General features: G+C 57.5%; 78 protein-coding genes and 9 pseudogenes (1 of these 87 running past the window's edge). 52 read left to right on the plus strand and 35 right to left on the minus strand.

Features of this window, described 5'->3' with window-relative positions:
* Positions 1-375 precede the first annotated feature (375 nt).
* Positions 376-642: an SET domain-containing protein gene (locus tag ABIA40_RS01015; RefSeq protein ID WP_404538269.1), complete on the minus strand. Its 267-nt coding sequence runs from the start codon at positions 640-642 to the stop codon at positions 376-378.
* Between the two features lie 714 nt (positions 643-1,356).
* Between ABIA40_RS01015 and ABIA40_RS01020 the strand changes: the two genes are divergently transcribed.
* Both ABIA40_RS01020 and ABIA40_RS01025 read left to right on the plus strand, forming a co-directional pair.
* Entirely contained in the window at positions 1,357-3,480 is a 2,124-nt protein-coding gene (locus tag ABIA40_RS01020) for a prolyl oligopeptidase family protein (protein WP_404538271.1), read from the plus strand.
* 2,037 nt (positions 3,481-5,517) lie between these two features.
* Positions 5,518-8,370 carry a Ulp1 family isopeptidase gene (locus ABIA40_RS01025; protein ID WP_404538274.1) on the plus strand — a complete coding sequence of 951 codons (2,853 nt, stop codon included), beginning with the start codon at positions 5,518-5,520 and terminating at the stop codon, positions 8,368-8,370.
* 172 nt (positions 8,371-8,542) lie between these two features.
* On the opposite strand, the pseudogene ABIA40_RS01030 reads toward ABIA40_RS01025, so the two are convergent.
* The 3 genes and pseudogenes from ABIA40_RS01030 to ABIA40_RS01040 all read right to left on the minus strand — a co-directional run.
* A pseudogene (locus ABIA40_RS01030) lies at positions 8,543-8,962 on the minus strand (transposase); the annotation flags it as partial.
* 484 nt (positions 8,963-9,446) lie between these two features.
* Complete coding sequence (locus ABIA40_RS01035) at positions 9,447-9,866, minus strand: SET domain-containing protein (RefSeq protein WP_271596584.1); 420 nt, start codon at positions 9,864-9,866, stop codon at positions 9,447-9,449.
* Between the two features lie 1,174 nt (positions 9,867-11,040).
* A complete protein-coding gene (locus ABIA40_RS01040) occupies positions 11,041-11,811 on the minus strand; it encodes a hypothetical protein (protein ID WP_404538277.1) in 771 nt (256 codons plus the stop codon).
* Between the two features lie 2,048 nt (positions 11,812-13,859).
* Here ABIA40_RS01040 and ABIA40_RS01045 point away from each other — a divergent pair.
* The 8 genes from ABIA40_RS01045 to ABIA40_RS01080 all read left to right on the plus strand — a co-directional run bounded on the left by ABIA40_RS01045 (position 13,860) and on the right by ABIA40_RS01080 (position 25,043).
* On the plus strand, positions 13,860-14,483 hold the full coding sequence (locus ABIA40_RS01045; RefSeq protein WP_404538280.1) for a J domain-containing protein: 624 nt from the start codon (positions 13,860-13,862) through the stop codon (positions 14,481-14,483).
* Between the two features lie 1,150 nt (positions 14,484-15,633).
* Positions 15,634-16,419, plus strand: a complete 786-nt coding sequence (locus ABIA40_RS01050) for a LuxR family transcriptional regulator (protein WP_404538283.1) — start codon at positions 15,634-15,636, stop codon at positions 16,417-16,419.
* Between the two features lie 259 nt (positions 16,420-16,678).
* Positions 16,679-16,816: a hypothetical protein gene (locus ABIA40_RS01055; RefSeq protein ID WP_404538286.1), complete on the plus strand. Its 138-nt coding sequence runs from the start codon at positions 16,679-16,681 to the stop codon at positions 16,814-16,816.
* Between the two features lie 1,640 nt (positions 16,817-18,456).
* Complete coding sequence (rpoN, locus tag ABIA40_RS01060) at positions 18,457-19,962, plus strand: RNA polymerase factor sigma-54 (protein ID WP_404538289.1); 1,506 nt, start codon at positions 18,457-18,459, stop codon at positions 19,960-19,962.
* Between the two features lie 2,633 nt (positions 19,963-22,595).
* Complete coding sequence (locus ABIA40_RS01065) at positions 22,596-22,856, plus strand: multiubiquitin domain-containing protein (protein WP_404538290.1); 261 nt, start codon at positions 22,596-22,598, stop codon at positions 22,854-22,856.
* On the plus strand, positions 22,853-23,269 hold the full coding sequence (locus ABIA40_RS01070) for an E2/UBC family protein (protein WP_404538293.1): 417 nt from the start codon (positions 22,853-22,855) through the stop codon (positions 23,267-23,269). The genes ABIA40_RS01065 and ABIA40_RS01070 overlap by 4 nt, the downstream gene beginning before the upstream one ends.
* Positions 23,266-24,675 (plus strand): HesA/MoeB/ThiF family protein, encoded by a 1,410-nt coding sequence (locus ABIA40_RS01075; protein WP_404538296.1) that lies wholly within the window; start codon positions 23,266-23,268, stop codon positions 24,673-24,675. Before ABIA40_RS01070 ends, ABIA40_RS01075 begins: the two co-directional genes overlap by 4 nt.
* Positions 24,672-25,043: a DUF6527 family protein gene (locus ABIA40_RS01080; protein WP_404538299.1), complete on the plus strand. Its 372-nt coding sequence runs from the start codon at positions 24,672-24,674 to the stop codon at positions 25,041-25,043. The genes ABIA40_RS01075 and ABIA40_RS01080 overlap by 4 nt, the downstream gene beginning before the upstream one ends.
* A 219-nt stretch (positions 25,044-25,262) precedes the next feature.
* Here the strand turns inward: ABIA40_RS01080 and ABIA40_RS01085 are convergent.
* Both ABIA40_RS01085 and ABIA40_RS01090 read right to left on the minus strand, forming a co-directional pair.
* Positions 25,263-25,746: pseudogene (locus tag ABIA40_RS01085) on the minus strand (efflux RND transporter permease subunit); the annotation flags it as partial.
* A gap of 67 nt (positions 25,747-25,813) precedes the next feature.
* Positions 25,814-26,080, minus strand: coding sequence for an ABC transporter permease (locus tag ABIA40_RS01090; protein WP_404538302.1), 267 nt, complete (start codon positions 26,078-26,080; stop codon positions 25,814-25,816).
* 313 nt (positions 26,081-26,393) lie between these two features.
* On the opposite strand from ABIA40_RS01090, the gene ABIA40_RS01095 reads away from it, so the two are divergent.
* Both ABIA40_RS01095 and ABIA40_RS01100 read left to right on the plus strand, forming a co-directional pair.
* The gene (locus tag ABIA40_RS01095) at positions 26,394-27,470 is read left to right on the plus strand and encodes a M28 family metallopeptidase (RefSeq protein ID WP_404538305.1); all 1,077 of its coding nucleotides are present in this window, start codon (positions 26,394-26,396) and stop codon (positions 27,468-27,470) included.
* Between the two features lie 13 nt (positions 27,471-27,483).
* Complete coding sequence (locus ABIA40_RS01100) at positions 27,484-29,337, plus strand: hypothetical protein (RefSeq protein ID WP_404538308.1); 1,854 nt, start codon at positions 27,484-27,486, stop codon at positions 29,335-29,337.
* Positions 29,338-29,379: 42 nt separating this feature from the next.
* Here the strand turns inward: ABIA40_RS01100 and ABIA40_RS01105 are convergent.
* A pseudogene (locus tag ABIA40_RS01105) lies at positions 29,380-29,500 on the minus strand (thiamine phosphate synthase); the annotation flags it as partial.
* 622 nt (positions 29,501-30,122) lie between these two features.
* Between ABIA40_RS01105 and ABIA40_RS01110 the strand changes: the two are divergent.
* Entirely contained in the window at positions 30,123-30,341 is a 219-nt protein-coding gene (locus ABIA40_RS01110) for a hypothetical protein (protein ID WP_370157604.1), read from the plus strand.
* Between the two features lie 331 nt (positions 30,342-30,672).
* On the opposite strand, the gene ABIA40_RS01115 is transcribed toward ABIA40_RS01110, so the two are convergent.
* The 4 genes from ABIA40_RS01115 to ABIA40_RS01130 all read right to left on the minus strand — a co-directional run bounded on the left by ABIA40_RS01115 (position 30,673) and on the right by ABIA40_RS01130 (position 35,344).
* Entirely contained in the window at positions 30,673-30,843 is a 171-nt protein-coding gene (locus ABIA40_RS01115; protein ID WP_404538311.1) for a hypothetical protein, read from the minus strand.
* 378 nt (positions 30,844-31,221) lie between these two features.
* Entirely contained in the window at positions 31,222-32,394 is a 1,173-nt protein-coding gene (locus tag ABIA40_RS01120; RefSeq protein ID WP_404538314.1) for a trypsin-like serine peptidase, read from the minus strand.
* Positions 32,391-34,490, minus strand: coding sequence for a S8 family serine peptidase (locus tag ABIA40_RS01125; RefSeq protein WP_404538316.1), 2,100 nt, complete (start codon positions 34,488-34,490; stop codon positions 32,391-32,393). The genes ABIA40_RS01120 and ABIA40_RS01125 overlap by 4 nt, the downstream gene beginning before the upstream one ends.
* On the minus strand, positions 34,472-35,344 hold the full coding sequence (locus tag ABIA40_RS01130) for a hypothetical protein (protein WP_404538319.1): 873 nt from the start codon (positions 35,342-35,344) through the stop codon (positions 34,472-34,474). The genes ABIA40_RS01125 and ABIA40_RS01130 overlap by 19 nt, the downstream gene beginning before the upstream one ends.
* 236 nt (positions 35,345-35,580) lie before the next feature.
* On the opposite strand from ABIA40_RS01130, the gene ABIA40_RS01135 reads away from it, so the two are divergent.
* The gene (locus tag ABIA40_RS01135) at positions 35,581-36,489 is read left to right on the plus strand and encodes a hypothetical protein (RefSeq protein ID WP_370157610.1); all 909 of its coding nucleotides are present in this window, start codon (positions 35,581-35,583) and stop codon (positions 36,487-36,489) included.
* Positions 36,490-36,639: 150 nt separating this feature from the next.
* Positions 36,640-36,749: pseudogene (locus tag ABIA40_RS01140) on the plus strand (3'-5' exonuclease); the annotation flags it as partial.
* Positions 36,750-36,762: 13 nt separating this feature from the next.
* Here the strand turns inward: ABIA40_RS01140 and ABIA40_RS01145 are convergent.
* From ABIA40_RS01145 to ABIA40_RS01155, 3 genes and pseudogenes are all read right to left on the minus strand, one after another.
* A pseudogene (locus ABIA40_RS01145) lies at positions 36,763-37,482 on the minus strand (hypothetical protein); the annotation flags it as partial.
* A gap of 151 nt (positions 37,483-37,633) precedes the next feature.
* On the minus strand, positions 37,634-38,155 hold the full coding sequence (locus ABIA40_RS01150) for an ImmA/IrrE family metallo-endopeptidase (protein WP_370157611.1): 522 nt from the start codon (positions 38,153-38,155) through the stop codon (positions 37,634-37,636).
* Positions 38,152-38,451, minus strand: coding sequence for a helix-turn-helix domain-containing protein (locus ABIA40_RS01155; RefSeq protein ID WP_370157612.1), 300 nt, complete (start codon positions 38,449-38,451; stop codon positions 38,152-38,154). Before ABIA40_RS01155 ends, ABIA40_RS01150 begins: the two co-directional genes overlap by 4 nt.
* A gap of 149 nt (positions 38,452-38,600) precedes the next feature.
* Between ABIA40_RS01155 and ABIA40_RS01160 the strand changes: the two genes are divergently transcribed.
* The 4 genes from ABIA40_RS01160 to ABIA40_RS01175 are packed head-to-tail and all read left to right on the plus strand — an operon-like array spanning position 38,601 to position 41,353.
* Positions 38,601-39,101 carry a hypothetical protein gene (locus ABIA40_RS01160; RefSeq protein WP_370157613.1) on the plus strand — a complete coding sequence of 167 codons (501 nt, stop codon included), beginning with the start codon at positions 38,601-38,603 and terminating at the stop codon, positions 39,099-39,101.
* The gene (locus ABIA40_RS01165) at positions 39,098-39,589 is read left to right on the plus strand and encodes a hypothetical protein (protein WP_404538324.1); all 492 of its coding nucleotides are present in this window, start codon (positions 39,098-39,100) and stop codon (positions 39,587-39,589) included. Before ABIA40_RS01160 ends, ABIA40_RS01165 begins: the two co-directional genes overlap by 4 nt.
* The gene (locus ABIA40_RS01170; protein ID WP_370157615.1) at positions 39,507-40,028 is read left to right on the plus strand and encodes a Mov34/MPN/PAD-1 family protein; all 522 of its coding nucleotides are present in this window, start codon (positions 39,507-39,509) and stop codon (positions 40,026-40,028) included. Before ABIA40_RS01165 ends, ABIA40_RS01170 begins: the two co-directional genes overlap by 83 nt.
* Complete coding sequence (locus tag ABIA40_RS01175; protein ID WP_404538327.1) at positions 40,025-41,353, plus strand: hypothetical protein; 1,329 nt, start codon at positions 40,025-40,027, stop codon at positions 41,351-41,353. Before ABIA40_RS01170 ends, ABIA40_RS01175 begins: the two co-directional genes overlap by 4 nt.
* 6 nt (positions 41,354-41,359) lie before the next feature.
* Here ABIA40_RS01175 and ABIA40_RS01180 read toward each other — a convergent pair whose 3' ends face one another.
* The gene (locus ABIA40_RS01180) at positions 41,360-42,985 is read right to left on the minus strand and encodes a hypothetical protein (RefSeq protein WP_404538330.1); all 1,626 of its coding nucleotides are present in this window, start codon (positions 42,983-42,985) and stop codon (positions 41,360-41,362) included.
* Positions 42,986-43,035: 50 nt separating this feature from the next.
* A complete protein-coding gene (locus tag ABIA40_RS01185; RefSeq protein WP_370157618.1) occupies positions 43,036-43,248 on the minus strand; it encodes a hypothetical protein in 213 nt (70 codons plus the stop codon).
* 176 nt (positions 43,249-43,424) lie between these two features.
* On the opposite strand from ABIA40_RS01185, the gene ABIA40_RS01190 reads away from it, so the two are divergent.
* The 7 genes and pseudogenes from ABIA40_RS01190 to ABIA40_RS01220 all read left to right on the plus strand — a co-directional run bounded on the left by ABIA40_RS01190 (position 43,425) and on the right by ABIA40_RS01220 (position 54,022).
* Positions 43,425-43,610: a hypothetical protein gene (locus ABIA40_RS01190; protein ID WP_404538333.1), complete on the plus strand. Its 186-nt coding sequence runs from the start codon at positions 43,425-43,427 to the stop codon at positions 43,608-43,610.
* Between the two features lies 1 nt (position 43,611).
* A complete protein-coding gene (locus tag ABIA40_RS01195; RefSeq protein ID WP_404538336.1) occupies positions 43,612-44,172 on the plus strand; it encodes a hypothetical protein in 561 nt (186 codons plus the stop codon).
* Positions 44,173-45,290: 1,118 nt separating this feature from the next.
* A pseudogene (locus ABIA40_RS01200) lies at positions 45,291-45,816 on the plus strand (EAL domain-containing protein); the annotation flags it as partial.
* Between the two features lie 1,933 nt (positions 45,817-47,749).
* Entirely contained in the window at positions 47,750-48,631 is an 882-nt protein-coding gene (locus ABIA40_RS01205) for a TauD/TfdA dioxygenase family protein (protein ID WP_404538339.1), read from the plus strand.
* Positions 48,632-49,981: 1,350 nt separating this feature from the next.
* Positions 49,982-51,076 carry a KamA family radical SAM protein gene (locus ABIA40_RS01210; RefSeq protein ID WP_404538342.1) on the plus strand — a complete coding sequence of 365 codons (1,095 nt, stop codon included), beginning with the start codon at positions 49,982-49,984 and terminating at the stop codon, positions 51,074-51,076.
* Positions 51,077-51,198: 122 nt separating this feature from the next.
* A complete protein-coding gene (locus tag ABIA40_RS01215) occupies positions 51,199-52,059 on the plus strand; it encodes a MaoC/PaaZ C-terminal domain-containing protein (RefSeq protein WP_404538345.1) in 861 nt (286 codons plus the stop codon).
* A gap of 1,102 nt (positions 52,060-53,161) precedes the next feature.
* Positions 53,162-54,022: an acyl-CoA thioesterase gene (locus tag ABIA40_RS01220; RefSeq protein WP_404538348.1), complete on the plus strand. Its 861-nt coding sequence runs from the start codon at positions 53,162-53,164 to the stop codon at positions 54,020-54,022.
* Between the two features lie 619 nt (positions 54,023-54,641).
* On the opposite strand, the gene ABIA40_RS01225 is transcribed toward ABIA40_RS01220, so the two are convergent.
* Positions 54,642-54,923: a helix-turn-helix domain-containing protein gene (locus tag ABIA40_RS01225; RefSeq protein ID WP_404538351.1), complete on the minus strand. Its 282-nt coding sequence runs from the start codon at positions 54,921-54,923 to the stop codon at positions 54,642-54,644.
* A gap of 641 nt (positions 54,924-55,564) precedes the next feature.
* Between ABIA40_RS01225 and ABIA40_RS01230 the strand changes: the two genes are divergently transcribed.
* The 7 genes and pseudogenes from ABIA40_RS01230 (at position 55,565) to ABIA40_RS01260 (ending at position 62,687) form a co-directional block, all read left to right on the plus strand.
* Complete coding sequence (locus ABIA40_RS01230; RefSeq protein ID WP_404546126.1) at positions 55,565-55,810, plus strand: DNA -binding domain-containing protein; 246 nt, start codon at positions 55,565-55,567, stop codon at positions 55,808-55,810.
* A gap of 164 nt (positions 55,811-55,974) precedes the next feature.
* Positions 55,975-56,169: a transcriptional regulator domain-containing protein gene (locus ABIA40_RS01235; RefSeq protein ID WP_404538353.1), complete on the plus strand. Its 195-nt coding sequence runs from the start codon at positions 55,975-55,977 to the stop codon at positions 56,167-56,169.
* A gap of 238 nt (positions 56,170-56,407) precedes the next feature.
* Entirely contained in the window at positions 56,408-56,569 is a 162-nt protein-coding gene (locus ABIA40_RS01240; RefSeq protein ID WP_404538356.1) for a hypothetical protein, read from the plus strand.
* A 1,023-nt stretch (positions 56,570-57,592) separates the two neighbouring features.
* Positions 57,593-59,017 carry an MATE family efflux transporter gene (locus tag ABIA40_RS01245; RefSeq protein WP_404538359.1) on the plus strand — a complete coding sequence of 475 codons (1,425 nt, stop codon included), beginning with the start codon at positions 57,593-57,595 and terminating at the stop codon, positions 59,015-59,017.
* A gap of 1,427 nt (positions 59,018-60,444) precedes the next feature.
* Complete coding sequence (locus tag ABIA40_RS01250; protein WP_404538362.1) at positions 60,445-61,071, plus strand: hypothetical protein; 627 nt, start codon at positions 60,445-60,447, stop codon at positions 61,069-61,071.
* Positions 61,072-61,457: 386 nt separating this feature from the next.
* Positions 61,458-62,083, plus strand: a pseudogene (locus tag ABIA40_RS01255) (conjugal transfer protein TrbE); the annotation flags it as partial.
* Between the two features lie 436 nt (positions 62,084-62,519).
* Positions 62,520-62,687 (plus strand): tyrosine-type recombinase/integrase, encoded by a 168-nt coding sequence (locus ABIA40_RS01260; protein ID WP_404546128.1) that lies wholly within the window; start codon positions 62,520-62,522, stop codon positions 62,685-62,687.
* A gap of 520 nt (positions 62,688-63,207) precedes the next feature.
* Here ABIA40_RS01260 and ABIA40_RS01265 read toward each other — a convergent pair.
* Positions 63,208-64,230, minus strand: a complete 1,023-nt coding sequence (locus ABIA40_RS01265) for a radical SAM protein (protein ID WP_404538364.1) — start codon at positions 64,228-64,230, stop codon at positions 63,208-63,210.
* Between the two features lie 1,509 nt (positions 64,231-65,739).
* Here ABIA40_RS01265 and ABIA40_RS01270 point away from each other — a divergent pair.
* Both ABIA40_RS01270 and ABIA40_RS01275 read left to right on the plus strand, forming a co-directional pair.
* On the plus strand, positions 65,740-65,922 hold the full coding sequence (locus tag ABIA40_RS01270) for a hypothetical protein (RefSeq protein WP_404538367.1): 183 nt from the start codon (positions 65,740-65,742) through the stop codon (positions 65,920-65,922).
* An 871-nt stretch (positions 65,923-66,793) separates the two neighbouring features.
* A pseudogene (locus ABIA40_RS01275) lies at positions 66,794-67,440 on the plus strand (HpcH/HpaI aldolase/citrate lyase family protein); the annotation flags it as partial.
* Between the two features lie 174 nt (positions 67,441-67,614).
* Here ABIA40_RS01275 and ABIA40_RS01280 read toward each other — a convergent pair.
* The 5 genes from ABIA40_RS01280 to ABIA40_RS01300 form a co-directional block, all read right to left on the minus strand.
* Positions 67,615-69,300, minus strand: a complete 1,686-nt coding sequence (locus ABIA40_RS01280) for an MFS transporter (protein ID WP_404538370.1) — start codon at positions 69,298-69,300, stop codon at positions 67,615-67,617.
* 246 nt (positions 69,301-69,546) lie between these two features.
* On the minus strand, positions 69,547-70,995 hold the full coding sequence (locus ABIA40_RS01285; protein WP_404538373.1) for an aspartate ammonia-lyase: 1,449 nt from the start codon (positions 70,993-70,995) through the stop codon (positions 69,547-69,549).
* 346 nt (positions 70,996-71,341) lie between these two features.
* The gene (locus ABIA40_RS01290; protein WP_404538376.1) at positions 71,342-71,818 is read right to left on the minus strand and encodes an Lrp/AsnC family transcriptional regulator; all 477 of its coding nucleotides are present in this window, start codon (positions 71,816-71,818) and stop codon (positions 71,342-71,344) included.
* A 385-nt stretch (positions 71,819-72,203) separates the two neighbouring features.
* Positions 72,204-73,393, minus strand: a protein-coding gene (locus ABIA40_RS01295) for an IS3 family transposase (RefSeq protein ID WP_225174769.1) whose coding sequence is annotated in 2 segments (ribosomal slippage) — positions 72,204-73,144 and positions 73,144-73,393 — 1,191 coding nt in all. Because the reading frame shifts where the segments join, the coding sequence is not laid out codon by codon here.
* Between the two features lie 666 nt (positions 73,394-74,059).
* Positions 74,060-74,296 carry a hypothetical protein gene (locus ABIA40_RS01300; protein ID WP_404538379.1) on the minus strand — a complete coding sequence of 79 codons (237 nt, stop codon included), beginning with the start codon at positions 74,294-74,296 and terminating at the stop codon, positions 74,060-74,062.
* Positions 74,297-74,333: 37 nt separating this feature from the next.
* Between ABIA40_RS01300 and ABIA40_RS01305 the strand changes: the two genes are divergently transcribed.
* The 9 genes and pseudogenes from ABIA40_RS01305 to ABIA40_RS01345 all read left to right on the plus strand — a co-directional run.
* Positions 74,334-75,848, plus strand: a complete 1,515-nt coding sequence (locus ABIA40_RS01305; protein WP_404538382.1) for an NAD-dependent succinate-semialdehyde dehydrogenase — start codon at positions 74,334-74,336, stop codon at positions 75,846-75,848.
* 11 nt (positions 75,849-75,859) lie between these two features.
* Positions 75,860-77,260: an aminotransferase gene (locus ABIA40_RS01310; protein ID WP_404538385.1), complete on the plus strand. Its 1,401-nt coding sequence runs from the start codon at positions 75,860-75,862 to the stop codon at positions 77,258-77,260.
* A 136-nt stretch (positions 77,261-77,396) separates the two neighbouring features.
* Complete coding sequence (locus ABIA40_RS01315) at positions 77,397-77,951, plus strand: peroxiredoxin (protein ID WP_404538388.1); 555 nt, start codon at positions 77,397-77,399, stop codon at positions 77,949-77,951.
* Positions 77,952-77,956: 5 nt separating this feature from the next.
* On the plus strand, positions 77,957-78,526 hold the full coding sequence (locus tag ABIA40_RS01320) for a carboxymuconolactone decarboxylase family protein (protein WP_404546129.1): 570 nt from the start codon (positions 77,957-77,959) through the stop codon (positions 78,524-78,526).
* A gap of 761 nt (positions 78,527-79,287) precedes the next feature.
* A complete protein-coding gene (locus tag ABIA40_RS01325) occupies positions 79,288-80,352 on the plus strand; it encodes a TauD/TfdA family dioxygenase (protein ID WP_404538391.1) in 1,065 nt (354 codons plus the stop codon).
* A 300-nt stretch (positions 80,353-80,652) separates the two neighbouring features.
* Positions 80,653-81,792 (plus strand): ABC transporter substrate-binding protein, encoded by a 1,140-nt coding sequence (locus ABIA40_RS01330; RefSeq protein WP_404538394.1) that lies wholly within the window; start codon positions 80,653-80,655, stop codon positions 81,790-81,792.
* Positions 81,777-83,543 (plus strand): ABC transporter permease subunit, encoded by a 1,767-nt coding sequence (locus ABIA40_RS01335; RefSeq protein WP_404538397.1) that lies wholly within the window; start codon positions 81,777-81,779, stop codon positions 83,541-83,543. Before ABIA40_RS01330 ends, ABIA40_RS01335 begins: the two co-directional genes overlap by 16 nt.
* 78 nt (positions 83,544-83,621) lie before the next feature.
* Positions 83,622-84,695: an ABC transporter ATP-binding protein gene (locus ABIA40_RS01340; protein ID WP_404538400.1), complete on the plus strand. Its 1,074-nt coding sequence runs from the start codon at positions 83,622-83,624 to the stop codon at positions 84,693-84,695.
* Between the two features lie 390 nt (positions 84,696-85,085).
* Positions 85,086-86,408, plus strand: a pseudogene (locus ABIA40_RS01345) (aldehyde dehydrogenase family protein); the annotation flags it as partial.
* Positions 86,409-87,238: 830 nt separating this feature from the next.
* Here ABIA40_RS01345 and ABIA40_RS01350 read toward each other — a convergent pair.
* Entirely contained in the window at positions 87,239-88,027 is a 789-nt protein-coding gene (locus tag ABIA40_RS01350) for a hypothetical protein (protein WP_404538403.1), read from the minus strand.
* Between the two features lie 1,771 nt (positions 88,028-89,798).
* Here ABIA40_RS01350 and ABIA40_RS01355 point away from each other — a divergent pair.
* From ABIA40_RS01355 to araD, 3 genes are all read left to right on the plus strand, one after another.
* On the plus strand, positions 89,799-90,509 hold the full coding sequence (locus ABIA40_RS01355) for an SDR family oxidoreductase (protein ID WP_404538405.1): 711 nt from the start codon (positions 89,799-89,801) through the stop codon (positions 90,507-90,509).
* 112 nt (positions 90,510-90,621) lie between these two features.
* Entirely contained in the window at positions 90,622-91,794 is a 1,173-nt protein-coding gene (locus ABIA40_RS01360) for a mandelate racemase/muconate lactonizing enzyme family protein (RefSeq protein WP_404538408.1), read from the plus strand.
* 409 nt (positions 91,795-92,203) lie between these two features.
* Positions 92,204-93,937: an L-arabinonate dehydratase gene (araD, locus tag ABIA40_RS01365; RefSeq protein WP_404538411.1), complete on the plus strand. Its 1,734-nt coding sequence runs from the start codon at positions 92,204-92,206 to the stop codon at positions 93,935-93,937.
* Positions 93,938-94,267: 330 nt separating this feature from the next.
* Here the strand turns inward: araD and ABIA40_RS01370 are convergent, their stop codons facing one another.
* The 9 genes from ABIA40_RS01370 to ABIA40_RS01410 form a co-directional block, all read right to left on the minus strand.
* Positions 94,268-95,407: an ABC transporter substrate-binding protein gene (locus ABIA40_RS01370; protein WP_404538413.1), complete on the minus strand. Its 1,140-nt coding sequence runs from the start codon at positions 95,405-95,407 to the stop codon at positions 94,268-94,270.
* Positions 95,408-96,098: 691 nt separating this feature from the next.
* On the minus strand, positions 96,099-97,148 hold the full coding sequence (locus ABIA40_RS01375) for an NADP-dependent oxidoreductase (RefSeq protein ID WP_404538416.1): 1,050 nt from the start codon (positions 97,146-97,148) through the stop codon (positions 96,099-96,101).
* Positions 97,149-97,245: 97 nt separating this feature from the next.
* Positions 97,246-97,932: an SDR family oxidoreductase gene (locus tag ABIA40_RS01380; RefSeq protein WP_404538419.1), complete on the minus strand. Its 687-nt coding sequence runs from the start codon at positions 97,930-97,932 to the stop codon at positions 97,246-97,248.
* Between the two features lie 86 nt (positions 97,933-98,018).
* On the minus strand, positions 98,019-98,867 hold the full coding sequence (locus ABIA40_RS01385; protein ID WP_404538422.1) for a CmcJ/NvfI family oxidoreductase: 849 nt from the start codon (positions 98,865-98,867) through the stop codon (positions 98,019-98,021).
* A 341-nt stretch (positions 98,868-99,208) separates the two neighbouring features.
* On the minus strand, positions 99,209-100,312 hold the full coding sequence (locus tag ABIA40_RS01390; protein ID WP_404538424.1) for a DUF2817 domain-containing protein: 1,104 nt from the start codon (positions 100,310-100,312) through the stop codon (positions 99,209-99,211).
* A gap of 442 nt (positions 100,313-100,754) precedes the next feature.
* Positions 100,755-101,918, minus strand: coding sequence for a M24 family metallopeptidase (locus tag ABIA40_RS01395; RefSeq protein ID WP_404538427.1), 1,164 nt, complete (start codon positions 101,916-101,918; stop codon positions 100,755-100,757).
* Between the two features lie 799 nt (positions 101,919-102,717).
* A complete protein-coding gene (locus ABIA40_RS01400) occupies positions 102,718-103,890 on the minus strand; it encodes a M24 family metallopeptidase (protein WP_404538430.1) in 1,173 nt (390 codons plus the stop codon).
* A gap of 21 nt (positions 103,891-103,911) precedes the next feature.
* Positions 103,912-104,196, minus strand: coding sequence for a hypothetical protein (locus tag ABIA40_RS01405; RefSeq protein WP_404538432.1), 285 nt, complete (start codon positions 104,194-104,196; stop codon positions 103,912-103,914).
* Positions 104,197-104,420: 224 nt separating this feature from the next.
* Positions 104,421-105,614 (minus strand): M20 family metallopeptidase, encoded by a 1,194-nt coding sequence (locus tag ABIA40_RS01410; RefSeq protein ID WP_404538435.1) that lies wholly within the window; start codon positions 105,612-105,614, stop codon positions 104,421-104,423.
* A gap of 728 nt (positions 105,615-106,342) precedes the next feature.
* Between ABIA40_RS01410 and ABIA40_RS01415 the strand changes: the two genes are divergently transcribed.
* Positions 106,343-107,827, plus strand: coding sequence for an NAD-dependent succinate-semialdehyde dehydrogenase (locus ABIA40_RS01415; protein ID WP_404538438.1), 1,485 nt, complete (start codon positions 106,343-106,345; stop codon positions 107,825-107,827).
* A 310-nt stretch (positions 107,828-108,137) separates the two neighbouring features.
* Here ABIA40_RS01415 and ABIA40_RS01420 read toward each other — a convergent pair whose 3' ends face one another.
* A complete protein-coding gene (locus ABIA40_RS01420; protein ID WP_404538441.1) occupies positions 108,138-108,551 on the minus strand; it encodes a hypothetical protein in 414 nt (137 codons plus the stop codon).
* A gap of 816 nt (positions 108,552-109,367) precedes the next feature.
* Between ABIA40_RS01420 and ABIA40_RS01425 the strand changes: the two genes are divergently transcribed.
* Positions 109,368-110,384 (plus strand): alpha/beta hydrolase family protein, encoded by a 1,017-nt coding sequence (locus tag ABIA40_RS01425; RefSeq protein WP_404538444.1) that lies wholly within the window; start codon positions 109,368-109,370, stop codon positions 110,382-110,384.
* Positions 110,385-110,627: 243 nt separating this feature from the next.
* On the opposite strand, the gene ABIA40_RS01430 is transcribed toward ABIA40_RS01425, so the two are convergent.
* Positions 110,628-111,110 (minus strand): MarR family winged helix-turn-helix transcriptional regulator, encoded by a 483-nt coding sequence (locus ABIA40_RS01430; RefSeq protein ID WP_404538447.1) that lies wholly within the window; start codon positions 111,108-111,110, stop codon positions 110,628-110,630.
* Between the two features lie 465 nt (positions 111,111-111,575).
* Between ABIA40_RS01430 and ABIA40_RS01435 the strand changes: the two genes are divergently transcribed.
* The 3 genes from ABIA40_RS01435 to ABIA40_RS01445 form a co-directional block, all read left to right on the plus strand.
* The gene (locus ABIA40_RS01435) at positions 111,576-113,111 is read left to right on the plus strand and encodes a porin (protein WP_404538450.1); all 1,536 of its coding nucleotides are present in this window, start codon (positions 111,576-111,578) and stop codon (positions 113,109-113,111) included.
* Between the two features lie 817 nt (positions 113,112-113,928).
* Positions 113,929-114,645: an SDR family oxidoreductase gene (locus ABIA40_RS01440; RefSeq protein ID WP_404538453.1), complete on the plus strand. Its 717-nt coding sequence runs from the start codon at positions 113,929-113,931 to the stop codon at positions 114,643-114,645.
* 642 nt (positions 114,646-115,287) lie between these two features.
* Positions 115,288-115,343, plus strand: partial view of an ABC transporter substrate-binding protein gene (locus ABIA40_RS01445; RefSeq protein WP_404538456.1) — the 5' portion only. The gene runs 1,051 nt beyond the window's last position; only the first 56 of its 1,107 coding nucleotides appear in the window; its start codon is at positions 115,288-115,290; its stop codon lies beyond the right edge, outside the window.

The raw sequence follows: 115,343 nt of genomic DNA on the forward strand, positions 1-115,343 counted from the left end.
TGACGACAAGCGGCAAAATCAACTTATGCAAGATACTAGCAGGCTCATTTGTGCAGCCATGTCAGCTGCGGTTGGGAATTGATCGAGCATCATCAGATTGTGAAGTAAATGCGATATCGGGCATACTCCCGCGGAGATCTTGCCTACGTTAGGCTCTACAGATGTTGTGGAATCCACGTCGCGCCTATACGTCATGGAAAGCACATTTCGGGCCTTGGGCCACCGCACTCTGCACGCCAGGGATGTCGAACAACGCTGCGCTCGCAATAATCTTCAGGCTCAAGGAGGCAGCCGCAAAAGAAAAGCTGGGTCGGTCCATGGCCGCAATTAGTTGCCGAAACTCTTCCCGTAAATTTGGCAGGCGATATCAAGTCGTCAGACGGCGAACTCAATCCACTCCCGCCTAGCTCGTTGGGCACAACATTCACAGATGGTTCTTTTATTCCGCGATAGGTCACACGTCAGATCGAAAAGCAAGTAATCGTAAGTGAGTTCTTCACCAGGTTGTACGTGACGCGCCGTTAGACATCGGCAATGATCGCGTTGATATGTGTTTGGCTTGATGTTGTTGTTCACGAAGCGGGCGTTGTCAGTATTGTACTCTATAATACTGTCATTAGCCTTGTTGTCTTGGATAGACATCGCTTACCAACCAGAGCTCGAACTGTTGGAGCTAGAACTTTGTACTGCTCAGGCGTCACCGCGATGTCAAAACGACTGCGTTGTGTATCCAAATCAGCGAAGCTTTAGGCAGACGCCGGTGTCGGCGGATTAGGCTTCGTAGATCGCCCGACTGCGCCAGCAGAACGAACGGCTGCGCATGGAGCGCTACCTTTTAAAAAATCGAACGCGATCTTTGCCGGACCCGAACTGTCATTTCGGATGACTGCAGAGGCCTTCGAGAGCGTCGCCGATGCCCGCGCGATGCGCGCCCAAAGCGCTGCATGGTTTGCCCTTACCGCAACGTTTTCAGCCATAGCCCTTCGCGCAAGGTTTGCGAGGTCAACCGCATGCTCCAGGCAATTCATGCGGAGCCGAGTTGTGAGTGGCCGAACGGAGGGCGCAAACGATCGTCGAAGATTACGTAGTGCGACGATGAGCAAGGTGGCCGCTGCGCAACATGTCGCCTTTACCAGAAACCGACTGTCAGGTTTGAGACGGACGTCCAAAAGTCGACACTTAAATGAGTTGGGAACGCCGGAGAACCTCGCCTTTCAAACGGCACGCTGCTTGCTCCATCGAAAGCCAGCGGACGCAATTCCGGCATGCCTGCGGTTTGAAGCCGAGTATGCATCTTCCGAATGCTTCCACTCACTAGCAGGATGCTCAAGGCCGGCTAACTTCAGGACAATTCCCATGAAAAATTCTCTCTTTCTCGCAGCGTCGCTATCCATGAGCTGTTTGATGGCCGCGGGACTTTCCCCGACGCCAGCGCCTGCGAGCGTGGCTGAAGATCCTTTTCTTTGGCTTGAAGAAATCGAAGGGCCGCGCGCATTGGCTTGGGCTCGCACCGAGAACGACAAGACACTCAGTGCGCTCCAATCTGATCCACGTTACCAGCGCTTCTACGGGGAAGCGCTCCACAATCTTCAGGCCAAGGATCTGATTCCGTACGTCTCGATGGGACGACGCGGTCTCGACAATTTCTGGCAGGACGAGAACCACGTGCGCGGCGTCTTGCGGCGGACGACGCTTGAAAGCTATCGCAGCCAAACCCCCCGATGGGAGACCATCCTCGACGTGGATGCTCTCGCTGACGCGGACAAGAAGAACTGGGTTCTTGAAGGCGTGAGCTGCCTTCCGCCCGAAGAGCGCCTATGCTTGCTCAACCTGTCCGACGGTGGAAAGGACGCTGTGTTCGTCCGGGAGTTCGACGCAGTTGCCAAAACCTTCGTCACAAAGGGCTTCGCACTTCCCGAGGGAAAACAGCAGGTCACTTGGGTCAATAGCGACACGGTCCTGGTTACACGAGATTGGGGCGAAGGGACCATGACACAAGCCGGTTACCCTTTCGTTGTGAAGGAGCTCAAGCGCGCTCAGTCGCTGGCGGAAGCGCACGAGGTCTTCCGTGGCGAGCCGACCGATGTCGAGGCTACACCATTCGTGCTGCGCGACAGTGAAGGTACGATCCATGCGACCGGCGCCGACCGCCGCATCAGTTCGTTCGAGCATGAGTATGTTCTCTTTGGGTCCAAGCCGATTAAGCTCAATCTGCCAAAGAAGTCGACCATCGGAGGCATCGCGAGTGGTCGCCTGCTGGTGACGCTAAACGAAGACTGGATGCCGCCGTCCGGAGACACGCCCTTCTCAGCGGGCTCAATCATCTCGTATGACCTGACCGAATGGAAGCAGGATCCGCTGCGCGCCATGCCAACCCTCGTGTTTAAGCCTGGGCCTCGACAAGCGATCAGCGGATTCACCGCCACAAGAAACTTGTTAATCCTAACGATTCTCGACAATGTTCAGAGTAGGGCGTTCGTCTACAAGTACCATCAAGGCGCCTGGCAGGCCACGCCGATCCCGCTTCCAGACAATGCTAGTGTCGGTGTAGCTGCGGCATCGGGTCAAACCGACGAGGCGATGTTCACCGTCTCCAGCTTTTTTAGCCCGACGATGCTCTGGTACTTCGACGCCGTAACCGGTCGCCTTGAGACCCTGAAGACGACACCTCCTCGGTTCGACCCCTCGAGACATGTCGTCGAACAGTTCGAGGCAATCTCGCGCGATGGCACCCGCATTCCTTACTTTTTGCTACGACCTAAGAGCGCCCGGTTTGACGGATCAACTCCAACGCTTCTCTACGGCTATGGTGGGTTTCAGATTCCGCTCATCCCCGCTTACGCCGGCCTCACCGGACGACTCTGGCTCGAGCAGGGCAACGCGTATGTTGTCGCAAACCTGCGCGGCGGTGGTGAGTTCGGGCCCCTATGGCACCAGACTGCCCAAGGAGCAACGAAGCAGCGGACATGGGATGATTTTATCGCCGTCGCGGAGGACTTGATTCGGCGCAAAATCACTTCTCCCCGCCGGCTAGGGGTGGTCGGCGGTAGCCAAGGTGGCCTCCTGGTAGGGACCGCAATCACCCAACGAACCGACCTCTTCAATGCGGCCATCTTACGGGTTCCGCTGTTCGATATGGTTCGGTTCACGAAGCTGGGCGCCGGGGCCTCCTGGATCAGCGAGTATGGCGATCCCAGCATTCCCGATCAGCGCAAGTGGCTCGAGGCTTACTCGCCCTATCAGAGGTTGGTGCCAGGCAAGACCTACCCGGCCCCCTTCATTCTCACGTCCACCAAGGACGACCGCGTCCATCCAGCGCATGGCCGCAAGGCAGCGGCAAGGCTCGCTGCATTGGACCAACCGTACTTCTACTATGAGAATACCGACGGGGGGCATAGCGCCGCCGCCAATCTAATTGAACAGGCACGCCGGATCGCTTTGGAATATACGTACCTATCCCAGCGGCTTGTCGATGAGTGATGGCGAGGACGAAGATCTACTTCAATGATGACGCTTGACGGACGACGTTATCGGCAGCGGCGTCAGCAAGCCGGTCTTTGCTCATTCTCGGCGGGAGATGGTATCTCGCTGGCGATGAATGCGACCGATCAGCTACGTCCGCCGTCTCTCCTATCAGTCCCTGTAGGTCACTCAAGGCCGAGTTCTCGTTAATACCCACGAGGCATTTCGTGTGAACAGCCCTCAGGGCAAAGCCGGCGCTAGCCTCTCAATCCCGTGGCCAACTTCATTGGCAGTGCGGATGCAGATAGGGATAGCGCCTTTCTCATGAAGTCGTGACAGAACAGCACTGAGCGGTTGCAGGAACTACCGTGGCAGATTGAGCCGGTATTGATAGGCCACGCTTCCATTGACCGATTGCGCAAAGGCCTGTCAGCTTGCGGTAAGCTATCACAGATACAGAGCCCTTGGGGTTAACGGGATGTGGCAGGGACAGCGCTTTTGCTCCAGACGCGATCCGCGCCGAGTCACCTTCCGCTAGTCTCAACGGCAGTGCGGATGTGGTAGGGACTAGTTGGCCTGGTTTCACGCCCGGGTCGGTTAGTACCGAGCCGCACCCGCACTGTTTTACATCTCGCTGTCGACGGAAGATAGCCGACGCCTTGCATCCCACGAGCAATTTGGGATCCGAGGCTCGCCTCGGCATGGGCGCAGCCACGCATCGAACGGCGCGGCGGCAGCAGGGGGGTAGGCTGGGTGCTTGCGGAGTCGGACATTAACAACAGAACGCGACGGCGGCGCAAGTCCGGTTCTAAGCAATCTCGTTTTGGGTTTGTTGCAATCGAGCGCTCGTGACTCGCACATAACACGCTTGCGCGAGCACTCCCGAGGGAAGCGGGACGGCGTACATAAGCTATTGCAGCGCAGCCGGTTTTGCGAGCCGGACTATAGTGTGCCAAGTGGGGGCTTCTCGTTCTGGGTACGGCTTATCGCGGGTACGGATCCGGAGAGGTTTATTGACGCTGCAAGCCGCGAGCACGACGTGCACCTTACAAATGGTCGGAACTATGGCCCACGAAGTGGCGGTCACATGCGCCTGTGTTTCAGCGATCTTCCAATATCTCTCATTGAGCAGGGGCTGGAGCGCTTAGGGTAATTTGCATGCTAAACTCTAGATGCATGTGGTATGTTTCAGCAGAGTTTCCCAATCTGACGCGGGGTCGCAACTCCAGCGTCAAGCGCCGACACTTTCTGAAAGAGCGGGCTTACGCGGACACACGAGTCGCTGTCCTGCTTTGTTGCCCGCCGGCAAGGTCGCCTTGGTGCGCTCTAATCGACCCTCCCATCACTCGTCCGAAGTTCGAAGAAATGTTCGAACTATAAGGGGGCGTCGTTCCCATGCACTGGAAGCAAAAGTATACGATCCCGATTTGGAGCAAGAACGGCTCGCGACGAGCCGCTTACTGAAGAGCCGGTCAGGGGCGTCCCATACCACAATCAGTGCAGCGCGAATGGAAGCTCCATACGTCCGGCTTGGCCGCCGCGGTACGGCCGATCCCGATGCCCGTCCACTGACAGTGGTCGGATCGCGTGCTCACGATCTCATCTTGACGGTGCAAAGCTCGTCCAGGATTCATCTCTTATCGCGCCGACCGATGACGCTCGGCCAGGGCTGATGTGATCTCGCACCTTGCGCGCATGCTGATCGTCCCGGCCGTAACGGCCACACCCGTGCGTGCACCTGCGGCGCCGCCGGTATGCCGTTTGCGATCCAAAAAATGACGAGTCGTCGGCTCCCATGCCGCCGCAAGACTTCATCGGCCGGGAGGAGGGCGGGTCCTGAAGCCCAAGAAGCCCAGTGACGATCGAGAGCCGCGGGGCCATTTCGTTCTGCAGATGTCGCGATGCATTGCCTCACGAAGCGACGGCCTCGTCAGCTTCTGGAAAGCCTATCCATAATAGGATCAGCTCAATTGATGTCTTGGACGTGAGGCTAGCGTGGACCCGTACAATTCCGATCCATTCAATCCAACAGCTTGGTCCCAGGTGCAACACGCCATGTTGGAAGAGGACCAGGGGGGCCATGCCAGCCAAGAGGGTTTTGAGCGGCACTTGGCCGAGGCGCGCCCGCCAGATCCGGGTCCTGTCTCCGGTGGCGGCCGCAGCGGCCGCAACTACCATCCCCATCTCTCTGCAGAACATCGGGACATTATCGACAAAGCGATTGCCCAATATGTGGCTCAGAAAAACCCACAACGGAAGACGGTTAACCGCTATACGCAGGCGCTTCGCCGACTTGGAAATGATCTTGGCGCTAATCGAATTACGATTGATTTGGGGGACCACCAGTCCCTGGTCCGTTACGTCAAGACTTACTTCCCGAAGGACGAAGACATGAAGAAAGGGTTGGGTGTCCTTCGTGCGTATCATGATCCGAACTATGTAACTTCTGGCGGGCGGCCGCGCACGATCCCTTCAGCGGAAGACGCGCCCCTCTCAGAGCGGCTTAGTGCCAGTGGCATGAAGCCGGGCAGTGCTGCTCGTCATGATCGTAGTCTTCGCAGATTTTCTAACGCGCTTAATCTTGCGGGCTACTCGATATCCGGGCTAGACCACGCTACGCGCATTGAATTCGCTCAGAAGTTGTTCCCAAAGGATGAGCATCTATTGTTCGCGTTGGGCAAGGTGCGCGACGACGAGGACGTTTCCGGCGCGGGTGCGTCTCGGGAGCCCAGCGGTTATGCTGTCCCGTCGCCTACATCGCATCTTTATCCCGATGACGCCCGCATCATTGATGGCCTGGAAAAGGCAGAGCTGAGCATGCTCAAACCCGAGGATACTAGCCGGAAAAAAGTTGCTCAAAATCTGGCCCGCAACCAACGAAGATTCGGTGCTTGGCTCCAAAGGGAGGGGCGGGGGAGCATAGTGAGCCGACTCACCGGCACCAGTGAGCAGCAAAAGTCGTTGAACGACGATTACAAGGACTTTAAAAAATCCAGTCGAAGCGCGGACATGGGCTTCGATCGGGTTCGGAACTATTTATTAATCGTCAAGGCGAACGCTGCGCTGGGCGTCTCCCCTGAACAGGCAGGCGGGGAGCCGCGGCGCGGCGGGTCGAACTCAACGTGGTCGCCGCACCTGCCGCATGATTTTGAGGGGCCGGCGGCGGAAGCGGTGCCAGATGAGTCGTCGGCGATCTACCGAGGTCTCGACTCCTTCGTTGATCTGCCATACACGCCGCAGGCGGTGAGAGACGATGCTCAGTCCGCGCCGGTGAGTGGGGCAGCCGCCAGACCGCCTCTCTTCAACGGACCATCGGACGCGCCTGCTCAATCGTCGGACATTTTCCGCGGTCTTCAGTCTTTCGTTGATCTGCCGTACACACCGCAGCAGATGCGAGACGATGCTCAGTCGCGGGCGGTGAGTGGGGCTGCCGCCAAACCGCCGCTCTCCACCGGACCATCGGACGCGCCAGCTCAGTCGTCAGACATGTACCGCGGTCTCAACTCTTTCGTTGATCTACCGTACACACCGCAGCAGATGCGAGATGATGCTCAGTCGGCGCCGGTGGGTTCGGCTGCCGCCAGACCGCCGCTCTTCACCGAACCATCAGACGCGCCAGCTCAGTCGTCAGACATATACCGCGGTCTCGACTCTTTCGTTGATCTGCCGTACACACCGCAGCAGATGCGAGATGATGCCCGGTCAGCGCCGGTGGGTTCGGCTGCCGCCAGACCGCCGCCCTTCACCGCACCATCAGACGTGCCAGCTCAGTCGTCAGACATCTACCGCGGTCTCAACTCTTTCGTTGATCTTCCGTACACACCGCAGCAGATGCGAGATGATGCTCAGTCAGCGCCGATGGGTGGGGCTGGTGCCAGACCGCCGCTCTTCACCGAACCATCAGACGCGCCAGCTCAGTCGTCCGACATCTACCGCGGTCTCGACTCTTTCGTTGATCTGCCGTACACACCGCAGCAGATGCGAGACGATGCTCAGTCAGCGCAGGTGCTCAGCCCCGCCGGTGAACCCACGTTCTTCGTCGGGCGGTCGGGCGTACTTCAAGAGCTTGAGCACATCGGATACCGAATCGACGAGGATCGGCAGGATGGCTCCCAGCCGGTGTCGGATTTATTACTCGATGTCCTGAACAACATGGGGGTCCTGCCGGCCAAGTTCAGCGGCCCAACCCAAGTCCCCATCAGCGGTGAGACCTACTCGATCACATTGGGACCGCGAGGACGCTCCGGTGCGCAATTCATCGATCATCCTCGCCCGTCTCCTGTCCCGGCTGCTCAGATCGCCCCCTTGGCTACCGTTGCCTCTTCCGGCCACCGCAGCGGACCCGTGTTGGGGCCCACGCAGTGGCTGGGTGACAAGCATATCCAGTGGGACTATCAGCTCCTGGCGCAGGAGTTGCAGCAGAACAATCCAGATCTCGCCGCCCGGACGCGGTTCGTGGATCCCCTGATAGCCCAAATGTTGCGATCTCCCTCCAAGGAAGTCGCCGAACGAGCATTAGGGTGGGTTCGCCATGATACAGCCGACTTCCTATTCTTGCCGGTAAGCGATGCCAGCGCTACGGATAGACATCAGCGCGGCAGTCACTGGTCGCTGCTGCTGGTTGATCGTCGCGATCGTGGTCGGCCGGTCGCCTATCACTATGACTCCACCCAGGGATACAATGACAGGCCCGCAGCGGAGATCGCAGGACGGCTCGACGCGTACGTGCAACAGGCCCCGATAAGACAGCAGCAGAACGGTTACGACTGCGGCGTCTTTGTCGTGGACGGCACCCGGGAACTGGTTAGGCGATTGGCAGCAAGACGACCGGACCTGAACCTCAACAATCTTGTCATCAGTCGGCAGGATCTGCGGGATCGACTAGGCGCTGATGTCGGCTTCAACTGAACAGGTTGCGCGACCGAGTGAAATGCTGTTCTGGCTGATCGAAGATCCGGCAATCCGTGTGTTTGCAGAGCATCATAGTGTCTCACGTAAGGAGCTGAGTATGCACGACGAAGACCGCCTGATTGACGCATGCGCGCGGGCACAGCGAGCTCTATGATTGGCCGGGGGAAGGTCAGTGGCCTGCTGACCCGGCGGGCTTATCGGTCTGGCGCAGGAGCTTCCATTCCAAGGCCAGCAGTTCGTGCAGGCGCGACGCGGGAAGATCGGCGAGCGGGGACAGGACTTTGGGGAGCCAGCCCTTGGGATCAACGTCGTTGGGGCGACGGGTCGTGATCATTGTCAGCATGATGGCGGCACGGTCGGCGCCACGCTCGCTACCAGCGAAGGTCTAGTTGTGCCTTCCCTGCCTCTCAATGCGCGCTCAGCGCATTGGTCAAGCAGATCTTGGCCATCGTCGAGGAAGCGGGCGAGGTCGTCCCAGCGCCTGGGCATGTAGTTCATAGGCTTCAGAACGTCGGAGGGAGCGCGGGAGGGTTTCGCGCTCGCGCAACAACCAGGCGTGCATGTCCTCGAGAAGCGGCTTGCTTTTTTTATCTGCGCTGCGCGCGGACGTAAATCGAGGGGCAAAGATCGAGCCGCAAGCGATCTCATCAAGTGCGTTTGTGAACAGCACATCTGCGACTCTGACTTTGCGCAATCAGCGCATGCTAATGATACTTATCAGGCTCAGCTCCTGCGCCATCTCAGCGAGGGATTTGGAACTGATCGAGCGTCGTCAGATTCTGAAGTAAGTGCGAGATCAGGGGCATCTGCGGAGATCTTGCCTAGGGTAAGCTCTACAGATGTTGGGAACTCCACGTCGCGGCTACGTCATGGAAGGCACGTTCCGGCCGCGGGCCACCGCACTCTGTGCGCCAGTGATGTCGAACAAGGCTGCGCTCGCAATAACCTTCAGGCTCGAGGAGGTAGCCGCAAAAAGCTGGGTCGGTCGATGGCTGCAATTAGTTCGGCGAAACTCTTCCGTAAATTTCGCCGCCGAATCAAGTCGTCAGATCGCGAATTCAATCCACTGCCGCCTAGCCCGTTGGGGCATCAACATTCACCGATGGTTCTTTAGCCCACGATAAGTCACACGTCGGATCAAAAAACAAGTAATTGCAAGTCAGTTCTTCACCAGGTTGTACGTCACGCGCGGTTAAAATTCGGCAATGATCGTCCTGATATGTGTTTGGCTGACTGCTGTGGTTCATGAAGCGGGCATTGTCAGCATTGTACTCTATAACACCATCATTAGACTTGTAGTCTCTTGGATAGGCATGCTTATCAAGTAGAGCTCGAAATGTTGGAGCTAGAGCTTCGTACTGCTCAGGCGTCACCGCGATGTCAACGATTGGGTTGTGAATCCAAATCAGCGAACCTTTGGGCAAAAGGGCAGCGGAGAAAAGTCCAATACCGCCAAACTGGTCCGGCTTTAAAACAGTTTCGATAATCAACATTGAAGAAGTCTCCCTAACACCCAGCAAGCTAACTGACCTGAGCCCCGAAATCTCCTGCACAAATCGGTAGGGTCGTCTAATCGCGCCTCCGTCCCAAATTGGATTTTTTTTGCATTCGTTGCGGCAGCCGCTGGTGGATCGCCTTTCGCGGTACCGCCATCTTGGCGGTGCTGGAAGGGGGCTGCAAGTCAGTGGGATTGCGAGCAAAGATCCGCGTCGATCAAGGCGGCGAGCTCATGTCGCGCGATCGTGACCGGTAAGCCTATCAGCGCGGCGATACGCTTACTTTCTATCAGCCGGACAGAGGTCGCTGCGGCTTGATGAGCTTCATCCGGCGCTCAAACTCCTTGAGGCGAGAGGTCATCTCAGGTCGTCGTCTTCGACGGGCAGAGTAGTGCCCAAGGCAGCTCACGCTGAACCGAACCGTTGTCCCGAAGGACGCGGCTCTCATCAAAGCGTCCAAAACTGGAGTAGCGACAGATACTGCACGGTCTATGCGGCTCTTACAGGTTTCAGCGACCATCTACTCCGAGAAATGGGAAGGGCATTGCTGACCGGCTTTCCGCGGGGACGTTGAGTGCACATGTCAATAGTATAACCAGGACAAGGGCGTTGGCAGCAGCGTTAAGATAGCACTGTGTGACGGAACACGTCGGCTGGGCTAAGCGATGAAGATCGCGCACGGTATCTCGGACAATTGCGGACCCCTGAGATATGTACTGAAAGGCCGAGGCGGATCGACGAGGTGCTGGGCAGCGCCTCGTTGGCCAGAGGAGCTTTCTGCGGAACGCCACGGCCAGGATGTGCATCTGGGACTGATGGACGACCACGCCCATCTGCAGCCAGCTAAGCTCAGCCGACGCGTGTTCGATGGGGGCAGGAAGCAGCCTCTTTACTCCGAGGATTCCCTGTCTCGGGGCCGAGGCCCAATCAATGGCAATGCTGTAAAACGCAACGGCGATAACACCGTAGGTGTTCTTCAGCTTTGGCGTTCGGAAGATCAAAGAAGATCGCTGTGCGGCTCAACGAGGAGCCGCACAGCGATGATGCGCGCAAGTTAATCGGACGGGTAGCGCTCACCCGGACCCCTCCGGAACCGCGCCAAGCTCGCTGGAGCAAGCTATGCTACATTAATAAGTCCGAGACCGGAGCTATGTGGTCGGGTTCCTAATTCTTAGCGTGGGGATTGTCTCTCGGCATCTCCATTGCTTGGGTGATGGATGAGCCGAACGTCATTGGGGCCTCCCGGCCCCAAGAGGGCGGTGTAACGCTCGCCGAGAATATCGTAGTTTATTGCCGGCTGCGCCTCGTTCGGCAACTGGCCCCAGCGGCGAAGCATCGAGAGCATCGTGTCCGGGGCTGGTTGGTCGCCGTGCGAAAAATTCTTGGGAACGGCGAATGATGCAGCATAAATCTCGCGGGGCGCGGGGGACGTCCCCTCAGCCCTGGAGGAGGACGCCGGAGCGGCTTGCTCCATCGACCGTCCAAGCCGCGATGATGAGGCTCGGTTCGCTGGTTGCGCGCTGGGCTGCGGAGCGTTTTCCAGTCGAAATCCCAGAGGAATGGCAGCGCCTTGCGGAAGAGGGGTGCTTCGCCTCATCGTTGCCGCGGGCACGAACAGCGCCGTGTAGCGGTCATTGTGAACGATAAAACTGTTGGGTCGGCTGTCCTGGCTCGGCGCGACGTTGCTACGGTCAAGCGCAGCGGACGCGTGCTGGTCGCCCTGCCGGAAATTGAAGGGAATAACGGCCGGTTCTGAATCCAGCCCTTGGTGATGACCCTCGGTTGGCTCGACGGACGGCGATGCGCCAGCGTTTCCCACCATCGCCCACAGCAGGTCCTGATCGTAGCCTTCCGCGGGAAGGACGAGCCGATCGCTGGCCTGAAACGGTGCGCCGGCGTCTTCCATCGGCTCGCGAACGACTGAACTGCCGGGCTCGCTCACCTGGCGTTCGATAGCATCCCCTTCCGTATGGCTTAGTGTTCTTTGCCTCTTCGCAGGCCTCAACTCCCCGGTGTAATCCTCACCCGTGAGGACCTCGTGACTTGAAGAGGGAGCGCTCCCGGTCAGCTCGTTCCGAGCCGGTTGGTAGCCGTCGCTCCAATTGAACTGGCGAACGGCTTTTCCGCGATCCGGTCCCTGGTGATCGCGCACGGTTGGGAGAGCCGATGTCAGGGCGGGTTCGCCCATCGTCCCCCGCAGCGGGTTCTGATCGTGCCCTTCCGCAGGTAGCTCTTTCGGCCAAGTCCAAGCTTCCCGCGGCGCGCTGTGCCAGGCAGCGGTGTCCCCGAGGTGTCTGGTGAGGGCGTCTTCGGGATGAGGACCGTGGGCCCCCTGGTGCCCAAGTTCCAAGGCCTCAATGAGGCTACGCTCTTCCTCAGACAGAGGAAAATAGTAGGGATCTGAAGAAGCAGGAATCTGTGCAACGGCGGGGGCATCAGGCTGCGGCACTCCATCCAAGTACGGCTCAAACTCCGCTTGCTGCTCTTGCGGTTGTGACACTGCGGCGTGGTCACGGTCGAATGGGTTGATGGTGTTAAATGGGTCCATGTCAACTTCAGGTGTTTGAGTCGATTCGCAATGCCGAGCCGATAGTGACGCTCTCTCTCGTTCTATTGAGATCAGCTGTCGAAAAGCTGACGCGTTTAGAGACTTACGGATTGCGATCTCAGATCAATCTTGACCACGACTCGTGACGGAACCGAGCAGGCGGCATGGCTTTGCGTCTTCGGGACGAGCACAATCGCATCGGCACTCTGACGCCGCGAGGATCTCGGCAACTGATTGTGGTTCTTCAGTCAACGCAGCGTTTCGACGCCCCCCATCAGCTTGCACCATCAATCTTACGGCTTGTGGCGACAACGCTTCCTTGGCTGGCAGGCTCGTGTGCTGCACCGCGGCGGATGCTCTCGATTGGATTGCAGTTCTCAGCTGGCTCTGGTGCTCGGCGGGAAAGTTATAGAAAGCCAATGGGCTCGAGATTGGCGATCCTTGTCCGGTAATTAAGGTCACGCACATGTTTGGCGCGGCTTTCGACGAAGGTATCAAGTGCATGCTCCGCGACCGCCCCAGCTTGGCGCCATTGAAATCCTGCATAGCCTTCTTGCCACTCCAAACCAGTTCGCGATGTCCTTGAGCATGTTGACGGTCTTGTGCTGCCGGCGCTCGTATTCAACCTGCGATTGGTCATTCAGGCCCGAAATCATCGAAGGTTCGGTGCATCCCCTCCAGCAGGACCGAGAGCGCCTCCTGGATCGCCTGTCGACATAGCGCGCAGCTAAGGGGCGGGCAGCAGAGGATCGAGGCTCCTAGTTCGCCGCGCTCGGACTGGCAAAATCATCGAGCTGAAGCCGATCCAACGCGAGCCGCTCGCGCGCCGGTCCTCACCTTAGGCTTGGCAACCTCGATCGCGCCGATATCCCTTTGCGCTGTTGCGCGCTGGGCGATAGCTGTGCCGCACGGCCCGGCGCGACATCCGTGGCGGCTTCAGCTCGCCGGCGTCTCTGGAATGCGTGCAATTCCGTCTGGCCCGGACGAACAGATCACGCGCTATGTGCGGAGAATTTGTAGCATTGCATGATCAACCGGACACGGCTGACCTAAGGGCAGGATGTTGATCGTCTCGCTGGGGCCGCATCGGCTCCTTGAAGAAGTTCTCGCAGGTTTGCCATCCGCCTGGATACGCTGCCTCTCTGAGCGCGTTATCACCGAGATTCCTGCGCAGCTTCCGCTTTCTTCGTATTCACCCGGTCCCGTTCAAGACCTCTATGTGCAGAACCCGACAGCAAATTGCAGTTGAGTCGATCTGAATCGCAAAGAGATGCTTGCCTGAACCAAGCTCGCAGTCCTGGCACGTCGATTGCTAAGAACCGCCTGCTACATCATGCCACTAACTGGACGCAAAGCCCGAGACAGATCCAACTCGCCGTCCAAACCAATTCTCTAGCAAACAAGCGGCGCTGTTAACTACCGCTCCGCTAACGGAGCCAGTCATGCTGATCGACGCCTCCAGAATCTTCGATTCCATTCGCATCAACAAGAAGGAAGCGCGGGAGCGCCAGACCGCGGCGCTATGTGAATGGCCTGGTTGCCAGAACAAGGCTACTCATCCCGCGCCCAAGGGCCGCGACAACGCGCGCGAATACTGGCACTTCTGCATTGACCATGTTCGCGAATACAATGAGTCCTACAATTTCTTCTCGGGGATGGACGCGGAAGCGGTCGCGCGCTACCAGAACGACGCGCTGACCGGCCATCGTCCGACCTGGAAGATGGGCGAGAACATCAGCGCCCGCAAAATGGCCGGCAGCGCGGCCGATTTCGAGGACGACTGGCATGGCTTCTGCACGCAACTCGAGCTGAACGGACGCGCCGGTGCCCGCCCTCGCGCGGAGGCCAAGCCTGAGGCGCGCAAGATTTTAAATGCCGAGCGGAAAGCGTTGCAGGTGATGGGCCTGAATGCCAATGCGACGCTCGGCGATATCAAGGCGAAGTACAAGGCGATGGTCAAGCAGCACCATCCCGATGCCAATGGCGGCGACCGATCTACGCAGGATCGCCTGGTCGAGATCATCAAGGCCTACCATTACCTGAAGAACGTGGTGCGCGAGAGCTAGGGCGGACACGACTTGAACGGCTTCACCCCACCGGCCGCTACTAGCCCTCCATCGTGTGAAGGGTGCATCCGAGCTGGCGTGTAATCCGCTTCAGACCCCCACGCCCAGGCCGAGAGGCGCAGCATCTCCACCACCACGTTAGCCGGAGTCTTTATCAACAGCGCGCCCGGGATCAATCCATGACGAGCCTTCCGTGATTCTTTCCTCTTTCATTTGCTCGCTCCTCGGCGTTGCAAGGAGGGGGCAAGTCCTCGCGACGCCGAAGGGGGCGGTTCGCAAAGGCGCGCCACGGCGAAACTGCTGAAAGTGGGTCCTCGGCTGCTCAAAGACCCCGCAAGACTAAACTGCTGCCCCGCTGTTCGATTTAAAGGATGGAAAGGCCCGTACTGTATTTGGCTTGCGTGTTAGGACCGCACGGGCAGCGCCCATCCCGTCCGCGTCAATGCAGGTGAGGCAACCGCTATCATGCTCTTGATCTATATCAATTCGATGTCGCGCCTGACGACGTCGTCGCATGTTTGACGTATGTCGCATCCGCTCGAAACAACTCAGATGAGACCGTCTTTCTCTGAGTGCCTCTCTCTTAAGAGGCCATTTTGCCAAATCGGAAAGTGGTACGAGAATTGCTGTGCCCACTATGCTGGTTCTTGGAAGTCCTGAGGATCGCATGCACGGTGTCGTCCTTATCAAGCAGCTGGTTGTCAATGTCCGCAAGTGGCGGCCCAACATGCGCAAGCGCCTGAGAGGGGCTGCACCGGTCCGTGACCTGAGGCGTGTCGAGCTGCGCGAAGAGTTCCGCGCCGAGCGCACTTCTTTACGTCGCCGCCTGAGACGTTGGTATGTTCTTACGAGAAGTGCTGACCTTGTCCGCCGCAACCGTTGCATCATTTGCCAGCCATTCTTTCGAGAGTCTGGATACGCACGTGACGATTCGGCAGCTCGGATAGCAACCCGACCGGTCGGCAACGAACCAAGTCAGCTCCGCGTTCGCTCAACCTGCGGGTGGGGGCGCGCCGGTTTGCTCCACCTATCTGATCGGTACGCGCTGGGACCCGGGCAAACATTTCGGGCTCGGTGCTTTCCTTCCCGCGCGGGCGTCCAGCTGCAACAAGCAGATCCAACATCTGTATAAGTAAAATGGGAAATAGAAATGGATGACCAATCGCACGGCCAAATGCCACTCTCTTCAAGAGGACGGGAAAGCCGCGGGCCAGACCTATTCAGCTTCGTCGAATGCGCTACACAGACAAGATCAATCAAAGCGCTGTTCGAGCTTCTTGTGAGTTTCGCGAGCAATGAAGGCTTTAATAAAGTCGCGTACGGAGCACTCACCTGCTCGAATGAGCGTCGTCTGCTGGACTATCTGCCGCCCCCGCCAACGATAAACTTCCCGTCTGATTGGTGCCAACGCTATGCTGAGCAAGAGTATCGAGCGATCGACCCGGTAGTCCGGCGGACAGCAATGCTGCCAAGGCCCTTTCTTTGGGATGACCTAACCAATAAATATAAACTTCAGCCCCGTGAGCTGCGCGTCTTGCACGAGGCCAGAGAAGCAGGTCTTAAGCATGGCATAAGCGTGCCATTGTTTGGATCGCAAGGCCGATTGGCTTTCGTATCGTTTGCATCTCCCTTCGATGATGCCGATCCACAGCATCGCATGGCTCATCTCGCGACATTGGCGTCGGCGTTTCACAACGCTGTCGCGCAGATTACACCGCCTGTTGATGAAGGTTTCGAGCCAGACATTCCGCTAACCGAGCGAGAAACAGAGTGCCTATACTGGGTCGCAGAAGGAAAGTCAGCCTGGGTAATCGGGCGACTTGTGGATGTCAGCGAGAATACCGTCAACTTTCACATGAAGAACGTCGTCAGAAAGCTAGGGGCGGCGAACCGGACAAATGCTGTACACAAAGCAACCCGACGCCGCCTCATTTAAGTCCGCGCCCGTTTAAAGTCACATCAAAGGCTCCGTCTTCGGGCTCTTCTGTTATTGCCGCGGGTCGGGACAACCGATCTCAAGTGGCTTCGACGATGTACTTCAACGGAAGCGGCTCAAACCAGATAGCTGGGCAGGCAAGCGCATCAGGCGCGCCTATGCGGTGTCCCTCAACAGCGCCCGGTGTGGACTTGGGGCCTCGTCGTTGCATGCAAGTCTCGTTGCGCCAGACACAATCCGCCTCTCAAGCGATCTAGTGTTGCTAAACACGCTGCTCAACGAGACGGCGGAAGACGCCGACATCATCTTCATTCTCTCCAGCGACCGTCCCGAGGCGATCGAGGCCGCGCCAGCCTCCCGGCCTTATCGATCAGGCAATCGAGGTGCCGCTGCCTGATCCGATCCGCCGAGGCAATGGTTCGCCCTATGGCAGCGGCTTGCCGGTGGACCAAGCCATGGTCGTTGAAGTCGTGCGTTTCACCGCGGGGGCAGCGCCGCCTTACAATTGTGGCGCGATTTCCATCAACGTGAATCCACCTGCTCGTGCAGCGAGGTCAATCTAGGCATTGTGGTAAGGGTTCTCCAGTCATCGACCTTGCCGCATGTTTGATCTGGCAGGAGGTGAGCAGGCCAGGACAATATCGCCGTGGCGGCCGCTGATAGCAAACGGTCTTGATCTTGATCCGTCGCTTGAACTCTTCGTGCGGCCGCTCAATGGTGTTAGTGACCGGTATGAGATCTGCCGGTGCCAACGTTCCGCTGCGGTGTTCTATAGCGTGGTGTATGGTACATCGGCACAGGGGCAGCAGGAGCACGAATCGTGGGTCCGGCGATACAGGCAATGAGCCGGGAGTTCGAGTTGGGAGCTGGCCACCTCTGCGACTCACTGCGTTGTAGCAAGAGCGCACTGCGGTGTAGCAAGAGCGCTAACTCGCACTTTTCGTCTCGCCGCAGCTCAGATGCCGATGAGACGAGTGATTGGACTCGGCATCGAGCGAAGCTTTGGAGGGATGTTCGGGGTGGCGGCAGGCTCCGCCGGCAGCACTGATATGACGCGGAGTGCGTCAAGGGCTGGCAAGACTCTGCTGGCCAGCGATGAGGTGGTGCTCGAGGTCATAGGCACAGCATGGCGGTCTAGGCGCGTGCGCACGCCTTTCGCCCCGTGTGATTGTCGGCAGTCCGCTGCAAGCGAAGCAACTCGCGCAGGCTCTCGACAAACCGACAAGATCGTCCCGGTCACGCCGGCCAATTTGGAGGAGGAAGGAACTTTCCCAGAGTCGGATGCGTGAGAGGCCAAGAAGCGACATCGCGAATAGTTGGGACCTTCGCCAGGATAAGCCGAAGCGCAGGCACAATAGTGCCCGCTGTTCGATCTTCCGCCGAGGCCTCAGCAACTTGGGGAAGGGACTTGTTTTCGACGCACATGGGGCAGGCGCTGCGCTAACAAACGCCGGGCTTTAGGCAGCCGAACGCGACGGTAACCTCGCAATCTGTTTTGGCGCAGGGCCGATCTCGCGGCCAGTTCAACCCGCCACCTCAACTGTTTTGACTGCCAGCCTTAGTGCCAATCCGTTTGGGCAACGTTCTTCCACGTTGGCTTCAAAGTTCGCGCCAATTCCGAGCGTGCAGCAAGGCTCTTTGTTAATGGGCTATCAGAGTGGCGGGCAGGCACCGATCCTAAGCCCAGCGCACCTTTTGCTGGTAGTCCTACGGGATGGGTAGGATCGCGGCTACTCTCAGAAGTCACCGAAACTGCCGCGGGCTGCCCGCTCCTTCATCGGAGTGTCGCCACAGTGAAACTGTCCTGTTGGTTCATGTCCTCGGGTCAAAGTGCCACCTCCTAATCTCTAGTTCTCTAGTCTCACGAACAACGGAACTTAACGAAGGAGTTCCGCAAGTGTTTCGGTGTCCAGCTGTTGGCTGCCTTCATTAAATATCTCACCTCGCATCTACTTTTGCGCGACATCAAATACGCGTGGATCAGCTCCTGACTAGATGAGCAAAACGCGGGCCAACTTCAGGAAAGGTTCTTGCTTCATGGCGCTCACGCAGAGATTAGAGTTCCGGCAGTCGCAGTCGCTGATCATGACGCCGCAGCTGATGCAGGCGATCAAGCTGCTGCAATTGTCCAATCTCGACCTCATGACCTTCGTGGAGGAGGAGCTCGAGCGAAACCCGCTGCTCGAGCGAGCCAATGACGGTGTAGCTGGTGCCGAAGCCCCGACTGAAGTCGATCAGGTCAGCGGCGAACAGCTGGCCGAGGCAGCGGCGCGCAACGCCCAGGATGCCGCGCCGACCACCTATACCGAATGGGGCGGCGGCGCCTCCGGTGACGAAGACTACAATCTCGAAGCTTTTGTCGCGGCCGAGACAACCTTGTCGGACCATCTCGCCGAGCAGCTCTCGGTGGCCTTCACCGCGCCCGCGCAGCGCATGATCGGCCAGTACCTGATCGACCTCGTCGACGAGGCCGGCTATCTGCCGCCCGATCTCGGCCAAGCCGCCGAGCGTCTCGGCGCGTCGCAGGCCGAGGTCGAAAGCGTCCTCGCCGTGCTGCAAAAATTCGATCCGCCCGGGGTCTGCGCGCGTTCCTTAAGCGAATGCCTGGCGATCCAACTGCGCGAGCTCGACCGCTACGACCCTGCGATGCAGGCGCTGGTCGAGCATCTCGATCTGCTCGCCAAGCGCGACATCGCGGCTCTTCGCAAGATCTGCGGCGTCGACGACGAGGACATCGCCGACATGATCGGCGAGATCCGCCGCCTCAATCCCAAGCCCGGCATGAAGTTCGGCTCGGCGCGCCTGCAGACCATGGTGCCCGACGTCTATGTCCGTCCGGGTCCCGACGGCGGCTGGCATGTCGAGCTCAATAGCGACACCTTGCCGCGCGTGCTGGTCAACCAGACCTATTATTCCGAGCTGTCGAAGAAGATCGGCAAGGACGGCGACAAGTCCTATTTCACCGATGCCTTGCAGAACGCGACCTGGCTCGTGCGCGCGCTCGATCAGCGCGCCCGCACCATCCTGAAAGTGGCGACCGAGATCGTGCGCCAGCAGGACGGGTTCTTCACCCACGGCGTCGCCCATTTGCGCCCGCTCAATCTGAAGGCCGTCGCCGACGCCATCCAGATGCACGAATCCACGGTGTCGCGTGTCACCGCCAACAAATACATGGCGACCAACCGCGGCACGTTCGAGCTGAAATATTTCTTTACGGCCTCGATCGCCTCGGCCGACGGGGGCGAAGCGCATTCGGCGGAAGCGGTGCGTCACCACATCAAGCAGCTGATCGATTCGGAGGAGCCCTCCGCCATCCTGTCGGACGACACCATCGTGGAACGCTTGCGCGCCTCGGGCATTGATATTGCCCGCCGCACGGTCGCGAAGTACCGCGAAGCCATGCGCATACCCTCCTCGGTGCAACGCCGCCGCGACAAGCAGTGGTCAACGATGAACAGTCGAACACCGGCAGGAACTGGCCTCCATGAAGAAACTCCCAGCCCTCAATTTGGAATCAACAAGCTACGCTTTAGACTTCCCTGAAAGGGCGTCTTTGGCACGACATTTGTTGATTGGTGAGTGAACGAAGCCGCTCGCGCCGACTCCCGTCTGAGAGGATCCGAGCGTTCTCATGACGTTCTGCTCCGAAAGTCGGGTTTTCTGATGGCTCAGGTGAGCCGCCGCATGATCGAGGACATACGGTGGGCAATTTGTCGCCGGCAACGCAGCCGATCATATCTCAACGCGGTATCGATGCCTAAGCCGATTTTTTAGCCGATCGCCCGCGCGGAGGATGTTCATACGTTCCAGGTTCACCTGGTGGTGACAGGTCTCTTGGTCGCATCTCAACCAGATGGTCTGTGCGTTGCACCTTTCCGACGGCGTGACGCTCGGCCACAGTGAGATTCCCGAGCGCATCGTCTACGCGCGATAGCCTCGCAAGCTGCCGATCGTGCTGATTGCCGAGAAGGTGGTGAGCTTGCTGAAGCCAATCCTGAGCCTAAGGAGCCGCATAGAGCTGACGACGTCTATGCCGCAGGATTATGCGTGTCGGAAGTGGCTTTCCTCGCGATCCCGGATATCGACAGACAGCGGATGGCAATCCGGGTCGAGCGGGCAAACCCGGCAGGGACGTCATGCTGTCGCCAGGACTTCTTAACACTCTAAGGGCCCCTTGGTGGCTAACCCGACCGACACGCGGGCTATTTGCCGGCCGGGAACGTTAGCGGCCGCTTAATGCGACCGTTCTATATGCTGCATGCCGCTCGGCCCGCATCGCAGCGGATGTGAACAAACGCGTGACGGTGCACACAGTGCGACACAGTTTTGGCGCCCCATCTTCTAGAGTGGCGCCGACATTCGTGTGATCCATTGTTGATGCGGTCTGCGCCGCAATCGGCCAGGCACTTGACGCCTTCTATGCTTTGACCGTGGGCCAGCCGACCAGGCACCGGATCTCGCAGGTCTTTGGGAAGCCGAATTCCACGTCGACGTACTGAGCAGCAATCGGGCTCTGGGATAGGCGAGGGGCGGCGTGATCCGAAGCCTAGAAAGGCTCGGAGCTCGATGCAAGCGAAGTCGGCGTCGACGTCCTCGCTCTCGCGGCGATGGTGCACGCCGCTGACAGAGGGATGAATCGGCTCGGCGGAACATCCAACGTAGCCGCGCCGACGTGCAGGTCGGCGGGCAACGCCTTGCTCATAGAGTCTTGAGATACTCGACAAGCGCTCGCCGTTCGGCGTCGGTCAATTCTGGTCCGATCACGCCCGGCGGCAGGTTCCTTGCAGACGAGCGTGATCAGCATGGCAATTGCGAGGATGAACAGCATGTTCGCTCAAACGCGAGCGCCTGGTCCTGAATGCGCAAGATGCTGCCGACTCCCTCGACCTCACCCGTCTTTCGCGCGGGCCGTGATGCAAATTGACCTGCTGTGGCGGCGATGATCGGGAGTGCTCCAAGCAGGACGGGAGCAAGTTATATAAGGCAAGGCGCCTCGAAGGATTAGGGATTTGCGGCAGGGATGCAGTTGCGAGCCGAAACGCTTGCCAAATTGTTATGGCAATTAGGCCCAGGGCAGCAAACTCCCTGAACGTCACCCAACCAAGGCCGTTCGCGGCTATCCAGTAGAGCTCCTGAATCTGATCTGGCAAGTAGAGCAATACTGAGATGGCTGCCGACAGAACAATGATCCATCGAAGCTTGCGGAACAAAGTAAATAGTTGCTCGCGCACAGTGATCGCGTCATCTCCCTCACAAGAGATCGCTGGCAAACCACTGAAACAGGCTCGGGTACTAGGCATTCGCGCCAGCTCACGTTGAAATTGTTCAGCCCGTAGCGTACGGGCGACTTGAAACAGATTGACTTTTGGGACACGCCCTTAGGTAGCGCGTCAATATTGCGCACTTCCCTGCAGCAGCGTGCCGGCTTTGTCGATATGTTCTGCGTGGCTCTCGGAGAGTTTTCCTGCGAATGGCCGCCACTTCTTTGCATGGTAGCGCAAATCACTTGCCGACGTATGACTCCCCTTGAGGCGGCTGGCAAACCTGATCGCAAACGCTCAGTACGACCGCACGGTTGCGTGTGGGGAGAATACGCGCTTGCCAGGCACGGGGGTGCGAGATGGTCCGCGACGAAGCTGCGATCGAGTGGCCTTCGATAGCGACGTCTTGCGGCTTGAACACGGGAGCCCCGCGCTCTCGTTCATCGCGAGTCCCGGCCGAAACGCACAAAATGGGCGCCGCCGTTGCTCTAGTATTGGAAATACGAAGTTTGGAAGCAAGGTGTGATGGCGCCACTGCCGAAGGCAGAGAGTTTGGATCAGAAGATCCAAGCAAAGCAGACAGCCGGGTGCTCACGGTCATGCTTGTCGATGACTACTGAACAAAGCAAGAAGTGGCCGCCTTTCATATAGACGCGACGGGTCAATGCCTCTGGAGGAGGAGTACGTTGTGGGGGCCATTGGATGGCCCGTCGGATCGTCACGCGATTAGGCGCCCGATCAGCGCGGATTTGACTTGGACGGCCCCCGTCCACGACCCCCGCAAGTGTATGCGAGGGTTCTTTTTCAAAAAGGCCATTGGCTTTTGGAAAGAGTACGCATCTTGTCTCACAACTAGCGCGGGCGTATGCTGCAACTGATTCCACCTGAGTTGTATCGCCGCTGAGGAAGAAACTTATGGCAGAGGACAAAAAGAGCAACGAGAAGCTCATCGTAAACAAGAAAGAACATGATTGGCCGAAGCAGTTCATAGAGGGCGCAGAGATCAAGACGCTCGCTGGTTCACCGCTAGACTGGGTCGTGAATATGAGCGTGCCCGGCACCGGGGAAGATCCCGAAATCGGCGACACGCAAGAAGTCGATCTTAGTGAGCATGCAGAGCCAAAAGGAATCAAGCGGTTCACGACGCGCAAACCTACTACTTCGCCGGGCCAATGACATTTCTCCCTGAAGATGATGTGGAGTTTCTTCGGCGAAAGGCGATTCCATATGAACTGAAGAGTGAGACACCGCCGGGCGGTACAGTTCGCAATGGCATTATTCTCCCGGACTTTCAATTTGCCGGTAATCTTTTTACTCGCGAGGGCGAACAGCTTGTGAGCTGTACGACGTGCGACCTCATGATACTGATCCCGCCGCAGTACGCGACGACTAAGCTCGACAGCTTCTATACTCGCCCTTACCTGAAAAGACAGGACGGCAGCGACCCACAGAACACGGCGATTGATCAAGAGCTTTTTGGTGCGAAATGGCAGTTTTGGTCACGTCATCTAGCAAAGGACCAATGGCGGCCAGATATCGATGGCTTGGAAACCTACCTACAGCACGTTCGGGACGCCCTTAAGGTATGATCCGCGTAACATTCACAATCCTTGAAGAGCAGCGTGCGCTCTTGCAGCGAAGTATATTCCGGGACGAGAGCGAGTATGCTGCACTTCTCCTGTGTGGGCGCTCCCGTTCTCACGACCCGTGGACGGGTGGGGAAGAGGAGCGGATTGTTGCACGCGAGATTATTGAGGTGCCCGAAAGTGCATTCATCGAACGCTCTCCGGTTGGCTTTACCTGGTTAACGGCACCGTTTTACCAGGCGCTGAAGCGTGCTGAGCCCCAGAACTTTGCGGTAGCGGTCATCCATTCACATCCCGCCGGGTACCTTCGCTTCTCGAGTGCGGACGATCTCGCGGAAAAGGAAACCTTTGAGATCGCGTTTAACCGGCTGGAGAGTGATCGACCGCATCTCTCGCTTATCATGACGGCTGATGGGCGGTTGGCCGGACGTGCCTACGGTCCGAACCTCAAGCCTCGTCCCCTCGATATGATTCGCGTGCTGGGATCTCGCTGGCGGTTCACATACCCAGAAGTCAACACTGAAACTGCGCGCCCGGCATTCGATCGCCAGGTCAGGGCGTTCGGCCAGCAGTCTACCTTGGACTTGTCGCGACTGCGCATCGGTGTCGTCGGGTGCGGAGGGACGGGCTCTGCCGTTGCGGCTCTTCTCGCAAGGATCGGCGTGCGGCACTTGGCACTTTTTGATACCGATTTCATCGACGAAACGAACCTGAACCGGCTACATTACTCGACGCGGACCGACGCGAACCTTCGCAGATTGAAAGTTGATGTGCTCGGCGAAGCAATCGCTGGAATCGGTCTTCCGATTTCGGTTGCGCGTATTCCGCACCACGTCGAGGACATCGAGGCGCGGGACGCCCTCAAGTCATGTGACGTGGTTTTTGGTTGTACCGATGATCACTTGGGCCGGAATGTGCTCAACCGATTGGCGCATTTCTATTTCATTCCGATCATCGACCTCGGGCTGCTCATCGACCCGCGTAGCGACGGGGGCTACGATGCGTTTGACGGACGAGTCACTGTCGTCCAGCCAGGCAGCCCCTGCCAGGTGTGCAGGGGATTGATCAAATCTGACATCATGCTTCACGAGGGTCTTCGGCGAAAAGATCCTGCAGTTTACGAGCAAAGAAGGCGGGCGGGTTATGTCGCAGATGCGGCTGATCCAAGTCCCGTTGTCGTAACGTTTACCACTGAAGTCGCAACGATGGCGGTCAATGAGTTGTTCCAGCGGTTAAACGTCTTTAGGGGAGACAACGGTGCGGCCTCTGAGCGCGTACGAAGGTTCGATGAAGTAAAAGAACCCGACCTCTTGCCTTCTGGCAAATCACGGCCAGGCTGCAAGTTGTGCAATCGGCGCCGCTACGATGGTAGAGGTGATATGGATCCGTTTCTGGATACTACCTCATGATGCGACTGCCACTCTCCTGGGTTCAATTTTTGATTGATCTCGGGCTTCTTCGTCGTCCCGATTTCCTGGTGAAAGATGTGCCGGAGCTACCGGATGAGTTCGGCGACGGCTTTGTTTTTCGGGAAGTGCGCGGAGGTTACCAGAAATGGCTTCACCTGAAGTGCCCTCGATGCGGCGAGCATATTCAGATCCAGTTGGCAGGAGCTCGGCGCTGGTGCATATCGATAGATTGGCTGAACAGGCCGACGGTCGACCCTTCGATCTGGCAGACGGGAAGCTGCCAAGCCCACTTTTTCATTCGCAAAGGTGCTATCGATTGGTGCGGAGATGTAGAAGCACCTCGTCAGGGAGTCTCGCGGTATGTCTGACATCCATTTGCGATGTTTGCACGATCGGCCAAGGCGTCGGTGATCTTGAGCACCGCTGCCTTATTCAAAGTTGTGAGGTCAACCCGAGTGCCACTATCGTGAGCCCCGTGACGACCAGAGCAATGACTTGGGCGCCGAACAAATGATGATAGGTGCGGTCGGCAGGCGCAGACAGCATGACGGCCTACTCTGCGGCCCGATTGTGGACCAAGGACCGGGTGAGCGGCTGCGTCTCATGGTCGAGGCCGGAGCCGCGAACCGGGCGTAGAGCGCCGGTAATACGACGAGCGCCAGCAGGTCGCGGTGAGGAGGCCGCCAATCACGACCGTCGCGAGCGGCTTCTGGACCTCGGCACCTGTCCCGTCGCAAGCGCCGTCGGCACGAATGCGAGAGAAGCGAGACAATGTCAGCACACCGTCGCATGGCGTCGTAGGGGCGGTACTGTCCGCGATCAGCCTGCGGACCTGCGTTAGCATCACCAGCCCGTCCAATACGGCGGACAGCGGCCGACCGCCGCCGAGATCGAGAATGGTCTACTGAGGAGCCAAAGCGCAGCGATTCCCCCGGTCAGCGCCAACGGCACGCTGCTGAAGACGAGGGCCGCGTCCGCGCCGAGCGCCCCGAGCAGAAGCAGAAAGATTAGGCCAAAGACAGCGGGCACCGCGGAGACCAGCCGCTGCCGCGCGACGGCGAAGTTTTCGAACTAGCCGCCCCAGGGCGCGCGACCCAGCCTTACTTGGCCGGCACATTGCCGCAGTTGAGGTGCGCGCCTAGTACGCGGGCGCCGCCAGCGGTGATCGCGGCCGCGAAGTGTTCAGCGGGAAAATTCGATCGGGACGTAGCCGGTGGCGATGATCGGTCAGCAGGTGTGCGCCGCCCAGGACCACGGCCAGCGCTCCTAGCCCGGTCCCACCGGCAATCAGGAACATGATCAGGAATTGATATTTTACCGCATCGACCGGCTCGACGCCCGCGAGAATCTGGCCAGTCGTCGTCCCCAGCAAGGAAACAAGGCCGATTGTCCACTCGGCCTGCAATATTGCCCCCCTAAGCTCCGATGGTCGCTGGCAACCCCGCCGCCACTCCGCATGGCAGCCTAACCTCCGCAGAGGCTCCACCTATCGATGCGGAGAAATCTGTTCAGACAACCGCGCCCAGCTCATCAGTTTCCGCGATGATTTCGTCATTGTTTTCCGTGTTCGGGTATGCCCGTGCGCATGTTGCGTCTGTGCTAGGGGCGGCGTCCGAACGCCAACGCGACCCCGTTTCCCTGCTTCTCCGAATACAATTTTACAAGGAGCGTGATATAGATTACACTATCTGATTGATAAAGCGCGTTACGATCGCGTTGTGATTTTGCGGCTGATGCTAACGCGGATGCCAGACATGCATATTCTTAATCGTCATTTCGTGACGCGACGTCAGGCGTGCATTGCACTGGGCGGTCTTGTGCTCACCGCTATGACGGGCCGGTCCCGCGCCCATCAATCCCAGCTCTATCCTCTGGAAGAGAAGAAGCGCGACAAGGCGCGTGGGCGCACCGACAGTCAGTCGTCTAAGAGCAAGAAAAAGGACGCGGGCATTGAGACGGTCATCGGCAAGATCGACGGCGCCCGCATGAACGAAACGCTAAAGGCGCTGACGGCATTCCCGACCCGCTGGTCAAAGTCGCCGACGCTCGCCCAGGCCCGCGATTTCATCAAGCAGCAATTCCTCGGCTTTGGTTATGACGCCAGACGCGTCCAGCTTATCGAGTACAAGCTGGACGACGGAACGGTCGGCCGCAGCGTGATATGCGCGCCGGAGCGGCTAGATCAGGGCTTTGTCCTGATCGGCGCCCATTACGACTCGATTTCGGAAACGCCGGGCGTGTCAGCTCCCGGCGCTGACGACGACGGCAGCGGAATTGCCGTCGTGCTGGAGATGGCGCGCATCTTTGCCGGCGTCGGGCTGAAACGCGGCGTGATGTTCGCGGCTTTCGGGGGCGAGGAGCAGGGGCTGTTCGGCAGCCAGGCGGTCGCCGATCAAGCCGCCAGGGACAGATGGGCTATCGACGTCATGGTCAACCTCGACATGGTCGGCTTTGTCGATCCGCAACGTCCGACCAACATCGTGGTCGAATACGACATGGGCAACAAGGACCCGAGAAACGACGCCGCGGCGAAGGCTTTCGGGCTGCAGATGGCGCAACATGCGGCCGACTATACCGGCATGACCGTCGAGCACACCGACATCTGGAGCAGCGACTACATGCCGTTCGAGGCCAAGGGCTTCCCCTGCATCGGCCTCTATGACGGCGGGGCGGACGCATCTTTCTATCATACGACGCAGGACAAGATCGCACAGGTCGATATGGTGCGGCTGACCGATGTGGCCCGTCTTGTCTGTGCCTTCTTGGCCACCACTGCGGAACTCAAATCATCCTGACCGGAGCACGCCAATGTTGATAACGAAAGGAAGTGCCACTTTCCGCGAGAAGATAATCATCTCATGTCTAGCTGCGTTTGCCGCAGGCGCGGCCTGGCCTGCCGCCGCCCAGACCCGCGACACCATCAACCGTCTGCCGAACACGATCTACCTGCCGGACGCCGCCCCTGCCGGGCCCTCGGACAAGAACGTCGTCAAGAGTCTGTCGGCGTTGCCGTCAGCAACGCTCGATCTCAAGGGCACGGCGACAAATCCGGCGGCGATCTCCGCCGAGGTGCAAAGCTTCGTCGCAAAGAACGCAAAGGAGCTCGGTCTTGAGGGCAACGCCGCCAAGCTGGTTGTTAAGAGTATCCGCGAGACTTTGACCGGCCGCTATGTCAGCATGGAACAGAGGCTGGATGACATCCCGATCATCGACAGTCAGGTCCAGTTGACGGTGAGCGATCAGGGCGCCGTGCAATCCGTAGCGCGCAATGTGGTCGACGTCCCAACGACGAGCGTCGCCTCCGTCAAGAAGACCGCGGAGGTCTCGCAAAAGGCCGCGGAAGACATCGTGTGGAAGGACCTGAATGCGAGTGGCGAATATCTGGAGCCGCCGACGGCCGAGAAGGCCTATTTGAATGAGAATAATATCCTGACGCTGGTCTATGTCGTCAAGATGGCGGTCTCGAAGCCCTTCGGCTACTGGGAATACCGTGTGGATGCCAATACCGGTCGCATCGTCTCTAAGAAAGACAGGGCCATCAAGGAAGGCAAGCACAAGCGCGACTTGCCCGGCAGCCCCGATCTGTCCGCCACCGGCGTACCCGCGGATCGGGAGGCCGCGCTGGCGAAATTCAATCAGCGCATGAAAAGCATGATGCCAGTCGACAATAAGACAGCGAAGGTCGCCACCGGCAAGGGACTGGTGTTCGAGCCTAATCCGGTATCCAGCCTGAACGATACCGGTTTGCAGGACAATGACCCGCCTTCCAAGTTCGACAAGGCCTATGTTGAAGTCACCCTCGTCGGGCTGAGCGAGGTCGGAGGCAAGCTCAATCTGCAGGGTCCTTTGGTTCGCATAGATGATTTCGAACCCGGTGACGGAGGCGCCAGCCGTCCGCCCTCGACATCGACGGGCACATGGACCGCACGCCGCGGCGACAACGCGTTCAACGACGTCATGACCTATTTCTACATTAATAGCAGCATCACCTATCTTCAGAAGATAGGATATACCGGAACGCGAGATCTGTTTCCGAACGGCATCGCTGTCGACACTGACGGTCTCAACGGAGCCGACAATTCACACTTCGTGCCCGGCTCTGACCGGCTGGCCTTCGGCCATGGCTGCGTGGACGACAATGAGGACACTGACGTGATCTTCCACGAACTCGGCCACGCGATTCATAACCATATCAACGTTGACTGGGGCGGTGGAGACTCCGGCGCCATCGGCGAGGGTTTTGGGGATTACTGGGCGATCAGTCAGCGCAAACAGATCAAGAATGGTTTTCAGGTCGATCCGGTTAAAGTGTTCGAGTGGGACGGGATCGATGCGTGCTGGGGCGGCCGACGGGCCGACCGGCTAAATGCGAGGTATGATCCCAATCGCACCTACGGCGCGCACCAGTCGATGGGCAGCTTCGAATCCGACGAGCTGTGGTCGACGCCATTAGTGAGCTCGTTGCTCGAACTCACCGGCGCCGGCGAAACCATCGAGTCGGTCGACCAGGTCGTGCTTGAAGGCATGTCAGGCATCGGCAGCAATTTCACGATGCGGACGCTGGCACTGGCGACGGTCGCCAAGGCGAAGGCGCTGGTTCCCGGCAAACCGCACGCGGCCGTGTTCGAGAAACACTTCAAGCATCACAAGATCATTCCATGATCTCGTGAAGGAGGGTCATGCAGCGGTGGCTTCTTCTGCGAGTCATTGCCGCACCCGCGCGTCGGGGCCGACGTTCTGCGTGACGTCGCTGACGCGCGATCGAATCAGCACCCGCGGCGAAGATCTCGGCTGACTGCTCGAACTTCATGCGGCCGATCGCGACCGACTGCGAACGCATACGGGTTCTTTGGGAAAATATTTGTCATCCGAGCAGATACTCTTTTATCAAATTCGGCAGCGGGGGCCGGAAGGCTGGGCTCACATATGAGATGCGAGTGATCGTTACGCGCAACGACTTGCCTGAATACTGTTTCGCCTGGAGAGAATGAGGGCACGGACGTGTAGCACTCATCGAGATGTTCAGGGGGCCGGCATCGATAAGCACCTTGCAGCCCGATCCCGTCAGCACACCAATGTTGCCTCCGGAGCCTTCCAACACGCTGACATTATTTCGGAGCTCGTGCGTGTTGATGGGCGATGCCACTAGGTCTCGCGCCTCGGCGAGCGCCTCGCGAGGCGTAAGCCATCCACCCGTTGCGGTGTAATGAGCCCCGGCGACGCAGCAAAGACAAAAGCTTCGTCGTGATGCTGATCTTTCCGGTGAAAGTAGTGACATGCCGTGCTCGCTGTCCTGCGGTTGGCCTGGCCACTAACACGCTCCTCGGTCTTTCGGGTTCACCATCCCTTTTCCCTTTTTGCACTTCCGCTAATGACATGGTCCGGCCGTACTCCTGCCTTGCCAGCGATTGAAGCTCGCAAGGGGCTCCAAAGACGAGGAGCGCATCATGTCTCAGCAGATCAATGCCCGGGTTGCCGCTGTCGGCATCGATATTGGTAAGACCTCGTTCCTCATTATTGGTCAGGACCTCAGCTTAAGCCCGCGATCCAGGTCTACCGCTCACACTTGGGAACAGGCGTTGCCGATCGAGTCGAGCCCCTCCGTTGCTGCAACACCAGCGGCTCGCGAGCAGACTCCAGCCGGCGGGTTCCGGCGTGCGACGTAAAAGGCGCGCTCACGGGCGTGCGGATCGAAGCGGTAGCGAAGATGACGGCGCATTTTTTGACTGTGACTGGAGTCCGAACTTCGCGCAGCCTTCGAAACCGGCGTTCTGCCGACAGCAAGCACGCCGTGTCGTCCGGCATCGGGACCAGGTTATTGAAGAGGAGCGGTCGATGTCTCGATAGAAACCGACTTGACCTTCACGAATTGTTTAGTGGCTTCGCAAGGTTTTTCCTTGTGTGGCGCCTGAAAGACAACGCGCAGCCCGCCGGCGAGATCGTCAGGGCCAGGCACCCCCAGCTACGAGAGTACATCCTTGAGCGAAGTAGTAAGCGTTACCGGCGCGAAATATCCGCCGTGCCCGCCATCGCTTCCCCCTCGCTGGGCCACGTGAATGTGCCGAGTTGCCCTACCTTGATCTGCCGGGCGCCCTGCTGGCCGTCCGGCAAGCTCGCAAAGATATTGAAGCTGAAGCCGCCGTCCGCGCCGTTGGCGCCGAGCTCCACGTCTTTGAACGAGCCACGCTGCAGTGATCGCGCCAGGTCCGGATGGAGCGCCCCTGGTGATAAGGCTGTGAATCTGCGTCTGAGCCGATTGAGGTATCTTCAGATCAATCGCCACAGGTTTCGACCTATCTTTCATCTCGGCCACGGCGGCGCGTAGGGCAGTGACCTTCTTTGGACACTGTGAAAAGCCATTTATGTTCTGCCGGATCCTCAAAGCGCCGGTTTGTTTTACCGCGGCGCTTCTTGCGCGGTTTCGAGACGAGATCCTATTATTTTTCGAGATAACACCTCGAGATGTCGGCATCGATTGCTGCTCGAAGTCTCGAACGGACCTAACGTTCACCTCACCTTTCAAACTTGGAGGCTGCTGCTCGCGTATTATTTTATTTGAACCCCTACCAACTCCGGTTTCGACGCGAGAAATTCGATGAGCCTTCCGACGTTAACGGCCTTATTAATCATGTCGCATTTGCCCTGCGTGTCCTTTTCGAAGCCGAGATGATGGATGCCGACAACGAACCCATCGTCATCCAAAATCGGTGCTCCGGAGCTACCGCCTTCGGTATCACATAGGTGCGCAAAATCGGTTTCGAGGTTGACAGTGTCTATTCCTGCCGCGGCATCGGTGATGCCCTTGCAGTTCAACGAAATCTGCTTCGGAAGAGAGGCCGGGTGGTGGATGATAGATACACGTTCGTCCTTGAGCGGCTTTTTGCGGAGCGCGAGCGCCTTCGGTGGGGCGTCGGTTTGGGTGGTGGAGAGCTCGAGCACAGCGAGATCGTTCGCCGGGTCCCGCATTGCGCTCCGGCATCCGAACTCCCTTTTGACGAGGTCGCCATCCCAAGAAAAATCAACAACGGCCGTCTCGCATACTCCGCCGGACCAGCGATCGTCGATCGTCCATGGACCGCCGCAATGGTCGTTCGTCACGAAAAGCAATTTCGGCGAATTGGCGATCAAAAAGCCGCTACAACTCCAGACCTTAAACCCATTCAGATTCGAGCCGGAGTGCGCTACGAACATTCCGACCGCGTCGCCTTTCCTTCGGTGAAGCGTATCGACGTTCTCCAGTGGGGACTCGAAAAGATCAATCCAGGCTTCCTTGGGGCCTTGTATGGAATAATACGGGCGTTTCGCCGTCGCCGACATTGCGATATATTCAGTCAATCGCACCTTGGCCGCCGGATCGCTGCTGTCAAGGAAGAAATAGAGCTCGTTGACCGGCAGGCGCTCGGTCCAAACCGGATGACCCTGAACTACGGCAGAAGACGAGATGGATTGCAGCGGACGGCCTTTGACGTCCCTGATCGTCAACACCCAATCAGCGCCAGGATATTCCGGTTTTACAGCTACCCGAATCCATCGAATGTCCTTCGGTAGCGTCAGAGCGGTCGGTGCCGCCGATGGTTGGACGTTCTTGCCCCATATCGTGTTGACGCCGAACTCCGTCGCCATTTTCGGCACATCCTCGCAAGGTGATGATGCATGCGATGGATGAATCGCCACCGATAAGGCGACAAGCACGGGGCTGAGGCGACCGGACAGCTTCATCGGCAACCTTGGAAAGCCGGTGGGACACTGCCGCCGGCCAGGCCGGGGATGAGAGTTTCGATCTCGTCGATCATAATCGGCCTCGAAGGCAGATCGCCCGAGCCATCGACATAAAACAATGGTTTCTCGGGAGTCCAAGGGCCGTCCGGGACGAGTCGAACTAACGGGGAAGTCAGGTTCGGCTCGCCTTGTTTCAATTGATATCTGACCCGCCAGCCGGTCTGTCCTTCGATAATCTGCTTGTAAACGGCACGGACACGTTTGACGGAGATAGGACCAATTTCCAAGGCCTCATCGTCTGCGACACTCTTCAACCGAATGCTCTCTGTGCAGAACCAGAGATTTTTCGCGGTCTTCGCGGAGTCCCCCGCCAGCTTCACGATCTGCACGTCCGGATCGCGGAACGCGAACGTCGCGTCCACAACGCCGGCGGAAACCTTCGAGGACATGTCCTCGGTAGGCGCAGGTTTAGCTATAGCCTCGAGCCGTTGCTTGAGAAGTGCACCATTTACGTAACGTTGCGGAAAGCAGCTCGCCATTTCGGCGAGTAGGCCGGCAACCAGAGCCGTCGATTGAGACGTGCCGTACGCGAGACCGAGCCTGCTCGCGTCGATCGTCGACGGGATTTGACGCATGCCAGAGCCCCCGGGCGCCGCGACCGTAACCAATCCCTCTGTAGAGTAATTCGCCCAGTTGGATATCGACGCGTCGGTTCCGTGACAGTTCTCGCACGAGGTGACGACGACTATGTTTTGTTGGTCCCCTAGATTCATTGGAGAATCGGTCGTTTTTCGACCAATGTCGACCACCGTGTCCTGTTGACCGGCCGCCACTACCCAAATCCCCCGGCTTGACAAGATGTCTTCGACTTGCGGAGGCTTGTGTCTTCGGGTTTCGGTCGTCGCTATCGAATAGTCGTTCTTGAATTTTCCTGCGTACACGTAAATCTTCAAGCCGGACAAGTTCGCCTTCGCATCCAGCATTTTCTTTATCGCCGTGTCGGCTATCGCTTGGCTGTCCAGCGATACATTAGGGGCGAGGCCCTTAAAGCCGGTTACGGCGCCGGCGCTAACCATAATCCCGGCAAGATGCGTCCCGTGGTGTTTCGCCGCGTCGTATTTCTTGAAAGGGCACCATTTTTCCGCGGGCACGGCGTTCGGCTTGCGCAACGAGCCGATGAGATCTTGGTGAAGGTCGACCGGCTGATCCACGAGAACGATCTCTGGGCAGTTCGGAGTTCCCGGTTTCGAGCAGGCTGCCGAGCAGGTTGGGTTGTCAGTCGCGTTGAGAAGAGAGATGTAAGGAGGAGCCGCCGTAGCCGGGATCGGCGGTGCATTGCAGCTTTCAGCCCAATCTATCGGCGTGTTGCTGTACTTCGGACCGATGGTCGGATTACTTTCTTTCGCCACTGCCCGCGTCTCGAACCGATCGATATCCTTGTTGAATTTTTCGACGCCTTCGACCCATTTGTAGTTTTCTGGGCTCGTAGGCACCTTCAATTCCACGGCGACGCCTTCGAATCCGAGCGTGCGTTGATTACCGGCGGCTTTCTCGCCGGTCTTCCGATACTTCCATAGCTCCCTGACTTTGACTAACCGGTCCAGATCTTCCGGATTCGCACTGTCGAACGCGGCACGCCACGGTACCGACTTCGTTATCGGCAAGTCGGGATAGAGGACCGTCTGGCCGATCGGCGAGGGTGAGGGGAGGGTAGGATTGAGTTGCCGAATGATTTCCTTCATTCCGTCCGAACATCCAAGGTGATATTTGTCGAACTGAAGCCGTCGCAACACCGCGTTGCACGGATCTTGGCCCTTTTCGAGCGTGAGTCTACTCGTCGGAACCTCGCCGGTCTTCATTAGCGTGAGTACCGTTTTGGCCCAGTCCGCCGAAGGATCTTTGCCCAGAAACTCGATCTGGAAGGACGACCCTTCGTTTTTTTCGACGCTGGTCTGAGAAGTCCCTGACGTCTTACCTCCATCCGTCTGACAGAAGGAGTGCTTGACGTTCACGACAAAAAGCAACATTGCCACTAGGATCGCAGCACGCATCGCGCCCTCACTTGCCGGCTTTTCTGCTAATTGCTGACCGGACATGCTTTGCCCGTTTGATACAGGCAACGGTGACCGCGTCTATCGGTATCTCGCAATGCGAGGTCGAGGCTTCCTTTTCCGCCGCAGAAATAGTGCATGACCGAGTTTGCCGTGTAAGGCGTGATCGGCTTCCAATTCGATCCTTCCATGGCACACCCAGGAATATTGGCGATGTGTTCGTGCCTGTAACCCAAGATATGACCGATTTCGTGCCTCAACACACCGACAGGATCGAACTGCAAGTCGGGCGCGAGGAATGACTTATAGACGTACAAGACCCTGTCGCTGGGCGGAGAGCTCGGAAAGAACGCCATTGCGATCGTCCCGTCCGAGGCCGGTTCGTATCTGATTCTGAAGAACGGATTCTCGGACACCTCGGTGAACGTAATCCCGCAGTCTGAGCAAGCGGCCACCCAATCATCCGCTGCAGCCCTGAACTTTGCTCGCGTGAACTGGAGGTTCTCGGCAGAGGGAAACGAGTTTCCGTCGAAACTGTATGTTAGTTTTCGCTGCTCAGGAGTCTTCCAGTAGTCGAACTTGCCGCCGATGAGGTTGACGATGAGTTCGTCCGACCTCGAATTGGCAATATCCGGGCTTTTAAGCGACTTCAGGTAATCGACGATCTCCTCGCGTGCGATCGGAATATCGCCTTCGACGACATAGCGTCCGGATCCCGGCGGCGACTCGATCAAGACTTTCAGAAGGCTTTCTACTTTCGCCGGATTTGACGGTTCGGCGACGGCTTCCTGCAGGACACGACGGGTAATATCCGTGGAGCTTTCGACATCGGCGAAAGCTACTGAGCAACCAAAAAAGGCTGACAACGCGGAGAAACTTCCGGCGAATATTTTGAGCATAGGAATACCTTCTACGGCTGCTAACTATCAGCCGTTCAAAAACGTTGATCAAAAAATGGCGAATACAGCCGCAGGCTAGATCGCATGCTGGAACACGTCAAGGTGGTGGCATGAGGTTTCTGATCTTGCGGCGCCGCGAAATGAAGGCGACCGCCATCCCGGATATCCGGCGGGTTATTCCTCTTGTGATCTCGCACTGGTTGTGACAGGCTAAGTGCTTCTGGGGGGCTACTTCGATGTTCAAGCGACTTTTGCTGGCGCCGTTCTGCGCCTTGTTTTCCTCGTGCGCGACGATGCCGACAGAGGCGATTGATCACGTTTCTCTTGCCGCAGTAGAAGAACGCGTGAAGTGCGAGATTGGCGCGGCGTTTCTGAAGTTGAAGGATGACAAGCGATTTCCAGACTTGAGCACTTGGGCGGCCGGTCTCACGTTGACGCTTGCGGTGGACTCAACAGGAGGAGTGACACCTGCCACTTCTTTGACCGGACCTTTCGGAAGCGTCAGCCCCCTTGATGTGAGTCTCGGCGCGTCCCTCAACGCCAAACGCACGGCGCTTCTCAACGTCTACGTGGCTTTCCTCGAAGCGGCCACCCATGCATGCCCGCCGCCCAGTCCCATTCTGTTGGAAGGGCAGCTCGGATTGGGCGATTGGATCGTGCGAGTCTTCGAGGCCCAATATATCGTCGACCAGAATTCGACGCTCCACTCTGGATTCAACAGCGAAAAATCCATTGGTTACACGATGGAATTTCTGATCACTCTCAATGCAGGGGTGACACCGAATTTCGTTTTGACGAACGCCACGAATACGAAAGTCGGGTTAGGTGTGGAATCCAAGTCGACGAACTCTGTGGACATTGCGATGGTGCAGATGGACCCCGCCGACTTTAGGAAGCGCTTCACGACGGTTGTCATCAAGGGGAAGACGGAAAAGCGGCCCAACCCGGAGTTTGGAAAATTCACGGCGGATGAGGCGCGTGCGAAGAACATAAAGGAATTCGTCGAGGTACAGGTGACGCCTGATCGTGTGGAGCGCCGCCCAGCCGGAGTGGAAGCGCGTATCGGCATCGCGACGAGATTTAAGCTCGACCAGGTTTTGCAACAGCTCAACAACAAGATCCTGATCCAGAGCCTCCGTCGTTGATGTGAGAGTCGAATTGCGTGTAGCCTAATGGGTTCTTGAACAACGCTGCGCAGATTTTGCGATCGATATCCTCTGCGTTGATTCTGAATCCGCGGCAATCGATCCCGCCCCCTGTTGTCGCCGGCGAAAGGCGTATCGCCATAGGTCCGCCAGGCGCACCGGGTGGCCGACGATTGCCACGCCTTGCTTGAGGTGCTCGCGTTTGAATTGCCGACGCGACCGGCTCGCCGGCGCTGCTGCTAGAGACCGTCGGCGGCAAAGCAACCCTGCGGGCGCCAATGCTTGCCGGAATCCCGATCGCGGGGCGGCGACGCGGTCCAGCAGCGCATCGGCCTGAACGCGCTTGTAAGCTTCCGGCTCGAGCGTCTTCAGCCGCTCGAATGCGTCCCGCAACTTTTCCAGCGCGTCCTGACGATCCTCCAAACCTGGGCGACAGGACGCGCTGGCGGGCGCCCTCGAGCAGTCGATCGGTCTCGCCATCGCCGGTCGGGAACAGCGCCCAGCCGTTTGCCTCGGCGAGCGGGGGTGGGGAGGACGCGCTGTGCCTCGCCCGACTGCGTGAGCTCGAAATGCGAGCTTGTTGCGGCGGAACAGCATCTTCACGTCGTCGGCGAAGCGCGCAAAACCCGGTTCGCGGTCCCAGCTGAGATGGTGGTGCCGGAAGAAGGAGTGATAGGGCCCTTGAACCGGTTCGCCGACCGATCTGCTGCAGAATTCAAGGACAGATCGAGAATGACGGTCGTGTCTGGTACCGCGGTCGCCGAGAGCGGCCACTCGATCCATCGCACCTCGGCCAACGGGACCCTGCGGAAGGACTGCTCGTCGCAACCGCGGGGGCCGTTGCCGTCGGGACACTGCTCGGGCAAGCGGAATCCGAACGAGCCATCCCCGATCGGGGTCTCGACCAGGCTGAACAGGCCAGCCCAGCTCGTTGATCGTGTCGATGGCAGGAGCGCGCGCTCCGTATTCGCGGTCTGTATAATAGGTCGGCATCCTGGCCGGCCATTCCCAAAGGCTTTACGGCCGTTCGGTCGTTCGGCGGAACGGCGTCACTGAATTGGACCGAGGTGGAAGCTGGGCGGGCGCGGATTCCCCAACCCGGGACGTTATTCTCTCAGTCTCCTAGGCGTCGCCCCCTCCCAGCCTACTTCGGCGAAAATAGCGACGTTAGCCTTACTATCATTGCCTGTTTGCTGACTTGGTAGCGTTCGGCCAAAGCGTCGATGCGCGCCTCATTTTCCAGATCGAGAGTGTAGCCGGCAACGTCAAGCCTAATCCATTGCGCTGGGATCAATAGATTGGCTGCGAAGGCATTGGCTTCGATCTCCTCGACGTCTTCAGCGGTCGCCGAGCGCGCGTCTCTCAGGTTAATTCTGAAGACCTGATCGACATGAACCTCTGCTCCCTTATGGAGAGCGAGATGGCCTAGTTCATGGGCAATTGTGAAGCGCTTACGCAGAGGGTGATGCGACTTGTTGACCGCGATTACCTTGCGGCCGTTCCCCCGAAAAAGTATTCCCGACGCATCGTCGTCGAGCTCTACTTCCCGGATCTCTGCACCCAGCAAGTCCGCTACTAGATCGAGCGAAACCGGTGGAGAATTCTGGCCCTCAAGAAGCTCTGCAGCCTTGCGGCGTACGCGTGCGTAGCCGATGCGAGGCATCATTTATCCGACCTTGATTTCTCGCTCTTCAGCATCTCCACGACGCGCGCTACGTCCTGCCGCATGGTGGGATCCGATTGCGACTGCGGTGACGGCATAAGTTCGGAAGGTTTCGCGTCCAGAGCATCCGCGATCTCAATCAGCTGATGCAGCAGCACCCGCTGCCGTCCCTTCTCGATATTCGTAATCGACGCGCGTGAGAGCTGGACCCGGCGAGCAAGCTCTTCCTGGGTCACGCTGCGGGTTTCTCGGAGCTCCCGGACTCGGTCTCCGAACAGACGATAAAGGTTTGAATCCATGCCTTATTCTACACCGTCAAAAGCAAACTTCAAGAAATGTTTGTTTTACCAACGGTTTATAATACATCTGAACACGCAATGTTTGCATTATTGACATTTAGGAAATGCCACTGTAAAAGGTGCCCGTTCTTCAATCGCGGAGCACTGAAATGGACAACCAAGTTGATTCGCACGAACTGGTTCTGGCCATCGAGGGGGAGCGCGGACCCCGTCAGATCCAGGTGTCACGCAGCGCGACCGCCAAGGAGGTCATCGAAGCGGTCGTGCTTGACACCAAGCGGACCGAGCTGACCGAGATATTCCTTGAGGATGTGGAAGAGTGTCTCGTCGAGGAGCACCGGGTTGTTGAACTCGTGATGGAGGAATTCCGGCTCATTCACGTCGCCTCCAAAGGCAAGATTACCGTTACGGTGGTCTACAACTCTCGCCAAGTTCACCGAGATTTCGCTCCAAGCGTTACGATCGAAACGATCATTGCATGGGCGATCTCGCCTTCAGCACTCAACCTCGAAGGCGTGCCGGCAGAGTACCAGCTGAAGCTCGGCTCAGAAGTCCTGCCGCCGGACCTCCACCTTGGCCAAGTCGCCAAAGGCGAGAAGAAGATCGCCTTTTCGCTCGTGTTCCGCATCAAGCCGCAAGGTGCCTCATGACCCCGGATCATGCGGCTCTCCGCGCGGACATAGACAGCCTCACGTTCAAACTTGGTTCGAAGCGAGGAAAGTGGGGACTAGAAGCTCTCGAGTTTCCTATTGCCTATTTCACCATTGCGGCGCCGAAGCGCGAGCAAGGACCGAAGCGCTTTCTGCTTCGGGTCGACTGCCGAAGTTATCCGGCCCTCGCACCGACCTCCCAATTGTGGGACGGCCGGACCGATACAGCATTGAGCGTTGATCAGCGGCCCATGGGAAGGACAGGTGTGCTGGTGGCCTTCACGCCGTGGAACGCATGTCTCTACCATCCGGTCGATCGCATCGCTCGGGACCACTGGCCGAACCAGTTCGAAGAACTCACCTGGAAGTCCGGCTCAACTATCGTGACACTTTTGGAAATAGTCCATGGTCTTATCAATAATCCGGACTATTTGGTCTCTACTGCGCCCGACGCCGCGGCTGCGCTGCGACGAACGCTTGTGGCGTGAGATTCTCCGAGAACTGCGCGTCCGCGGGCAAGGGCGTCGCGAGAGCGGAGGATTCCTCTTAGGCAGAGTGGAAGGTGAGACCAAAATCATCACCTCCTTTCTGCCATACGACGCGGTTGATCCGCATTGTCTCCAAGGAATCATCATTTTCGATGGATCGCGCATGGACGACGTGTGGCGGATCTGCGAACAGCAAGGATGTAGCGTAGTCGCTGACGTTCATACTCATCCAGGGGCGTCATATCGCCAAAGCGATGTCGATCAGAGCCATCCGATGATACCCGAGCGCGGGCATCTCGCACTAATCGTGCCGAATTATGCCAATCGGGATTACATGCCAGGCGAATTTGGCATCCATGAATACAGAGGCCGTGGCGATGGGTGGTCCGACCTAAGCTCACTCGGGCGAAAGCTCTTCCGGGTTAGGAGGTTTGCATGACGTCAAATATCGAAGCAGACCGCGGATCCCAACTGCTGCTGGCGGTCCTTCCAGATATGGATCTGCAGGGCGCTAGAATGGCCCTCGATCGCGCCTCGCTCGAAATCATCATCGACGACGATGTCGAGCAGACCGCATGGGCTCAGGCCTGCGCGATCGCGATCGCGGCGTGCGGTAGCAAGATGTTTCGAAGAGGTGTCTTTCTTTCACGCCAGCCTGAATGTGAGACGGTTGTCGGGAACGGGCTGCCGAGATTGTTCAAGCGCGCACTCCTTGAAGCGGGTTGTCGGAAGCAGCCGGCCCCCGCCCATGCCTTTCGCATTTGCGTAGGCACGAAGGGGGCGGGCCACATCTATGTGTCCGCCAGCGGTTGGAAAGCGATCGTCGGCCCGAAGCCCGTCGCCACGACCTCGCCGGGAAACGAGCTCAGCGGCATTTTCGCCGGTGCGGCATCGACAGCCATTGCATTTCGAACATCCGTCCTGTCTGATCCCATCGCAGCTCGAAGAATGCTCGAATATGATCTGTGGCAGCCCCAGGAACAGTTGTCGCCTGCATCGGCAGAACTGCGCACCCTCCCGGCTGATTTATGGTTGCTTGGAATGGGAAACCTGGGGCAAGCGACGCTCTTTACGCTGGGCTTGCTTCCCTATCGGGACACGTCGCAAGTCCGCTTGTTACTAAACGATCCGGATATCTGTTGCTGGGAGAACTTGGGCGTCCAGCTTCTTACACAGCCGAACTGGATTGGTCGAACGAAGGTCAGGTGTGCTGCAGATTGGGCTGAACGCGTTGGTTTTCGTACGATTCTGAACGAACGCAAATTTCTGGCGACCTCCAGACCCGATCAAGATGAGCCGCGAGTCGCGCTTGTTGGCGTCGACAATTTGAATGCACGGCGCTTCGCTGCCTCCGCAGAGTTTGATCTGCTCATTGATGCCGGACTTGGCTCGACGGCGAACGAGGCCTTCGACGTGCGATTGCATGCCTTTCCTGGCTCGAGAATGCCACTCGACGCTTGGCCGGAAGCGGAACCTTCCGAGCGGGTCGGCGAGGGGAATGTAGTCAAGCGCGGAAATATTCAGTCTCTCGTTCGAGCTGGGGTTTTGGACGAGTGCGGCGCTATCATGATAGAAAATCAGCCGGTCGGCGTGCCGTGCACGGCTCTTGCAGCGGCAGCAATGCAGGTAGCTCAATTATGCCGCGCGATAGAGACCGGCTCCTGCTGTGAAATGGTCGATTTTGATCTCGTTAACTCAAAGAGAGCAGTCAGTCAGGTCATGGGCCGGCCCGTCTCGCCGATCGTCGCTTGCCCAGCACGTTAGCGGTCACTAGGCAACGGTCCTGGTTCGGCCGAGATACTCGATGTTCGTATCGAAGCTGACCATACTTTCGGCGGGGACTTCTTGGATATCTCCGTTGTCCGCGATCGGATTGACGTCGCGGTGCACGATGAAGTGCGGAAATTGGGCGATCAAGAGATCGTTGTTGTAGTCTGTGCTGCTCGTTGCATTGAGGACGAAATGTCCGACTACAGGCCTAGCCCCGGTGCGCCGCTCCTGCTTGGACGACCTGTCGATCAGTTCTGTGACCCAAATAAAGTGTGGAAGCGCGCGAGAAACGATCTCGCTTTTCATCGGTTCGTTCATCTCGCTTGCGCTGATGTGGCGTCGGTAGCGAGCGGCCGTAGTCAAGTACGTCCGCTGTATCCAGCGCCCTGCGGCAAATCCGTCAAAGAACGCTCGGATGTTGGCCGCAGCTGTGGAGTTGCCATTGCCTACGGCCTTCACGATCTGATCAGAAACGTAGCTCGTCGTCTTGATAAAGTCTCTCACGACGATGTCAGCGTTCTCGGCCCGTAGGAAAACGCGTGACGGCAACGGTACGAACATGTGAGAGACGTTTTCCTCCACCGTGAGGATGTTTTGCTGCCACTTCATGAGGCGCGCTGAAGGCAGATGTTCGATATCGTCTACGCTGAGAGGCAGTACTCGATAGGGTCCCCTCTGATCATCGTGTACGATCAATCCGCGAGCGAAAACAGCGTGTGTGCCTCCGTCGCGGACGGCTTTGCCAGGTACTTCGACGTAGCCCACGGCACAGATCGCATGACCCATGTCCGCCATGGCGATTACAACCGGCAACCCCGAATCAAGGTAGCGGTGAATGACTTCCGGGGCATTGATGGTCGCAGCAACCTGTTGGCCGCTGTCGAGCTCCTTGAAGAGCATATGGAGTGGCTGGTGCCCCATGCCACGCAACGCACGGATCATGTGCATGGGATTCAGCCCCTCGGATCCGGCAGGAAGCGATCTGCTAAGTTCTGAGTCCGTCGGGTTGATCGCTAGGTTGGTGATCTCCGCAATTGTGTACGAGCTCGTTCGTCGGTGCCGGGTCTCGACTGCTCGTCCTGCCATCCAGATTGCGGCCTGCGCGCAAGCACCGAGCCGCATGTCCTGTTGAATGAAGGGTGCTCCGGTTACCTTCACCCGAACCCCAAGAACGTGAGACTCGAAATCTGCACGCGCCGCCGGCCTGACGGTAAGCTTTCCGATCGACGGAAAGCGGAGAACGGTTCTGCCAATCGGGCCTTGCGCGATAGGCCTGATCACCACGAACCCGCAATAGTTCTTGTCCTTGGCCGCGAGGCGTTCAAGCTCGATGACCTGCTTGGAAAGAGGAAGCTCGAACAGTTTGCTGATGTCTGTCCGGAAAAAATGGATGCGCTTGGTGCCTCTCGCATGGGCCTTGAAGGCACCGGCGTAGAAGCTCAGATAGTCGGATGTATAGTCACGGTCGGTGTACGGGGATTCTACAATCGCGTAATTTGCCCCGAGCTCGATGAGGTGGTCGAGCAGAGCATCCACGCTGGCGTTAGACCTATCGCCTGCAATCTGTTGGCGCAGCGAATGTGCGCCTTGCGGCGTAAGCACTACGCCCTTTAGAATCACGCGCATTCCACACTTATACCGTGCAGAACAAAAAAGGGGTTAACGGATCCTAAAATCTACCGGAAAGCGAAGCGGGTGGCGGTCGTCACAACGCGCTGCGCGCGCGCGTCCGTCTGCTCGATCTGCTCGAGAGCGGTCTCGGACACCGATCCCTTAAACCCGAGCTGTCGCATGTCCACGCGCCGGGCGTCTTCCGATTCTGGGTTGAGCACTTTCACGATCGAGGTCTCGGCGCTGGCCTTTTTGGGATCCGAAGCTGGCGGGGTCATCGGCTACCTTCCGCGAGTGGCTGTCGCGAATTCCGTAAACTAAGTGCATACTGCCGCGAATTGTGCAACCCTGGCGTAAAGCAAAGGTTGAATCCAACCGACCGCGCTTGCCGATGTTCCAAAAAATATGCCGCCAGGGGCTTGGAAATTGCGAGCAACTTGCTTAGAATGTTTATATGGCAAACAAAATTCCCTCCAGCATGCCGCTGTTCGGTAACGCCACACCGCAAGAGGTGAAGGCGATCCGAACCGAGATTGAGGCATTCACGGACCGGGCCGCCCGAAATCGGGACGAGGCGCAGAAGATGCTCGAGCGCCTGGGCATCGCGCGGGCCGAAGAGCGCCCCAAATCGAAGGGCTGACGTGCGGCGCACGGTTACCGGGTTCGTCCTTGCCTATCACGGCTGTGACAGGTCCATCGCAGAAAAGCTCCTCGGGGGTTCTCCGTTTGAAGCCAGCACGAATAACTACGATTGGTTGGGCGCAGGCGCATACTTCTGGGAGAACGACCCGCTTCGAGCGATGCGATGGGCTGAGAAGCTTAGAGATTGTCCCGGAAAGAACGGGAAAATAAAAGACCCCGCCATAGTGGGGGCGGTCATCGATCTGGGCCTATGCCTCGACTTGACCACGCAGTCCTCCTTGGACGTCATCCGAACGGCCTACGACGGACTTGTGAAAGTGTCCGAGGTAGCAAAGCAGGCATTGCCCAAAAATATCGATGAACTTCGTCGGCCGCTCGATTGCGCTGCCATCAACTATCTGTACGAGTCCTTGCCGAAGCCGAAGTTTCAGACCGTGAGGGGTATGTTTATCGAGGGTGGCCCGCTCTACCCTGGCGCCTTCATTCAGCGCGAAACGCATGTGCAGATAGCGGTGCGCGACTTGTCGTGCATCCAAGGCGTTTTTCGTCCGTCAGCCTAGTGTCACCGACACGCATTACGTACGCGATCAGCGAGGTTTCGTCGGCATATCTATCTGCAATCTCGGCGTGACCGGTCGGATCCTTGTATTTGCTGCCGGTCGATAGTCGCACCAAGGTATCAGCAAGTTCTCGCAGGTCGCGCTTTCGGCCCGCGGCCAGATGTATCTGATCGGCAATGTACCTTGCTGTCCATCTTTGCTAGGGGGTAATCCTGATAGTCAGACCGGGTAATCCTGATAGTCAGACCCACTGTCTTCTGGTCTCGCCATTCCGCCACCTTTCCGGCAATGGCTTTGCTTGTGCTCTAGGAGAGAGCGCTCTGAACGTCGAAGTCGTTGAGGGGTTTCACCTCCCGCTCATATTTGGTCTTTTCTGACACCGGCCCCCCAAAAAGGATCATACAAAGGTAGCTATGGGAAAGGCGCTCAAAATGCGATGGGCGTCTAACTTCTGTTTTGGGCGAAAATATCTTAATTCAATGTGTTAGCATGCCGTGAACCGAGCGAGTAAAGGTTTAGGAGGCGTTTCTACAGACGAGGGTTCGATTCCCTTCGCCGCTCCAACGATTAGCTAGTCCGCTCATCCGAGTTTTACATTCAGCGCTTTGATGGCGGCTTGCCTATCAACGTACCGCCCGATGATCCGCTCAACCGCTTCTTCATCAAGCCTAGAAATCACGGGCGGCTTAATCCCGCCGATCTAGAGTTTCGTTGCTGCGGTCGGCTTAGGTAATGAAAGGTGCAGATCCAGTCACATTCATCCTCGCATTGCTCTTGTCATCATTGAACGACGGCTGGAATCCGTTCCATGTCCATGGCCTGCGGCGTGAGCTTGTAAGGATCGTGGCTGCTCGTCATGGCATTAGGGCAAGTAGCTCATTCAAGGCGCCATAGCGCGGAATGTACACTGAGCTTGCGATTGCTCTTGCTTCTCGGCAATTCGATCGCGAATTCGCCGACGTGCGTCCAGCACAAGCGCAGCAACTAACCCGGGCGTATGCCGCAGGACCGACGGCCCAACCTACTTAATCGGAAGTATGCAAGTTGAGCTGCGCAATCTGTCCCTTGATGCCCTCGCATGGATTGACGGTTGAGCTCTGGTCAGTCGAAAATCGATGCGCGCTCTGGTTTGCCGCGGCGCCGAGGCAATGGTGCGAATGCGCACCCGACCTGCGGCGTGATCCCGTCAGCCTATTTCCTCCGGAGGGGCACCATCCATATTTCTGCGACTTGTCCGAGTTCGTGATTGAGCGGGCCCTGCAGAATAGGCATTATGGAACCGCAGAGCCTGGTCGATCTATCGGTCAACCTGCCGGCACCGTATCTGAGAAAGCCGCAGGCCGTCCGCGATCTCTGCCGCCGGATGCCGATGCATCCAAGCCTTGGGTGGGTTGACGATTGAGATCGCCAGCTTTGAGGCGATCCGCGACCTCGATTTCCTAGCCGAGATCGCTCCACATAGTCAGCTCGCCCAAGGCTACGGCGCCCACGCCGTCGCGGAAGGGGTCGAGAGCGGGGCCGATCTGATGATTGTGGAGCGAGCTCGGGTTCGACCTCGTCCAGGGTTATCTGTTCGGCAAGCCGATGCCGCTGAAGAAGTTTGCTAGAAGCGCTTTGACACGGACCGTGATGGAGCAGGAGTGAGGGCGGGAAGGCTCGCACATAACGCCGCGCAAAGAACACGCAAGACGACCATCAGCGCTGCCGCGGCGAGTCCAGGCAACCGGCTCCTGCCGCTGTGTAAGGCACGCGATTGGTCGATGCTCGCACGTATTTGCGCCAAAGACATGTAGCTTCAGTGTGCCCATTGTCGACAACTGAACGAGTATCCACGTATCCTCATCTAAGTTGCGGGTACGTCATGCGACGCAGCTGTTCGAACGCTGAGATCATACGCCTATATGGAATTGGGCGGCGCGCTCGTGGAAAAGCTTGGGCTGGTGCGACGTTTTCGCAGGTCTGGAGCCGGGTGACAACCTAACATCCCATGCCTCGCGCCCGGCGATTGAGTTTGCCCGGTCAAAATTTCCTCATCGTCGAACTGCTCGCCTCAAGCCGGTGTCCCCGAGTTATCGGCGGGTTCACAGGCGCCTTGCGCCGGCGCATGCTCACCCTCCAGCGAATGCTGTAACTATGACACTGACAAGCCAATAATAGTAAGTTCATTCGTATGCACCGAGCCGATCCTTCCACTGCCCGCTTCAGTCCTGGTGAACATGAGTGCGTGTCTGCTTCAGTATCGAAGCCAGATCGAGTTTGAAATTACTTGAGGCCCCTTCGTGTTCGACGGCGTCTCGGCTGCGCTGCTTCCGGACGCTGCGCCGCCGCTGAAACGAAAACGTGCATGTCCGACTTTATGTGAAGGTCTCGGCGCCGGTGCTGGATCCATTCCAGACAGCTGGGCTGCGAGCAAGAGCAGCGACAGCCCCTGAAAGACCAACGCTTATTGCCTGGTTCAACGCTCGTCGAGCCGCGTCCGGCAAAGTTCAGGCTGGGCTTTATGGTGGGGGTGATCGTGCGGGGTCATTTACGTGCTTCGCAAATTATCAGGTGAGTAAGAGACCGCGATCGTAAGGAGAGGACTCCCGGCTTACGATCTGAAATCCGACGTGGCGTTCAATGTCGTGTGGCTCATAGTGAGGCAAGAATAGCCGGCCGGAATTTGCGGCTTGCGGTCTGAGAACGCAAAGACGCCTTTTCGTCTCAGAGGAGCGATAATTCTGAGCGGTCGGCGCTCTGTTTCTGGTGGTGTGCTCAACTGCCACGAAGCCAAACAGCATGTACTCCGTAAGGAAAATCTTACGTCTTTGGGCAGAACCAAAAAGGAGGTCATCGCCGGGACGACCTACATTCGTGCGGAGTGCTAATTTCGAAAATCGAGGGATTGAGCCCGTTGTTTAAACTACATCGGAAGTTGCAGGCTACTGGTTTGTACGGCCCTACCGCTAGTCCAAGCCATCAGAGCAAGCCAATAGATCGGTCGGCGAAACAAGTCGCGCCATCAAAACAACTCGAGGTCGCAAACAAATAATTGTGAACCCGTTGAAGTAGTCATAAAGTTATAATACACCTATAGGTAGATAACGTGAAGCGGTCCATTCTGCCCGCTTTCGCAAGCGCAGGCCGCGAACCAGTCTCAATCTTCATCGCTCCGATGAGGCCGGGTTGGTGTGAGTGCGATCCAGTCGCTGTTGGAGGAGATTCCACGCACGAGCTCTTAGACGAAGCGAACGTCACGCAAGCTCGAAAAGAAAGCTGGTTTCGTTTCATGGACTGGACATGTGTTGCGTCTATGATCTGCACTGTTGATCAGGCGGCAGATCGATCTGGTGGCCGTATATGCGAGTGTCTTCGATGGGACGGCATTGCCGAGTCCGCCCTCAAAGGGAGTGAGATCCTAAGATGCTGGTCGTGTGTGACTTCAGCCGCCTAATTGTCGGCGCGGCGACCTCCGCGGTCAGACAATTCGGATCAGTGTCCGCAAGACGGCCTTGCCGTGTTCGCCGACCTGACACGACCATCAAACACGGGTCGTTTGAAGCAACCCACAGAGAGAGGCGCCGTCATGAGTGGCACAATGACCGTTGATAACGCCATTTCGCGAGCAGACATCGTCAAACACGCGGATCGGCTTGGTGCAGAAATCAAGAACCTCAAATTGTCGGATGACCTGCATGACGAGGTCTTCATAGCCTTCAACCGGTTGCTGCTGGAGCATAAGGTTCTCTTCTTCCGTGATCAGGGACATCTCGATGATGCCCAGCAACAACGCTTTTTGCTACGGTTCGGCTCGCTGATACCGAATCCGACAATGGTGGATACAAGGGGAGGCTTGACAGTCGAGAAGACGCTGCTTGACTGCGCCGGCAGTTATATCGAGCGAATGGAGAACGAGGTCGTCTTCTGTGCCGGCCGCCCAGCAATTTCAATGCTGTGGGGCGCAGGGATCCCACCTTTTGGCGCGGACATCGCTTGGTCGAGCAAGGCGGCCGCCTATCTTGACCTTCCCAATCCCCTGCGGATGTTGGCCGATAATCTTTGGGCTGTGAGCTACGCCGCATTTGATCTCACTGCGGCAGAGCAGGCCACCGAGGCAAACAAGTGCGCATGGGAAGCCGCATCTACGGGAATCCACGAAGCGACATATCCGATCGTTCGTGTTCATCCTGAAACCCGCGAACGTATGCTCTCGCTTGGTCGTTCCGTGCAGAACTTTGTAGGCCTGCAGCGCTATCCCAGTCAGAAACTGTTCGAACGGCTGCAATCCTACCTTGTCGCGCCGCGGAACAGCCGGCGGTGGAAATGGGAATCCGGCGACGTCGTAATCTGGGACAATCGCGCGACAGAGCCGTATCCCCTCAACAAGATCGGCAATCCTTACTTGGCCATGGACCAGCGTGCAATCGGCGCCAGCGTAGCGCATATGAAACGGCCGAAGTCACGAGCTAAAGCTGCCTAGCGCAATCAGCAGGTCCGAAATTCGTACAACTCCGGCAGCGGCCGAGTTGCTGCCCGGCATATCAACCGGAGCCGGGCCTTCTTGTGCTCAGGGCCGCTAACCGGCGCGGGCAAGCTGCTTCTTTCTTGTCCGGAGAATTGCTGAGAAGGCGCCAGCAGTCGGTGCTATTCTCGTCTCGGAGCCGAGTACAATCCGAGGCGGCCCTCGTCTATCGGTTCTAGGGCGCTGAAAAGCTGGAGCGCATCCAGCGTGGCAATGATCGAGGCGCTATTTGAGTTGAAAGCGACCGCGCACGGCGGAATAACTCTGCGGGCCCCGGCGCACCAGGGGCCTGATCATTGACCAATGTTCCAGGTGTGCGCCTCGCGCAGTTTAGGATGGCGCTGACTTCAGTTATGAGGATGCAACCGCGTGTTGGTAGAACCACGGTGAGCGCGCCCTTGCCGCGCAAAAGTCCTTGGGTTTGCGAATGTCATCTAGGCCGGATTGAGATCCGAGCTGTGGGACGGCAGAAATAGTCGGGACACGCCGGCGCTTGGCTATGGGGTATGTAGCCCCCTCGTTCGCCTGGCTCGTAAACTGTGAGGACTCACCGGGACGCTCTGGCGCACCTCGCACAAAAGGTTTCCTGGCCGTGGGTCGAGAACCACTCGGGTTGACCCGCGCGTCTAGCACGAGGCACAATCAAGCCCTTCGCAGATGAGGTCCCAAGGACCGTGGTCGTCTTCTTAGTATGGCCGTTCGACGCATGGCCATGGCGCATGCGCCGACACCGGCCCGGGGGCGAAGCGCCGGCTGTCACGGTTGTCGTCAGGTCTCATCGAAAGAAACTCAACCGGCGACCAAAATTCTCCGCATTGTGCCACGCTTTCCGGCGCTCAGCGACTTCAGGACGATGCCAGTCGCTGACCCGCGCGGTTTACTCGAGGGATCTCCTCGGCGGAGTAGAGCCGCGAGAGCATCGACTTGCCGGCTTACGCACTGTGCGGGCGAAGCAGACGTTTGGCGATCGGAGGCCGCAGTTGCAGGAGCTAATCTCGGTGTCGGGAGAACGTCGCAGCGCCCGATTGGCAAAGCTGCTTTGCCGTGCCCTCCTCAAACCGCCCAGATCATCTAAATCGGAAGAGCCTTCCTATTGGCCATGCTCGCCAAGATATAGTCATGGTTCGCCCGATTCGGGTCATCCCATTGCAATGCAGTTCGATCTGAACACGCTCTTTGACCGCAACTTAGGTCGCTGCGGGCCTCACCACACTCGGTAGGTATCGATCCACTAATGGCGCTGTATTGTAGACGAGGAAGATCGCATTGAATCTGAAACGCGTCTGATAAGCGCGGGCGAGGTGCGCAATGGAAACCACAGCTAGTCAGCTGGATTGCAGAGCACAGGAGTTAAAGTTCATCGAAGAATCTCGCGTCGTGAGCGAGAGTGAACTGCAAGTTAACAACATCACACCTTATCATGTCACAAAGTCCTATCGCGAACAGATCGTCAAGAGCGGGTACTACGATCAGCTGAAGTACATTGTCGAGCCCTCAATCCGAGAGTTCGACAGCTCAGGCACCTTGGATACGAGCGGCGAGCACGACAACACGGTCGTGCCGGGACTCCAGCACAAGTACGCCGAAACCGGCTTGTTACTGGTCACGGAACGCTGCGGTTCATATTGCCGTTACTGCTTTCGAAAGCGCATTGTGGGGAAAGTTTCGGATGAAATCGCACCCGACTTCGGCCGGGTCGCGCAATATATTGCTCGCCATCCTGAGATGACGAACGTACTCCTTTCGGGAGGTGACCCGTTCGTGCTCAGCACGTCCAATCTGAACAAGATCGTCGACCATCTGCTGCCAATAGAGCATTTGAAGTCGATCAGATTTGGTACAAAAATGCTGGCCTATGCGCCAAAGCGTTTTGATGACTCCGCCCTGCCGGCGCTATTCCAGCGTATCCACAAGGCGGGTAAATCTCCAATCATCGTCGCGCATTTCGATCACGTAGGTGAGATTTCAGCCGGCGCGGAGCGCAAAGTGCGCGCTTTGCGAGCACAGGGCGTGCAATTTCTTAATCAGTCCGTGCTTCTCGCCAAAGTCAACGATGATCCCAAGATATTGTCCGCGACATTTGCCAAATGCCACGAAATCGGAGTGCGGCCCTACTACTTATTCCAAGCGAGGCCGGTGAAGGGCGCCTCGCACTTCCAAGTCGCACTGGGGCGCGGACTAGAAATTGTGCGCGGCATCAACCAACGTCTGAGCGGAATTGAGAAGACATTTAAATATATCATGTCCCATTACACAGGAAAAATTGAGATATTGGACTTAGGACAAGATGGTCGCGTGTATATGCGATACCACCAGAATAAAGTTCCCGAGAAAATCGGTAAGATCTTTTCTCGACCGCACGTTGCGACAGCCTGCTGGCTTGATGATCTGCCCCAACAATGAGATCTGCCGCACGCGCTCCAGCGCGACGAACATGGAGCGCCTTCGGTACGCGCGCCGCCCCACGAAGCGCATTCAAGTTGAGCACCGGGCGGCACCTTGGTCTCAACGGTAGAAAGGCTCGGATGCCGATCAACTATCCCGCTGCACTGAATTTAAAGACTTGTGGGGCTCCCTATTCCTGGACAGACAGGGAGGTGCTGCTGTATGCGCTTGGAGTGGGCATGGGCTCAGATCCTCTAAATGAGAAGGAGCTGCAATTTGTCAACGAAGCATTTGCAACTTCGAAGCCCTTAAAGGTGATGCCGACGTTTGCTTCCGTCTGCGTTTGGGGCGCACGCCCCGGAGTGATTGATCTCAATCGTGTGATGGTTGTTGACGGCGAGCGGGACATCACCTTTCACAAATCAATGCCGGTCACGGCGAACGTGACTGCGGATGCGCGTGTGAGGGGAATTTATGACAAAGGTAAGGAGAAAGGAGCGATCATTCAGAACGAGGTTGTTGTCAGGGAGAGGGGCGGCGACAAGATCGTCACAATCGTTTCATCGACCTTCGCGAGGGGGGACGGCGGCTTTGGCGGGCCATCGGAGGGGATGCCCGAGCCACATCAAGTGCCCCGCCGACCACCAGATAGATCCCTCGATATCCCTACCCGACCTGACCAGGCCCTTATCTATCGTCTTTCTGGTGACCGAAACCCCTTGCATAGTGATCCGGAGTTCGCCTGTCGGGCCGGGTTTCCGAGGCCCATTCTGCACGGAATGTGCACGTATGGGTTGACCTGCAGAGCAGTCCTGCAGACCTACGCCGACTACGATCCGTCTGCCTTTCATCGTCACCGCGCCCGCTTTTCGGCGCCGGTGTTCCCGGGAGAAGTTGTTACCATCAATCTTTGGAAGGACAGTAATTCGATCTCGTTCGAAGCTTTCGTGCGAGAGCGTCAGGTTACGGTCGTCAAGAATGGGCTCACGGTGCTGCACTGAGCAGGAGGCGGACCGTTCCTCGCACCTAATCGGCTGCCAGTTTGCCGCCTATTAGCGGTTCTTGCCGACATGCAAAGATCGGAGGCAACGTCCGCATAGATCCGCCGCCGAGCGCAAATCTTACTAACCTGAGATGTGGGGAGCACTCCAATTGCGGCCTTCATCCGGGGACCATCCCGGCTGATCGCGCGCTTGCGCTTCAACAGACAGCGCGGTGGGCCCTTTCGCCGTTCTCGTAGCGAGGCAGACGCGTGGGGCGCAGGCGAAGCAGTTTAAGCTCTCTAAAGGGCAGGCTTGCAGATCTGTAGCATATGCGCGCCGAATTGCCGCTCGACTCATTGAGGATGGGCGATCAAGAACAAAAGTCCGATGCTCCGTCACTCCGATCGCGCCATCCAAGAGACTTCAACCGGTAGCGCCAAGCGCCGTAGGCCGCTGGCTTCCGGCATTAGACGAGCCGCAGAGCCGCGTGCTACGACAATACTCGGTGGAAAGCTCCTTCGTCAGGCTCAAGGGCGAACTGGTCCATCACCGCCAATATGCAATCCGCAATGATGCTGAACGCCACATCTTCACGTACATCGAGGGCTTCGTCATCACCGCAGACACTCAGCCATGTGCTGTGTCAGCTCGGTCGAGAAAAGTCGGCTTGAACCGCCGTTCGCTTCTTTCTAGAAGGTCAGGACGTCCTTGAGCCGTTGCGGCAGCGACGTGTGTCTCTAGGAAGCAGCTCAAATCGGGCTTCGCATCGTATTTTACGTAAGCCAATCGCATCCCAGCTGTTTGCTTCACAACGTGTCCGAAACCAAACGTTCAAAGCGCTACCAATGTTGACGCGACAAGAACGTCCTCATTGTGCATCTCGTCACGTGATGCGCGGAGCGGCACGCCGATTGCACCAGCCTTAATGATCGTCATAAGCGGTGAGGCTGTCGAAAGTTCCGTCATGTGAATTGTCGCTTGTACGGTGTGCTGAAGGCGGAGAAGCAGTCAGAACACCGGACTCCGAAACGGGGTGCAGGGATGCTTCATCTCTCGAAGCCCCCGAAACCCATGATCGTACCGCTCCAGCGACTACGCTGGACACGCTAAGAGTTCTTGAATGCAAAAAAGTCGGATCGGACTTGCAGCTATTCTCGACCTTGAATCAATCGGGGTTGACTCATTTCTCGGTAAGAGCCCAAACGTCGGCGAGCAACGGGTATTTGGCGGCCTAATCATCGGTCAGGCGATATTTGCAGCATGTCGCACAGTCGAAGCCAGGCTGCCGAATTCGTTGCATTGCTACTTCCTCCACACCGGGGATCCTCAGGTACCCTTGATCTACACGGTCGAGCGCCTACGCGATGGCAAAAGCTATTCGACACGGCGCGTCACGGCGACGCAGCACGGTAGCGCAATTTTTTCGATCATGCTCTCCTTCCACAAGGGCGAGGAAGGGGCGTTCGAACACCAGGATAAAATGCCTGCGGTGTTAGCGCCCGAACATTTCGCAGCCGAAAAGTTGTCGAAGCTGCCCCTATATGCCGATCTACCGGAAATTGTGCGCTGCTACTATGAACCCGATCGTCCGGTCGAGCTTCGTCCCGTTGAGATCGGCAGGTATGTCGGCCAAAGAATCGAGAACGGAAGGCTGCACATGTGGATGAAAGCGGCGAAAAAGCTTCCCGACGATCCAGTGCTGCACATATGCGCACTGGCCTATGCCTCGGATTTGTCGCTGCTAGATGCCGTGATGACCCGCTACGGGCGCACACTGTTTGATGGACACATCTTGTCCGGAAGTCTTGACCATGCGATGTGGTTTCATCGTCCTTTCCGTGCCGACGATTGGCTACTTTACGCCAAGGATTCGCCAAGCGCGCAGAGCGGACGTGGTCTCGCCCGTGGGCTGATCTTTAAGCGCGACGGCACGCTCGTGGCTTCCGTCGCCCAGGAGGGGTCTGTGCGCGAGCGACGCTGAGCTTATGCAGACGGAGGAAATTCGTGCCTTGTGCAGGCACACGCAGCAAGCGGCCCCGCCGAGCCTCTTATGAATCTAATCTGCTGTTCCCGGGAAACAAAGGAGTGGATCAACGATCATCTGGTCTCTCGCAAATCTCATCGCCGCGATTGCAGCAGGCGCTTCCGGTACGATCTTCCCGACGCTCAGGGCGTTCCTTTTTCTTAGGATGAGTCCCCTGGTCTTAGTACCTTACTGTTCATCCCCTGTTCGTCAGCACCGATCTGCGCCGATGCTCTTGCGCATCAGGGGAGCAAGTCCCTCCATGCCCGTGCGGAGTTTCTCCGTTAGGGCCTTGCGATCACCCGAACCCTGCGGCAAACCGACCACAGCTCCAAACAGGATCTTCGAAAACCTCGGGTTCAAGCGATCGTCGGTACGTTTACGCGAGCGGCGCAAGCCGTCATTTCGAAAATGCTCGGCCTTAAACAGGCCGCTTAGGGGCGCTAAGCGGAGCCCTGCTGGGGCGACATCGGCCGGAGCAGGAGATCGGAAGCGTCGGCTGCAACTCGATGAAGCACGTGGGCCGCTCCGGCTCGCTTCCTCCCACCGTTAGCTGAAGTATTGGCTCTCTCAACAATTACGTCCTGTTCCGGCCAACCCGTGCCGGCTTGCGCCCTCTGGACATCGGCTTGGGGGGCATTGCACCCTTGGAAGGCTCAGTGAACAATTCGGACAAGTGAATACCCAAGGTCGCGGCGATCCGGTCCAGGAGATCAACTGTCGGGTTCTCTTTCTTTTGCTCAATGCGCCCCAGGTATGAGCGGTCGATCCCGGCATCATAGGCTAATTGCTCTTGCGGAATGCCGCGCTCTACGCGGATCCGGCGCACATTCCAGGCCACAAGCGCACGAGCGTTCATGCGCAGAGGCAGCCATTCCGATGATTATGAAACCACTGGTTATAGCCAGACTATTACGATAAGCTCCCTCCGAGGAGTTGCTGTCCCCCAAAATTGCTTCGAGGAATCTGGCAACGATGGGATGCAGGCGCCGGTAGCGCGTGCCGTCTTCTCGTTGACAATCCTAGGCGTTCTCGTGGCGCAATAGCTTGCCCTTAGCGGTAGAGAAGAAATAGCGCTCAGAGGTACCTGCGCGGGTTTTCCGGGATGGCGATTAGATAGGACGAATGTCAACTGTGGCTCGAAAGGGAAACGAATATTCTCCAGCTGGCCGATTCTGGTTGTTGCCTTTCAGGAGTGCGACCGGCCGGCCACCACGCCATGCCTTCCGCCAGGAAGGAACAGCAAGGACAACCTAGTTACAGGGCACATCTGCAATCGCTTCCAGTATGCACTGCGATGAAAACGTGAAAGCGCAGGATGCCACCAGGTCAATGTGAGCCGATATTTGATTGCCGTCTCAGCGCGAAAAGGAGGTTGGCGTGCGACCATTGGGTAGGTACCAAAACGACCTCAAATTAGTTATCGTTGCTCTGATTTCGGTAGACTTTTCAGCTGGGTAGGAGTTTCTGGCATTGCCAGCCGAGCCTAAGATCGCAGAATTGGCGCCCAGCGTCGACGAGGTCACGTCATACGACAAGGAGCACGTTGTTGCCTACATGCGACTTCTTGATGCGGATGCGGAGAAGGCAGATTGGCGTGAAATCGCGCGAATTGTGCTTGGGCTTGACCCCACCGTTGGACCGGATCGCGCGCGACGCACATTCGAAAGTCATCTGGCTCGGGCCAAGTGGCTAGCAGGCCACGGTTATCGCGATCTGCTACGTAGCGGTTGGCCAAAACAATGATCAGCGCGGATGTCAGGGTCCAGAATGCGTCGCGATCGCAAAAGTTGATCACTCCATCGATTAAGTGCGTGCAAGGCGCGCACACGATAAGCAAGCACCGGAAAGAGCCACAATCATCGGATGCATTTCGCTGCGTCTGAAGATTGTGGTGCGGGAAAGGTGCGATGCCGGATACTAACTGGAGGTCTGCGGAAGCGTACACCAGCCAGAAGAAGGCGGATGCTGCCGACCTGGCCTCGGAGTTGCTGCGCCGGGATCGCGACTACCAACAGGATTATAGGCGGCTATCTCGCCGCGAACGTTCAAGCGTAGCGGCGGGCCAGTTCCGAGGCAAGTGGGGGCTCTCGTTTTCCTGCTGATCCGCAAAGAACTTTCCACAAGCATTCAGGCTTTTAGGCACCCGAGGTGCTGCCGACCGTACTGGCTGTGCGGGCGGCCAACTGCATTGCGCCTAAAAGCTATTTGCTCGACTTCGACAATCTGCCGGGCGGCGAGATTCGCCGTTCGTTCATTTATCGAAGAGTACCAAGCGCCAAGCCATTGAGTTGGCTTTGAGTGCGCGCTCGATCGGGGCTGTTGCCAAGGAACTCGGTTTGCGTGACTCGGTGGTGCGGCGCGGTTGACAAGCTCCGGCAGGAGCCGACATCGGCGGCGTGGCGCCCCGCCACGCAGGCGACGCCGATGTCGGCGGACCAGGCTTCGGAGATCGCCCGCCTGCGCCAGGAGAACGAACGGCTGCGCATGGAGCACGACATTTAAAAAAGTCGATCGCGATCTTCGCCGGAACCCGGACATGAGCTTCCGCTTCATCGAAGACCACCGCGATAGCCGTTGATCGCGGGTGCCATGCAGACGATCGCGGGTCGACTATAACATTCGGTAGGTGCCAAAGCGAACTCGCGGTCCTAGCGTCCCCCGTTCCTGCCGATCATCGAGAAAACAGAAGTGAACCGAATGACGACAAGAGGATACGACGAAACGTTATGACTTGCGAATCGGGGTGGCTACGCAACGCGCACCTCAATCAGGAGCTTTGGCGTTCTGATTTGAGCGCCGCAGAAGGCGACGAATCGCGGGCGCGTGCCTACGGAAAACCAATCAGGGAAGATCAACCAGTGGAACGTCAACCGGTTAGCCCGATCACGGCCATTGATCGGCTTGTAGGATCGGATCCGAAGAGGGGCGCGCTAAGGCACGGCGCAGACGAAGTTACATATGAGGCGCTACGCTTAAGATCTGATGCCCTTGCAAGGACCTTACCCCAACAAGGTGCTCACGGGACGGTTGTCGTTTATGGGGAGGAGCGGGGCTTCGATCGGGCGACGGCGGTCATCGCAATTTTTGGAAGCATCAACGTACATACCGCTCGATTCATCGTTACCAGCTTCCCGTACGTTATTCATGATCGGGCAGAGCCGCCAATTCAATTTGCGTCTCGGCGAAACGTCATCGCGCGGCACGAGCTTCGCGAAAGTAACCGCGAGAGAGCCTGAAAATGCAAGTCTCGAAGGTTGCAGGAGGGATGCGAACTGTCGGTTCCTGCGGGAAGATCAGGCCCGGTACCATCCTGAGATTGACCGGGAAGCAACAGCGAGTCTCCTCACCATTGCAGCAAGATCAGCGCATTGTCGGGACTTTGATGTGTTGCTTGCCGCCTTCTCTGGTGCGTTTGGAGGCCTTGTCGGCAACTACTCGCCCTGAATTGATAGCCTCAGCTCGACCTAGGTCGGCTGTTTGACGATTTCAATACATCTCAGAGCTTGGGCAGTCGTTAGTTGAGCCATGAATGAGCGCCATGCGGAGGTCGCCGTCGATAGCGGTCGCGATACGATGCCCAAGAAGAACCAGCACATCGATCTATCGGACCCAAACCTTCCGAGCCTTCTCATGCGGCTCGCCATTCCTTCTGTTATCGGCTTGTCGATCAACGCATTACAGCAGCTCCTCAACACAATCTTTGTTGGGGCACTTGGCGCGCAAGCGATCGCAGCTGTCAGCATGACCATGCCGATCGTGGTCTTTCTCGCGGCGGCGGGCGAGGGGATCGGTGTTGGAACCGCCTCCTTCATATCTCGTCATCTTGGTGCTGGTAAGGAGGTGCAGGCGAGTCGAGGTGCGAGTACCGCGCTTGCGCTCGCCGCTCCAATCGGTATCATTATGACCGTCGCGCTGCTTTTAGGCCTGCGAGGCACCTTCGTCGCACTCGGGGCAACTCCAACCATTCTGCCCATCGCGCTCGATTACGCTACGACCCTCTTGCTGGGGTCTACCGTGATGCTCCTAAACATAGTCAGCGGCTTTATTGCCAGAGCCGAAGGCAACACACGATTCAGCATGTGGACGATGCTGAGTGCTTTCACATTGAACGCCTTGCTTGATCCCATTTTCATCTTCCTACTGGACCTGGGCGTGCGAGGCGCAGCCCTAGCAACGTTGCTATCTCAGATCGCTGCCATCAGCCTCTACATCAGATATTTTGCCAAGCGGCGCGGGATCGTCCTCGTCAGGATATCTCGGGTCTCGTTGCGAGTAGATCGCATCAGGCAGCTCGCGTTCATTGGTGCTCCGGCGACAATGACGAGCGTGTTATCCGCTCTTGCTGCTATGTTCTTGTACGGAGCTGCTGCTCGGTTCGGTGACGAGTTCATCGCAGCGGTTGGAATCGCTGTAAGAATCTTAAGCATCGGCGCGCTGCCTATCACCGGCTTTTGTATCGGGTCTCAAGCTGTTCTGGGGTTCGGCTGGGGCGCTCGCGACTTTGCCCGTGTACTGAAGGTTGCGAAGTTCATGCTCTCCATCACGGTTGCGCTTTCCTTTGCGTATTCCGCGACCGTTATGGTTTTTGTCCGGCCTTTGGTCAGGCTGTTCAGCGACAGCGATAAGGTCACGGAAATTGCCGTCTCGAGCTGCATCGTCTTTCATCTGTTTTTTGGACTTTACGGTGTTCAGAGTTTCGTGACGACGATGCTTCAGTCGCTCGGGAGAGTACGCCTCAGCGCGGTCGTGTCTTTCGCGAGACAAGGATATCTCTTCATACCGGCGGTACTGTGGTTCCCTGTCATGTCTGGCTTCAGCGGGGTGTTGGCCAGTCAAGCCATCGCCGAGCTGGGCGGCGGAATGATTGCACTGTTTGTCATGCGCCGACAGTTCGCTGAGCTCAGGCGAGGGGGCCGGAAAATTCAGCCAGGAATCGAGAGTGCTCCTTGATCTGATGAGGAGATAATAGGAGCCGGAATTTTAAGCCTGCATGGCCGGCGAGGGCATGGCACCAAAATTTACGAAGAGCGAGTCGCTATGTATCAGTCTTTATCGCCTGCGACCGCAATGAAGGAGGGCGAGTGTCGCAACGCCAGAAGCGACGAAGATCGTCATTTTCGGCGCAGTCAAGGCGGTGGTGTGCTTGATTAAACGCGACCAAAGTCAAGATCGCCTACTGGTGCAGCTCGGCGCCGCAGACGTCAGTCAATAGCTGTGCAGTCACTCTGAAGACTTCTATGCAGCTAGGCAATTCTGGAGGATTGCACCAGCTTCTGCAACACGTATCGGATCCTCGTGTGCATTACGGTCGTTGCGCGCGCGCATCTCAGCTAGCGATGTCAAAGGGTTGGCTCGAATGAGCCTTGTCACACAGTCGTTCGTCATCGCAATAGCCCTAAGCATTTGCGCATTGCGCCTCGGCTGCTCGCTGACTGGGAAACGCCGGCACGGCAGCATACCGAAGCAGTGCTGGCACTCGTGGCAGCGATATTCATCGTCGTCGAATTCGTGCTGATCTTGCATTCGCCCTGGCTGTCATTACCGTCGTGGATCATTGTGCCGGTGGTCGGATTAGCCAGCGCACTTAGTTAGGCGATCATAGCACTGCTCGCGCGCACATCGGGGACTCAATGCTTTAGATTTCGGGTGGGCGTTCCTCGTGCAGTACGGGTCGGGTCTGATTGTCGAGCAATGGCCGGCAAAGAATGGACATATCCCGCAGCGTATCAGGTAGCCTAGCCTCAATGTTCCGTCGCAGCTCACGGCCCTTGGTTGGTTCATAATCCTCTGGCCCTCAAGGAGCCGAATTGGAAATCAGTGATCCCACTGGACCGAAGGCGTACGAGCGATGGTCGGTCAGTTGAGCTTGCGAGCCCGAGCGCCCGGATTGTCTCTTGAAAACTGATGAAGATGCGGATTGGATTGGTGAAAGCCAACCTTAGTGTTGGCCTTATTTCCCTCTCAGTCGTCTGGACGGGCACATCAGCAACGCGTTTTCCACTCGTGACGCGGCCTAGGAAGGTAAAGCAGCTTGTCAGGCGCGTGACAACCGTCGCAAAGCTGACGTGTTCGAGTGGGAAAACTGAGTATCCCCAGTGAGAGCTAGTTGGCCTGCGAGTTGCAAGCTCACGTCGCAGAGCCAACGGATAGAGTTGAGGGATGATCAGTTCGAGTGAGAGTGCAAGTAAAGTTCACTTGGAGAACGGGCTGGGCGTCGGTTCATTGGCGCCACCAGGCGAAATGAACAAGCATTGGATAGAGCCCAGCTCCTCCGTCGGAAATCCCACCTCTTTTGTTGTCGACCGCGGCGGCAAGATCGCCTTTATCTGTCATTCAATACAGCTCGATGGCGTCCTAAGGTTCTGGACGGATGCTGGTTGAACAGCGAAGAAGCGACGGCTCTGGATGTGGAGCGGATCAAATGGAATCGACGCAGAATGCGCGAGGTATCGCAGAAGCGAGCGCTGATTGAGCCAATCCTCGCCAGAATTAGATCGGCCATGAAGCGTATGGATTGGCCGATGGCGCTTTCGGCGGTCGAGGAGGCCCTTGCGGCGATGCCGGACGAGGTTACCTTCCGTGGGCTTCAAGCGGAATTGCTGCTTCACAAGATGCGCGATATGCCGGCTGGCCTACCCGTCTTGCGCCGATTGGTTCGCGACGCAATCGACAAGAAATCCGTGGTCTGGATGAGCGTGGCGATTCGCAAGCTGTTCGATCCGGCGAAGGACTACTCCGATTTCCCGCGTGCCGAGCGCTTTGCGATGGGCCAGGAGCTGTCCGAACACATCCTGGCGGCGAAACCGCCGCAAGGCGGCGAGGGTGCGAAGTACCTGTCCTATGGGGCGATCGCACAGTATTACCATGAGGCTGGTAGAGAGGGAGCGAGCAATCGAATTGGCCGAGCTGGGGCTGAAGTGGCTAGACGCGGCGCCTACCGTGAATGCAGCAAAAGGGGACCTCGTGCAATGCTCTCTCCAGGCGTTTTCCACCGACAGGGGTGAGGACGTGTGTTCCGAAGAGTGCCGTTCGACACCATAAAATACGTCTCCCGAAAAGCGGAAACCGAAATCGCCATGGGACGCGCCGTGAACAATCAATTATCATGCGTTTTCAGCCTCGTTTGGCGACCTCAACCAACGCGGCATTTACATGCGGCGATCAAACGAGTCGGTAAGCGTACAGCGGGTGGGCAGGCCGCGCCGGTCGGATGGGCGCCGAAGTGCCTGTCGAAGTGACGAGAGTTCGCCGACTTCGCAAAGTCGTCGCGGTGCAGCATGCTGGATGGCCTCTTGAAAGAGCCAAAAGAATACAAAGTGGTGAAGCTGATGCATACGAACTCTAACGGAGCCTTTCTCGACTGTCTCACGCTCCAACCAGGGGTGATTCCGAGCGGCTCGGGGAATCATCCGTTCAGGTCTTGGGAACCAACCGGTTGATCGGAACACCCGTCACGCTGGTAGTCGTGGCCGGTCTCTTTCATCGCATTGACGATCGCTTTGACCAGCCATCCAACGTTTCTCGTTATCGGAGGGCTGCCTCGCCCTGGACGACCGCTGATTCTCCGACAAGCTCCGTGAATGGCTGAAGACGCTTTCGAAGAATGCACGCTTGCGTAATCTTTGCGGCCCAGTCGTTGGCCGAGATCGAGGGCTTTACCATCGCTCCCGCCGCCATCGAGAGCTGGCCGACGCGTATGTTGCCGAACGATCGCGCCATCTAGCCGCAGATCACCGCCACCTATCCGCGGTTTGGACTGAATAACAGGCAAATCGAGATTCTCATCCGCACGACGCCGAAGCGGGACTTCTACTGCCAGTCGGGCGGGCCGCGGCAATCACCTCTTCGAGTTTAACTTGGGCGAGATCGCGGTGGCGTTCACGGCCGCGTCTTTAAAACCGAACAAGCGTTCATTGGACGGGTACTGGCCGAAAAAGGGAAGGAGGCTTTCTCATTGGTTGGCTTACGACGTGTGACTTCGGTTGGTCCTGTGACCTCATTGCCCAGCTTGTCAATGAAGTAGCCTTCTTTACCCTTTTTGCCCCGGGGCTTGATCGCCGTTGGGCTAACCGGTGTCATTGTTCAATTTCTTGAGACCTCACCCAATACATGGACTCGGGATTGGGCCCTTCGGTCGCGAAGTCAGACAGCTCGCGCGACCACGCTTGCCGCGTCGACCTGACGCATGCAGGCCTAACGCTGGCCCTGGTTAATGAACCGCCGGCGCTGGCCATGGAGGCAGCCGGCGCTGCTATCGAGTGTCGGCTGTCGCACTCGGCTCTTCCGGCACTCGCATCGCGGCGATCTCTCACAACTGGACGTTTATTCGCTTTCTGTATCGGAGTGGCCACCACGAAGTGGATCTGGCTCCCGCCGTTCCAAGAAAACGCCAGGTGGCGACTGGCCCACTTACCGCCCCGGCTTGCGTGAGATGATGTTTGCGGCGTCATCAATGCGATCGGCAAAGGCGACGCCGGATGACCTTCGCGATCGAGCTATCCTGTTGTTGCTCGCCACCACATGCGTTCGCAACGGCGAGCTACGCGCTCTTCAGCTCCGGGATACTGACTGGCGAGCTGAGGGGGTTTTTGTCCGGCGCACCAAGGGCAAGCATGATTGAGCGCCCGGCTCATCGAGGAGACCAGCGCCGCGCTCGCCGGCTACATTCTGCAAGCTCGACCGAAGGTCGATAGTCAGTTATCTGTTCCTGCCCGTCACGCGGCCATTGGACCATTCAAGTACGGGTCGTCTGTTCCGAGGATCGTGCGGAAGCGATTGCAGCATGGCGGGATCGAGCTCGGTCGCGTTTGAGGGCAGATCTCCTGCGCCACAGTCTAGCCACCCAGCTCGTGGGCGACGAAGGCCGATCAACAAGGTCGCCGATCTGTCCGAAGCTTCTCCCTTAGCTGCGACTCTCTGGTCATTCCGAGGTCCCCGTTGCGCGCTCGAACCCGCGATCACCCTATCATCATGCAAGGCAGCATCAATCACCTCGATCGGCCGATCCAAAGCGTTCCGAGCAAGTCAAGGCAGAGCACGGTGATCCTCTCGTGACGCTCACGGAGTCTAGGGGGGTATCGCACCACGCAGAGTTATCTCCTGCTGAGGTCACGGGATATGGCGAACGGCCTTTCTCTTGATTATGCGCAAGCAACCGCACGGCTCTCAATGTTATTGAGAAGGACTATCTGCATTGGACAGTGAGCGCAGCCGCTGTTCGACTGGTATCTCTTAAGAGCTCTTCGCCAAGCAGTTTCAAGGTCAAACCCCGGATACCGGACGTTTCCGACAACAAACTTATGGCTGTCAGGATCACCGATCGCGTAGGAACAGGGGTAGAGGTCGCCATTTGTAGAGAGATAGCCCGAAGCGAGGCAACAGTTGCATTCGGTGAATCTAACGTTCGGCCGCGGTTCTGCCGTGCCAACGAGAATTGGAATCGGCAGCTCGAGGCGTGTCGACGTCTGTGCAGCCATTGCGATTAGAGTCGCCTGAAGTTCTTTAATCTCCTCAGCCGAGTTCGAATGTGTGTTTTCGTCGTCGATAGCGATACCTGCGGCGAACATCGGCATAATTCTGAAAGAGTCGACGCCGATCGACGACAATATGCGATAGGCGTTCGGCGCCTCATGGATGTTATGCCGACTAGCGATCATCCTAGCCTTTACCAAGGCCCCGCAATTGACTGCCTCGGCCATCTGCCGGAGTGCCGATTTGTGAGCTCCCCGCTTGGTCCGAAAGCGGTCAGCCGGCTCCGCGCTTGCAGCATCAAAGTTGAATTGGAAACTGAGCTTCTCGCGATCGTCGAAGAGCGACGCAACATCACGGATCGGAATTTGGCCAAGTCCCCCAGTATTTAACTGGACGTGAAGGCCCCGCTTGTTTGCAGCATGGGCCATCAGGGTTGCAGAGCGGGGAAACACGATTTTGAGAAGCGGCTCGCCACCGGTTACGATGACCTTTTTCAAGCTATATCTTTCAACGAGAACGTCCACAAAATTAGTGATTTCCTTCATAGTCAATTGTGGTGGCTCCAGACGTCTCTTGTATCGAGCTCTATGCTGTTCGGGAACATAGCAGTGTTCGCAACGAAGATTGCAGTAATAGGATACGCTTATTTTAATCTCGCCAAAGACGAGGGGAGGTGGGTTGCGAAGTGGCATGACGTCCTTCCAACTTTGGATTATCGAGCACGGACCAGGATTTCTGCCAGCGACGACGCGGCGGAATGCTGACGGCCTTTTAAGCCACAACGTCGCGTCCGAAACACCTGGTCAGTTCTATTGGCGTTTGCATTCAAGCAGAAGCACGCGCACGCGATCCAGAGTTTGCGAGAAGCGCCAATCCGTGAGCTCCGCGCTTCTTGACAGGGGGTAGATTGCTGATTCCGGAGCCGGCCCGGCATCTCGCGAAGGCGCGCGTTGGGCAGCGGGACCATAGAGGGCGTGCTCGCGCCATGGGACTTGGCACAAGTCCGATCTAGCAGCCACTCGGCAGCGCACCCACGTCCTGCGAATTCAACACAAATGCGCTCGCCGAGTGCCGCAGCTGTCATATCCTGCGCGTTCAACGGAGCACATCCAATACCCAGCACGGACACTCTCAAGCTAGGCGCCAGTTCTGTGACAAGTACGTAAGTCTCTCCCCAAAGTGCATCAGATCAGTCTCTTTACCAAACAGAACAGCGCGGCCATGTCGCCAGTGTTCAATTTCTCGTCAGAGATGCGCCACCGGTGCTATCGTCAAAGCCCGTCAGATCGGTGCCCTCGAACTCCGGTTAGCGCGCATGGGCATGAGCTGAGGAGATTTCTAAGCTGCTTCTACTATGGGCTCGAGTATGTCTTCGAAGCAGCACGATCTCCACACACTCAGTGAAACGAGCAGTGCGCTCTCGGCGGACTTGGAACTGGGGCCACCCACGACCAAAGAAGAACTATTGTAGGCGAGCTGAGGTGGACAGCATCGGCAGCCTAGCGAGCACTACGCCGAGTTGCTCACGGGGTCACCTGCGCTAGCTTGGTCGTGATGCAGAGACCGACCGTGCTTTCACTGATAGACTGCATTCGATCATGCGAGAAATGGACGAGCAACACCGTTTGCCGTCCGGGAGTGCACCCGCTCGCACATGCAAATGTCCTGAGCCACGTCTGCTCTAGCATCAATCGCATTCCGGCCATTCCTCTGGACAGCGGCAGCAAGCCGCCACCGCCCGTGTTCGGCCGTATAGGGGGACTGTGCTTTGTATCCCTCGCGCTCTCCGGCAGTAACCAGCATTGCATGTCCTCCGATCTCATCCTTCGGCCCAAATCGTCCAACCAGTAGGGAGCCTCGACGTGCGGCCGGGAAAATATCCTCCCAATCGTTTCGGTACCTTGTATTGATGATATCGCATATACACGCGGCCATCATCTCGCAGGTCGAGGATCAAGCTCTTCCACGTGTCGTGGGATAAAATGTATTTGAATGTCTTCTGGACGCTGCTGAGACATTGGTTGATGCCACGCGTAATCTCTAACCCGCAACGCAATGAAACCCGAAAATGGGACGCGCCCTTCACCGGCCGACTCTGAACAAGGTAGCAAGGGCGCACTCCGATTTGGAGGCTCCACAATACGTTTAAGCTGCTCGTAGTGACCGCTGATGGTAATCTGATTGCGGTAATATCTTGTGACATGATGGCGCGTGATGTTGTTGACTTGCAGTTCACCGTCGGTGACAAGGCGCGTTTCGATGAGTTCCATGACATGCTTTTAAAGGGCAGCGGACTAGCTGCTCTTGTCATTGCTGAACCTTGTCCTATCGTGATGAGCTGTGTCCTACCGCGCGGCGATTTACTCACTGATGGTACAGCATGAACAATAGATCGACGCCTACCTACTTTGGTGAGGAAACTGGAATCAATATTTTGGGAAGCGCTGTTGGCACGTAGCACCTCTCGATGCCAGCGGAGTGTTCCTGAGCGGTGGCGGGATCACTCCGCGGGCGTCGCCGGTGTCCAATCCAACGAGCTGACCTCATGCTAATCAGCCGCATTCTCCCTAATGCCAATAAAGATCAGGTTCCCACTCTCTTCGGCGCGACAATATGGCCGATTTGACTACTAGGATGAAGACGTGGTTCCACGCGTTCTTCAGACTCCACCTCGCGATTGCGCCTTGTGCTTCGTTAACTTCTTCGGCCATCAAGCTGAGTAGATGACTTCCACCGCCACGCGAGCGGCGCCGTCCGGGCTTCACCCTTTCCCGCCGCTCCAAAGGCCAGTGAACCTGGATATCAGCCGCATGGCTGTCTCGAGGTCTTCCGGCGTTCGGGCCTTCAGCGAAGCTCCTTCCGCCTACTATGCCGCCCGCTGACTTCCGTCGCGATCACGAAAGTTGCGCGCCCGCTCAGTCCTGTCTCCCGGACACACCGGAGATATCCCGAGACCGCCTCCCTACACGCCCCCCGGATTTACCACCCCAACCGCTTGATGACTGTGGACTTTGCGATCTTGGCTCGCTCCTCCGGCTGGGTAGGCCCTCGTTATCCGGTTTTGTCCATCGGGCCTCTCCACGCTTCCTTCAGACCCACCTAGGATGACGCCTTTACGCTTCGCTAGCAGTCAGGAGGAAACGTCCCAAGGAGGGACCTCTGGCAGGCCGCGTAGGCGACATTCCTTCCTGGCTTTGCGGATCGCTCGTTGCGAGTGGCCCTCGCGAGAGCAAGGCAGCAAAGGCAAAGTACGTCATGGGAAACAAAGTCAAACAAATGCGTCATCCGCAAAGCGGTGGTGAATGCCTGGCTCGCGATACCCTCCTGCGTCTCCGCCGAGGTGATCGCCCAATGCGGCTTCGATAGCGTGACGGTCGACCTGCAACGTGGCGTGCAAGACTATCTCTCCATGGTGTTGTGCCTCCAAGGCATAGAGCGTCATCCTGTAACTCCGATGGTAGGGCGCCTTGGAATGAGCCCGGCATCACCGGAAAGGTGCTGGACCGTGACGCCTTTCGCGTAGGAGCCTCGTCTCATATTCGAAGTATCCGCCGACAGGCGCTCGCTCCAGCGGGCTAATCCCGCGTCGGCATGTACGGCACCGCCAGCACATACCAAAAGATAGCGACCAACGATATCGTAGTGCTGTCGATGATGGAGACGAGGACCGCGATCTAGAACACGGAGGCGATCCTCGACGTCCAGGGTATCGACGGTGTCTATGCCGGCCCCTCAGATGTCGGCTTCTCTATGGCTCAGCGCCGAAGCTCGACCATACGGAGCCCGAGATCCTCAAGGTCTATGTGAAAGTCGTGAAGGAGTGCGACAAGCGCAAACTCAATCCCGACATTAATTGCTCGGGTGCCGACGGAGCATTAAGAAGGAATCAACACGGGTTTCGACCGAGCTGCGAGGACCGGCTCATTGCCGCTCTGCAGTTCAAGGGATGAGCGTCGTGGCATCAAACATGCATGTAGAACTTCAGCGAGCTTGTTCGCGTGAGTGCTCCGTCCACTCTTCAAAAGACCGTTCAGGCGGGTCAATTGAAATTCCAATTGGCACAATTTCGCTCCCCGTTAGTTCGTTCTCGCCAGCGGTCGGTCGACGGGCAACACTTCGTCTGTGCCGCGGTCGGGAACGTCTTCCTTCCAACGCACCGATCCGAACGGGCGCTCCAGCATGCGCCGGTTGCGTACGGGGCCAGGGCCGATGTGGAAAGCTACCGCTCGGCGATCCAGCGCACGCTCTGACTGCGTCCATCGATTGCGCTGGCGCAAATAATCGAGCCATGTCGGGCAGTGATAGCGCTCTGTCCACAGCTCGGGATCGGCAATGTCGCGTGCGATGGACCAGCCGTAGGCTCCATTGCGTTGTCGATAGAGCTGTACCTCTTGCATCAAATTGTGGAAGGCGCGCGCGTTCTCGTGCGCGACGCGATACTCAATCTCCACCACCAGAGGGCCGCTCCGATAAGTCAGCGGGAGCCGTACTTCTGGATCGGCCAACGCCTCGCCGTCTTGCTGGCGTTCGCTAATGGGAGCCATGCGCAGCCACAATCCAAGCAGCGGTGAGATCAGCATCAGTCCCGCTGAGACGAGCAGCGCCGTCTGGACGCCTGCGACATCGGTAAGATGTCCCCAGCCCCAGCTGCCGATGGCGAGCCCGCCGGAGAACGCGGTTTGCCATGCGGCAAGCGAGCGGCCCGCCACCCACCGGGGGGCAGACAGCTGTACGCCAATGTTGAACAGAGTCCACGCTATCGTCCATACAGCTCCCGCCAAGACTAAGGCGGCGGCCGTCAGCGCCGACTGGCGGCTGAGCGCAACCGCCACCATAGCACCGCCCATAGAGAGAGTGCAGGCGCGCACCGCCGCCTCGCCGCTCATTCGCTTACGCATTTCGCCGATAAAGAGCGCGCCAATCACGGATCCGAATCCCAGCGCGCCGAGCATGATTCCGTAGGTTTGTGCTCCGCCATGCAAGAGATCGCGAGCGACCAGCGGCATCAGCGCCGAGATGGAACCGCCGATCAGGCCGGTTACCATGGTGCGTGCCAGCACAATCTTGATGCTCGGCGAGTTTGTAATGTACCGTACACCCGAGATGATCGCGCGGCTCAGCCTCTCGCGCGGCAACCGCGATGGTTCGGCCACACGATTCCACAGCAAAAGGGCCACAATCAGCGGAAGATAAAGAACCGCGTTGAGAGCAAAAGCTGCGACTGCGCCGGCGGCCGCAACCACGATGCCGCCGATCGCGGGTCCAAAACTCCGTGCAATATTATAGCTGATCCCGTTCAGTGCCACCGCCGCCGGCAATGTTTCGGCCGGCACCTGCTCGCTGACGGATGATTGCCAGGCGGGCCCCATCAATGCCATTCCGCTACCGACCACAAAGCAAAGCCCTAACAACAGATCCGGCGTTGTAAGGCCCCGCCAATCGACCACTGCCAGTGTGGCCGCACCGCAAAGAGCGATCGACAGCGCAATGAGAGCCACGACACGACGGTCATACATGTCCGCAATTGCCCCGGCAGGCATTGCGATTAACATCACTGGCAGCATCAATGCTGTCTGGACGAGCGCAACCTTGTCGGCCGAGGACGTCATCTCCGTCATCGCCCAGGCTGCACCGACACCTTGAATGAGAATACCCAGATTGGAAAATAGGCTCGCCAGCCAAATGCGCCGAAACGTGCTGTTGTGCAGCGGTGCCAAGATGCCATCGACGCGAAAGGTCTTAGGACTTGAGGAATCATTCATAAGCGCAGCTCTTTCGGTCGCGACGCATGGCACCGGCCCGATCAGTTTCTCGCGAACAGCACATTGTCAGGTGCTTTCGTGCTTGATCCGATTTTAGGAATTTGGCCCCACGCTGGCTTCGGTGTGCAGCACCACATTCCCAGCGGGTGGTGGAGGACGTTCGGCTCAGGCTTAATGTTGCGCAAAAGACTATCGGAATTTGCCCGTGAACACGGCGTGAAGCTGGCAGCGGCCCTGATAGATGGTCTATCTGATGTGCTGGAGATCGGATGAATTCTTCGCCACGTCGAGCTGTTGCGCTTTCCATGGTCTTGTCAAAGTGGATGGGTCTCGTAACTGGTCGAGCAGCTCCGGTGTAAGCTGCAGTTCTGACTTGAGAACGTCCCAAACGTTCCGCTCCGTCTTCAGAGCTATTTTGGCCACGTCTGACGCTCGCTCATATCCGATCAGAGGGGTCAGAGCTGTTACGATGGCTGTGCTTGCCTCTAGATGTTCTCGGCAGCGTTCCACATTGGCGGTTATACCGCGTATGCACTTTTCGCGAAGGACTCGAGCGGCATTAGTTAGAAGAGATAAGGATTGCAGCATGTTGTACGCGATGACGGGCTCCATGACATTGAGTTGAAGCTGTCCGGCCTCGGCGGCGAGAGTCACGGTCAGGTCCGCGCCGATCACTTGGAACGCAACTTGATTCACGACCTCAGGAATAACCGGGTTGATTTTGCCGGGCATAATGGAAGAACCCGGCTGCAGAGCTGGCAAATTGATTTCAGAAAAGCCTCCCCGAGGCCCGCTCGACAAGAGTCTCAGATCGTTCGCAATTTTAGAGAGCTTTGTGGCTGTGCGCTTCAGCATGCCAGAAAATAGGACGAAGGAGCCGGTATCCCAGCATGCCTCAATCAGATTATTAGCCGGCATGAATGAAATCCCTGTGAGCTTGGAAAGCTCCTCCACAGCGATACGCGCATAATCGGGCTTGGTATTGATGCCGGTACCAACGGCAGTGCCGCCGAGATTCACCTCTCTAAAGAGACAGACGAGCTCTTCGAGCCGGGCGACGTCCTCTCGCATAGTGATAGCAAACGCGGTGAACTCCTGGCCGAGTGTCATTGGGACTGCGTCCTGCAATTGTGTGCGGCCTAACTTTATAACGCTTGCAAACTCGGCACCCTTTTGCCCAAACTCGTCCGCAAGCTGGCGTAGCTCTCGGTCTAGCAACCGGTGGGCCAACAAAATGGCCAGTCGAATCGCAGTTGGATAGACATCATTCGTTGATTGAGAGAGATTGACGTCATCGTTTGGATGAACAACGTCATAGCGGCCACGAGGAAATCCTAGGTGCTCGAGTGCTCTGTTTGCGATCACTTCGTTGACGTTCATGTTAGTGGAGGTTCCAGCGCCCCCTTGAAAAACGTCAATGGGAAACTCGGCAACCAAAGTGCCAGAGACGACGTCATCGCACGCAGTCGCAATTGCGCTGGCCTTGGGCTCTGAAATATCGCCGAGCCTTGCATTAGCTAGAACCGCGGCTTTCTTGACGATCGCCAATGCGTAGATCAGTTGCGAGAGATGGCCGACCGGAATTCCGGAGATCGGAAAATTATCGATCGCGCGCATAGTCTGAGCGCCGTAGTAAGCTCGGAGAGGAACCTCGAGCTTTCCTAGGCTATCGGCTTCCTGGCGCTTATCGTTCATTCGCTCTCTCCAAGTGCGTATTGATTGCGCTCGGTGATCGGAAGACATCTCCCGGACCCATCCTGCACGTGCTCTAGCGCGAGCCCTTCGCAGCGCGGCAGGTCAGCGCTCGAGGAGTATGGTCCGTTTGCTAACGCATCATCGCTTGTATAGAACTCGAAAATGGAGCGCGACCCGACACTCGGGAGTCTCAATTTGTTTCGAGGGCTAAACTGCAAGCGCTCTTCCATCTCTGTGTACATCTAGAGAGTACAAGAGAGGCAGTGCAGCTTTCTCGCGTTCTACGCAGAGGAGCGACTAAAAAAGGCGCGATGGCGAGAGTACATGTTGTGAGACGCCGGCAATCTCAATCTTCGTCAGGACTTTCTACCGGAATAGCAAACCCCGCCTTGACGCGATCCATGACGACCATGGTCTTGAATCCTTTGATGTCAGGGTTTTCATAAAAGAAACGCCGGGTGAACTGCTCGTAGTCTTCCATGGTGCGCGCTGTAATGTAGAGGACGAAGTCCGCGTCACCAGTAACATAGAATCCATTGACGACTTCAACGGACGATTTGATTGCCTTTTTAAACCTGTCGATTATGTCTGCCCGCTCTCTCTCGAGACTCACCAGAACAAGCATTTGAATGGGCCTGCCTACAGCCTTTGCCGACACTATCGATACGTCGGCCTCGATGATCCCCTCCGAACGAAGCCGTTTCAGTCGCCGCTGACATGCCGTGGCAGATAGCCCTGCGAGCTCACCGATGGTCTCGGAGGTCAGACGATTGTTCTTCTGCACGATCTCAAGAATGCGGGCATCTGTTCTGTCGTATTGCATCTATTAGACTCCAGAGAAATTCGCCGCAAAATGGCAGTGTGATGCAGGAAACCGTCCGGATGACGGGAAAATGCGAAGCAAATCTGTTTGTGACATTAGTATCCTAGGTGCTTGAACGATTTCAACCAAGGAGCGCGTTTTCGACCTCTCTTTTGAGTTTGTGGTTGATCGGCATCGGATGCGGGCTGTTGAACGCCGCGTTTCATCGATCGGGGCCGGCGAGAAATCGCGCAGGCGTCTCCTTGAAGCGCAGTCGGCCAGTCGCAGCGAGACGTTCGTATCCTGCTGGAGCGAGCGATCGGTAACGTTCGCGCGGTATCAACGTGGATCCAGCGCAGTCGGCTCCCTCTCGAAAGCCGTCCGGCGGTGACCTTGCCCCCAGATTTTATCCAGTTCTGAGTTCGCTCAAGCCATTGGATTTGCCCAGTTGGGCGGTGGTAGCGACGGGAGCTGGCGCGGAGCCATCGGCATAGCGCAGCGCCAGATCCCGGCGCGGGTGGCAGGTAAAGGCGAACTCGGAGGGTGTCTTCCATCCGAGCTGTGAGTGCGGTCGTGTGTAGTTATAATCGGCGCGCCAGCATCCGAGCGCGACGCGGGTTTGAGCCAGCGACGTGAACAGCGTCTCGTTCAGCAATTCATCCCGGAGCCGACCGTTGAAGCTTTCGATGAAGCCATTCTGCATGGGTTTGCCCGGAGCGATATAATGCCAGGCGACGCGGCTCCGATCGGCCCAGGTCAGGATGGCGTTGCTGGTAAGTTCGGTGCCGTTGTCGCTGACCACCATCTTTGGCTTGCCGCGCTCCATGACCAGCCGATCCAACTCCCGCGCCACCCGGGCCCCGGAGAGCGAGGTATCGGCCACCAGCGCCAAGCACTCGCGGGTACAGTCATCGACCACGGTCAAGATGCGGAAGCGGCGGCCATCCGTGAGCTGATCGGAGACGAAGTCCAGTGACCAGCGGTCGTTCGGTGCCATCGGCACCGTCATCGGCGCCCGAGTCCCGATCGCCCGCTTGCGGCCGGCACGGCGGCGCACCACCAACTTCTCTTCCCGGTACAGCCGGAATAGCTTCTTGTGGTTGATCGCAAAGCCCTCCCGCTTGAGCAGAACATGCAGGCGCCGATAGCCGAAGCGGCGGCGCTCCTGGGCGATCGCCTTCATGCGCTGGCGAACGCCGGCATCATCCGCTCGGGTCGTCCGATATCTCATGGTCATGCGGCAGCAGCCGATGGCTTTACACGCCCGCCGTTCGCTCATCCCGTGGGCATCCACGAGATGCGCGACAGCCTTCCGCTTGGCCGCGGGCGTCACCACTTCTTTCCCAAAAGGTCCTTCAACGCCGCATTGTCCAGCATGGCGTCAGCCAGGAGCCGCTTCAGCTTCGTGTTCTCGTCCTCCAGCGTCCTCAGCCGCTTGGCCTCGGAGACGTCCATCCCGCCGTACTTGGCCTTCCATTTGTAGATGCTGGCGTCGCTCACGCCGTGCTTGCGGCATAGATCGGCGACCGACACCCCGGCCTCGTGCTCCTTCAAGATCCCGATAATCTGCTCTTCCGTAAAGCGGCTACGCTTCATGCTCTGGTCCTCGTCGTGGGCCAGAACGAACTTCAAACTGGATTAAGCCCCGGGGGCAAGGTCAGCGGGAAGCGACATCCGCAGATCAATATGCGGGTCAAGCCGCAGGAGCCGATCGCGCGCCATCGTCCGACGGGATCACCCGGTTGCGCTGCTCACATCCCGGAATTCGCTACGAATCAGCGGAGCCACGGGTGATGGCTCAAGCGATGCATCAAATCTCATGCTGCAAGAGTTAGTCAGCGTTGCATCATGCTGACGACAAGGAGAGTGGCTATGGCGAATCCCATGCTTTCGGACTCGCGTGAGATCCTTAACGAGGATCTCAGGATGGCGCTCATGAGATAACGACGCAAGGTCGCGATCCTGGTCAGCAAGACCGCCGATGAGGACCCTCTCCTGTCCGTTATACTGGAGGACGGGAGGCGTCTTGTTCTCACGCTGAGCATGGCGCCTCCTTAGCCGGCAGCCCTGCCTCGAGGTCTGCTCTTCTAGCTGTTTTCGACAACGCGCCAGCTCCAATGCGACATCTTATCGGGCGCGCGCCGCCCTGTGACGAGCTCAAGGGTACGTTTGACAGCTCGCGAAAATGCTTTCTCTGCACCCGCGCCGCGCAAGAAGCTTGGCCACCGCATTAGCCTAGTACCACAGGCATCAGTCAGAGCATCATTCTCGGGTCTCTTGGCTCGACGCCCATGAGCACCAGCGCGCGCAATGGGCGAGATAATTGACATTGCCCCAGCTGAGCGCGTCAGCCTCAATCAGGCGCTCGCGTTCCGTGATCGGCATGGCCCCCCATTCGTTGAGATGGATTTCCTTGCGAAAGGTGGCGTGATGCAGAAAATCGGCCCAAGGACCGGAAAATGCGACGCCAATACGTTTAGGGCAGCAAGTATGCTGCATGCATAAGCGTTCCAACAGGTGGCCAACCGAGTCTTCAATGCACGTTCAAAATATCCGACACAGAAATCTTTGTTCGGTCGGCCTCGCCAAGAAATTTCTCCAAGGTTTGCAGCGTCGCGATTTCGTTGCGGGATGCGCATTCATCGATGGGAACTGGATCGCAACCGCGCAAAAGGACGTTGTGGTCGATCCTGCGACTGGCGAGGAGATTGCAGAGGTTTCCCGGTGCAGCGCCGCAGATATCAATTTGGCGATCACAGCGGCTGAGCATTCCTTTCCTGCATGGCGAGGTCTGTTGCCGGTGGAGCGTGGGGCGATCCTCAGATGCTGGGCCAAGTTGATGCGCCAGCATTCGGAGGAGCTCGCCATTCTGGTCACGAGTGAGCAGGGTAAGCCGCTCGAGGAAGCGCGTTACGAAATTGCGTATGGAGCCGGGTTTCTCGACTGGTTTGCTGCAGAGGGAGAGCGTGCATACGGAGAGACAATCCCCAGTCACAAAGTTGGAAGCCTACTCCAGGTTCGCATGCAGCCGATCGGCGTCGCTGCGGCGATCACTCCGTGGAATTTTCCCGTTGCCATGATCACGCGAAAAGCCGGTGCTGCTTTGGCAGCTGGGTGTCCGGTCATTGTAAAGCCTGCTCCCGAAACTCCGCTCTCCGCACTTGCCGTGGCTAGATTGGCCGAAGAGGCTGGAATCCCGCGTGGTGTCATTCAAGTTCTGGTCGGCGACCCAATCGAGCTTTCGGCGCCGTTGTTGCGCGATTCTAGAGTACGAGCGTTGTCGTTCACCGGCTCCACGCAGGTTGGTCGTCTTCTCTTGGAACGCTCGGCCGAAACGGTGAAGAAGGTGTCCCTCGAGCTGGGAGGGCATGCTCCCCTTATTGTCTTCGACGACGTCGATCTTCAAAAGACTGTTGCCGGGGCAATGGCGGCCAAATTTGCCACTTCGGGGCAGGACTGTTTGGCAGCCAACCGGATCTACGTACAAAGAGGCGTCTACAGTGCCTTCTTGGATGCGTTTGCAGCGTCGATGGCTCGCCTGAAGGTTGGCCACGGCTTGGAGCCGTCGACGAGTATCGGGCCAATGACCAAACTGTCGGTGGCAAACAAGTGCAGGGTACAAATCGAGGATGCCATCGCAAAGGGAGCGCGGCAGATTTCTGAGAAGGAAAACTTAAGTCTGGGGCAGAACTTCGTTGTTCCAACTCTCCTTGCTGATGTCACGGACGACATGCTGATCGCCCGGGAAGAGACGTTTGGGCCTGTGGCTGCGGTGCTTCCTTTCGATTCCGAAGACGAGGTTCTCGCTCGGGCCAATGCAAGCGAAATGGGATTGGCTGCATATATCTATACCGAAAACCTACGTCGAGCGATCCGACTCTCCGAGAGGATCGAGTACGGCATGGTCGGCATCAATACTGCTTCGTTCACCGGGCCGCCCATTCCGTTCGGAGGGTGGAAGCAATCTGGACTTGGTCGCGAAGGTTCGCGGCATGGAATCCAGGAATACATGGAATTGAAGTACGTCTGCTTTGGCGATCTGGCGACCTAGGAGAAAAGAACATGAACAATGTCAAGACTATCGCCGAGTTCGATCGCTCGAGCGTTTTGCATCCTTTCACCCAGCTCAAGGATTTCGCGACTGGCAAGCTTGGTGATCCGACGATTGTCGCGGGCGGTAAGGGCATCCGAATCGAAGATGCGCAGGGACATAGCTACATAGATGGGTTTGCCGGCCTGTACTGCGTAAATATCGGTTATGGCCGAAACGAAGTCGCTGAAGCCATCGCACGACAAGCATACAAGTTGGCTTACTACCACACATATGCAGCCCACACGACTGAAGAATTGGCTATCCTGTCGAACCGTCTCACCAAGATGGCCCCGGGCGCGGCCAGTAAGGTCTTCTTCGGTTTGTCCGGATCGGATGCGAACGAAACGCAAGCTAAACTTGTCTGGTATTACAACAACCTGCGCGGTTATCCCAAGAAGAAGAAGATCATCTCGCGTGAGCGGGGCTATCACGGCTGTTCCGTGATCTCTGGCTCAATGACCGGGATGTCCTTCTATCATGATCACATGGACCTCCCATTCCCCGGCGTTCTGCATACAAGCGTACCGCATCACTATTGGGGCGCTGAACGCGGTGAGACGGAGCAATCGTTTTCTCGTCGGCGTGCCGCAGAGCTGGAAGCGCTGATCCTTCGAGAGGGGCCCGAAACAATTGGTGCTTTCATCGCCGAGCCGGTACTCGGTACGGGAGGAATCATCCCGCCTCCCGCAGGTTACTGGACCGAGATCCAGGCGGTACTCAGACGTTATGACATCCTCCTGATTGCGGACGAGGTGATTTGTGGATTCGGTCGAACCGGTGCTGATTTCGGCAGCACCCTATACGATATGGAGCCAGATCTCGTGACGGTGGCCAAAGGTCTGACGTCCGGCTACATGCCGTTGTCAGGAGCCATCGTTGGCGAAAAGGTCTACAACGTCATGGAGGAGGCCGCCGATCGGGTTGGGGCATTCTCACACGGATACACATATTCCGGCCATCCGATTGCGGCTGCTGCTGCGAATGCAGTCCTCGATATCGTTGAGAAGGAGCACTTGACCGATCGTGCGAGGGTCGTAGGAGTTCATTTTTTAAAACGACTGAACGAGCGATTTTCCCAGCTGGAGATCGTTGGAGAGGTGAGGGGCGTTGGCTTGCTCGGCGCGGTCGAGTTCGTGGCAGACCGCCAGACCAAGCGACGTTTTGATGCGCAGCTTAAGGTGGGTGCAAGAATCTCGAAGGCTGCTCGAGACCGGGGACTTATTGCCCGGGCTATGCCCCATGGAGACATTCTTGGGTTTGCGCCGCCACTCGTCGTATCAGAAGCCGAAATCGACGAAATTGTCGATCTTGCCTATCGAGCAACCAAGCAGGTGATGGATGAGCTTGTAAAGGAAGCATCAAGCGCGTGAAGGTGTAGCTGCACGCGGACGGCCGCAGTAGCTTACAGAAGATCTGCGACCGCGGTGCGACTGTTGTCACGAATTCACTAAACTCCCCAACGCGGCATTCTCGACGCCCCGCCACGTTCGAAAGGGTTCAACTGATATGCTCGGAATTGGAAACAAGCTGCCGTCGTTTCACGTTGTTGGCGTCAAGCCCAAATTTCAGCTTCAAGAAGAAAATGGAGAAAGCGCATTTGAGTTGCTGACCGAAGCGAGCTTCCCGGGCAAGTGGAAGATCATTTTCTTCTATCCTAAAGACTTCACTTTCATCTGCCCAACAGAGATCGCTGAATTTGCGCGCTTGTCGAAGCAGTTCGAAGATCGTGACGCCGTGGTGCTCGGCGGTTCGACGGACAACGAGTTCTGTAAACTCGCCTGGCGACGCGACCACAAGGATCTACATAAGTTGTCGCTCTGGCAGTTCGCCGATACCAACGGGTCCCTTGTCGATGGCCTTGGTGTGCGCTCTACCGACGGAGTTGCGTATCGCTACACTTTCATCGTCGACCCGGACAACACCATCCAGCACGTCTATGCGACGAACCTCAATGTTGGTCGCGCGCCGAAGGATACGCTGCGCGTGCTGGACGCGCTGCAGACGGACGAACTCTGCCCGTGCAACCGCGAGGTGGGCGGTAAAACCCTGAAGGTTGCCTGAGGTCCATATTGATTGACCACCTTAATCGTCTGATTCCGGATTTTGCCAAAGATGTAAAGCTCAACCTCTCATCGATGCTGTCCGATGAGCAGCTTGCGGAGCAGACCCGCTACGGGTTGTTCCTTGCCTGCGCTGTGGCCACACGCAATGAGCGTGTGCAGTCGTCGTTCGAGTCCCTCGCCGCCGAGAGGCTAACGCCAGCAGCCTTCACAGCGGCAAAGGCGGCTGTGTCTGTGATGGCGATGAACAACGTCTATTATCGATTCGTGCACCTTATTTCGAATAAGGAGTACGCAACGATGCCGGCGCGGCTACGAATGAAAGTCATCGGCAATCCAGGCGTCGAGAAAACCGATTTCGAATTGTGGTCGCTGGCTGTCTCAGCGATCAACGGCTGCGGCGCTTGTATGGATGCGCATGAGAAGGCGCTCATAGACTCTGGCGTTGCCGCGGCTACCATTCAGGCCGCGGTGCGCTTTGCCGCGATTATCCAATCGCTTGCGGTAGCGATTGAGGCTGGCAACGACGTGGCACAGGCCGGTGCTCGTGACGGTCGATCAGCAGATCGTGGATAGTGAGAGCGTCGTTCAATCTCGAGATGGTCGATTGGAGCCACAACGCGGGGAGTTGGACCAAGCAAATCGTGGTTTCCTGCACCAGGTGTGCGCATCTACTCTTGATGTTCCGACAGTTCGGAAAAAGCTCCTGTTGGGAGCTCCTCGGCTCTCAAGTCCGTGGTCGAACCTGGTGATGGGGGCTGCCGTCGTCGCGTCTAGCGCTACTAGACTTCTTCCTTTTCCTGGCCGAGCGGCACACTTAGCAGCTCGGAGCACTGTAGCGATCCGCGCATCGCTTGAGCAACGACGAACTGAAACGTGACCGTGTTCGGCTCGACGAGGGCTTTGAGGCGGACACCCCGAGGGTCCCGCTCAGCCTTCAAACCTGCGTTCTGTGCGGCTCGCGCTCAACTCGCTTGTGAGTGTTGATCGCCCATTGAGTCGAACGGCTTTAGGAATAGCGTCTTTATTCTCTGACTAGTCCGTGAGTTTTGATGCATGCGGGATATCGAGTAAGAGCCGCGCAATGTGCAGGAAGCGAGGCGAGCAACACTCCCATGACCGCGGCGCGAAGAATGTGGGACGTGCCGAGGCCGGAGCGCTTAGGCGCCTCACGCGTAAGCAGGCCCTTCTTCCACGGCAAAGCTTGGGCCCTTGCGTATTAATTGCAGTAATTCTGCAGAAAAACCGCCAACTTGGCGGTTTTTGCTCGTCTGCGTGGCCTATATTTTTCGGGTCCGTCTACTTGAGGCGACCTTAGCTTCAAAGGAGCTTATAAAATGGTGTCCCTGTCCCAACCGAACCGCGAACCCCCGATGCCGCAGGAGCCTGTGATTGATCCGGCGGATTGGCGTGGGCCAGAGATCAAGAATAGTACTGACTGGGTGTACCAGCTCGACGATGCTGATATCGGCGATCTCGAGGGCGCCCTGCGAAGGGTGGAGCAAAAGGAGTTGCTTTCTGTCACGAAGGACCAATTCCTGCTTCCGCACCTCGGTAAGAAGCTCGAGGCGGTCAAGCGGCAGTTGATCGACGGGCTCGGGTTCGTTCTGGTGCGCGGGCTGCCTGTCGATCGATATACCCCAAAGGAGGTCGCAACTCTCTACTGGGGAATAGGCCGGCACTTGGGCAAACCCGTGCCGACGAACGAGACGGGCCACATGATTAGTCATGTGATCAATCTCGGTCACAAGATCGAAAATCCTACGGAGCGGGCGTCCTACACGAAGGAGACGCTGCGATATCACACCGATATGTCTGACGTTGTCGGGTTGCTCTGTCTGCAACCGGCAAAGACGGGTGGCGCGAGCACGTTGGCGAGCGCCGTCGCAATCCACAATGCGATCCGTGCTGAGCGACCTGACCTCCTCCGTGTGCTGTACCAGCCGTGGTTCATCGATCGCCGCGGTGACCCTATTCCCAAAGGCGGCAAGCCTTGGTACGAAATGCCGATCTTTATGTGGCACGAAGGTCGCTTGTTGGTGTGGCTGCAACCTCAGTTCGCAACGTCAAGTCAGCGGTTTCCAGAGGTGCCGCGTTACACGGATGCTCACTGGGAGGCTTTGAAGCTCGTCGAATCGCTCGCCGACGATCCTCGTTTCCGCTTAGACATGTCATTTGGACCTGGGGACATGCAGTTCTTGAACAACCATGTGGTCTTGCATTCGCGAACCGAGTACGAGGATTACCCGGAGCCAGAACGGAGGCGGCACCTCCTGAGGCTTGAGCTCGTATCGCCGGATGTCCGCATGCTTACACCGTGGCACTCGGGTTATACGCCGGCGGGTCGATTTGAGTTCGATCTGGGAAGTGTAACTCCGAACATTGTGCTTAATCCGGGCTAATCTTCATTTGTGAGTGGGAGGTGCTCAGCTTTCTGCGGCCGGTCGGCCGCAGAAATGGCTTACGGGCCTCCTCTCGACGATCGCTGTTCGTTGGCGCGATTTTTGCTGGCCAAGTGCCGATACTTAGCGGATGGATGGTTCGCTTGGGCGGCCCTCATGGGCCGTGAACAGAGCAAAAACATTCTGTGGGCGCCTTTGCACGGCGTCCGGCTCTCGAAGCTTGCGCTGCCTTCCCTTGCGTGAAAGCGCGCGACATAAAACGAAATCCGTTCCACTATCGGTGTACAAGAGGGAAGCGCCATGACCAAGCAGGTGTCTAGCAGTCGTTCACTGCGTCTCCTAAATCGACGTTCCTTGCTGCAGTTCGCTGCGGCCTCACTAAGTATGCCTCTTATCAGTAAGGCGACGACAGCTTGGGCGCAAGAAAAACTCGCCGGCAGTGGTGAAGTGGTGGTTTTCGGCTACGGTGGATCTTTCACGCAGGGCATGCGCAAATACGTCTATGATCCGTTCACGAAGGCGACGGGAATCAACGTCGTAGACGTGGTGGCCGACGTCGCCCAAGCGCAGATGACCGCAATGTTTCGGGCGGGCAAAGTCGATTGGGACATTGCTTACATCCGGCCCGATAGATATCCAGAGATGCACCAAGCCGGTTGGTTCGTTCCCATTGACTACAGTCTTTGGGACAATGAGTCGCTTACCGGATTGCCGCCAAATACTCGGCTAGTAGACGCAGTTGCAGCATACCAAACGGTGCTAGGGCTCGGCTACGACGAGCGCGCCTTCCCAAAGGGAGGACCGCAAAATTGGGCAGATTTCTGGGATGTCAAGAAGTTCCCGGGATCGCGAGGTCTTCTGGCTATCGAGGGAAGGTATACTCTCCCAGCGGCACTTGTCGCAGCCGGTGTGCCGCCCAAAAATGTCTGGCCGCTTACCGACGATAAGCTTGATCGCGCATTCGCAAAGCTCGATGAGATCAAGCCACACATTACCAAATGGTGGACCGCCGGTGGAGAGCCGGCGCAACTGCTAATCAATCGAGAATACGCGGTGACAAGCATATATGATGGTCGTGCCATGAGCGCGATCAAGAGCGGTGCGCCGATCAAATTTATCTTTGATGGCGGCGAGATGATCCAGATTTATCAGGCCATTCTGAAGGGTGGCCCGAACACAACGAACGCGCAGAAGTTCCTCGCCTTCATGAATCGCGCGCAAATTGCAGCTGGTTATACGCAGGGCACCGGTTACTCGTCACCAAATACTAACCAGCTCAAATACTTGCCACCCGAAATGGTGAGGCAAGTCGCAGCCAATCCGGAGAACACGGCGAACGTCGCCCTTGAGGATAGCGCTTGGCTTGCAGCCAAGCGCGCGGACGGAAAGACGAACGGAGATTATCTGCAGGAGCGTTGGCTGGCATGGCGCGCGCAATAGGCACCGCAGTCACCGACACATCGCCGGAGACATTGCTACCTTCGCCATCGGCCGGGTCCACTCCATGGGCTTGGCTGATGGTCCCCGGTGGTATTTTCCTTATTGTGCTCTTTGTCTTGCCGCTAGTCGGGCTGCTGTTGCTGGCGCTCGGAGCCCCAGAGTGGACGCTCGCCAACTTCGTTCGGCTCGGTGGAAGCCCAGTCTACATCAAGATTTTGCGTACCACGCTGACAATCAGCGTTACGGTGACCATCCTTGCCTTTATTATCGGCTACCCCATTGCGTATGCTCTCACGACTGGCGGCAGAGCGTTGCGCGCCTTTTTGCTCGTCGCAGTTATCCTGCCCTATTTCACTAGCGTTCTGGCGAGGACATTCGCCTGGATTGTGTTGCTCGGCCGCAATGGTGTCGTCAACGATATCTTAAGTCAACTCGGGTTGGTGTCGCAGCCGGTGAGCATGCTCTACAATCGAGTTGGCGTGATCATCGGAATGACGCATGTCATCTTGCCATTGATGATCCTGCCGATGTTCACGGTAATGTCCGGAATTGACCAGAAGCTCCTGCGAGCTGCGCGCGCCAACGGAGCGAGCCCTCTTGCTTCGTTTTTTACCATTTTCTTGCCGCTCAGCCTGCCCGGTGTCTTGGCCGGGGTTCTCCTTGTACTGATCAACTGTCTTGGCTTCTATATCACTCCAGCGCTGCTCGGCGGTGTTTCAGATGTCACGATCACCATGGCGATTAGCTCTCAGGTCGTGGACGAGCTAAACTGGAATTTCGCCTCAGCGCTTTCAATAGTTCTTCTTACAGCTGTTCTGGCGATCTTGTGGATCGGCTCTCACTTTTTTCCGATCGAGCGCCTCCTCGGGTTCTCCGACCAACGTTCGGCCTCGATCGCTGCGCGTCGAGAATTGGGAAGCTCCTGGCTGATGCGCATCGGCGCCGCGCTCAACGTGCTCGATCGCTGGCTGCCGTCGCTGGGAGGTCGGAGCATCCCTGTTCTGGCATGTTTCTTGGGCACGCTTCTATTGCTCCCGGTGCTGATCGTGGCTTACCTGTCATTCAGCGCCTCTCCGTATTTCGTGTTTCCGGTGCCTAGCTACTCGCTCCGCAACTATCAAGCGTACTTCGCGGATCCGCTTTGGATACGCGCAACTTTCGTTAGCATCCGAGTTGCCATAATGGCGACCATCATCGCGACGGTACTCGGCAGCATGTTTGCACTAGGTTTATCGCGCGGGCGTGTTCCTGGTCGCGGTGCGATCATCGCCCTCGTGCTTTCACCAATCATTTTACCCACGATTGTCGTTGCAATCGCAACCTATTTTGTGTTGGTGAAAGTAGGTCTCCAGGGCACCGAATTTGGATTGGCTCTTGGACACGCAGTCCATGCGATTCCCTACGTAGTCGTGGTCGTGGTTGCTAATTTGCGCGATATTAATCCTAGCTATGAGAGAGCCGCCCGCAGCCTCGGTGCTGGGCCGTGGACCACATTCCGTACAATCGTAGCGCCGATTGTCATGCCAGCATTCGTCGTTGCGGGGTTCTTCGCGTTTCTCGCTTCGTTCGATGATGTCGTCTATGTGCTGTTCCTCGGGATCGGTAAGCTCGTCACCTTGCCCATGCGCATGTGGGATGGAATTAAGCAGGATATCAGTCCAACTATTTCGGCTGTCGCAACGCTGCAGATGGTCTTCGCGGCGGTGGTTATTATCGCCGGTGCCCTGCTGGGGCGTCGGAAGGCTACCTGAGAGATTAAGACTTCGCATAGCGCTTGAGCCCCAAACAGGCAGGAAGCGTAGGGAGCTGAAATGTTAGTGAGAGCTGCATTGGGCAATACTGACGCGAAAACCGGAGGCATAGCGCTGCGTAACCTGCAAAAGCGTTACGGTAGCGCAAGGGCCGTTGACGACGTCAGTCTTACCGTATCGCCTGGCGAGTTCATTTCTCTGCTCGGGCCAAGCGGATCTGGCAAGACGACAACCTTAATGATGATCGCTGGGTTTGAGATGCCCGACAGCGGCCAAGTGTTGTTAGACGACAAGAACATTACGCGTCTGCCGCCCCATCGTCGCGAACTCGGCGTGATTTTCCAGAATTATGCACTCTTCCCGCACATGACCGTTGCTGACAATGTAGCTTATCCCCTCCGTATGCGTAGGGTCCCGAAAGCAGAGATCGCAATACGCGTTTCTCGTATCCTCGATCAAGTGCATCTAGGTGCTTTTGCCTCTCGGTACCCGCATCAAATGTCGGGTGGTCAGCAGCAAAGGGTGGCCATAGCCCGGGCGCTAGTCTTCGATCCGCCCGTTCTTCTTCTTGACGAACCTCTGGGTGCTTTGGACAAGAAGTTGCGTCAGCATCTCAGGAACGAGATCAAGACCTTGCACAAGCAAGTCGGCAAGACGATGATCTACGTTACGCACGATCAGGAAGAGGCGCTAGCCATGTCCGATCGGGTTGCGGTCATGCACGAGGGGCGGATACGACAGATCTCTGCACCGCAGGACATCTATCGGCGGCCAGCCGACCTGTTCGTGGCGGGTTTCGTCGGCGAGGTCAATCTCATCCCCGTCACCATCAGATCCGGCGTCATTCAGGGGCCCGCTGGTGAGAAGTTGCTTGTTGCCCAGCAGCCTGACCAGGACAAAGATGCGACTCTTTGCGTCCGACCTGAGCATTTGCGCCTCGAGGCGACGGCCGTCGGGATTTCGACTGGAATTCATGGTCGCGTCGTTGACATGACATTCGTTGGAGATGCGACGATCCTCGAATTCCGTAGCGATTCAGGGTTGCAGCTGACCTCGAAAGTACTGAACATTTCGGCTGACGCAATGCCCAACCTCGGCGACCTCTGCGTCGCCTCATGGGCTGCGAGCGATGCAACTATCTTGGCGGCTTAGCGCGCCGAACGCGTGACAGGCATCGCCCTTTCTAAATGAGTGGCTTTTAGTTGCGGAGATTGGTCGTCACCACAACTTACAACCAACTTGGAAGATGATTGCGCCACGTTCTCACGGTCTGACGAATGCCTCCGCGGGTCTGCAAACTCGATATCCGGAAGAAAACGCAATCTCGGTTCCGCGCAGATCCACATTTGGCTCGCTAAGCGGCGCATGGTCTATGCAACATGGACTTCAGGCCCGCGAGATAGCGCTATTGCCATGCAGTGCCTGATACCCGGCTGGACCTCCAAACAAAAGCGTTTCCTCGCCTGGTGCGTTGAAAACTTTCCCGGAGAAAAAATATGACGGCCATCCAGAAAAACTTTATCGGCGGCCGACAAGGCGTAGACGGAGAAGGCGATCGCCGCCGCGAAGGCCGCCTTCCCCGCTTGGTCGCAGTCGACGCCGCAGGCGCGCTTCGATGCACTGAACAAGATTTCGCTGGAAATCCTCGCCCGTAAGGAAGAGCTCGGCCGCCTGCTCGCCCGCGAGGAAGGCAAGACCCTGCCCGAGGGCATCGGCGAGGTCGCGCGCGCCGGCCAGATCTTCGCATTCTTCGCCGGCGAAGCGCTGCGCCTGATCGGCGAGAAGGGCGCCTCGGTGCGTCCCGGTATCGACGTCGAGCTCACCCGTGAGCCGGTCGGCGTGGTCGGCATGATCACGCCGTGGAATTTCCCGATCGCGATCCCGGCCTGGAAGATCGCGCCGGCGCTCTGCTACGGCAATACCGTGGTGTTCAAGCCCGCTGAGCTGGTGCCGGGCTCGGGCCACGCGCTCGCCGAAATCATCACCCGCTCCGGCATTCCTGCGGGCGTGTTCAACCTCGTCGTCGGCTCCGGCTCAGTCGTCGGCCAGACCCTGCTCGAGCATCCGGATGTCGCGGCGATCTCCTTCACCGGCTCGGTGCAGACGGGGCGCAAGATCGCGCAGGCCTGTGTGCTCTCGAACCCCATGAAGAAGTTCCAGCTCGAGATGGGCGGCAAGAACCCGCTGGTCGTGCTCGATGACGCTGACCTCAAGACCGCCGTCGAGGTCGCCGTCAACGGCGCCTATTTCTCCACCGGCCAGCGTTGCACCGCCTCGTCGCGCCTGATCGTCACCGAAGGCATCCACGACCGCTTCGTCGCGGCGGTGGCCGAGCGCCTGAGCGGCCTCTCCGTGGACGACGCGCTCAAGGCCGGCGTGCATATTGGCCCCGTGGTCGACCAGAACCAGCTCGACCAAGACCTCCGCTACATCAAGATCGGCCAGGACGAAGGCGCCAAGCTCGCTTTCGGCGGCGAGCTGCTGAAGCGCGAGAATCCCGGCCACTACCTGCAGCCGGCGCTGTTCACCGAGGCCAACAACAACATGCGCATCGCGCGTGGGGAGATTTTCGGCCCGGTCGCCGCAGTCATCCGCGCCAAGAACTAGGAGGAAGCGCTGGCGATCCCCAACGACACCGAGTTCGGCCTCGCCTCCGGCATCTGCACCACCAGCCTAAAATACGCCTCGCGCTACAAGCGCAACAGCGAGTCCGGCATGGTGATGGTCAATCTGCCGACCGCCGGCGTCGACTATCACGTGCCGTTCGGCGGCCGGAAGGGCTCGAGCTACGGCGCCCGCGAGCAAGGCTCCTACGCGCGCGAGTTCTACACCGCGGTGAAGACCGCCTACGCGTTCGCCGGTTGACCGGATATTACAAGTCGCGGGACCACCCAGCAGCGCTCAAAGGACAAGGCGTTGTTGATGTCAGGGGACGTGCCATTCGCCCGAGAGAAAAATCGAGCCAGGCGGGCATGCGGTTCGCAACTCTGCAAGTGATTTCATCTGTTGCACTCGGCAGCTCGCTCCCGCTTAATGCTCAGCTCCGGCGTGCAGCGAGTAGATCGTTCGATCACGCTGGTGCTGCTCTTGGCCAAGTACCTGCAGCGCCATTTGCAGCATTCGGTCGAGGGATCTCATCGAGCAAGTCGACGTCGCCTGCAAGCTTGCGAGCCAAGTCGCCATGAGGTGATCATGATAAGTGGAGCACCTTCAAGGCTCGATCGGCGCGCTTGAACTGCTTGGCGGGGCCATAGCGCTGATTGTGGCAGCTTAATGCCAGCTCCCTCGGCGAGCCGCACTAAGATGCTTGCGCGTGATCCAGAACATGACCTGCTTGGGCACAGTGGTGTGCAAGATGGAGCGCTTGAGTCGGACGGCCTAGTCGCCTCGGTCTGGTGACTCCTGCAGCAAGCTTGCAGCTTCTCCTCGCCATGTGCTCGCGCCCGCGCATCAGCGGGGAGCGGCCAACCGGGCGATGTTGGAAGCAATCGTTGTTATCCAGCGAGCACTCGGACAACCTCCGTGGGAGAGGTGATCCACGTGCTTCAGGATTAAAAGGCGCGTTATCAAGCGCGCGGCACATCGGGCCGAGCTCGCCCGGAATGTCCGCGCAGGCCCGTCCCGAACCGCTTCTCCACGCGACCAGTCAGGCACGGAAGAATCCTCCACCAGCGGAACCGATTGAACAAATACACCTAGAGAATCCCATGGAAAGGAGTGCGTATCAACCCACGGACGGAAAATTCAATTAGTGAGGTAAAGTCAAAAATCGGAATACCGATCGCTCGCTGCACTGCAGCAGCGAATGGCGGAAGATCGGCACATTCGAGGAGCAGCATACCAACATCCGGCCGCCGCTTGATCAGCGCTACTGCCGCATCAACCGTCTCTCTCTCGACGGCATCGACGTCCAAATCCCCGCTGGCGCTCAAGAATGCTGCCGCGAATGAGGGGGCATCCTCAAGTCCGGCGACAACTACCCGATTAGAGCCAGCTGGCAGGCCAGCCGATTCAAGTAGATCGGGCGTGAGTGAACGGGAGTTTGCAGTGATTATGCCCAGCGCTTTACCTGCGGGAAGCATTCGTTCCAGGAAAGGGGCCAGCAGGAGGCTGGATAGCAGCACCGGCACGTCAAGCGTCGCGCAGAGCGCCTCTTGGTATCGCATTGCGAAACCGCAGTTCGAGGTGATCAATTGTGCACCTTCGCGTACGAGCTCGGCCGCGGCCTCAACAACCACAGAGGTTAGTTCTTCCGCGTTCGGCCCAAGAATTCGGTCAACGCTGAGACCGGGCACCGTCTTGTAACGCACAGGAACGCTCCAGGTGCTGGCATTATTGACGTCGCCCGGGACGAAAGGCCGGATGAACGGGCAACCACGCTTGCGCTCGAGCTGCAAGATACCAACGGGTGCGCCATAGAAGGCCTGGTTAGACTTCAACGACGCAAACCGGTGCCTGATGTGGGAAAAGGACGATTCGTTCATGTGCTGTTACACCTAGTTATCTAAGCGCTTCTACGGCCCGAGGCGCGGTCAGCCCCAGCGAGTTGCAAGCGTTGCTGGTGCCGGCGCTTTTGCAGCGCCGGATCTCGGTCCGGCTGTCCAGCTAGCCTTCATCGCGCGAACAGTCTAGATCGTTGCGGGCGCATAATTACATGCAAAACAGGCTTGCCGTTGCGAAATGCTGCGAATCAATGGCCATTTTTTGCGATCGTTTGAGCCGAGTTCAAGTACGGGATACATGATGGTTCATTGTGACCGGCTGGCTTTTTTCAACCATGGAGGCCAATCGGGTGCTTTGCTCTCAGGCCGCTTGTACCAGACTACACGAATAGAATAATGCGGGGATGCGCGTTGCGTGGCGTCCTTGAACGCAACAGCCGATTTGCGATCTCCAAAGAACGCAACATCAACCCACTCGTCTAGCCAGAGCAGATATTGGACTTTGAACCTGACGCACATGTCACCATCTCCAACTAATCACGGAAGCGTCCGGGCACCAGAGCCCCAATCACCGGGCGAGTGCCAAACTGATGCGGTGTCGATTATTCTTGGTCCAACGCGGCATCGGGCACTTGCTCAGCGAACAAGGACTTTCCGATCGATCGTGAACTTTAATCCGTCCCGTCGATCAATCTTCTGCATTCAGCATCGATCGTGTGTGGGAAACCAGCGGAGGTTCCTCTTTTTTGTTGAATCTGGGGGGTCGACCGGCAATTCTCGTGCGCTGCCGCCATGGGGCGGCAGATACAGCGACTGGGCAATTCCTCGCCAAGCGGTGCTACGGCTAAGGGCGGGAGCGCGAGTTTTGCGATCTTCCTTGGCCCGTTAGCACGACTGTCGCGAGGTCCAGAATGGCATTAATCTGGCAAGCCTCCAGGCGTTTAGCGTGGCATTGCCTCTTTGGCCTGACGAGTTCCAGCCGAATACCCGCGGCGCCTTTGAGAAATACGCGTGGCTCGCGACTCCGAAGTCCTACGAGGCTGCATTCGAACTAGCGCAGTAAACACAAGTCTATTCGCCCGTTGCGATGTCTTACTCGTGCCCTTCGATGGAGCGCCCCAGGGCCGAAACTACGGGCTTCAACGGTGCCTGGTCGGTGCTACAACTCATTTGCTTGATGCTGCCAATGGGCCGCTACGCCACCAGTCGGATTTGCAGTTGGTTGGCCCACATGCCGAGGATGCGAACTTGTTGCGCGTTGCTTGCGTAATCCAGGCGCCTCGCGAGCTCATGCTTTGCTTGCAAAACAGAGTCGGCTGGCGCGCGCGGGCGCGTAGACGATAACTGAGCTGGAATGGCAGTTCGCCTTCCGATGTTGCCGGCTGCCACTAAATACAACTTTTGCTACCGGTTGTGCCAGGCTGCGCACCCCCTACCCAGCATCGGGAGCCCCTGGTGTGTTGAGCGCATGCGCCCAACGAACTCGGCCGGAGGGTTCAATCCTAGGAATTCACCTGATTTTATGCTCGTAGATCGCTTGATTGCCGTCCTCGCGCTCTCCTGGGTGCTACACTCGGCCTCGACGAGAACGAGGAAGGTGCAAGAACTATAAGTCCTTCCAAAGAAGGAACCATTTCGCTAGGTGGCGAGAAGAAATCTTCCTACAGAGCTTGATAGTTGAGCGATTTCCTCTGCAAGCCGCCTTGCTCTGCAGAATTTCATCAGTTTCAATCGCAAAGACAGGCAAATTCGACGACAAAGAAGCAATACCATTTGGGCAATCTAAGTTGAGTGCCAACCTTGCGGGGGTCTTATGACTACAGTTCTGATCACGGGCGCAAACCGGGGGGTAGGGCTTGCTCTTGCGCGGCAATATGTGGCAAGCGGAGCAGATGTGATTGGCTGTTGCCGCGAACCCGCAAAGGCCGACGCGCTGAAGGACCTCTCAGCGGGATCGGGCGGTCGCGTGCGGATTCTGCCGCTGGACGTCACGGACGAGCCCTCGATTGCGTTCCTGAAGACTGCGCTCGGTAATGAACCGATCGATATTCTCATTAACAATGCAGGCGTCCTTGGCCCAAAAGATCAATCACCTGACGGCATCGATGCCGAGGGTTGGATGACCGCACTGCGTGTAAATGCTCTCGCGCCAGTGCTGGTCGCTCTTGCGCTCGCTGACAATCTTAAGCGTAGCCGGGAGAAGAAGCTGGTGGCGATTAGCAGTGACTACGGTTCCATTAGCATTGTGTGGCCTTCCACCACCTCCGCCCGCAACAGGTATGCATATCGCGCGTCCAAGGCGGCCCTGAACAGTGGCATGCGAGCGCTTTCGAGCGACTGGGCGGCTGATGGTGTGATTGTCGGGCTTTTCAATCCGGGTTGGGTGCAAACTGATATGGGTGGCCCGACCGCTCGCATCACCCCCGAACAAAGTGCAAGCGGTCTCATTCGGCGTATCGCCGAGCTCACACCGGCGACCAGCGGCATCTTTCTAGACTACGATGGTAAGCCAATAGCTTGGTGATCCACGCGGTACCAGCTAGCTCGATATCACAGGGGAGCTGCGCCTCAGCGCGAACTGCCAATCGGTTGCAGTCGATACATCAATTGCTTTGATTAAGGGAAATCGCGAGCCAATGAGAATCGTCAAAGTTTCGGCAACTCCAATGTCGGCCGTCGTTCCGGAGGATAAACGTCACCGCACCGACCTCGGTACACGTGTCAAAACCGACGCGACGCTGATCCGGGTCGAGACTGACAACGGGCTGATCGGCATGGGGGCGGCGCTCGGAACGCCGCCCATCGTGGCCGCGATTGTCGGACACGAGCTTGCACCCGAATGCGTTGGCGAAGATCCGATGTTCTCCGAACGCATCTACGAGAAGATGTACAATGGGTCGCGCAGCCGCCCCGCACTTGAGCGCGGTGTTACGCAGGCAGATGAGAGCCGACGGCGTGGCGTAATTATGCACGCCATTGCAGGGGTCGACATCGCGATATGGGATGTCAAATCTCAAGCGCTTGGTATTCCCCTTTACCAGGCGCTCGGTGCCGCCCGCAATTCTATTCGTGGATACGCTAGCGGAGGCTGGGCACCTGGAGATAAGGCGGAGGCCGAACTGGCCGGCTATGCGGCCAAAGGTTTTACCGCTGTTAAAATGCGAGTTGTCGGAGACGATGGATTCTCGATCGCGAAGTGCGTGCACCGGGTAAAGGCGGCCCGCCGGGGGCTTGGTCCAGACGTTGAGTTGATGGTGGATGCGCACGGTTCGCTCGAGGTCGGAACCGCGATCAAACTTGCGAAAGAGCTGGAACCTTACGACATTGCCTGGTTCGAAGAGCCGGTCACGCCGGACGACCACGCCGGTCAAGCTGAGGTTAGACGATCCACAACAATCCCGATTGCTTCAGGCGAACGCGAGTTCACACGGTTCGACTTCCAAGATCTACTTGAACGACGTGCACTCGATATCGCACAGCCCGACGTCGCGCGAGCCGGCGGTATGACGGAGATCCGCCGCATCGCAGCGCTCACATCAACGTACGGCGCGCGTCTCGCGCCGCATGCTTGGGGTAGCGGCGTGTTGTTCGCGGCAAGCATGCACGCTGCGATGGCTGCCCCCAATTGCCATCTGCTGGAAGTGACACAGGGCTACATGCCTATGATGTGGGAGCTGTTCAACGAGTCCTTTGACATTCGATCAACCGGGATCGTGCACGCCCCAGATAGGCCTGGCCTTGGTTTCACGCTTCGTCCTGAAGCGTTGGACCGATTTAGATATGTTGACGGGCCGGAATTCGAGTTTTAGCGCATTCACATCGGCTCAGCAGAGGGACAGCTCACTTTGCGAACTGTTCTACCCTAGTTGTTTGCCAAGACAACTGTCGATTTGTTCGGGAGAACTCGTACTCACCTCTGACTACTGGTTCACAAGGCGTCATCGATGACCGTGACTCTGATCTGTGATTTTCGGGCTCGGTAAGCGATCCGAACGATGATCGTACCAGGAATCGAGGGTGCGATTTTGTGAATAACGCGCGCGGTTTACGATTTCGAGCCGAATGCGTTGGGGATTTCGGTTCGGGGCGTCGACAACATCGTGCGGATGCAAAGTGACTGAAATGGTCCGCCCCTGGCACCTGACTTCCTTGGCGCTTCGCTCCTTCTGAGCGGGTGACCGCTGAGGCTACGCAAGAATTCCAGACGTGGGGTACATCATGACGAAGAAGACACCAGATCAGCTGCGCAGCGCGCGGTGGTTTGCGCCTGACGACCTCCGATCCTTCACTCATCGCTCCCGAGTGATGCAGATGGGTTATGCGCCCGAAGAATGGAAGGGGCGACCGATCATAGCAATCATCAACACCTGGTCAGACGTGCAGCCATGCCACATGCACTTCAAGAGTCGCGTCGATGATGTCAAGCGCGGTGTGCTCATGGCTGGCGGCCTTCCCGTCGAACTGCCAGCCCTTTCACTTTCTGAATCGCTGCTAAAACCGACCACGATGCTCTATCGCAACATGCTGGCGATGGAAACCGAGGAACTGCTGCGCAGCCATCCGATTGACGGCGTGGTGCTGATGGGCGGTTGCGACAAGACCACCCCTGCGCTGCTCCTCGGCGCGACCAGCATGAATTTGCCTGCAATCTACCTGCCTGCGGGCCCGATGCTTCGCGGCAATTGGAAGGGCAAGACGCTTGGCTCGGGCTCGGACGTCTGGAGATACTGGGACGAGCGTCGTGCCGGAAAGATTTCCACTGGCGACTGGACCGACATGGAGGCAGGAATTGCCCGCAGCCACGGTACCTGTATGACCATGGGCACGGCCTCCACTATGACCGGCATAGCCGAGGCGATCGGGATGACGCTCCCCGGGGCATCCTCGATCCCAGCAGCGGACGCCAATCACGTCCGCATGGCATCCGAATGCGGCCGCCGCATCGTCGATATGGTGTGGGAGGATCTCACGCCGAACAAGATCCAGAGCCGCCAAGCCTTTGAGAACGCGATCGCAGTAGCAATGGCAATGGGATGTTCGACGAATGCTATTATCCATGTGATCGCGCAAGCCCGTCGCGCCGGCCAAGATATAGGGCTCGACGACTTTGAAGCGACGAGCCGCAACGTACCCGTAATTGCCAATGTGCGACCCAGCGGTGATTCCTATTTGATGGAAGATTTCTTTTACGCCGGCGGCCTGCCCGCCCTGATGAGCCATATCAGAAAGCATCTGCATCTCGACTGTCTCACGGTGAACGGCAAGACCATCGGTGAAAATATCGCAGGTGCGGAAGTCCATAATGACGATGTTATCCGCACTGTCGAGAACCCGATCTATAAGGAAGGCGCACTTGCCGTACTCAAGGGCAATCTTGCGCCTGATGGCTGCGTGATCAAACCATCAGCTTGCGATCCGCGCTTCCTTAAGCATACGGGACCCGCGCTGGTGTTTGATGATTATGCGACCATGAAGAAGGCGGTCGATGATCCCGATCTCGAGGTCACCGCCGATCACATCTTAATCTTGCGCAATGCGGGTCCCCAAGGTGGACCGGGCATGGCAGAATGGGGCATGCTACCTATCCCAACTAAACTCCTGAAGCAAGGAGTGCGCGACATGGTTCGAATTTCGGATGCGCGCATGAGCGGCACCTCTTATGGGGCTTGCATTCTACATGTCGCGCCGGAAGCATATGTTGGCGGCCCCCTATCTCTGGTGAGGAACGGCGACCGTATTACGGTCGATGTGGCTGCGCGCTCCATTAATCTTGAAGTGCCGGAGAACGAGCTGGCAAGGCGCCGTGCCGATTGGAAACGGCCGCAGCGCCGATTCGAGCGCGGATATGGCTGGATGTTCTCCCGTCATATCAAGCAGGCCAATGAGGGTTGCGATTTCGATTTCCTGGGAACGGATTTTGGCGGCCCAGTGGAGGAGCCATCCATTTATTAGAGCCTCCTGTGGAGGACTCCCCACTTTTGCAGTCGGTCGGCCAGATAGTGTGGGAGCGACTTCGGCGGTGTCTCGCCCCCTGGCTCAGGGACGCCGAGGTTTAGCTCTGCAGCCGGGGCACGGAACGGAGTGGGGCGATCCCGTAGCTGAGATTGTCATCAGAATGCGTCGTAGTAGTTGGCGCATTCGCCTAGCGCTCAGCTATCCCAGGCGTTTTCGCCGGCTTCTGCAATAAACGGTAAGTTTGCGGAATGTTCTGCGAGCGCAAGCCCAAAGAGTCGTTCTCTTGTGACCGCCGCGAGGCAGCGCCGAGCGAAGCCCGCTAGCGACTTATCCTGCCCGCCAGGCCAGCCAACGCTCTTGGAGACGCTCCAGATTAGTCTTGCCGTCAGGTCGTTTCGCCGCGAGCCAAGCAGAGTCCTCGACGATAGCTTTTGAACCGTTGTCTGGATTGACGCTGACCTGCTCAACCACATCTGACGGCAGATACTTGAGCTGGTTTGCATTTGGCCCGGGATAACCCGTACCCTGAAGGTATCCGGCCGCAATCTGCGCGCGGTTGAGGAAAGCTATCATCATTTGAGCGTTCGCAGTATTAGGGCCGCCCTTCAGAATCGTCGCGTACGCGTGCACTAGATAGGCCCCATCCCAAACAATTTTGATCGGCGCGCCCTGTTTGATCGCACTGATCGCGCGGCCGTCGTATGCGCTGGTCAATGCATATTCCTGGTTGATCAGGAGTTGGGGCGCTTCTCCGCCGGCGTTCCACCATTTGGCAACATACGGTTTGATCTCATCCAGCTTTTTGAACGCACGATCTAGCTTGTCATCGCTCAGCGGCCAAATATCGCTGTGTGGAACACCATCGGCGAGGAGCGCAAACGGAAGATTGCGCTTAGCCTCGGGAGCAAAGAGCCCACGCCGTCCCGGAAACCTCTTTACGTCCCAGAAATCCACCCAGTTTTTTGGGCCGCCTTTCGGAAAAGCGCGCTGATCATAGGCAAGCAGGAGCGCCGACGAAAATGCTACAACTGCGTCCTGGAGACGAGTGTGTGGCGGTGAACCCTCAAGCGATTCCCGATCCCAGAGACTGTAATCTATCGGGACAAACATCCCAGCTTCATGCATTGCTGGGTAGTTCGCCGCCGCAATACCAGTGGCAATGTCCCACTCGACTTTGCCCGCGTGAAACATCGCCCGCACCCCTGGCTCGGGGAAATCGGCGACCACATCTACAACCGTTATTCCTGTCGCCTTCGTGAACGGCTCGTAGACATACCGCCTGACACCTTCGGTGAAAGTGCCACCATAGCTGAAAACGACGACTTCACCGCTGCCGGAGAGCCGCTCCTGGGCCCAAGCCGTCGTCGCATTCGCAACAAAAGGTAGGCTCAGTAAGGCCGCTGTTGACTGAAGTAGTGAGCGTCGGCTCAGATCAAGCGAAGTGCAGCTCGAGTGCTCATTACCCATGACGTCCCTCCCATGAAATAGAACTACATTGTTGCCCCGTCATTTTCTGCCAGCGATGCCGCTCATAATTCGACAACTCGACGAAACACCTGAGCGATGCATGGGCATCACTCTTGAGAACTGTGGCATCATCGGCGACGAACGTCAGGGGTTCTGTTCATGGGCCTGGTCGCGTCACCCTGAAAGCTCGTAAGTCTTTTGGCGGGAGCCTTGACTCGGCTAGGAAAGGCTAGGGCAGGGCGAGAGTCGAAAAGCCTCGAAAAACGGCCGGGTGTCGAATGAATTCTGCAAAATGAAAGGAATTTTCCAACATTTGCGGACGATCAACCGGTTGTGCATTGCCACTTGGCTTATCGCAACCATGCTCGCCGCTACGGACGGCGTGCTCATGTGCTGCGCCGTAAAGTTCTAGCTAGTTGAGACCCAAGTAAGGCTTGAGCAGCCAGTGTCCGGCACGACAACCTGCGAAGGTCCGTAAACGCTTAAGCAAAATCGGTGAGGGACATAGATCTTGAAGGGGTGAAGGACGACGTAGACCGCCATCCCTACACGTGTGTGACGCTTGGGCTGCTCTTGGATGCGCCGCAATCCGCAGTCGGTCCCCAGCTATGGAGGTCGGGCTTCAACCGCGTTTGCTGTATCCCTCACATCGGACGAATGCGTAAAGGGTTGTCGCTAGGCCTGCAATTCCTCAAACTTGCCCGAGCGTCGGATCGAGGCTCAGTTGCACCAACATTTTCCCAAAATTGTCGCCTCGAAGCATCTGGGCGAAAGCGGCTGGAATGACCTCCAACCCCTGACGTATGTCCTCGCGGTACTTGATCTTCCCCGCAGCCACGAGCGGCCCGACATAGGCGAGCATCTCTTCATGATGGCTCGCGGCGAAGTCGCCTACTGAGAGATTCTTCACCCTGACGCCGCGCGAACTAAAGACCGGCTCGCCCAACTTCATCAGCATCGCGCGGCTGTCGCGGCCGGCCTCTTCGCCATAGTGCGCAATCAGGCCGCAGATGGTCATCCGCGCAGCCGCATTGAACAGCGGCAGCACCGCCTCAAAGATTTTGCCTCCTACATTCTCGAAATAGACGTCGATGCCGGCGGGGCAGGCGGCAGCTAGATCTGCGGGCAGGGTAGGTGATAAGTGGGACACGCAAGCGTCGAAGCCAAGCTCATCAGTGACGAACCGGCATTTCGTATCGCGCCCAGCAATCCCGACCACTCGCGCGCCACGCTGCTTAGCGAGCTGGCCTGCTATCTGTCCGACTCCACCAGAGGCCGCGGATACCACGACCGTGTCTCCTGCCTTCGGGGATGCCAGCAGGTCCATTCCGGCGTAGGCGGTTAGCCCTAGCATGCCGAGTACACCAACAGCATGTGAGATGCGCGAGGACTCGTCCAGCTTGCGAGGGACCATATAGTTCGGCCGCCAAACATCCTTGCCCATCAAGCCATACTCTGCCCAGCCGTTGGTATTGAATACGAAGTCACCGGGGGCGAAGCCATCCATCCGGCTCCTGACGACCTGCGATACAGTGCGCGCATGGCAGGGCGCGTCGACGGGTTCTATCCGCTGCTGCTTGTAGTACCACTGATAAGGATCCAGAGAGACATAGATCGTGCGCGTCATCGCCTGCCCTGGGCCAGGGGTCGGGATTTCGCCCTCCTTCAGCACAAACGTGTCTTCCTGCGGCCAAGCCGGCAAGGGCCCTTCGGCCAAAGCCCAAAACCGGTTCATCGTCATTCGCTGTTGGACTCCCTGACGTTCTCGTCTCTGAAACCTTAGCTGTCGCTGGTGATTGTTGCCGTTGGTTCGCGTAGCTGGTGGAAGCTTCTCGGGCTCACCAACGGATCACAACGCCACGGTAGTCTTGGAATACCCCGCTAGTAGCCGGCGTGAGCTCTGCGATTCGGCGGATGAGCTCGCGCGCACACTCGCCCGCCGAGATGTAAGCCGTTTGGCCGCTGACCATTTCAGTTTGCACCCAGCCTGGATTCAGCAAACCCACGAGAATCCCGTCACAAGCCCATTCGCGCGATAGACCCCTCATACCGTTGTTCAGTGCCGCCTTCGACGCTCGATAGGCATATCTGCCGCCTGTAGCGGTGCTCGTCGATCCCATAATGCTGGTCAAGGCCACAAGCTTCTTCTCTTTGCTGCGCTTTAAGCTCTCGTGTAGCGCCTGAGAGATGAGCATGGGGCCGAGAGCATTGACCCGCAATGTAGTCATCCAGCCCTCGGCGTCGATACGGTCCGCCGAAAGGCCGCTGATTCCTGCATTGTTGATGAGAATGTCGATTGGCTGATCGTCAAGTTGACCTTTGAGCGCCGCGATCGAGGTCTCATCGGCAACATCGAGCTGCATAATCCGTACGCGATTGCCCGACGCGGCAGCCAGCTCCTTGAGGGCGTCAGCGCTTGACGGAGTACGGCAGCAGGCGATGACCTCAGCGCCCTCGGCCACATACTGCCGCGCGAGCTCGAGGCCGATGCCTCGGTTCGCGCCCGTGATCAGAACTGTAGTCATCTAGGAAAGTCCTCCACGTCTTGTGGGGCGCTAAGCTGGGCATTCGCACCAGAATGGACTGAAATTGCCGTAGCAAGCTCGGCCACTCAGGCGTAGTAGACGTAGAAGCGCGCCTCCATACTTTCACGCGGTTGAGCATCGCGACACGCCCGGCGGTTGTCAAAGCCTGTGTGAGCAGCACGAGCATTACAGTTTTCTTCGGAATCATAGCCTTTAAAAAGAATGAGCTCGTCCGGGGTCATCCTGGGGAAGTAGTACCACCGATGAAGGGGACTATAGTGGAGCAAACAACTCTTCCAGTCTGCGCCAATATCCGAAATGTAGTCATGAACCAAAATGTCCGTATCAAGCACGGTAGAGTAGTCGCACAAAGCCAAAGGATTGTCCTGAGGCGGCGGCGAAACGGCGCGCCAGGCTTGAATGATCATCAGGCGTGAATACGACCGGATCGGAAGGCCCTGCACGTGGTTCTCACGGGCCGCAAGCATAGGGGCGGAGATCGGCGCATAATCAATGTGAGCCATCCCAGCAGTTCCCCTTACTCCGGCAGCGGTGCTTTTGGCCGCCGAACGAACAATTATACCATCTCGTTTCGGCACCACCCACGATGCGCCGAAATAATCCTTGAGAAACGGAACCATCTCCTCCAGATATCTATCGCCGAAAACCTCCGCATCGCGCTCCTTTGCGCAGGAAGTCTTGTGTTGAACGAGAGCGAAGCCTTCCCTGTCGAGGGACAAATCGTTTGCGATCGGTCGCGCATTGCGAATAGTGACTTCATGGCTGACCATAGCGATGTTTTCATACCTCGGGAAAAACACCTCCGGAGCTTTCTCCTCAGGTGAGCGCCGAGCAAAAGCCATCTCACCTTGAACGCACTCGAGTCCTTCGCGGTCACCTGGTATTGTTGAGCAAGCTCGCGCAGTGCTTCCCATGGCTGCTATCTCCCTAGTCCCGGCACTTGTTTTAGCTTGGTTAGGAGCATAAGCGACGAACGAGCGCTAATGGCCGTGAAAAGCCCCCCGGCCGCGCAGGAGTGCTGCAAATAACTGCCGAATTGCGCTCGTTATTTGCGGGTATATTCAATATGTGGCTTGATCTGCGCGAGACCCGTTGCTGTTTCTGAACTCACCGGTGGTGCCTTGATCGCTCACCCTCCGGTCGTAGCGCGAAGTGATGCCAAGTGGGCGCCCTATATCAGCGGCGTGTTTACACGAGTTAGCTCGCTATTCAGCCCCATCCATCTAGCCTTTCTGCAAATTGCCCGCGGACTGAACTAAACGACTGACGAAAGGGCTTCGACGGCTTGCCGGTGCACTTGGTGCGACCTCCAAGCCACCATCTCCTTCCAATCTGAGTGTTGTGGATAGTAGTAGAGCTTGGACTCATTCCGAATTTGGCGCCCCAGCTCCGAATTAGCTTCTTCTGGCCGATGCGTGAACAACCATAGGTCATTCCGTACTGTCTGCCATGCCTGCGCAACATCGTACGTCCCAAATTCAAGGGCAATGTAGGTGTGCCGATTGCCCAAGCTCCGTGCCCAAAACTCGTCTTGGGTACCGTTCAAGGCGACTGAAGAAGACGTCCCCAACACTGGTGACGTCACAGATGCGCCAAAGATGGCTCGTGCTCGCTCAAAGCCGGGCAGTCCCGATGGCTGCTCACATTGCAATTCGCCATACCCGTAGGGTCCCAGGCCGGTGTGATAGTCAATGATGACGACCTGATCACGCCCCGTGATCTCATAGTCGATAAGGATACGCTCAAGAGTTCGCCTGGCCTCCGTCGGCCCATTGCCTCCATACGACATGCCGCCGGGCCTGGTGTATTGCCCTGAGGACCGTGCTTGACGGTATTTCTGCAGGCCGTGCTTGGAGCTAAACGCGGTGAGAACGGCATCCGCTTGCCTTATTCCCTCAGCTGAATTGTCGATCGGAACGAGATGCTCGTGCAACTCCTCGTAGGCCTGGTTGGGTGGGAGTGGCTTTGAAAAATCGACGAAGTTTCGATTCAGGTCGCAACCCTCTGCAGTCACTCGACGGTCCCACGCAAATCCGTAGCAATTCAGCGCATGGATAAAAAGCACGGCCGCTGAGGGGGCAAGCCGGTCCTGCAATTTGGCCTGCAAGAACGAGAGTTGCGCGGCAGATCCGCAATACCCCTCGGGGCCATGCACCGCGGAAACGAGGACCAAAAGCTTCTTGGCATCCGGACGGCCAAAGTAGGCTGTGTCCGTGAAGAGAGCCTCCCCTGAAGGCCCCCTCGTGCTGCACGGATAGGGCTTCGAATCTGGAGCCGCCGCCAAGAATTTCTGCCTAGCTTCAAAATAGCTGTTCGAAAAGATCAGGGGGATCATTTGCTTTGCGCCATCAAGGGTCATTGCGCGAACTTTCCACTTTCATTTTCGGTTGGGCGAACGGCGGTCAACAGTTCAGGAATGGTCCGAACAGTGCCGTGAGGAGCGGTGAATAGATAGTTCGTCATCTTATATTGACGCTCTTTGTGGGCGCACTGCTTTGGAGTTCCATGTCGGATAGGCTCAGCTTAACACACACAGCGCAATCGATAGAAAGCGCGGCGAGGCATTCTGTTGCTGCTTAATCGAGAGGCCAACGAAGCTGCGCCGCAATAGCATCCCATCATCGAGTACCCAAATTGAGCCCCTCACGTTCTCGGGTGATCAGTCGATAGTTGCTGCCGCCGCCCGATTGTTAGTGCTCCTAAGTGAAAAGCCGCGACGGTCCAAACACCTGCACTGCGATGCGACGCGACCTGAATAGCGCGTCACTCCTTTTCCCAAGAACAACCATAGCCCGCTCGATTCATTTGCAAAAGAGCGTGTGCTGTGTATTGCCGAGTATCTCTGCGCCGCGATCCGTCACCAGGACTTGCTCACTACACCCAATCAGGCGACCGCTTTCCCCGAACAGAATGACCGGCATGTGTAGGGTCATACCGGCCTCGAGAATATCCTTTGCACCCGGTTCCAGGCTTAGATTGCCGCGCCCGCCCCAATGGATGCCTGTTTGATACCCAGTCCGGTGCCGAAAAGCTCGTGAGCGCTTAGACCGCTCGACTACATTACGTGCAGCGGCATCGACTGATTCCGCGGTTACACCCGACTTGATTGCGGTCAGGGCGGCTTCCAAGGCCTCTACCGAGAGCGCATGCAGGGCTTCGGTCTCGGGATGCCGTCCAAGCACAGCGCAGCGAACGATCCCTGATGCGTAACCGTACTTTGCGCCGCCGATTTCCATGAAGGCGGGCTCGTTATTCTTGATCGAGTGGCGGGTCGGAAGTCCATGCGGCAACTTCGTTCGTTCACCGAATAAGATGTTTGTCGAGCTAGTCCAAAGCTCCCCGCCAGCTCTGCTGACCTCCTCCGCAATGATCCTGGCAATCTCCACTTCACTGATACCGTCCCGAAGTGAGGTTTGGAAGGTTCGTACGGCAACATCGGTCATGGCCATCGCATCGCGCATGACCTGGAGCTCCAGCTCGCTTTTCACGGCCATAAGAGATGGGACAAGTCGAGTTGCATCGGCGACCTTCATCTCCGGGAGTTGCGCCTGGAGCGCGCTCACATCTGCTGGTGCCAGATTCCAACACCCAAGTTGGAGGCCTATTGTTCCCGCTTGAAGTCCATACTGCCGAAGGAGGTCGCCACATACTTTGGCAAAATCCACCTGGTGAGTGTAGGGAATGATGTTCTCGATGCAACTCTCTGCGCGGACGGCAAGCTCATCGTACTCCCGAACAACATAAGTCGGGGCGCGGCCGGGGGCGAGAATTAGAGGAAATGGCCTGAAATAGCCGCCTTGCCCGTTGTATCCAGTGAGGTACCGAAGATGATGATGGGCGGTGACCAGGAGTGCGTCAAGTTTGGCACGCTCCATAGCCTTAAGCACATTCTCCTGCCGCTTCTGGTACTCGGATTTCGGGAACGGGTAACCTGTGAAGGGAATCGGCGAGGATGTTGTGCTCATGCGGTTACCTCCAAACTAAAGTTAGCCATGCCGTTTCAGTAAATGACCTCGTCCGAGGCTTCGACTGTCTTGGTCGTCTGGCACCTGTTGAAGCCCTAGTCTCGATAAGGCCCAAGTATCCCAAGGATAGAGTGTCGAATCCGCCCAAAATCCGCAATAAATATAGAGAAGGGGCTAAAAGTCTGCGTTAGTTGCCCCAAAGTAGCACGTTTCCTCCAAGCCACCTCCGTGGATGCATTCGACGGTCAACTCAACGGTGCCCACGTCGGCGGCGAATACCCGAAGCGGTCCGCGAGGGCATGCAGCTCACGAGGGTTACGCGTTCTCGCAAGCGGCATCGCAAGCCAATCGGTTCGCGCCTTCAAAGCTTGCCCGTGAGATCCTACTCCTTGATCGGCCCCGAAGAGCCCATTCCGTACGGCTCTATCGCTCGCTCGGCTGCTGTACTGCCGAGCGGCAAGTAACGCCGCACATGCGCTTTCCCGCGATGATTGAATTTGGCGCCGTCGAAGCGGGTCTTTTAGGCCGCGCTCGCAAGATGTCGTCGGCCCGCGATGGTTGCGTAGCAATATGCTGCGGCTCGAGAATCCTGTGCTTCGGAAGCCTTCGCAATTGCAAGTGAGTCTCGCATAATCGTGTAGTTCAAGTTCAAAAACGGTGTAATGCTTGCCAGATCAACTCGTCACGTTCCTGCTTGACTTCGAAACTGAGCAGCGGCTGCGGTGAATTGGACCTCGGCGCGCCTCCGCCGAGGCGGCCTCTGACGGTCCACCTCGGAAGAAGTCGTGATTACGTTTATCTAAAGCTGGAACAGTTTCCGTGGCGCGCTCGTGAGTACCTCGACGCCAGAATCCGTGACGCGGAATGTCTCGCTGATGGCATACCCGAAATCCTCATCGATCCAGTTACCCAGCATCAGATGGAAAGTCATGTTCGGTTTGAGCTGTGTCATATCTCCATCCTTGATGCTTGCGGTAGGCTCAGTCCAATTGAGACCGATTGGATAGCCGGCGCGAGATTCCTTCTTGAGGCCAAATCCTTCGATCGTGCGATTGAAGGCATTGGCGATGTCGCTACACGTCGCGCCGGGGCGGACCGTGTTCAGTGCGGCCTCAAGACCTGCCACCTCTGCCTCATGTACCCGACGCAAACGATCAGATGGGACCCCGATCGAGAAAGTCCGCATGATTCCCGCACAGTAGCCATGACGCTTACCGCCGAGTTCAAGATTAATCTGCGAGCCGTTGCGAAAGACGTCGTCACTCCACGCAATATGCGCGGTGCCGGTTCGCGGTGAGGAGCACAGGCTAATCTGTGCGAGCGCGGTTCCGACCTTACCGTTGGCGCCACGCGCTAGCGTGCCGATGATTTCGGCGATTGCGTCAGCTTCCCGTACACCAGGACGGATCACATCAGCGGCACGCATGATTGCGGCATCGCTGATGGCGGCAGCTTCCCGCATTATCGTTAGCTCGAGATCGGACTTGACCATGCGGATCCAGTGCACCGTCTTGTCGCAATCCACAATTCTCGCTTTCGGAAGCCGCTTCTTGAACTTCTCTAGCACGCGTGCCGGCAAGTCAGCAGCCTGTTCAAGCCCTACGCTACGATTTGCAAGACCAAGCTCATGAATGCCATCGATGATCGCGTCGTAGCCGTCCTTCTCGGGATTGCCGATTAGATTTTCCGCATATCCGACCACGTAGCCGTGCTCAAGAAATGTCTGATGCAACGCCGCGGGCGCGTCCATGCGACGTAGGATGAAGGTCGGTTCCTCCTTGTGGGCAGAAATTACGAGCGCTTGAGGCACATACGCGGACTGCGCGGTGTATCCCGCAAGATAAGCAATGTTCGAGGCATGAAACACGACAAGCGCATCAACCTCGCGCTCCGCCATGTCGGACTTCACGGCGGAAAGCCTACGCATATACTCCGTCCTTGGGAAAGCCTGTAGTCCCTTGTTCAACGTCATTGTTTCCCTCCGTTGGGTTGGTTATCCGAGATAGGCATACGGTTGAGCGTGGTCCCGCGCCGCTTTATCTGCTCCTGGACTTTGAGCCGATTCGTGCTGCCCAAGCCAAGGCGAGTCCATGTCGCCGACCTCCGCGCGGGCACTGAGGTCGCGAAGCGTGCAATTGGCCGTCTCGTATTCTTCGAAGTCTAGAATCGTCGTCGGCGGATCGACAACTACCGTATGAAAGAGCTTGCGCGAAGCGCCGTGAGTGCTGACCTCGGTGTAGTGTGTCGTCTCCCCGATAGTGGTAGACATCGACTTCATCGGGAGTTTCGCCTCAGGAAGTGCCATATCCGCACGAACGTCAGCAACATCACTTGTCCATCACGCAACCCAGACAGATCGTCCGACGAAGCGGTAGCTAGCGATTCGGCCCGCAACAACTTTGCGCGCTTGGTTCGGGCAGCTTAGACGCTGCAAGCGCACGCAACAGATGGGGCTCATCAGGAAATCGCTGCCTTTCGGATTGATGCTCGAGGAGCTGATATTCATGGAGGATCTTTCGCGTTCAGCAGATCGAGGATGTATCTTACGGCAAGTTCCGTCGTCGGGATAATGAGCTCATCGGACACGCAAAACGTAGGGGTATGCACAAGTGAGTCATTGCCTGGTGCGCGGTTGCCGAACCAGAAGTAAATGGACGGGACACATGCCGAGTAGAAGCCGAAATCGTCGCTGCCGTTTGCTTCCTTCTTGCTCGTGAACGCCTCATGCCCGATCGTTCTTTCGACAAGTGCCTGAAAACGCCTTACCATCTCCGAATCGTTGACTACCGGAGGCTCACCTGTTCGAATAATGCATTCGGCGCGGCCGCGGTGCATCGCAGCAACTCCTTCTGCTACTTCGCGAACACGCTGGCACAGCAGCTCTCGGCGGTCCGGGCTTCGGGTCCTGATTGTCCCCTCCATGACGACCGATGGGCAGATGATGTTGGTCGCCATGCCACCATGGATCGTTCCGACTGTAACGATAGGGCCGTCGTCAACTGGCATCTCGCGCGACACCACCTTCTGCACTTCGTTGACGAAAGCGGCGGCGATGGCGATCGCGTCGATGCCCCTGTGTGGTGCAGTGCCATGCGCCATTTTGCCGTTGATCGTGAGCTTAAACTGATCTGCCGATTTGGTTATCGCGCCTTCGCGGGCGCCGAATATGCCGGCAGGAAGGTCGGGACTAACGTGAAGGCCTACGGCTCCGTCAAACCCTTCCAGCAGGTTTTGTTGTTTTACCGTGCGCCCTCCGAGCGGCTCGGCTTCCTCGGCGGGTTGAAAGAAGACGCGTACCTTGCCGGAAAAGTTGTTGCGCAGCCGGTGGAAGGCGAGCGCAGTGCCAAGCGCGATCGAGCCGTGCACGTCGTGACCGCACGCATGCATGACGCCATCTACTTGCGAGCGATAGGGAAGATCATTGCGCGCCTCTTGAATGGGCAGAGCGTCAATGTCGCCACGCAGGGCTATGGACCGGCTCGGGCCAAACGCAGTTCCTTCGATATCGATGTAGAGACCTGTGTTGTGGAAGGCCTTCGCCCCGCTGAGGCCGAATCGCGTCAATACGTCTCGAGTGCGGTGCTGTGTTTTCCATTCGGCGTTGGATAGCTCTGGCTCGCGATGCATATCGTGGCGCAGCTCGATTACAGCCTCGCGCTCGTCATATGATAGAAGGTTATTGGTGCCCCAGTTCATTCGGCATTGTCCTTCCCGATCGAGCTACAAAGATGAGAATAGCTGCTCATAAAAGATGAAAAAGACCAAGTTCCGCGTTTGACAAGTCAAATTCACGCTCAACAATTACGTTCGGCGCATTAATTCAACTTCAATTCAACTTCCCGATCAATGCACAACAACGACCGGCGTTGGGGACGTGCGACCTATCGGTAGCTTAAGACCGTAAGACTTTGCGTCTTTTCCAGCGCGCGGCCGCTCCGTCGCGCGAAAGCTGGACATTCACTGAGCAGCGTCAGTCCGGTGCCGCATCCAATTCCTAGTGTTGCGCTATCGCGTAGATCGGCAGCTCGCGCGGTTCTAATAATTTGCGGCAACCATTGTACACATCCTCTTAAGCGAGCCGCCGTTCGCTCACAGCAAGACGATCGGGATACAAACGGCGGTACCTTCGTTTTACGCTGCGCTGCCTCCTAACAGCAGAGCGTTAACCTATTCGGGTCGCGCCGCTTTCCCGAATATGTCCAAAATCGGTGAAATGGAGGCTGGGATTGCAGAGTTTCATCGTGCGGTTGGTCGATCACGCGGCGTTTTTGCGTCGCTTGCGGTCTATATGGTCTTTCTCGGGGCGAGCAAAATGGCGGTCCCTGCCGACGTGCTCCGGTTGGAGGTCTGCCCGTCAGCGGCGTGGGTTGCTTCCAGTTGCGGCTCGCGCCGATCCTGCCGCGTGCGCAAGAGAGAGATCGATTATGAACGTCCAATCGCATTTCGACCGTCCGTGTCAACTCCTCCGAGATCCATCGCTTCTCAGGAGTTCAGCTTTCGTTGGCGGCGAATGGATTGGCGCAAGTGATGCTGCCACTATGGCCGTTACAAACCCTGCAACCGGCGAGGATATTGCTTCGGTCGCAGCCTTGGGTATCCCGGAGACCCGACAAGCGATTGAAGTCGCGCAGAGTGCCTTCGCGTCTTGGCGCGCTTTGTCCGGGCGCGAGCGCGCGGAATACCTTGAGCGCTGGCACGATCTGATGCTTGCCAATCTTGAAGATCTGGCGGTGATCATGACGCTCGAGCAGGGTAAGCCGCTAGCTGAGGCGCGTTCCGAAATCCGCTATGGCGCTAGCTTCGTCAAATGGTTCGCTGAAGAGGCCCGCCGTGTTTATGGCGACATTATTCCTGCCCCTGCTATGGATCGCAGGATTCTTGCTCTGAAAGAGCCTGTCGGGGTGGCAGCCGCTATTACCCCTTGGAATTTTCCGAATGCAATGATTACCCGCAAGTGCGCACCAGCGCTTGCCGCGGGCTGCACAATCATTGTCAAACCTTCCGAACTGACGCCACTTTCGGCGTTGGCGCTGGCAGTGCTTGCGGAGCGAGCCGGCTTTCCTCGCGGTATATTCAACGTATTGACTGGGCTACCCGAAGTCGTCGGGGGCGAGCTCACCTCGAATCCTCGGGTACGCAAGGTGTCGTTCACAGGTTCGACCCGCGTCGGACAGCTCTTGATGAGGCAATGCGCAGACACCGTGAAGCGTGTAAGCTTGGAGCTCGGGGGCAATGCACCCTTCATCGTCTTTGACGATGCTGATTTGGATCTGGCGATCGCCGGCATTATGGCTAGCAAGTTCCGTAATGGTGGCCAGACTTGCGTGTGTGCAAACCGAATCCTGGTGCAGGATTCGATCTACGATAAAGTCGCCGATCGTCTCGCGGCGGAAGTCTCTCAGCTTGCGGTTGGCAATGGCCTTGACGAGGGAGTGTCGATCGGGCCGATGATCAACGAAGCCGGATTACGCAAGATTGAACGACATGTCGAAGACGCGCTTGGCAAAGGTGCTCAATTGTTGGTCGGCAGAGCCAAGGCCAACAATGGTCTGTTCGCATCTCCGAGCGTGCTCTCCAGTGCGAACGCCACGATGCAGCTCGCTCATGAGGAGACCTTTGGACCAGTGGCACCGCTGTTTCGGTTTGGCGAGGAGACGGAGGCGATCGAATTCGCGAACTCCACCACCTACGGCCTAGCCGCGTACTTCTTCACCCGTGATGTTTCGCGCTCTTGGCGTGTGGCCGAGCAGCTCGAGTTTGGGATGGTCGGACTGAACACCGGCATGATTTCGACGGAAGTTGCTCCATTCGGCGGCGTGAAGCATTCTGGGATCGGCCGAGAAGGCTCGAAATACGGAATGGATGAGTACCTTGAGGTGAAGGCTTTCCATGTTGGAGGGCTAAATTGACAGCTCACATCCGCCGCAAAATCCTCTATGTGGCTCACAAGCTCATAGCAGCGGCTGTTTAGAGACGAAGGACAAGCAGAAGAAGGACAAGCATTGGTATTGTGGCCCTGGGACTAGTCTGTGTGACGCCGTCATCGAGCCGAGATCATTGTGTATGCCAACGATCCGGCAAACGAAGAATAGTTGCGCATTTAGAACGCCTGGAGCGCTCTTCGCATCCGCGCCTGCAGGAGATCTTCAATAGAATGCAATATTGTGACATGCCTCTGCCATCGTTGGGCCAATGCGCCTTTGCAGGTAAAAGGCGCATTCAGGCTACGGACGCCATCGTTATCCGGCAAACGTCTGTAATGTCGTAGACAGGCAACCTAGCCATACGGCGGATCGCGGGCGCAGCCATCGGAAACCCCGCACATTCGAGGAGAATGGCCGCTATCTCAGGATGCGCTGCGCGCAGGCGCAATACGCAAGCAGTGACATCTGCCTCGATGGCGGCGACATCAACTGGTGGGGCAGGGCGCTTGAGTTCGTCGTGCCAGAACTTGCCTCCCTCAATGCCTCCGACCACAATCCTATCTCGTTGCATTGGATCATCGACACCAAGCAGGTCTTCACCGCAATGCGTCGAATCGTAGCTCAGAACAGCGATTTTGGCTGTTAGCGGAAGCTGGCGCAGCAACGCTGGCAAAAGCAGCAGGCTCGACAGGACGACAGGCACATCCACCGCGGCTGCCACCGCCGGTTGGTGCCGGAGGGAGAAGCCGCAGGTCGAGCTTATTGCAATAGCGCCGCGGTGTACAAGGCGCCGAGCGGCGGCGACGAAAGCGGGCTCCAGTCCTGGGGCGCCAGGCACCACGTTCTCTACCCACGCTCCCGAGACCGTTTCGCAGATGACCGGAAAATCGAAAGTCCCCGGATTCAGCATTGAGCCAGGAGGTGGCGCTGGCGGCTTGGCACCGTCCGGAACGCCGCGTTCGAGGGTCAGAATTCCAAGAGATTGAGTGGGATGCAATGTCATCCCAAAAGAATAGCCTCGCCTCGGGAAGGGATTCCGCCAAATTGCGGCTGATCTGGCCGAAATTCTGCGCTTGATGCTCAAACAAATGGAGGCGAAACGCAATCAAGCTCTTTAGCCGGCCTGCCGCCTCAAGCTGACGTTACCCGACCTATCGAGACGCCCATCAGCAGAAGGCTTTTGCGAGCGATGCCCGTGTAGTCGGCTCTAAAGTTAGGTTATCTCTACCTTGCCTCTGTTGCGCCAGACAGCCGGTAAGCTGCATTATGCTTCGATCCGAGCAGGATTTCGGCGATCCAGGGATGCACATCAGAGAACTTCGGCCCGCTGTGTCTCTTAATGTTTGCAGCGGGTCGAGTTTAGGCGAAGCTGGGAGAGCCGAGTTACCGAACATGGCGGCTCCAGTCAAGAACCGACTCTGAGCGGATCGGAGGATCCGAACCAAGGGGCGATTTGATGCTGTGCGCTGCATGGCCTCATGTAAGAGGCGATCTTGCGTCCACGCGGCGGGACGCCGAGGTCTTCTTGGATGATCTGGAAAGCAAGCCCGGGACCTTCGGTCAGCGGAGCTGGGGCGCTCGATGGGCAGATATTGGAGAGGCTCATCGCCTTGTTGGCGATCTCAATCTCAAAAACGGAGCCTTCTCCGAAGCGGTAGAAGCCTGGTTATGCGCGCTGACCGCGTTTGAGGTTGCCAAGCGGTTATTCCATGGCAGCGATCTCGCGCGTGAAGATGTTTTGGCCAAGGTCGAGGGCAGCCTTCAGCAGTTCGGGACTCTGGAGCAGAAGCTCGAGCAAGTGCGGATTTTATGCGACGATCAAATCGAACTTCCTGCGCTCTACTTCCTTGCTGGCCCTCACCACTCCACTCCGGCAGTGATCTGCATCAGCAGGGAAGACGAAACAGCAGCAGCACTCCTTGGGAGGCTATTGCCGGTTGTGGTTAATCGAGCGATCTCGGTTCTCGTTGTTTCTCACGACGACATCCCGGACCGCTGGCGCGGCGAATCGAATTTCTTACTGTCTTGTTGCTTGGACTTCCTTTCACTTCGGCCCGAGATTGATGCGACTCGGATTGGCGTTTATGGAGACGGGCTATGTGCGGCTCTAGCGACAAGTTTCGCTGCTTCTGACCGACGCATTAGTGCGGCGGTCTGCGATGGCGGCCTCTGGAATTGGGGACGGAATCTTGCATCGATCAGGTGGTTAACGGGTACCGCTAGTCAGATCGATGGAGAGGTGGAATTGGCCGCTCGCTCCAGTTTGGTGCGACAGTTGAGGTGCCCAATTCTGGTCGTGGCCGGCGGGGAAGGCACTGTCAGCGTACCGGAGGCGTTGAATCTGCGAGCTGACTGCGCCGCGGCATGCATTGATCTGGAGTTGCTTCTACCGCGGACGACGCGAACGCCGGCTGGCGACATCGAGAACTTCGTGACGTCCGATGATTGCATTTTCGGCTGGCTGGAGCGAAAGCTCACAGGGCAGTCCGTTTGCTCGTCATTGTCGCTGAAGCACGCAAGCGCCGCCGGGAGCTTGCTTTAAGGGGTGGCGAAAGGTGTTCGCGGACAGAGGGTGGCTCGAACAATTTTCTTGGAAACCAGATAGCCAGCTCGATCGAAGATGCCGCTATTAATCAAACGCGTTCTACAACTCGAAATTTTCCTATTCTGATACGGCTTGGTGCCGACACTTTCGCATCGGCTGCGGTAGGGTTCTAAGATCTCGACGGGTTCGGAGAGCGTCCAATCGGCTGTCGGTTCATAGGCGATGAATCGAATCGTTGCCTCACAAAATGCCCATGCTCAGCTTTTGTGACGCCAGCCGGCTGCTCTTGGCGATCGAAGTCAGCCGTTTGTTGAGGTAGGCTAGCGACTCCGCATCCAAGCCGCCAAATATCGTCGCGTTAAGAGCTTGTCGCTCGCTGGACAACCTCTCTATTTCACCCCGTGCTTTCTGAGTCAGTGATATCTGCAGGAATCTAGCATCCTCGGGGGATGTTATGCGCGTAAGTAGATCCAAGGCTTCGAGCTTTTTGGTTTGGTTCGTTACGAAAGCAGGATGGATGCGTAGCTTATTCGCAACCGCAATTCCCGGGACGCCGCGACCTTGATCAAGCTCGTCAATCGCCATCAGGATCAGCCACTGGGGTTCTGACAGTCCTAACTTCTCGGCCCAGCCCTTGTGTATTGCCTCCAGTTGGGAGTGGATCTCGACAATGTTCCAGATGAATTCCCTGGCAGCTCTATCGAGATGATCTTGTTCGGCCATTTTCGGTCCTTCCGACCACGGCGCGTCCGATAAGCGCTCTGTGATCTTCATACATAGGAGACACACCTATCTGCGATCAGCCGTCTCCAAAAGAACATATCAGGCATAGAGGTCATGAAATAAAAAATTGACTTATACAATTGATTACTGTTAGTAATCGGCCTCAGATCGTTTGAGGGTTCGTCCGACGATCATGCTCAACCTCCAAGTGGAACCTCTGGGATGCCCCCCGGAGGTTCTTTTTTGTTGCAGCGAATGGTGTGTTGCTCAATTGTGACATCGCTGGCCGAAATATCGATTACGTCAATTAATTAATTGCAGCAATTGCGTTCACAAACTAGACCTTGGTCTCGACGCGAGGGGGTCCTCGAAGTCGTTCCGTCAAGCGCCCCGCCCGGCGGGTGAGGCCAGCAGTAGCGGATCTTTGAAGGACGGAAACGAGGTTTCCAACTTGGAGGTTAATCGATGAAGTTGACCAGAAGTCTTTTGCTCGCTTCTGCGGCCGCATTTGCGGGTGCCGGGGCGCAGGGCGCCGATCTTCCAGTAAAGGCCAGGGCTATCGAGTATGTGAAGATCTGCTCGCTGTATGGCGCCGGCTTCTACTACATCCCGGGCTCGGATACATGCATCAAGCTGGGTGGTTATATTCGCGCCAACGTCGCGTTCGGTACGCAATCTGTGTTCTATGGTGCCGGCAACGGCCTTGGGGGTGCGCACAACCGCCTCAGCAACTACTACAGCAGTCAATCGCGTATTGATTTCAACGTCGATACGCGCACTGCGACCGAATACGGCGTGCTTCGTACGTATGCCGAGACGGTGTTCACGTGGTCTGCGGGCGGCTATGGGGGCACGGGTACAACCGCGATCAACGGCGCGACCGCGTACAACGGAAATAATCCAGCGGGTAGCGGAAGCGGCACAGTTGCTGGTGGTTCGCTCGGTGTCTATTACGCATTCCTGCAGTTTGCAGGTTTCACGATGGGCAGGGCGCAGTCGCAGTTCTCCTCACCCTGGACCAACTATCCCGGAAACGGCTTCGACCAACTGCCGGGCGGCGGCGGGTGGGAGGCTGTTGACCAGTTCGCCTATACTGCTGATTTCGGGCAAGGAATCACTGCCTCCTTCTCGGCCGAAAATCAGGTCACCCGCTCTACGACCAATATTTGGAATGTGAGTGGCGCGACGGCGACGGGTCTCGCCGCGGGTGCGTACGGTGCGGGTGACATCGGCGGTTCGCGAGCTCCTGACCTCGTCGCCCAGCTTCGAGTTGATCAGGCCTGGGGTCTTTTCCAGGCGTCGGTCGCCGCTCATGATAACCACGCTGCTTATTATGGTGCTGATGAAACGACCGGTCATCCGAGCGACAAGTGGGGATGGGCTACTCAACTGGCGTTGTCGATTAAGAACATCCCGACCGGGGCAGGTGACACGATCAACGTACAGGGCGTCTACACAAACGGCGCAAGCGCTTACAATTTCCATCCTTATACGTCCCTCACTTACGCCATGTACGGTGGGACGGGCGTGCCGGGTGCCTATCAGAGCGTCGGACTCGCTGGTGTGTCTGACTCTGTCTTTGTCGCCGGCGCCGGTCAGCAGTTGACCACAACTTACGGCTTCAATGGCGCCTACACCCACAACTGGAATCCAAATTGGAGTAGCGCGATCTATGGTGGTTGGGCTGCAGTCCGCTACAACAATACGGCCAAGGGGTACATCTGCGGTGCATTCGTCACGACGCTCGCACTCTCGAGCGGCCTGGCCGGCTGCAACCCGGACTTCAACTATTCGGCTGTTGGTCTCGTAACGCGCTGGACCCCGGTTAAGAATCTCGCGTTCTCGGCTGACATCGCTTACGTCATGCTTGACCAGAAATACGCGAGTGGAAGCACCGTGACGCTGCCGCTTCAGTCAGGCATCGCTAAGCCTGCTGCTGCTTATGAGCTGAAGGATCAGAACAGCCTGGTCTTGTTGCTGCGCGCTCAGCGGAACTGGTGATCTCTGTCTAACTGGTAGAAGGAGAAAGAAAGCGGCTCCAAGTCTAAGTTAAACCTCCAAGAAGGCCTCTGGTATGCCCACCGGAGGCCTTCTCAATATGCCCCCTTTGTATGCGTGCCGTCCCATCTGCAGCCACGAGCACGTCGAGGTGCGACCAACGAGTACTATCGGCGCTGCACGATGCGGGCGCCGACTCGTCCTCAGGCTGGATGTTTCAGAAGCTCCAGAACGATATTCGTTCGCCGATTCCGTCTAGTCGTTCCATTTACTGCTGCCCGAAATTCACATTTCTGCAATATCGAATTACTTGAATGAAGTGCCGCGCATCGCTCGCACCGGAATAGAAATTCACCTCGCAATCGTATTTGCCAGTTGGATTTGCTGCACACGCACTTCTTTACCTTACCCTGTGTGCCCGTCCTAAGCAAAATTCACTTCCCCAGTTTGTCCTTGAAAGGAGGTGGGCGCGCGCGTCCCAAGCGACGCGACGTGGAAAGGACCGACCGACGCTCAACGCTTGTCATGTACAGCATGCAACGGCCAAACGGAGTACGCGCGCGCCGAAGACGTGGCTCATTTCTCCATGAGGCCCCCTCGCAAGTCGGAGTTCCGTTCAAGGCGAACTGCAAACATAGTTCTCAGGATCCGCAATTGTGCTCATCCGCAGCAATTCAGCACAACGCGCGCACTGAACAACGAATTCCTTTAATTTCTACTGATTTTTGAGCAGCTTTTGCACTGGGCGTCGCTAGGATCTGAAAAGAGCAGTGCGTGCTGCGTTGGCCGTAAGCACCACAGTTATAGAGGCGTTCGTTAGATGACAACAGTTCTAATCACAGGCTCGAACCGGGGGCTCGGATTTGCACTCACAAAGGAATACGCGGCCGATGGGGCAAACGTAATCGCCTGCTGTCGCAACCCAGCCACGGCCGACGCATTGAAGAAACTTGCCGCATCTTTGTCGGGGCGCATGCGAATTGTCGAGCTCGACCTAGGTAGCGAAGCCTCAATCGCGTCCATTAAATGCACGCTCGGTGATGAACCGATCGACATTCTCATTAACAATGCGGCGATCGTGGGCCCGAAGGATCAGTCGCCCACCCGCATTGACTGCGAAGGCTGGATAACCACGCTGCGCGTCAACGCCCTCGGCCCAATGCTGCTCGCGCAAGCCTTATACGAGAATCTCAGGCGCGGAAGCGAGAAGAAGTTGGTGGCGATCAGCAGCAGATGGGGTTCCACAAGCGCCGATCTTCCGGACGCCCGACATAGGTACGCCTTTCGAGCTTCGAAGGCGGCGCTCAACAACGGCATGCGCGCGCTTTCGCGTGACTGGGCGAGCGAGGGCGTACTAGTGGGCATACTTCACCCAGGTTACGTTCGGACTGAAACTGCGGGTGCAGCTGCCCTTGCGTCCTCTACCTCCATCTCGCCGGAAGAGAGCGCGCGCGCACTTATGCGCCGCATCGCCGAGCTCACGCCTGCCACCAGTGGTGACTTCCAGAACTACAAAGGCGAGGCGCTTGCATGGTGACGTTCGGCGCTACTTTGTCCTGAGTGAACGAGGCAAAGGCCCCCACGTCGTAGCAGCCAACATCATACATTTTGTAACTCGGCCAGCAAGATTCATGGCCCGGCTAACGCTTCGACTGACTACAGACTAACCTCTGCGCCGAACCATCACTCCTCTAAGGGGTGGTCGGCGTGATTATATTCGGATGCTGAGCTTTCACGAGCCGCTCGGGCTCCTCGTGGGGCTGAGACGAAACACATCGACGCCGCGCTCGCACCGTTCTTTGTGGCAGGCTTGAGCTGACAAGCTGCACAGAGAGGTCGCTTACCGGACAATAGCCGCTTTTGCGCGGTCTCTGGCACGAATACTTCAGTCTTCGCGCCAGTGCGGAGAGGACGGATCTTGTCCTACCTGACCCGAAAGTCAGCGGTAAAAGCTTAACACGGCCTCCAACCATAGTCAGCCGCAGTGCGTGTTTGGTCTGCGTTTTACTGGAGCATGCGACACTCTCACCCTCCCTTATTTGGCGGACGAAAGACTTCGTACTATACGGGTGATGCGCAGTATTCCGCTGTTGCAATCCTTACGTGAGGGAAATTCCAGCTCTAGATGATGCTACCATTTGGCCGAACGGTGAGTATCGAATACTTGGGAGGGCAGCGAGTGAGCCATTTGGTCAGCCGCAGACGCTTACTTCAGGGGAGTTCCTCCGCAGTACT

Source organism: Bradyrhizobium sp. USDA 223 (assembly GCF_044909005.1).
In the GTDB taxonomy this organism is placed as follows: Bacteria; Pseudomonadota; Alphaproteobacteria; order Rhizobiales; family Xanthobacteraceae; genus Bradyrhizobium; species Bradyrhizobium yuanmingense.

Bases quoted from the DNA above. Each gene is read 5' to 3' on its own strand.
- ABIA40_RS01045 (WP_404538280.1), top strand. From the start codon at position 13,860: ATGCTGATCGACGCCTCCAGAATCTTCGATTCCATTCGCATCAACAAG.
- ABIA40_RS01125 (WP_404538316.1), bottom strand. From the start codon at position 34,490: ATGTCCGGTCAGCAATTAGCAGAAAAGCCGGCAAGTGAGGGCGCGATG.
- ABIA40_RS01235 (WP_404538353.1), top strand. From the start codon at position 55,975: ATGCCGGATACTAACTGGAGGTCTGCGGAAGCGTACACCAGCCAGAAG.
- ABIA40_RS01225 (WP_404538351.1), bottom strand. From the start codon at position 54,923: ATGAACGCTCGTGCGCTTGTGGCCTGGAATGTGCGCCGGATCCGCGTA.
- ABIA40_RS01110 (WP_370157604.1), top strand. From the start codon at position 30,123: ATGTCTCAGCAGATCAATGCCCGGGTTGCCGCTGTCGGCATCGATATT.
- ABIA40_RS01035 (WP_271596584.1), bottom strand. From the start codon at position 9,866: ATGTTGATTATCGAAACTGTTTTAAAGCCGGACCAGTTTGGCGGTATT.
- ABIA40_RS01180 (WP_404538330.1), bottom strand. From the start codon at position 42,985: ATGCGCGTGATTCTAAAGGGCGTAGTGCTTACGCCGCAAGGCGCACAT.
- ABIA40_RS01300 (WP_404538379.1), bottom strand. From the start codon at position 74,296: ATGCAGCATACTTGCTGCCCTAAACGTATTGGCGTCGCATTTTCCGGT.
- ABIA40_RS01120 (WP_404538314.1), bottom strand. From the start codon at position 32,394: ATGAAGCTGTCCGGTCGCCTCAGCCCCGTGCTTGTCGCCTTATCGGTG.
- ABIA40_RS01400 (WP_404538430.1), bottom strand. From the start codon at position 103,890: ATGACGTTGAACAAGGGACTACAGGCTTTCCCAAGGACGGAGTATATG.
- ABIA40_RS01175 (WP_404538327.1), top strand. From the start codon at position 40,025: ATGACGTCAAATATCGAAGCAGACCGCGGATCCCAACTGCTGCTGGCG.
- ABIA40_RS01380 (WP_404538419.1), bottom strand. From the start codon at position 97,932: ATGACTACAGTTCTGATCACGGGCGCGAACCGAGGCATCGGCCTCGAG.
- ABIA40_RS01310 (WP_404538385.1), top strand. From the start codon at position 75,860: ATGAACAATGTCAAGACTATCGCCGAGTTCGATCGCTCGAGCGTTTTG.
- ABIA40_RS01360 (WP_404538408.1), top strand. From the start codon at position 90,622: ATGAGAATCGTCAAAGTTTCGGCAACTCCAATGTCGGCCGTCGTTCCG.
- ABIA40_RS01390 (WP_404538424.1), bottom strand. From the start codon at position 100,312: ATGACCCTTGATGGCGCAAAGCAAATGATCCCCCTGATCTTTTCGAAC.
- ABIA40_RS01270 (WP_404538367.1), top strand. From the start codon at position 65,740: ATGATGGCGCGTGATGTTGTTGACTTGCAGTTCACCGTCGGTGACAAG.
- ABIA40_RS01155 (WP_370157612.1), bottom strand. From the start codon at position 38,451: ATGGATTCAAACCTTTATCGTCTGTTCGGAGACCGAGTCCGGGAGCTC.
- ABIA40_RS01435 (WP_404538450.1), top strand. From the start codon at position 111,576: ATGAAGTTGACCAGAAGTCTTTTGCTCGCTTCTGCGGCCGCATTTGCG.
- ABIA40_RS01220 (WP_404538348.1), top strand. From the start codon at position 53,162: ATGCAAAAAAGTCGGATCGGACTTGCAGCTATTCTCGACCTTGAATCA.
- ABIA40_RS01135 (WP_370157610.1), top strand. From the start codon at position 35,581: ATGTTCAAGCGACTTTTGCTGGCGCCGTTCTGCGCCTTGTTTTCCTCG.
- ABIA40_RS01370 (WP_404538413.1), bottom strand. From the start codon at position 95,407: ATGGGTAATGAGCACTCGAGCTGCACTTCGCTTGATCTGAGCCGACGC.
- ABIA40_RS01160 (WP_370157613.1), top strand. From the start codon at position 38,601: ATGGACAACCAAGTTGATTCGCACGAACTGGTTCTGGCCATCGAGGGG.
- ABIA40_RS01260 (WP_404546128.1), top strand. From the start codon at position 62,520: ATGCGATCGGCAAAGGCGACGCCGGATGACCTTCGCGATCGAGCTATC.
- ABIA40_RS01440 (WP_404538453.1), top strand. From the start codon at position 113,929: ATGACAACAGTTCTAATCACAGGCTCGAACCGGGGGCTCGGATTTGCA.
- ABIA40_RS01185 (WP_370157618.1), bottom strand. From the start codon at position 43,248: ATGACCCCGCCAGCTTCGGATCCCAAAAAGGCCAGCGCCGAGACCTCG.
- ABIA40_RS01335 (WP_404538397.1), top strand. From the start codon at position 81,777: ATGGCGCGCGCAATAGGCACCGCAGTCACCGACACATCGCCGGAGACA.
- ABIA40_RS01265 (WP_404538364.1), bottom strand. From the start codon at position 64,230: ATGCCACTTCGCAACCCACCTCCCCTCGTCTTTGGCGAGATTAAAATA.
- ABIA40_RS01430 (WP_404538447.1), bottom strand. From the start codon at position 111,110: ATGGCCGAACAAGATCATCTCGATAGAGCTGCCAGGGAATTCATCTGG.
- ABIA40_RS01330 (WP_404538394.1), top strand. From the start codon at position 80,653: ATGACCAAGCAGGTGTCTAGCAGTCGTTCACTGCGTCTCCTAAATCGA.
- ABIA40_RS01305 (WP_404538382.1), top strand. From the start codon at position 74,334: ATGCACGTTCAAAATATCCGACACAGAAATCTTTGTTCGGTCGGCCTC.
- ABIA40_RS01210 (WP_404538342.1), top strand. From the start codon at position 49,982: ATGGAAACCACAGCTAGTCAGCTGGATTGCAGAGCACAGGAGTTAAAG.
- ABIA40_RS01075 (WP_404538296.1), top strand. From the start codon at position 23,266: ATGATCCGCGTAACATTCACAATCCTTGAAGAGCAGCGTGCGCTCTTG.
- ABIA40_RS01350 (WP_404538403.1), bottom strand. From the start codon at position 88,027: ATGAACGAATCGTCCTTTTCCCACATCAGGCACCGGTTTGCGTCGTTG.
- ABIA40_RS01150 (WP_370157611.1), bottom strand. From the start codon at position 38,155: ATGATGCCTCGCATCGGCTACGCACGCGTACGCCGCAAGGCTGCAGAG.
- ABIA40_RS01290 (WP_404538376.1), bottom strand. From the start codon at position 71,818: ATGCAATACGACAGAACAGATGCCCGCATTCTTGAGATCGTGCAGAAG.
- ABIA40_RS01280 (WP_404538370.1), bottom strand. From the start codon at position 69,300: ATGAATGATTCCTCAAGTCCTAAGACCTTTCGCGTCGATGGCATCTTG.
- ABIA40_RS01315 (WP_404538388.1), top strand. From the start codon at position 77,397: ATGCTCGGAATTGGAAACAAGCTGCCGTCGTTTCACGTTGTTGGCGTC.
- ABIA40_RS01080 (WP_404538299.1), top strand. From the start codon at position 24,672: ATGATGCGACTGCCACTCTCCTGGGTTCAATTTTTGATTGATCTCGGG.
- ABIA40_RS01020 (WP_404538271.1), top strand. From the start codon at position 1,357: ATGAAAAATTCTCTCTTTCTCGCAGCGTCGCTATCCATGAGCTGTTTG.
- ABIA40_RS01355 (WP_404538405.1), top strand. From the start codon at position 89,799: ATGACTACAGTTCTGATCACGGGCGCAAACCGGGGGGTAGGGCTTGCT.
- ABIA40_RS01410 (WP_404538435.1), bottom strand. From the start codon at position 105,614: ATGAACTGGGGCACCAATAACCTTCTATCATATGACGAGCGCGAGGCT.
- ABIA40_RS01325 (WP_404538391.1), top strand. From the start codon at position 79,288: ATGGTGTCCCTGTCCCAACCGAACCGCGAACCCCCGATGCCGCAGGAG.
- ABIA40_RS01415 (WP_404538438.1), top strand. From the start codon at position 106,343: ATGAACGTCCAATCGCATTTCGACCGTCCGTGTCAACTCCTCCGAGAT.
- ABIA40_RS01025 (WP_404538274.1), top strand. From the start codon at position 5,518: ATGTTGGAAGAGGACCAGGGGGGCCATGCCAGCCAAGAGGGTTTTGAG.
- ABIA40_RS01015 (WP_404538269.1), bottom strand. From the start codon at position 642: ATGTCTATCCAAGACAACAAGGCTAATGACAGTATTATAGAGTACAAT.
- ABIA40_RS01190 (WP_404538333.1), top strand. From the start codon at position 43,425: ATGGCAAACAAAATTCCCTCCAGCATGCCGCTGTTCGGTAACGCCACA.
- ABIA40_RS01285 (WP_404538373.1), bottom strand. From the start codon at position 70,995: ATGAACGATAAGCGCCAGGAAGCCGATAGCCTAGGAAAGCTCGAGGTT.
- ABIA40_RS01245 (WP_404538359.1), top strand. From the start codon at position 57,593: ATGAATGAGCGCCATGCGGAGGTCGCCGTCGATAGCGGTCGCGATACG.
- ABIA40_RS01100 (WP_404538308.1), top strand. From the start codon at position 27,484: ATGTTGATAACGAAAGGAAGTGCCACTTTCCGCGAGAAGATAATCATC.
- ABIA40_RS01170 (WP_370157615.1), top strand. From the start codon at position 39,507: ATGGTCTTATCAATAATCCGGACTATTTGGTCTCTACTGCGCCCGACG.
- ABIA40_RS01405 (WP_404538432.1), bottom strand. From the start codon at position 104,196: ATGAAGTCGATGTCTACCACTATCGGGGAGACGACACACTACACCGAG.
- ABIA40_RS01375 (WP_404538416.1), bottom strand. From the start codon at position 97,148: ATGACGATGAACCGGTTTTGGGCTTTGGCCGAAGGGCCCTTGCCGGCT.
- ABIA40_RS01205 (WP_404538339.1), top strand. From the start codon at position 47,750: ATGACCGTTGATAACGCCATTTCGCGAGCAGACATCGTCAAACACGCG.
- ABIA40_RS01130 (WP_404538319.1), bottom strand. From the start codon at position 35,344: ATGCTCAAAATATTCGCCGGAAGTTTCTCCGCGTTGTCAGCCTTTTTT.
- ABIA40_RS01050 (WP_404538283.1), top strand. From the start codon at position 15,634: ATGGATGACCAATCGCACGGCCAAATGCCACTCTCTTCAAGAGGACGG.
- ABIA40_RS01065 (WP_404538290.1), top strand. From the start codon at position 22,596: ATGGCAGAGGACAAAAAGAGCAACGAGAAGCTCATCGTAAACAAGAAA.
- ABIA40_RS01215 (WP_404538345.1), top strand. From the start codon at position 51,199: ATGCCGATCAACTATCCCGCTGCACTGAATTTAAAGACTTGTGGGGCT.
- ABIA40_RS01070 (WP_404538293.1), top strand. From the start codon at position 22,853: ATGACATTTCTCCCTGAAGATGATGTGGAGTTTCTTCGGCGAAAGGCG.
- rpoN (WP_404538289.1), top strand. From the start codon at position 18,457: ATGGCGCTCACGCAGAGATTAGAGTTCCGGCAGTCGCAGTCGCTGATC.
- ABIA40_RS01165 (WP_404538324.1), top strand. From the start codon at position 39,098: ATGACCCCGGATCATGCGGCTCTCCGCGCGGACATAGACAGCCTCACG.
- ABIA40_RS01395 (WP_404538427.1), bottom strand. From the start codon at position 101,918: ATGAGCACAACATCCTCGCCGATTCCCTTCACAGGTTACCCGTTCCCG.
- ABIA40_RS01385 (WP_404538422.1), bottom strand. From the start codon at position 98,867: ATGGGAAGCACTGCGCGAGCTTGCTCAACAATACCAGGTGACCGCGAA.
- araD (WP_404538411.1), top strand. From the start codon at position 92,204: ATGACGAAGAAGACACCAGATCAGCTGCGCAGCGCGCGGTGGTTTGCG.